94 protein-coding genes and 1 riboswitch are annotated in these 104645 nt (G+C 65.1%); of the genes, 66 read left to right on the forward strand and 28 right to left on the reverse strand.

Annotated elements, in window-relative coordinates; genetic code table 11:
• Positions 1-384 precede the first annotated feature (384 nt).
• Both I6F38_RS20325 and I6F38_RS20330 read right to left on the reverse strand, forming a co-directional pair.
• The gene (locus tag I6F38_RS20325) at positions 385-837 is read right to left on the reverse strand and encodes a cupin domain-containing protein (protein ID WP_026192554.1); all 453 of its coding nucleotides are present in this window, start codon (positions 835-837) and stop codon (positions 385-387) included.
• An 81-nt stretch (positions 838-918) separates the two neighbouring features.
• Positions 919-2085 (reverse strand): ABC transporter substrate-binding protein, encoded by a 1167-nt coding sequence (locus I6F38_RS20330; protein ID WP_225161546.1) that lies wholly within the window; start codon positions 2083-2085, stop codon positions 919-921.
• 282 nt (positions 2086-2367) lie between these two features.
• On the opposite strand from I6F38_RS20330, the gene I6F38_RS20335 reads away from it, so the two are divergent.
• The 3 genes from I6F38_RS20335 to I6F38_RS20345 all read left to right on the forward strand — a co-directional run bounded on the left by I6F38_RS20335 (position 2368) and on the right by I6F38_RS20345 (position 5482).
• Positions 2368-2862 (forward strand): MarR family transcriptional regulator, encoded by a 495-nt coding sequence (locus I6F38_RS20335; protein WP_016845834.1) that lies wholly within the window; start codon positions 2368-2370, stop codon positions 2860-2862.
• Positions 2863-2865: 3 nt separating this feature from the next.
• On the forward strand, positions 2866-3681 hold the full coding sequence (locus tag I6F38_RS20340) for an alpha/beta hydrolase (protein WP_225161547.1): 816 nt from the start codon (positions 2866-2868) through the stop codon (positions 3679-3681).
• Between the two features lie 157 nt (positions 3682-3838).
• A complete protein-coding gene (locus I6F38_RS20345) occupies positions 3839-5482 on the forward strand; it encodes a benzoate-CoA ligase family protein (RefSeq protein ID WP_225161548.1) in 1644 nt (547 codons plus the stop codon).
• A 46-nt stretch (positions 5483-5528) separates the two neighbouring features.
• On the opposite strand, the gene I6F38_RS20350 is transcribed toward I6F38_RS20345, so the two are convergent.
• Both I6F38_RS20350 and I6F38_RS20355 read right to left on the reverse strand, forming a co-directional pair.
• Positions 5529-7064: a DHA2 family efflux MFS transporter permease subunit gene (locus I6F38_RS20350; RefSeq protein ID WP_225161612.1), complete on the reverse strand. Its 1536-nt coding sequence runs from the start codon at positions 7062-7064 to the stop codon at positions 5529-5531.
• A gap of 86 nt (positions 7065-7150) precedes the next feature.
• Positions 7151-8335 carry an HlyD family secretion protein gene (locus I6F38_RS20355; RefSeq protein WP_225161549.1) on the reverse strand — a complete coding sequence of 395 codons (1185 nt, stop codon included), beginning with the start codon at positions 8333-8335 and terminating at the stop codon, positions 7151-7153.
• A 155-nt stretch (positions 8336-8490) separates the two neighbouring features.
• On the opposite strand from I6F38_RS20355, the gene I6F38_RS20360 reads away from it, so the two are divergent.
• A complete protein-coding gene (locus I6F38_RS20360; protein WP_225161550.1) occupies positions 8491-9195 on the forward strand; it encodes a TetR/AcrR family transcriptional regulator in 705 nt (234 codons plus the stop codon).
• 9 nt (positions 9196-9204) lie between these two features.
• Here I6F38_RS20360 and I6F38_RS20365 read toward each other — a convergent pair whose 3' ends face one another.
• Both I6F38_RS20365 and I6F38_RS20370 read right to left on the reverse strand, forming a co-directional pair.
• Complete coding sequence (locus I6F38_RS20365) at positions 9205-10995, reverse strand: ATP-binding protein (RefSeq protein WP_225161551.1); 1791 nt, start codon at positions 10993-10995, stop codon at positions 9205-9207.
• A gap of 64 nt (positions 10996-11059) precedes the next feature.
• Positions 11060-11986, reverse strand: coding sequence for a LysR family transcriptional regulator (locus I6F38_RS20370; RefSeq protein ID WP_028331483.1), 927 nt, complete (start codon positions 11984-11986; stop codon positions 11060-11062).
• A 167-nt stretch (positions 11987-12153) separates the two neighbouring features.
• On the opposite strand from I6F38_RS20370, the gene I6F38_RS20375 reads away from it, so the two are divergent.
• From I6F38_RS20375 to I6F38_RS20430, 12 genes are all read left to right on the forward strand, one after another.
• On the forward strand, positions 12154-13173 hold the full coding sequence (locus I6F38_RS20375; protein WP_225161613.1) for a class 1 fructose-bisphosphatase: 1020 nt from the start codon (positions 12154-12156) through the stop codon (positions 13171-13173).
• Between the two features lie 10 nt (positions 13174-13183).
• On the forward strand, positions 13184-14059 hold the full coding sequence (locus I6F38_RS20380; RefSeq protein WP_225161552.1) for a phosphoribulokinase: 876 nt from the start codon (positions 13184-13186) through the stop codon (positions 14057-14059).
• Positions 14056-16077 (forward strand): transketolase, encoded by a 2022-nt coding sequence (tkt, locus tag I6F38_RS20385; protein ID WP_225161553.1) that lies wholly within the window; start codon positions 14056-14058, stop codon positions 16075-16077. Before I6F38_RS20380 ends, tkt begins: the two co-directional genes overlap by 4 nt.
• Before the next feature lie 15 nt (positions 16078-16092).
• A complete protein-coding gene (gene fba, locus I6F38_RS20390; RefSeq protein WP_076833454.1) occupies positions 16093-17175 on the forward strand; it encodes a class II fructose-bisphosphate aldolase in 1083 nt (360 codons plus the stop codon).
• A gap of 30 nt (positions 17176-17205) precedes the next feature.
• Positions 17206-18669: a form I ribulose bisphosphate carboxylase large subunit gene (locus I6F38_RS20395; protein ID WP_018270794.1), complete on the forward strand. Its 1464-nt coding sequence runs from the start codon at positions 17206-17208 to the stop codon at positions 18667-18669.
• A 12-nt stretch (positions 18670-18681) separates the two neighbouring features.
• A complete protein-coding gene (locus tag I6F38_RS20400) occupies positions 18682-19107 on the forward strand; it encodes a ribulose bisphosphate carboxylase small subunit (RefSeq protein ID WP_225161554.1) in 426 nt (141 codons plus the stop codon).
• A 109-nt stretch (positions 19108-19216) separates the two neighbouring features.
• Positions 19217-20158: a CbbX protein gene (cbbX, locus tag I6F38_RS20405; protein WP_225161555.1), complete on the forward strand. Its 942-nt coding sequence runs from the start codon at positions 19217-19219 to the stop codon at positions 20156-20158.
• Complete coding sequence (locus I6F38_RS20410) at positions 20155-20871, forward strand: HAD-IA family hydrolase (protein WP_225161556.1); 717 nt, start codon at positions 20155-20157, stop codon at positions 20869-20871. The genes cbbX and I6F38_RS20410 overlap by 4 nt, the downstream gene beginning before the upstream one ends.
• Before the next feature lie 617 nt (positions 20872-21488).
• Positions 21489-22562: a multiple monosaccharide ABC transporter substrate-binding protein gene (gene chvE / locus I6F38_RS20415; protein ID WP_225161557.1), complete on the forward strand. Its 1074-nt coding sequence runs from the start codon at positions 21489-21491 to the stop codon at positions 22560-22562.
• Positions 22563-22730: 168 nt separating this feature from the next.
• On the forward strand, positions 22731-24311 hold the full coding sequence (gene mmsA, locus I6F38_RS20420) for a multiple monosaccharide ABC transporter ATP-binding protein (RefSeq protein WP_225161558.1): 1581 nt from the start codon (positions 22731-22733) through the stop codon (positions 24309-24311).
• Positions 24308-25498, forward strand: coding sequence for a multiple monosaccharide ABC transporter permease (gene mmsB / locus I6F38_RS20425; RefSeq protein ID WP_168857111.1), 1191 nt, complete (start codon positions 24308-24310; stop codon positions 25496-25498). Before mmsA ends, mmsB begins: the two co-directional genes overlap by 4 nt.
• A gap of 57 nt (positions 25499-25555) precedes the next feature.
• Complete coding sequence (locus I6F38_RS20430) at positions 25556-26389, forward strand: inositol monophosphatase (RefSeq protein ID WP_346657122.1); 834 nt, start codon at positions 25556-25558, stop codon at positions 26387-26389.
• Between the two features lie 179 nt (positions 26390-26568).
• Here I6F38_RS20430 and I6F38_RS20435 read toward each other — a convergent pair whose 3' ends face one another.
• The gene (locus I6F38_RS20435) at positions 26569-27936 is read right to left on the reverse strand and encodes a glycosyltransferase family 87 protein (RefSeq protein ID WP_225161559.1); all 1368 of its coding nucleotides are present in this window, start codon (positions 27934-27936) and stop codon (positions 26569-26571) included.
• A gap of 220 nt (positions 27937-28156) precedes the next feature.
• Between I6F38_RS20435 and I6F38_RS20440 the strand changes: the two genes are divergently transcribed.
• Entirely contained in the window at positions 28157-28852 is a 696-nt protein-coding gene (locus I6F38_RS20440) for a DUF4336 domain-containing protein (RefSeq protein ID WP_225161560.1), read from the forward strand.
• A gap of 32 nt (positions 28853-28884) precedes the next feature.
• Here I6F38_RS20440 and I6F38_RS20445 read toward each other — a convergent pair whose 3' ends face one another.
• Positions 28885-29811: a helix-turn-helix domain-containing protein gene (locus I6F38_RS20445; RefSeq protein WP_225161561.1), complete on the reverse strand. Its 927-nt coding sequence runs from the start codon at positions 29809-29811 to the stop codon at positions 28885-28887.
• Positions 29812-29915: 104 nt separating this feature from the next.
• On the opposite strand from I6F38_RS20445, the gene I6F38_RS20450 reads away from it, so the two are divergent.
• Complete coding sequence (locus I6F38_RS20450; RefSeq protein WP_225161562.1) at positions 29916-30743, forward strand: dienelactone hydrolase family protein; 828 nt, start codon at positions 29916-29918, stop codon at positions 30741-30743.
• Here I6F38_RS20450 and I6F38_RS20455 read toward each other — a convergent pair.
• From I6F38_RS20455 to cobU, 4 genes are all read right to left on the reverse strand, one after another.
• Positions 30726-31472, reverse strand: a complete 747-nt coding sequence (locus I6F38_RS20455) for a CbtA family protein (protein WP_225161563.1) — start codon at positions 31470-31472, stop codon at positions 30726-30728. The two genes, I6F38_RS20450 and I6F38_RS20455, sit on opposite strands and share 18 nt — an antisense overlap.
• Positions 31473-31482: 10 nt before the next feature.
• The gene (locus tag I6F38_RS20460; protein ID WP_057015885.1) at positions 31483-31695 is read right to left on the reverse strand and encodes a CbtB domain-containing protein; all 213 of its coding nucleotides are present in this window, start codon (positions 31693-31695) and stop codon (positions 31483-31485) included.
• Between the two features lie 318 nt (positions 31696-32013).
• Entirely contained in the window at positions 32014-32646 is a 633-nt protein-coding gene (gene bluB, locus I6F38_RS20465) for a 5,6-dimethylbenzimidazole synthase (protein WP_225161615.1), read from the reverse strand.
• A 32-nt stretch (positions 32647-32678) separates the two neighbouring features.
• Positions 32679-33182: a bifunctional adenosylcobinamide kinase/adenosylcobinamide-phosphate guanylyltransferase gene (gene cobU / locus I6F38_RS20470; protein WP_225161564.1), complete on the reverse strand. Its 504-nt coding sequence runs from the start codon at positions 33180-33182 to the stop codon at positions 32679-32681.
• Positions 33183-33329: 147 nt separating this feature from the next.
• Between cobU and cbiB the strand changes: the two genes are divergently transcribed.
• Both cbiB and cobD read left to right on the forward strand, forming a co-directional pair.
• On the forward strand, positions 33330-34271 hold the full coding sequence (cbiB, locus tag I6F38_RS20475) for an adenosylcobinamide-phosphate synthase CbiB (protein ID WP_225161565.1): 942 nt from the start codon (positions 33330-33332) through the stop codon (positions 34269-34271).
• An 11-nt stretch (positions 34272-34282) separates the two neighbouring features.
• Positions 34283-35251, forward strand: coding sequence for a threonine-phosphate decarboxylase CobD (gene cobD / locus I6F38_RS20480; RefSeq protein WP_225161566.1), 969 nt, complete (start codon positions 34283-34285; stop codon positions 35249-35251).
• A 252-nt stretch (positions 35252-35503) separates the two neighbouring features.
• On the opposite strand, the gene I6F38_RS20485 is transcribed toward cobD, so the two are convergent.
• Both I6F38_RS20485 and cobO read right to left on the reverse strand, forming a co-directional pair.
• Positions 35504-36952, reverse strand: a complete 1449-nt coding sequence (locus I6F38_RS20485) for a cobyric acid synthase (RefSeq protein ID WP_225161567.1) — start codon at positions 36950-36952, stop codon at positions 35504-35506.
• A gap of 11 nt (positions 36953-36963) precedes the next feature.
• Positions 36964-37617 carry a cob(I)yrinic acid a,c-diamide adenosyltransferase gene (gene cobO / locus I6F38_RS20490; protein WP_225161568.1) on the reverse strand — a complete coding sequence of 218 codons (654 nt, stop codon included), beginning with the start codon at positions 37615-37617 and terminating at the stop codon, positions 36964-36966.
• A gap of 36 nt (positions 37618-37653) precedes the next feature.
• A riboswitch (cobalamin riboswitch) is annotated at positions 37654-37866 on the forward strand.
• 93 nt (positions 37867-37959) lie between these two features.
• Between cobO and I6F38_RS20495 the strand changes: the two genes are divergently transcribed.
• Genes I6F38_RS20495 through cobJ form a run of 7 tightly spaced genes read left to right on the forward strand, consistent with a single transcriptional unit; the run spans position 37960 to position 45867 of the window.
• Positions 37960-38334 carry a DUF1636 domain-containing protein gene (locus tag I6F38_RS20495; protein ID WP_225161569.1) on the forward strand — a complete coding sequence of 125 codons (375 nt, stop codon included), beginning with the start codon at positions 37960-37962 and terminating at the stop codon, positions 38332-38334.
• Positions 38331-39365, forward strand: coding sequence for a cobalamin biosynthesis protein CobW (gene cobW / locus I6F38_RS20500; RefSeq protein ID WP_225161570.1), 1035 nt, complete (start codon positions 38331-38333; stop codon positions 39363-39365). The genes I6F38_RS20495 and cobW overlap by 4 nt, the downstream gene beginning before the upstream one ends.
• Positions 39365-42613 (forward strand): cobaltochelatase subunit CobN, encoded by a 3249-nt coding sequence (gene cobN / locus I6F38_RS20505; RefSeq protein WP_225161571.1) that lies wholly within the window; start codon positions 39365-39367, stop codon positions 42611-42613. The genes cobW and cobN overlap by 1 nt, the downstream gene beginning before the upstream one ends.
• The gene (gene cobG, locus I6F38_RS20510; protein ID WP_225161572.1) at positions 42610-43773 is read left to right on the forward strand and encodes a precorrin-3B synthase; all 1164 of its coding nucleotides are present in this window, start codon (positions 42610-42612) and stop codon (positions 43771-43773) included. Before cobN ends, cobG begins: the two co-directional genes overlap by 4 nt.
• A complete protein-coding gene (locus I6F38_RS20515) occupies positions 43773-44402 on the forward strand; it encodes a precorrin-8X methylmutase (protein ID WP_225161573.1) in 630 nt (209 codons plus the stop codon). Before cobG ends, I6F38_RS20515 begins: the two co-directional genes overlap by 1 nt.
• 2 nt (positions 44403-44404) lie before the next feature.
• Positions 44405-45136, forward strand: coding sequence for a precorrin-2 C(20)-methyltransferase (locus I6F38_RS20520; RefSeq protein ID WP_225161574.1), 732 nt, complete (start codon positions 44405-44407; stop codon positions 45134-45136).
• Positions 45133-45867 carry a precorrin-3B C(17)-methyltransferase gene (cobJ, locus tag I6F38_RS20525; protein ID WP_225161575.1) on the forward strand — a complete coding sequence of 245 codons (735 nt, stop codon included), beginning with the start codon at positions 45133-45135 and terminating at the stop codon, positions 45865-45867. Before I6F38_RS20520 ends, cobJ begins: the two co-directional genes overlap by 4 nt.
• On the opposite strand, the gene I6F38_RS20530 is transcribed toward cobJ, so the two are convergent.
• Positions 45843-46592 (reverse strand): cobalt-precorrin-6A reductase, encoded by a 750-nt coding sequence (locus tag I6F38_RS20530; protein WP_225161576.1) that lies wholly within the window; start codon positions 46590-46592, stop codon positions 45843-45845. The two genes, cobJ and I6F38_RS20530, sit on opposite strands and share 25 nt — an antisense overlap.
• Between I6F38_RS20530 and cbiE the strand changes: the two genes are divergently transcribed.
• The 6 genes from cbiE to cobF are packed head-to-tail and all read left to right on the forward strand — an operon-like array spanning position 46591 to position 51708.
• Positions 46591-47772 carry a precorrin-6y C5,15-methyltransferase (decarboxylating) subunit CbiE gene (cbiE, locus tag I6F38_RS20535; protein WP_225161577.1) on the forward strand — a complete coding sequence of 394 codons (1182 nt, stop codon included), beginning with the start codon at positions 46591-46593 and terminating at the stop codon, positions 47770-47772. The two genes, I6F38_RS20530 and cbiE, sit on opposite strands and share 2 nt — an antisense overlap.
• Positions 47769-48137 carry a cobalamin biosynthesis protein gene (locus I6F38_RS20540; protein ID WP_225161578.1) on the forward strand — a complete coding sequence of 123 codons (369 nt, stop codon included), beginning with the start codon at positions 47769-47771 and terminating at the stop codon, positions 48135-48137. The genes cbiE and I6F38_RS20540 overlap by 4 nt, the downstream gene beginning before the upstream one ends.
• Complete coding sequence (gene cobM, locus I6F38_RS20545; protein ID WP_225161579.1) at positions 48134-48919, forward strand: precorrin-4 C(11)-methyltransferase; 786 nt, start codon at positions 48134-48136, stop codon at positions 48917-48919. Before I6F38_RS20540 ends, cobM begins: the two co-directional genes overlap by 4 nt.
• A complete protein-coding gene (locus I6F38_RS20550) occupies positions 48916-50226 on the forward strand; it encodes a cobyrinate a,c-diamide synthase (RefSeq protein WP_225161580.1) in 1311 nt (436 codons plus the stop codon). Before cobM ends, I6F38_RS20550 begins: the two co-directional genes overlap by 4 nt.
• A complete protein-coding gene (gene cobA / locus I6F38_RS20555) occupies positions 50223-50951 on the forward strand; it encodes a uroporphyrinogen-III C-methyltransferase (RefSeq protein ID WP_225161581.1) in 729 nt (242 codons plus the stop codon). The genes I6F38_RS20550 and cobA overlap by 4 nt, the downstream gene beginning before the upstream one ends.
• 7 nt (positions 50952-50958) lie before the next feature.
• Positions 50959-51708, forward strand: coding sequence for a precorrin-6A synthase (deacetylating) (gene cobF / locus I6F38_RS20560; protein WP_225161582.1), 750 nt, complete (start codon positions 50959-50961; stop codon positions 51706-51708).
• A 569-nt stretch (positions 51709-52277) separates the two neighbouring features.
• On the opposite strand, the gene I6F38_RS20565 is transcribed toward cobF, so the two are convergent.
• On the reverse strand, positions 52278-52784 hold the full coding sequence (locus I6F38_RS20565; RefSeq protein ID WP_225161583.1) for a DUF417 family protein: 507 nt from the start codon (positions 52782-52784) through the stop codon (positions 52278-52280).
• A 36-nt stretch (positions 52785-52820) separates the two neighbouring features.
• Positions 52821-53357, reverse strand: a complete 537-nt coding sequence (locus I6F38_RS20570) for a carboxymuconolactone decarboxylase family protein (protein ID WP_225161584.1) — start codon at positions 53355-53357, stop codon at positions 52821-52823.
• Between the two features lie 128 nt (positions 53358-53485).
• Between I6F38_RS20570 and I6F38_RS20575 the strand changes: the two genes are divergently transcribed.
• Positions 53486-54481 carry an AraC family transcriptional regulator gene (locus I6F38_RS20575; RefSeq protein WP_225161585.1) on the forward strand — a complete coding sequence of 332 codons (996 nt, stop codon included), beginning with the start codon at positions 53486-53488 and terminating at the stop codon, positions 54479-54481.
• Positions 54482-54534: 53 nt separating this feature from the next.
• Here I6F38_RS20575 and I6F38_RS20580 read toward each other — a convergent pair whose 3' ends face one another.
• Positions 54535-55461, reverse strand: a complete 927-nt coding sequence (locus I6F38_RS20580; protein ID WP_225161586.1) for a response regulator — start codon at positions 55459-55461, stop codon at positions 54535-54537.
• Positions 55451-58819 (reverse strand): hybrid sensor histidine kinase/response regulator, encoded by a 3369-nt coding sequence (locus I6F38_RS20585; RefSeq protein WP_225161587.1) that lies wholly within the window; start codon positions 58817-58819, stop codon positions 55451-55453. The genes I6F38_RS20580 and I6F38_RS20585 overlap by 11 nt, the downstream gene beginning before the upstream one ends.
• A 169-nt stretch (positions 58820-58988) precedes the next feature.
• Here I6F38_RS20585 and urtA point away from each other — a divergent pair, with 169 nt between their 5' ends.
• From urtA to I6F38_RS20620, 7 genes are all read left to right on the forward strand, one after another.
• Positions 58989-60251 (forward strand): urea ABC transporter substrate-binding protein, encoded by a 1263-nt coding sequence (urtA, locus tag I6F38_RS20590; protein WP_092079983.1) that lies wholly within the window; start codon positions 58989-58991, stop codon positions 60249-60251.
• 171 nt (positions 60252-60422) lie between these two features.
• Entirely contained in the window at positions 60423-61349 is a 927-nt protein-coding gene (gene urtB, locus I6F38_RS20595) for an urea ABC transporter permease subunit UrtB (RefSeq protein WP_076833517.1), read from the forward strand.
• Positions 61350-61366: 17 nt separating this feature from the next.
• Positions 61367-62503: an urea ABC transporter permease subunit UrtC gene (gene urtC, locus I6F38_RS20600; RefSeq protein WP_225161588.1), complete on the forward strand. Its 1137-nt coding sequence runs from the start codon at positions 61367-61369 to the stop codon at positions 62501-62503.
• Between the two features lie 12 nt (positions 62504-62515).
• The gene (urtD, locus tag I6F38_RS20605) at positions 62516-63271 is read left to right on the forward strand and encodes an urea ABC transporter ATP-binding protein UrtD (protein ID WP_168857086.1); all 756 of its coding nucleotides are present in this window, start codon (positions 62516-62518) and stop codon (positions 63269-63271) included.
• A gap of 12 nt (positions 63272-63283) precedes the next feature.
• Positions 63284-63973 carry an urea ABC transporter ATP-binding subunit UrtE gene (gene urtE / locus I6F38_RS20610; RefSeq protein WP_050400072.1) on the forward strand — a complete coding sequence of 230 codons (690 nt, stop codon included), beginning with the start codon at positions 63284-63286 and terminating at the stop codon, positions 63971-63973.
• A gap of 28 nt (positions 63974-64001) precedes the next feature.
• A complete protein-coding gene (fmdA, locus tag I6F38_RS20615; protein ID WP_050400074.1) occupies positions 64002-65231 on the forward strand; it encodes a formamidase in 1230 nt (409 codons plus the stop codon).
• Positions 65232-65330: 99 nt separating this feature from the next.
• A complete protein-coding gene (locus tag I6F38_RS20620) occupies positions 65331-65678 on the forward strand; it encodes a zinc ribbon domain-containing protein (RefSeq protein ID WP_225161589.1) in 348 nt (115 codons plus the stop codon).
• Positions 65679-65822: 144 nt separating this feature from the next.
• Here the strand turns inward: I6F38_RS20620 and I6F38_RS20625 are convergent, their stop codons facing one another.
• From I6F38_RS20625 to I6F38_RS20645, 5 genes are all read right to left on the reverse strand, one after another.
• Entirely contained in the window at positions 65823-66608 is a 786-nt protein-coding gene (locus I6F38_RS20625) for an ABC transporter ATP-binding protein (protein WP_225161590.1), read from the reverse strand.
• Positions 66605-67378, reverse strand: coding sequence for an ABC transporter permease (locus I6F38_RS20630; protein WP_225161591.1), 774 nt, complete (start codon positions 67376-67378; stop codon positions 66605-66607). Before I6F38_RS20630 ends, I6F38_RS20625 begins: the two co-directional genes overlap by 4 nt.
• A gap of 78 nt (positions 67379-67456) precedes the next feature.
• Positions 67457-68401, reverse strand: coding sequence for an ABC transporter substrate-binding protein (locus tag I6F38_RS20635; RefSeq protein ID WP_225161592.1), 945 nt, complete (start codon positions 68399-68401; stop codon positions 67457-67459).
• Between the two features lie 133 nt (positions 68402-68534).
• The gene (hutC, locus tag I6F38_RS20640) at positions 68535-69278 is read right to left on the reverse strand and encodes a histidine utilization repressor (protein ID WP_225161593.1); all 744 of its coding nucleotides are present in this window, start codon (positions 69276-69278) and stop codon (positions 68535-68537) included.
• The gene (locus I6F38_RS20645) at positions 69275-70633 is read right to left on the reverse strand and encodes a formimidoylglutamate deiminase (RefSeq protein WP_225161594.1); all 1359 of its coding nucleotides are present in this window, start codon (positions 70631-70633) and stop codon (positions 69275-69277) included. Before I6F38_RS20645 ends, hutC begins: the two co-directional genes overlap by 4 nt.
• An 85-nt stretch (positions 70634-70718) precedes the next feature.
• Here I6F38_RS20645 and hutI point away from each other — a divergent pair, with 85 nt between their 5' ends.
• The 15 genes from hutI to I6F38_RS44245 all read left to right on the forward strand — a co-directional run bounded on the left by hutI (position 70719) and on the right by I6F38_RS44245 (position 89027).
• Positions 70719-71933, forward strand: coding sequence for an imidazolonepropionase (hutI, locus tag I6F38_RS20650; protein ID WP_225161595.1), 1215 nt, complete (start codon positions 70719-70721; stop codon positions 71931-71933).
• Entirely contained in the window at positions 71930-73489 is a 1560-nt protein-coding gene (hutH, locus tag I6F38_RS20655; RefSeq protein WP_225161596.1) for a histidine ammonia-lyase, read from the forward strand. Before hutI ends, hutH begins: the two co-directional genes overlap by 4 nt.
• Before the next feature lie 27 nt (positions 73490-73516).
• Complete coding sequence (hutU, locus tag I6F38_RS20660; protein WP_225161597.1) at positions 73517-75184, forward strand: urocanate hydratase; 1668 nt, start codon at positions 73517-73519, stop codon at positions 75182-75184.
• Positions 75185-75547: 363 nt separating this feature from the next.
• Positions 75548-76702, forward strand: coding sequence for a transporter substrate-binding domain-containing protein (locus I6F38_RS20665; protein WP_225161598.1), 1155 nt, complete (start codon positions 75548-75550; stop codon positions 76700-76702).
• Positions 76699-77340 carry an ANTAR domain-containing protein gene (locus tag I6F38_RS20670; protein WP_225161599.1) on the forward strand — a complete coding sequence of 214 codons (642 nt, stop codon included), beginning with the start codon at positions 76699-76701 and terminating at the stop codon, positions 77338-77340. Before I6F38_RS20665 ends, I6F38_RS20670 begins: the two co-directional genes overlap by 4 nt.
• A gap of 127 nt (positions 77341-77467) precedes the next feature.
• Complete coding sequence (locus tag I6F38_RS20675; protein WP_057015919.1) at positions 77468-78718, forward strand: transporter substrate-binding domain-containing protein; 1251 nt, start codon at positions 77468-77470, stop codon at positions 78716-78718.
• A 129-nt stretch (positions 78719-78847) separates the two neighbouring features.
• A complete protein-coding gene (gene urtB / locus I6F38_RS20680) occupies positions 78848-79717 on the forward strand; it encodes an urea ABC transporter permease subunit UrtB (protein WP_092080021.1) in 870 nt (289 codons plus the stop codon).
• A 16-nt stretch (positions 79718-79733) separates the two neighbouring features.
• Positions 79734-80873: an urea ABC transporter permease subunit UrtC gene (gene urtC, locus I6F38_RS20685; RefSeq protein ID WP_225161600.1), complete on the forward strand. Its 1140-nt coding sequence runs from the start codon at positions 79734-79736 to the stop codon at positions 80871-80873.
• Positions 80870-81622, forward strand: coding sequence for an urea ABC transporter ATP-binding protein UrtD (gene urtD / locus I6F38_RS20690; protein ID WP_057015922.1), 753 nt, complete (start codon positions 80870-80872; stop codon positions 81620-81622). Before urtC (I6F38_RS20685) ends, urtD (I6F38_RS20690) begins: the two co-directional genes overlap by 4 nt.
• On the forward strand, positions 81615-82307 hold the full coding sequence (gene urtE / locus I6F38_RS20695) for an urea ABC transporter ATP-binding subunit UrtE (RefSeq protein WP_057015923.1): 693 nt from the start codon (positions 81615-81617) through the stop codon (positions 82305-82307). The genes urtD (I6F38_RS20690) and urtE (I6F38_RS20695) overlap by 8 nt, the downstream gene beginning before the upstream one ends.
• Before the next feature lie 33 nt (positions 82308-82340).
• Positions 82341-83378 (forward strand): aliphatic amidase, encoded by a 1038-nt coding sequence (locus I6F38_RS20700; protein ID WP_028331418.1) that lies wholly within the window; start codon positions 82341-82343, stop codon positions 83376-83378.
• Positions 83379-83473: 95 nt separating this feature from the next.
• On the forward strand, positions 83474-84808 hold the full coding sequence (locus I6F38_RS20705; RefSeq protein WP_225161601.1) for a cytosine permease: 1335 nt from the start codon (positions 83474-83476) through the stop codon (positions 84806-84808).
• A 34-nt stretch (positions 84809-84842) separates the two neighbouring features.
• On the forward strand, positions 84843-85862 hold the full coding sequence (locus I6F38_RS20710; RefSeq protein ID WP_225161602.1) for an alpha/beta fold hydrolase: 1020 nt from the start codon (positions 84843-84845) through the stop codon (positions 85860-85862).
• A 34-nt stretch (positions 85863-85896) separates the two neighbouring features.
• Positions 85897-86724 (forward strand): CbbQ/NirQ/NorQ/GpvN family protein, encoded by an 828-nt coding sequence (locus tag I6F38_RS20715; protein ID WP_051002629.1) that lies wholly within the window; start codon positions 85897-85899, stop codon positions 86722-86724.
• Positions 86725-86738: 14 nt separating this feature from the next.
• Complete coding sequence (locus tag I6F38_RS44245; protein WP_225161603.1) at positions 86739-89027, forward strand: VWA domain-containing protein; 2289 nt, start codon at positions 86739-86741, stop codon at positions 89025-89027.
• A 10-nt stretch (positions 89028-89037) separates the two neighbouring features.
• On the opposite strand, the gene I6F38_RS20725 is transcribed toward I6F38_RS44245, so the two are convergent.
• Both I6F38_RS20725 and I6F38_RS20730 read right to left on the reverse strand, forming a co-directional pair.
• Positions 89038-89625: an ANTAR domain-containing protein gene (locus I6F38_RS20725; protein ID WP_225161604.1), complete on the reverse strand. Its 588-nt coding sequence runs from the start codon at positions 89623-89625 to the stop codon at positions 89038-89040.
• Positions 89622-90785, reverse strand: coding sequence for a transporter substrate-binding domain-containing protein (locus I6F38_RS20730; RefSeq protein WP_157346087.1), 1164 nt, complete (start codon positions 90783-90785; stop codon positions 89622-89624). Before I6F38_RS20730 ends, I6F38_RS20725 begins: the two co-directional genes overlap by 4 nt.
• Before the next feature lie 423 nt (positions 90786-91208).
• Between I6F38_RS20730 and I6F38_RS20735 the strand changes: the two genes are divergently transcribed.
• The 9 genes from I6F38_RS20735 to I6F38_RS20775 all read left to right on the forward strand — a co-directional run bounded on the left by I6F38_RS20735 (position 91209) and on the right by I6F38_RS20775 (position 100680).
• Positions 91209-92609, forward strand: a complete 1401-nt coding sequence (locus I6F38_RS20735) for an amidase (RefSeq protein WP_225161605.1) — start codon at positions 91209-91211, stop codon at positions 92607-92609.
• A gap of 17 nt (positions 92610-92626) precedes the next feature.
• Positions 92627-93622 carry an acetamidase/formamidase family protein gene (locus I6F38_RS20740; protein ID WP_225161606.1) on the forward strand — a complete coding sequence of 332 codons (996 nt, stop codon included), beginning with the start codon at positions 92627-92629 and terminating at the stop codon, positions 93620-93622.
• Between the two features lie 58 nt (positions 93623-93680).
• Complete coding sequence (locus I6F38_RS20745; protein WP_141339913.1) at positions 93681-94895, forward strand: urea ABC transporter substrate-binding protein; 1215 nt, start codon at positions 93681-93683, stop codon at positions 94893-94895.
• Between the two features lie 93 nt (positions 94896-94988).
• A complete protein-coding gene (locus I6F38_RS20750; protein ID WP_016845722.1) occupies positions 94989-95855 on the forward strand; it encodes a branched-chain amino acid ABC transporter permease in 867 nt (288 codons plus the stop codon).
• A 13-nt stretch (positions 95856-95868) separates the two neighbouring features.
• A complete protein-coding gene (locus I6F38_RS20755; RefSeq protein ID WP_225161607.1) occupies positions 95869-96942 on the forward strand; it encodes a branched-chain amino acid ABC transporter permease in 1074 nt (357 codons plus the stop codon).
• A gap of 3 nt (positions 96943-96945) precedes the next feature.
• Complete coding sequence (locus tag I6F38_RS20760) at positions 96946-97665, forward strand: ATP-binding cassette domain-containing protein (protein ID WP_018270850.1); 720 nt, start codon at positions 96946-96948, stop codon at positions 97663-97665.
• Entirely contained in the window at positions 97655-98365 is a 711-nt protein-coding gene (locus I6F38_RS20765) for an ABC transporter ATP-binding protein (RefSeq protein ID WP_016845725.1), read from the forward strand. Before I6F38_RS20760 ends, I6F38_RS20765 begins: the two co-directional genes overlap by 11 nt.
• Before the next feature lie 63 nt (positions 98366-98428).
• Positions 98429-99190: an SDR family NAD(P)-dependent oxidoreductase gene (locus I6F38_RS20770; protein WP_225161608.1), complete on the forward strand. Its 762-nt coding sequence runs from the start codon at positions 98429-98431 to the stop codon at positions 99188-99190.
• An 86-nt stretch (positions 99191-99276) separates the two neighbouring features.
• Positions 99277-100680, forward strand: a complete 1404-nt coding sequence (locus I6F38_RS20775) for an amidase (protein WP_225161609.1) — start codon at positions 99277-99279, stop codon at positions 100678-100680.
• A gap of 6 nt (positions 100681-100686) precedes the next feature.
• Here the strand turns inward: I6F38_RS20775 and I6F38_RS20780 are convergent, their stop codons facing one another.
• Entirely contained in the window at positions 100687-102276 is a 1590-nt protein-coding gene (locus I6F38_RS20780; RefSeq protein WP_225161610.1) for an ABC transporter substrate-binding protein, read from the reverse strand.
• Positions 102277-102298: 22 nt separating this feature from the next.
• A complete protein-coding gene (locus I6F38_RS20785) occupies positions 102299-103501 on the reverse strand; it encodes a serine hydrolase (RefSeq protein ID WP_225161611.1) in 1203 nt (400 codons plus the stop codon).
• Positions 103502-103735: 234 nt separating this feature from the next.
• Between I6F38_RS20785 and I6F38_RS20790 the strand changes: the two genes are divergently transcribed.
• On the forward strand, positions 103736-104410 hold the full coding sequence (locus tag I6F38_RS20790; RefSeq protein WP_028345120.1) for a LuxR C-terminal-related transcriptional regulator: 675 nt from the start codon (positions 103736-103738) through the stop codon (positions 104408-104410).
• Positions 104411-104645 lie beyond the last annotated feature (235 nt).

Below are 104645 nucleotides of genomic sequence, written 5' to 3' on the forward strand. Positions count from 1 at the left end.
CCATCGGCAGGATGCGCCGCTTTATTCCCCGCAAGACGGATCTCGTAACCCTCTCGACCGCCAGATTCCGCCAGTTCATCGCCGCCTACAACAACACCCCGCGCAAATGCCTTGACTACCGCACGCCTGCCGAGTCCTTTGCTCAAGTGTTGCACTTCGAATGTGAATCCACCTCCTGGCTTTCGCCAGGACGACGGCGTGCGGAGGCCGCCCGCTACAATTCTCACATCGTCACTCCCGCGCAAAGGCTTCGCCTTTGTCGCTGGAGGAGGCCGCAACGCGGCCGTCTCGAAGGGTCGACGGCCACCAGCGGGGCCGTGCATCCTTCGAGACGCGGCCAAGTGGCCGCTCCTCAGGATGACGGAAGAGAGGCCGGTGCCGACGTTACGCCGGAGGCGGCGGCAGGAAGTGGATGTTGTGCTCGGCGGCGAGCCGCACCACGTCATCCGGGTTCTGCTCCTTCATGTTGTGGATCGCCCAGAACAGGTCGTAGAGCCTCCGCGTCGGCGACACCCAGAACAGCGTCTTGGCCGGCTGCTGCGACTTGTTGAAGATGCCGTGCGGCTTGCCCATCGGCAGGCGAACCAGATCGCCTGGAGTTGCGGATTCGTCGGCGCCGTCGAGCATGAAGTCGAGCTTGCCCTCGAGGATGTAGAGGTACTCGTCCTGGTCGGGGTGGATATGCGGAGGAACGAAGGTGCCCGGGGGGAAGGTGGCGTGCCAGGAGAACGAATGCTCGGTGCGGCTCTTCGGCACGTAGGTCTGGCCGAGGATGCTCCAGGAAATGCCCTGGATGCCTTCATTGGCGCGGGTGATGCCGGCGATCTCGTCTTTCATCGTCATGTCTCTTGATCTCCATTTGACGCGTTTTCTTCACGCGAACCGATACCCATTTCGCTCGAAAACGCTTTGAGTGCCTTACTTTGCCGCGCAGTCCTTGGCGTAGCGATCGCCATAATTCGAAAACACCTTCTCGACGATCTCGGTCTGGAATTTGCCGTCCGGCCGCTTCGCGACCTTGGTGAGGTAGAAATCCTGGATCGGATAACCGTTGTTGCTGAACTTGAAGTTACCGCGCAGCGAGGTGAAGTCGGCCTTTTTCAGCGCGGCCGCGACCGCGTCCTTGTTGGAGAGGTCGCCCTTTGTGGCCTTGACCGCGCTGTCGATTAACAGCGCCGCGTCATAGGCCTGCATGGCGTAGGTGCCGGGCACGCCGTTGTAGGCCGCCTCATAGGCGGTGACGAACTTCTTGCTCTGGGGGTTGTCGAGGTTGGGTGCCCAGTTCGCCCCGCCGAACATGCCGACGGCTGCGTCCTGCTGCGCGGGCAGGGTGGATTCGTCGACGGTGAAGGCGGAGAGCACCGGCACGGTGGCGCCGGCCTGCTTGTACTGCTTCACGAGATTAACGCCCATGCCGCCCGGCATGAAGGTGAACAGCGCGTCCGGCTTCAGCGCGGCGATCTTGGACAATTCGGGCTGGAAATCCAGCGTGTTCAGCGGCGTGTAGGATTCCTCGACGATCTCGCCCTTGTAGTCGAGCTTGAAGCCGGCGACGGAGTCGCGGCCGGCCTGATAGTTCGGCACCAGGAGGTAGACGCGCTTGTAGCCGCGGTCCTGCGACACCTTGCCGAGGATCTCGTGCACCTGGTCGTTCTGGTACGACGTCACATAGAAGAACGGGTTGCACTCCTTGCCGGCGTAGCTGGAGGGGCCTGCGTTCGGGCTGATCAGGAAGGTCTTGCTGTCGGTGACCGGGCGATGGATCGCCTGCAGGATGTTGGAGAAGATCGGGCCGACCACGAAGTCGACCTTGTCGCGCTCGAGCAGGCCGCGCACCTTGACCACCGCGCCGTCGGGCTTCAGTTCGTCGTCGGCGTTGACGATCTCGACATCGCGGCCGGCCATCTTGCCGCCGAGGTCCTTGATCGCGAGCGCAAAGCCGTCGCGGACCTGCTGGCCGAGCGCCGCGGCGGGACCGGACGTCGTGACCAGCACGCCGATCTTGATCTTCTCCTGCGCGGCCGCCGGGGTGACCGCAACACCCAGCAGCGCCGCCAATCCCGCGAGCTTCGTCAATTGTTTCATGTCTCTCCCCGACCACTGCTTTGCTTCAGCCAATTGGCCGCAGCTTAGTCTGACGCGTGCAAGCGCCGCAAGCGATGTGGCATCGCGTCAGGGCGATCGTCGCGCATCATGCAGGCGCAGCCCATGCAAGCGCCGCGCCAATTGCTTGAAGTTTAAAGAAATTGCAGGATTGCCCAGACGGATCAGGCACGATTCGCAATTGTCCTTGCGGGGCGCCGCGAATTGCTTGAAGCTCAAAGCAATTGGTCCGACCGGAACCCGCCGCGGAGGCACGATCGCCGCATGATCCTCGATTCCGAAACCAAAGCCGTCGAACTGCCCGACGATCACGGCACCGAGCTCAGGCTGTGGCTGCGCCTCTTGACCTGCACCACGCTGATCGAAGGCGAGGTGCGCAGCCGGCTGCGCGAGAAGTTCGACGTCACGCTGCCGCGCTTCGATCTGATGGCCCAACTCGACAAGGTGTCCGACGGCATGACGCTGTCGGACCTGTCGAAGCGGATGATGGTATCCAACGGCAACGTCACCGGGCTGGTCGAGCGCCTGGTTGAATCAGGCCATCTCGACCGCCGCACCTCGGAGACGGACCGCCGCGTGCAGTTCATCCGGCTCACAAAGCTCGGCCGCGCCGAATTCCGCAAGATGGCCGCCGAGCACGAGAAGTGGATCGCGGATATCTTCGGCGATCTCTCGCCGAAGGATATCCGCGAACTGATGCGGCTGCTCGCCAAGGCCAAGGGCTCGGCGCAGCGCTCCGCCAAGGCGAGGAGCGCTTAAGCCGTGACCGAGGTCGATTACGAGGTCGAATACAACAACCGGGCGCGGGTGCCAGAAAATCCGGCGCTGATGGCCGGCTGGGCGAGGGACTCTGCGGCCTATCGCGAGCAGCATCCGCCGCGGCGGCTGACCTATGGTCGGGGCAGCCGCAACGTCATCGACCTGTTCGAGGGCGATCGTGACGGCCCGCTCGTGGTCTTCATCCATGGCGGCTACTGGCAGGCGCTCGACGGCTCGTCATCGAGCCACTGCGCGCGAGGGCTCAACGGCCACGGCATCAGCGTCGCGGTGCCGAGCTACGATCTCTGTCCCAATGTCACGGTCGGCGACATCATCGGCGAGATGCGTGCGGCGTGCCGCGAACTGGCCAGGCTCAGCCGGCCGCTGGTCGTGTCGGGACACTCCGCCGGCGGACATCTTGCCGCATGCATGCTCGCGACCGATTGGCCGGCCTATGATGCGTCGTTGCCGAAGGACCTGGTCAGGGCTGCTTACGCGATCTCCGGCCTGTTCGAGCTTGAGCCATTGGTCGGCACCTCCATCAACAAGGCGCTTGGCCTCGACCGCGCCGCAGCACGGGCGGCGAGCCCGTTGTCCTGGACGCCGCCTGCGGGCGCAACGCTCGATGCCGTCGTCGGCGGCGCCGAGAGCGCGGAATATCACCGGCAGAGCCGGACCATCGTCGATGTCTGGGGCAAAGCGGGCGTTGCAACGCGGTTCGGCGTTGTGCCCGACGCCAATCATTTCACCGCGATCGCGCCGCTCGCCGACCCGGGCTCGGCGATGGTCGCGCGGCTGGGGCAGCTTACGCAAATCTGAGGTTCTGAAGGATCGGCCGGCGATTGCCGCGCGATTTCCAGGCTTGCGCCGAATTATTTTAAGTATAAAATGATTGGCGATTGGAACGCTGCCGGGCGTCCTTGTTCTTCTCGACGTTGGTCTTGGCCTTTCTAGATGGAAAGTGAGGGGCAATCGAATGTCAGGTGAATTTCCCGGGCTCGGCCCATCCGGGCATGTCGACGATTTCGCGCGGCGCAACCTGCCGCCATCAGCGCAATGGCCCAGGCTGCTGCTCGACCGGCCGGAATTTCAATATCCGGATTATCTCAACGCCGCGGTCGAGCTGACCGACCGCATCGTCGAACAGGGGATGGGCGATCGCATCGCGCTGATCGGCAACGGCCGCCAGCGCACCTACAAGGAATTGACCGACTGGTCGAACCGCCTGGCGCATGCGCTGGTGGAGAATTACGGCGTCAAGCCCGGCAATCGCGTGCTGATCCGCTCGGGCAACAACCCGGCGCTGGTCGCGGCCTGGCTTGCTGCAACAAAAGCAGGTGCTGTCGTCGTCAACACCATGCCGATGCTGCGCGCCGGCGAATTGGCCAAGATCGTCGACAAGGCCGAGATCTCGCTGGCACTGACCGACAGCCGCATCGCGGATGAACTGGTGGCCTGCGCCAAGACCAGCAAATTCCTTAAGCAGGTCGTCAATTTCGACGGCACGCAGAACCACGATGCCGAGCTCGACCGGATCGCGCTGAACAAGCCGGTCAAGTTCGATGCGGTGAAGACCGGCCGCGACGACGTCGCGTTGCTCGGCTTCACGTCGGGCACGACGGGCGAGCCCAAGGCGACCATGCACTTTCACCGTGATCTCCTGATCGTTGCCGATGGTTATGCGAGGGAGGTGCTCAAGGTCACACCCGACGATGTGTTCGTCGGCTCGCCGCCGCTTGCGTTTACGTTCGGCCTCGGCGGGCTCGCGATCTTCCCGCTGCGCTTCGGCGCCACCGCGACGCTGCTGGAGAATGCGGCGCCGAGCGAGATGATCCGGATCATCGAAACCTACAAGGCGACGATCTGCTTCACCGCGCCGACCGCCTATCGAGCGATGATGGCCGCGATGGACAAGGGCGCCGATCTGTCGTCGCTGCGGCTCGCCGTCTCGGCCGGCGAGACGTTGCCGGCGCCGGTGTTCGAGAGCTGGACCAGGAAGACCGGCAAGCCGATCCTCGACGGCATCGGCAGCACTGAACTGCTGCACATCTTCATCACCAACCGCACCGGCAGCGCCGTCGGCGGCACTACGGGCACGCCTGTCACCGGCTACGAGGCGAAGATCGTCGACGAAGACATGAACGAGCTGCCGGCGGGCCAGGTCGGCAAGCTGGCGGTGCGCGGCCCGACCGGCTGCCGGTATCTCGCGGACGCGAGGCAGACCAAATATGTCCGCGACGGCTGGAACATCACCGGCGATGCCTTCGTCCGCGACGAGCACGGCCGGCTGTCGTTCGTGGCGCGGGCCGACGACATGATCATCTCGGCGGGCTACAACATCGCCGGCCCCGAGGTCGAGGCCGCGCTGCTCGGCCATCCCGATGTCGCGGAGTGCGCCGTGATCGGCGCACCCGACGAGGAGCGGGGGCAGATCGTCTCGGCGTTCATCGTGCTGAAGCAGGGTGCGCGCTGCGACGATGTCGAGGTCAAGCTGTTGCAGGATCACGTCAAGGCGACGATCGCGCCGTACAAATATCCGCGCGCGATTGCCTTCGTCGAGGCGCTGCCGAAGACCCAGACCGGGAAGATCCAGCGCTTCAAGCTGCGAGAAGCAAGCTGACAAGCAAAAGGAGGAGGGCGACGGCCAGCGGCCGCCGCCCGACAAATCAATGCGCCGCGCCGCCGCCGGCCGCGTTCTTCGGCTTGCCGGTCAAGAGGATCGCGATCGCGGCGAACACCAGCACGATGCCGATCACGGCAAAGGTGTCGCTGAAACCAAGCACCAGGGCCTGGCGCTTCACGATATTGCCGAGCGCCACGATGGCCTGGTGGTGCGCGGTCGCCGGATCGGAGATGCCGTGGCTGAGGAAGTAGTTGGTGACCTCGGCGATCCGGGTGCGCACTTCCTCGCGGCCGAGGTCGACCGACTGGCCGATGATGTTGGAGTGGAATTGCTCGCGCTTGGTGACGATGGTGGCGAGCAGCGCCGTGCCGATCGCGCCGCCGAGATTGCGCATCATGTTGGAGATGCCGGAGGCCGCCGCGGCATCCTGCGGGGCGACGCTGCCGAGGCTGACCGCCGACAGCGGGGCCAGCATGATCGCCTGGCCGATCGCACGGACGATGTTCGGGACGAAGAACTGGTCGCCGGAGTAATCGAGCGACATCGCGATGTTCATGAAGGAGGAGACCGCGAACAGGATCATGCCGGTGAAGGCGATGAAGCGCGGATCGAAACGCTGCATCAGCTTCGGCACCAGCGGGATCAGGATCAGCTGCGGCAGGCCGGTCCAGGCCAGCACCTGGCCGATCTGCTCGGCGTTGTAGCGCTGCACCTGGCCGAGATAGGCCGGCAGCAGGTAGACCGAGCCGAACAGCGCGAAGCCGACGAACACCGCCGAGATGGTGCCGAACCCGAAGCTGCGCTGGGTCAGGAGGCGCAGCCGGATCAGCGGCTTCTCGACGACGAGCTCGATCCAGACGAACAGAGTGAGGCTGACGGCGGCGATCACCGCGAGCTTGACGATGAAGGGCGAGCCGAACCAGTCGTTCTTGTTGCCTTCCTCGAGCACGGCCTGCAGCGATGACAGGCCGATCGCCATCGTGACGATGCCGAGCCAATCGCCCTCGCGCAGCAGATGCAGCTGCATCGGCTGGCGTTCCAGCGTGAAGTAGAGCGTGATGACCATCACCGCGGTCGGGATCACATTGACGAAGAAGATGGTCTGCCAGCCGTAATTCTCGGTGAGGTAGCCGCCGATGGTCGGGCCGATCGCGGGGGCGAAGGTCACCGCGAGCGCGAACATGGCAAGGCCGACCGGCTGCTGGGCCTTCGGCAGCTTGGTGAAGACCAGCGTGAAGGCCATCGGGATCAGCACGCCGCCGAAGAAACCCTGCAAGCCGCGCATCGCGATCATCGAGGGCAGGTCGTGGGTGAAGGCACAGGCGACCGAGAAGATCGCGAACAGGGTGGCGAAGCTGATGATGATCTTGCGGAAGGAAAACACCCGGCTGAGATAGTCGGTCAGCGGAATCACCACGATCTCGCCGATCAGATAGGAGGTCGAGATCCAGGAGCCGTTGTCGACGCCGGTTCCGATGCCGCCCTCGATGTTGAGCAGCGAGGCGTTGGTGATCTGGATGTTGAGGATCGCCATGAAGGCGCCGATCATGGCGGCGACGATGGAAATCCAGACCGCCATGCTGGCGCGGTTGGGATCGGCCGCTGCTGCTGCCGCGCGGGGCGCAGCAGAAGGGGAGGAGAGCGCGAGATCGGACATGACATCACCTATTTGAATGAGGCGACAGCGAGCTTGGGAGAGGCGCTGGAGCGCGGCGCCTCGCCGGGTTGCGACAAGGTTGCGATGGTCGGGATGACCGACATGCCGGGCCGCAATTCGACCGCCGTCGCGTCGAGCGCAATCTTCACCGGAATGCGCTGCACCACCTTGGTGAAGTTGCCGGTCGCATTGTCAGGCGGCAGCAGCGCGAATTCTTGGCCGCTGGCGGGCGCGAGACTGTCGACATGACCGCGCACCACCTGTCCCGGGAACATGTCGACGGCGATCTCGACCGGCTGACCCTTGCGGACGTTGGTGAGCTGCGTCTCCTTGTAGTTCGCGATCACATAGGCGCCGGTGGCGGGCACCAGCGACATCAGCTGCGTGCCGGCCTGGACGAACTGGCCGGTGCGTAGGGTACGATTGCCGACCACGCCGTCGATCGGGGCTGATATGGTGGTGTAGCCGAGGTTCAGCTCGGCCTGATGCTGGAGCGCGGTCGCCCGTGCCTGCGCCGCGACCGCCTGGGCAATGTCGGCCTTGAGCAACTCCACCTGACGGAGCGCGGAGGCGAGGTTCGCGGTATCGCGGGCGATGGCGGCCTGTGCGCTGGCGTAGCGCGACTGCGCCTGCTGCGCGTTCTGCACGCTGCCGAAGCCGGTGCCGGCGAGGTCGGTGTAGCGCTTGTTCTCCTGCTCGGCGAAGGTCTGCGTCGCGGTGTCGACGGCAAGGGTCGCGCGTGCCGCTTCGATCACCGACTGCTGCACATCGAGCTGCGCATGCTTGCTGGCGATCGCGGCTTCGGCGGCGGCAACATCGGCCTTGGCCTGATCCAGCGCGACCCTGAAATCGCGATCGTCGATCCGCGCCAGCATCTGGCCGGCGCGCACATGCTCATTGTCGCCGACCAGCACCGCGCTGAGATAGCCGGAGACTTTTGGTGCGATCGTCGTGTTGTCGGCCTTCACATAGGCGTCGTCGGTCGAGACCTGGAAGCGGCCGACCGTCCAGTAATCCCAGCCGTACCAGGCGCCGCCCGAAAGCACGGCGAACGCCGCGCCGGCCAGCAGGAGGCGGCGAAGCCTGCCCTTGGCGGCGGGCGGCTTGGCGGCCTCCGGATTGGTGATCAATTGCCTGGCGGTCTCGGCCGGGACCTGGCTTTCGGCCTTGAATGATGTCTCATGCTGGCTCATGGCGGCGCTCCTGATCCGTCTATCCTGCTGGAATGTCTTGCCAATTTCGGCCGACGCCCGCGGGACTAATTAGGAAACTTGATATTTTCCAAAATAGGGCCCATATTGGGAGTGTCAATAGAATGACAGGCATCATTTAAAAGCATGGCTCGCGGATGAACCGGAATGACAAGGATCAGACTGAGCAAAGCGCACCGGCGCGGCGCGGCCGCGGGCGGCCGCAGCTGCGTTCCGACGACGAGACGCGCGCGCTGATCTATGACGCCGCGCGGCGCGAGTTCTCCGAGCGCGGCTTCGCTGCGGCCAACATCGCCGACGTGGCCTGCCGCGCTGGCGTCTCCACCAAGACACTCTATCGGCTGATCCCGACCAAGCTGGCGCTGTTCGAGGGCACGGTGACGGACCGGATGGACCGATTCATATCGGCCGTAAATCTCGGCGCCTGCGACGGCCGCGATATCGCGGCGGCACTGGAGGCCGCACTCTCGAGCTGTGGCGAGCTGATTCTCGATGCCGAGGTCATCGCGCTTCAGCGCATCATCCTGGCCGACAGCGACAAATTTCCCGACATCGCCGAGATGTTCTACGAGAAGGCGATGCAGCGGACGCTTGGCGCGCTCGCTGCGTGGCTCGGCGTGCAGCAGCGGAGGGGACGGATCGCGGTGGACGACGCGCAGGCTGCTGCGGGCATGCTGCTCGGCATGCTCGTGTTCCAGCCGCAACGCGACGTGATGTACGGCCACAGGCCGCCGCCGTCGCGGGCGCAGATCGAGGCCCGCGCCAAGGCCTGCGCGGCACTGTTCTTGTCCGGATGCGCGGTGCCGGCCGACCAGATCAAGAAGCAGAACGGAGACGCGTGACGCCCCGCCTCACTTGCCCATTGCCGCCGCCGGCGGCTGGGCCAGCACCTGCCGGATCATCCGCGCGAGATCGGATTTGCGGTAGGGCTTCGGCAGCAGCGTCACATCCGGGTCGAGGCGGCCGTGATGGATGATCGCGTCCTCGGTGTAGCCGGAGGTGAAGAGCACGCGCACCGAGGGCAGTTTGGCGATCACGGCATCGGCGACCTGCCGGCCGTTCATGCCGCCGGACATGATGACGTCGGTGAACAGCACGTCGCAGACGAACCCGTTGTCGACCGCAGCCAATGCTTCCGGGCCGTTGGCGGTGACCATGGTGTGATAGCCAAGCTGCTCGAGCTGGGCGCTGACATAATTGCGCACCAGCGGATCGTCCTCGACGACCAGGATGGATTCATTGCCGCCGCGCGTGTCGACCGGAGGAGGCGGCTCGACGTCGATCATGTCGCCGCTGCTGCGCGGCAGATAGAGCTTGATCGAGGTGCCGTGGCCCTCTTCGGAATAGATCTTGAGGTGTCCGTTGGACTGCTTGATGAAGCCGTACACCATGCTGAGCCCGAGCCCGGTGCCCTTGCCGGTGTCCTTGGTGGTGAAGAACGGCTCGAACACCTTGTCGCGGATCCCCGCCGGGATGCCCCCGCCGGTGTCGCTGACCGCGACCATCACATATTCACCCGCCCGCACGTCGGGGTTGGCGACGGCATAAACCTCGTCGAGGATGACGTTGCTGGTCTCCAGCATCAGCTTGCCGCCGTCGGGCATCGCATCGCGGGCATTGACCGCGAGATTGAGCAGCGCGGTCGCCATGTGGTTCGGATCGATGAAGGCGGGCCAGGCATCGGGCTCGAGCGCGGTATCGATCTCGATCTGCTCGCCAAGCGAGGGGCGCAGCAGCCGCGCGGTGTCCTGCACCAGCGTGTTGAGATTGGCTTCACGCGGTTGCAGCGGCTGCAGCCGCGAGAAGGCCAGCAGGTGCTTGGTCACTTCGGCACCGCGAAACGCCGCATCGGTGATCATCTTGGCGACAGACGACAGCGCGGCGTCGTGCTCGACGGCTTCGGCGAGGATGTCGATCAGGCCGGTGATGACGGTCAGGATATTGTTGAAGTCGTGGGCGATGCCGCCGGAGAGGTGCCCGACGGCCTCCATCTTCTGCACTTGGCGGAGCTTTTGCTCGGCTTCGAGCTGTTCGCGGGCGGCCTCGACCTCGCGGGCGCGCATGAAGATTTCCGCTTCCATCTGCTCGGTGCGCTCGCGCAGCCGGTCGGTCAGCTGGTCCTGCTCGGCACCGCGCTGCTTCAGCTGGATGAAGCTGGTGACGTCTTCGACCCGATGGATGATGTAGGTGAACTGCCCGTTCGGCCCCAACACAGGCGAATTGCGCGGGCTCCAATAGCGTTCCTCGAAGCCGCCGCCCTCCGACTCGGGCTTGCGGATATCGTATTTCTGCACCGTCATGGTGTCGGGGCGGCGGAACTGGACCACGCGCTCGAGCGAGGCGCGCAGGTTCCGCACGCCGTCGGCGGTCGGATCGTCCGGATTGTCGGGAAACACCTCGAACAGCCCGCGCCCGAGGATCGCGGCGCGCTCGGTCTTGGTGGCGCGCAGATAAGCGTCGCTCACTGCCACGATGCGGAAGTCGGGCTGCGTCAGCACCAGATAAAGGCCGGGCGCCGCCTCGAATAACGCCTTGAAGTCGGGCGTCGGCGGGGACTGGTTCTGCAGTTCAACCTCCCTCGCAGGGTGCGGTCCGCCGGGTGACCGCAGCCCAGATGTGACACGCGTTTCGTGGAACTTCAATGCCTAACATACGGCGCCACCTCGATTTTCTGGCTCGATCGGGCGTTGCGGCGTCGCCCGGGCGCTAGTTTGAATTCGGCAGATAGCGCCAGCCCTCCTTGCCGAGGAAATCCAGCATGGCCTGCGCGGGCGGCAGCAGGATCTTGTCGGCGCGCCTGATCGCGTGCCACTGCCGGACGATCGGCAGGCCCTTCACCTTGAGCACCACCAGTCGGCCGTCCTCCAGCTCATGGAACACCGTGTGCTGGGAGATGAAGGCGATGCCGAGCCCGGCCATCACCGCCTGCTTGATGGTCTCGTTGCTGTCCATCGCCATGCCGAGTTTCGGCTCCAGCCCGACCCGTTCGAAATATTGCTGCATCAACATCCGCGTCCCCGATCCTTGCTCGCGAGTGATGAAGGTTTCGTTGGCGAGCTCCGACGGGGCGACGTGCCGCCGCCGCGCCAGCCGATGATCGGGCGCGGCGACGATGAAGTGCGGATGCCGGCCGAGCGGCTTCATCTCGACCTCGACGTCGGCCGGCGGCCGGCCCATCACCGCGATGTCGAGATCATAGCCGCGCAGCGCGTCGCGAATCTCCTCGCGGTTGCCGATCCTGAGCGTGACCTCGATCTTGGGAAAGCGGCGCGAGAACGCCGCGATCGCGAACGGCACGAAGTATTTCGCGGTGGAGACCGCGCCCATCGCGACGCGGCCGCCGCTGCGGCCGGCGATCATGTCGAGCGACTGCTCGCAATCCTTCAGCGCCGCTTCGATCCGCTCGACCAGCGTCAGCACATGTGCGCCGGCATCCGTCAGCGCCATGCCGTCGCCGGTACGCTGGATCAGCGGCAACCCCGCGAGCGCCTGCAGGTTGCGAAGCTGCAGCGTCACCGCGGGCTGCGTCAGGTTCAACCGGTTGGCGGCCGACGTGATCGATCCGGCTTCGTGCAAGGTCGACAGTGCGCGCAGCTGGCGGATGGTGAGATCCCGCGAGAAGTTGCCGGCCATGACAAGCTCCATAAGAAATACTTTGCCCGGACCAAAGATAATAAAATTTCCCTAATTGGGCAATTCGCGCGTTGATAGGGCGAAGGCGACTCCCCTGAGGTCGCCTCTCGAAGCCTCGGGACAGAGGGCGCGATCATAGGGAGAGGCCGGTGGAGATTCGTCCTGCATTGCATGCCCATCTGGAGTGGCCCGCGCAGCACAACCCGTTGCGCGCCGCGACCGTTGTGGTGATCGAAGCCCTTGCGCGCGCCGCGATCGAGCTCTCGCGCATCATTGCCGCCGGGCCGCTCGCCGGAGTCGGCGGCGAGAGCGGCGGCGTCAATCCCGACGGCGATCGTCAGAAGACCATCGACATCGTCGCCGACGACCTGATGCGGAACGCGCTGCGCGCCGCGCCGGTCGCCGCAGTGCTGTCGGAGGAAGTCGAACTGCCCGAGACGCTCGATCCCGACGCGCCGCTCTGCGTCGCGATCGATCCGCTCGATGGATCCGCCAATCTCGAAAACAACATCTCGATCGGCACGATCTTCTCGATCCGGCCGAAAGGAAACGACGTCATCTCGACCTTCTTCGAGCCCGGCACGGCGCAATGTGCCGCCGGCTGCTTCATCTATGGTCCGCAGACCGTGCTGGTGCTGGCGCTCGACCAGTGCGTCGACTGTTTCACGCTGGACCCGCGGAGTGGCGAGTTCGTCCTGACCGCGCGCGATCTGCGCGTGCCGCAGGATGCTTCGGAATTCGCCATCAATGCCTCGAACCGTCGGCACTGGAGCGGCCCGGTGCGCAGCTACATCGACGAGTGCCTCGCCGGAGTGAACGGCGAGCGCGGGCAGGACTTCAACATGCGCTGGATCGGCTCGCTGGTTGCTGAAGCCTACCGCATCCTGATGCGCGGCGGCGTGTTCCTGTATCCGGCGGATGCGCGCCAGGGCTACCGCGAAGGCCGGTTGCGTCTGCTGTACGAGGCGCATCCCATCGCATTGATCATGGAATGGGCGGGCGGCGCCGCGTCGAACGGCCGGTCGCGCATTCTCGAACTGTCGGCACGCACGCCGCATCAGCGTGTGCCCCTGATCATGGGATCGGCGCGCGCCGTGCGCGACGTCGATGCGATCCACCTGACCGTCGAGCCGTTGTTTGAAAGCAGCGATGCCCCGCTGTTCGCGCGGCGCGGCCTGTTCCGCTGAGGAGGACCGCATGTCACGTCGGCATCCCATCATCTCGATCACCGGCTCCTCCGGGGCCGGCACCACCTCGGTGAAGAAGACCTTCGAGAACATCTTCCGCCGCGAGAACGTGGTCGCCGCCTATATCGAGGGCGACGCGTTCCATCGCTACGACCGCGCCGAGATGCGCGGCCTGATGGCGGAAAGAGCCGAGCGCGGCAACAAGCACTTCAGCCATTTCAGCCCCGAGACCAATTTGTTCCAGGAGCTGGAGAAGCTGTTCAGCGACTATGCCGAGACCGGCACCGGAACCACGCGGCACTATGTGCACGACGAGGAGGAGGCGCGGCTCTACGGCGCCAAGCCCGGCACCTTCACCGCATGGGAGGCGCTGCCGGAGAATTCCGACCTCCTGTTCTACGAGGGCCTGCACGGCGCCGTGGTCACCGACAAGGTGAATGTCGCGCAGCATGCCGACCTCAAGATCGGCGTCGTGCCGGTCATCAACCTCGAATGGATCCAGAAGCTGCATCGCGACCGCAGCCATCGCGGCTACTCCACCGAGGCGGTGACCGACACCATCCTGCGCCGCATGCCGGACTATGTGAATTACATCTGTCCGCAATTCACCGAGACCGACATCAACTTCCAGCGCGTGCCGACCGTCGATACGTCGAACCCGTTCATCGCGCGCTGGATCCCGACGCCGGATGAATCGATGGTCGTGATCCGCTTGAAGAACCCGCGCGGCATCGACTTCCCCTATCTGCTCTCGATGATCCCGAACAGCTTCATGTCGCGCGCCAATTCGATCGTGGTGCACGGCGCCAAGCTCGACCTCGCGATGCAGCTCATCCTGACCCCGCTGATCCTGCAACTGATCGAACGAAAGAGGCGAACGATATGACCGCACTTGCGTCCGTAGCCAGCCGCCCCGAAATCAGCCACGACGAGATGGCCAACGCCATCCGTTTCCTCGCCATCGACGCGGTGGAGCAGTCGAAATCCGGTCATCCCGGCATGCCGATGGGCATGGCCGACGTCGCGACCGTGCTGTTCACGGACTTCCTGAAGTTCGATCCGGCCGATCCGGCCTGGCCCGACCGCGACCGCTTCGTGCTGTCGGCCGGTCATGGCTCGATGCTGCTCTACGCGCTGCTTTATCTCACAGGCTACGAGAACATGACGCTCGACCAGCTCAAGGCGTTCCGGCAGTGGGGATCGAAGACCCCGGGCCATCCCGAGTACGGCCACACCCCGGGTGTCGAGACCACGACCGGGCCGCTCGGGCAGGGGGTTGCGACCGCGGTCGGCATGGCGCTTGCCGAGCGGTTGATGAACGCCCGCTTCGGCGACGACCTCGTCGACCACTACACCTATGTGATCGCCGGCGATGGCTGCCTGATGGAAGGCATCAGCCATGAGGCGATCTCGCTGGCCGGCCATTTGCGGCTGAACCGCCTGATCGTGCTGTTCGACGACAATCATATCTCGATCGACGGCGCCACCTCGCTGTCCTGCTCGGACGACCAGACGGCGCGGTTCAAGGCCAGCGGCTGGAACGTCAACCGCGTCGACGGCCACGATCCGCAGGCGATCACCGCGGCGATCAGGCAGGCGCGATCGAGCGATCGTCCGTCGTTGATCGCCTGCCGGACGGTGATCGGGTTCGGCGCGCCGAACCGGCAGGGCAGCGAAAAGGTGCATGGCGCGCCGCTCGGTGCCGATGAGGTGGCGAAGACCCGTGCCGCGCTGCGCTGGCCGTATCCGGCGTTCGAAATTCCCGATGCGGTGCTGGCGGAGTGGCGCGAGCTCGGCGGCCGCGGCCGCGACGCGCGGCGGGCCTGGATCGAGCGCTCGCGCAGCGCCTGCAAGGGCGACAGGGCCGAGCGGTCTCCGTTCCATGACGCGCTGAACCGGAAATTGCCCTGCGCCTATGCCGAGGCGATGGCAAAGCTGGTGGAGCGGTTCGCGACCGAGCGGCCGAAGCTCGCCACGCGACAGGCTTCGCAGCAGGTCATCGACGTGATCGCGGAGGCGTTGCCCAATTTGCTGGGCGGCTCGGCCGACCTCACGCACTCCAATCTGACGCTGGCGAAGTCGCAGGTTTCGGTGCGGCCGGAAACGCTCGACGGCAGCTACATCCACTACGGCATTCGCGAACACGGCATGGCCGCGGCGATGAACGGCATCGCCCTGCACGGCGGGTTCATTCCCTATGGCGGCACCTTCCTCAGCTTTGCCGATTACAGCCGGCCGGCGATCCGCCTTGCGGCGCTGATGGGGATTCGCGTCATCCATGTGATGACCCACGATTCCATCGGGCTCGGCGAGGACGGGCCGACGCATCAGCCGGTCGAGCATCTGGCGGCGCTGCGCGCGATCCCGAACGTCCTGGTGTTCCGCCCGGCCGATGCGGTCGAGACGGCGGAAGCGTGGGACTGCGCGCTGAAGGCGGAGACCTCGCCGTCGATCCTCTGCCTGTCGCGGCAGGCGCTGCCGACGGTTCGCGACGGCAGCAAGGACAACCAGGTCGCGCTCGGCGCCTACGTTCTCGTCGAGCCGGCCTTCGCGCGTGACGTCACCCTGATTGCAACGGGTTCGGAGGTGGCGATCGCGCTCGAAGCCGCAAAGCTGCTGGCGGAAGACGGGGTACAGGCCGCGGTCGTCTCGGCCCCGTGCTTCGACCTGTTCCGCCAGCAGCCGAGCGACTATCGCGCCCAGGTGCTGGGCAGCGCCCCGCGCGTCGGCGTGGAAGCTGCGGTCGAGGGCGACTGGGCACGCTGGCTCGGCGACGATGGCGCGTTCGTCGGCATGGCCGGCTTCGGCGCCTCCGCGCCGGCCGACGTGCTCTACCGCGAATTCGGCATCACGCCCGCGGCAATCGCTGCTGCAGCAAAACAGCTCATTCAACGAGCGAATTGAAAGGAGGACGCCACCATGGCGCGGATAACCCTGAGGCAGTTGCTGGACCACGCCGCCGAACGCGGCTACGGCGTTCCGGCCTTCAACATCAACAATATGGAGCAGGGCCTCGCCATCATGGAGGCGGCGGCTTCCTGCGATGCGCCTGTCATCATCCAGGCCTCGCGCGGCGCGCGGTCTTATGCCAACGACATCATGCTGGCGAAGATGATCGACGCGCTCGAGGAGATGCATCCGCAGATTCCGCTCTGCCTGCATCTCGATCACGGCAACGAAGAGGCGACCTGCGCCACCGCGATCCGCTACGGCTTCACCTCCGTCATGATGGACGGCTCGCTCAAGGCCGACGCCAAGACCGCAGCCGACTATGACTACAACGTCGATATCACCCGTCGGGTGGTCGACATGGCCCATTGGGTCGGCGCGTCGGTCGAAGGCGAGCTCGGCGTGCTCGGCTCGCTCGAGCATGGCGGCGGCGAGCAGGAGGACGGTCATGGCGTCGAGGGCAAGCTGAGCCATGACCAGCTGCTCACCGATCCGGACCAGGCGGTCGATTTCGTCCGCGCCACCAAGGTCGATGCGCTCGCGATCGCGATGGGTACCTCGCACGGCGCCTACAAGTTCACGCGGCGGCCCGACGGCGAGATCCTGGCGATGCGCGTGGTCGAGGAGATCCATACCCGCCTGCCGAACACGCATCTGGTGATGCACGGCTCGTCCTCGGTGCCGCAGCCGCTGCAGGACATGTTCAACCAGTTCGGCGGCGAGATGCCGCAGACCTGGGGCGTCCCGGTCGAGGAGATCGTTCGCGGCATCAAGCACGGGGTGCGCAAGGTCAATATCGACACCGATTGCCGCCTGGCGATGGCGGCGGCCTTCCGCAAGGTCGCCGTCCAATCGAAGAGCGAGTTCGATCCGCGCAAATTCCTGAAGCCTGCGATGGATGCGCTGCGCGAACTCTGCCGTGATCGCTTCGAGCAATTCGGCACGGCCGGCAATGCCGCCCGGATCAAGGTGGTTGCACTGCCGGAGATGGCCCGCCGCTATCGCGCCGGCGCGCTCGATCCGCAAATTGGAAAGATGACCCAGGCCGCCTGAGCAAATGGCGACGAACCATAGGAGATTTCGATGAACATGCAGCAGTCGATCACAGTGCGCGGCAAGGATCGCTACAAGTCCGGCGTGATGGAATACAAGCGGATGGGCTATTGGGAGCCGAACTACGAGCCCAAGGATACCGACGTCATCGCCTTGTTCCGCGTCACACCGCAGGACGGCGTCGATCCGACCGAAGCCTGCGCGGCGGTGGCAGGCGAATCCTCGACCGCGACCTGGACCGTGGTGTGGACCGACCGGCTGACGGCCGCGGAGAAATACCGGGCGAAGTGTTACCGCGTTGATCCGGTGCCGAATTCGCCGGGCAGCTACTTCGCCTATATCGCCTATGACCTCGACCTGTTCGAGCCGGGCTCGATCTCGAACCTGACGGCCTCGATCATCGGCAATGTGTTCGGCTTCAAGCCGCTGAAGGCGCTGCGGCTCGAGGACATGCGGCTGCCGACCGCCTACGTGAAGACATTCCAGGGCCCCGCGACCGGCATCGTGGTGGAGCGCGAGCGGCTCGACAAGTTCGGCCGTCCGTTGCTCGGCGCCACCGTGAAGCCGAAGCTCGGCCTGTCCGGCCGCAACTATGGCCGCGTTGTTTATGAAGCCTTGAAAGGCGGGCTCGACTTCACCAAGGACGACGAGAACATCAACTCGCAGCCCTTCATGCACTGGCGCGAGCGCTTCCTCTACTGCATGGAGGCGGTCAACCGCGCGCAGGCCGCGACCGGCGAGATCAAGGGGACCTATCTCAACGTCACCGCGGCGACCATGGAGGACATGTACGAGCGCGCCGAGTTCGCTCATGAGCTCGGCTCCAACATCGTCATGATCGACCTCGTGATCGGCTACACCGCGATCCAGTCGATGGCGAAGTGGGCACGCAAGAACAACATGATCCTGCATCTGCATCGCGCTGGCCACTCGACCTACACGCGGCAGCGCAGCCACGGCGTCTCGTTCCGCGTGATCGCGAAATGGATGCGGCTCGCCGGCGTCGATCACATTCATGCCGGTACGGTGGTCGGCAAGCTCGAGGGCGATCCGAACACCACTCGCGGCTATTACGACATCTGCCGCGAGGACTTCAATCCGTTGCACCTGGAGCACGGCGTGTTCTTCGACCAGAACTGGGCGAGCCTCAACAAGCTCATGCCGGTGGCCTCGGGCGGCATTCATGCCGGCCAGATGCACCAGCTGCTCGATCTGCTCGGCGAGGACGTCGTGCTGCAGTTCGGCGGCGGCACCATCGGCCATCCCCGCGGCATCCAGGCCGGCGCCACCGCCAACCGCGTCGCGCTGGAAGCCATGATCCTCGCCCGCAACGAGGGGCGCGACTACGTCCATGAGGGGCCGGAGATCCTGGCCAAGGCGGCGCAGACCTGCACGCCGCTGCGCGAGGCGCTCGACGTCTGGAAGGACGTCACCTTCAACTACGAGTCGACCGACGCCCCCGATTTCGTTCCCACGCCGAGCATGGCGGTCTGAGAGGAGATACTCATGCGCGTTACCCAAGGCTGCTTCTCGTTCCTGCCCGATCTCACCGACGAGCAGATCGCCGCGCAGGTGCAATACTGCCTCGACAAGGGTTGGGCGGTGAACATCGAATTCACCGACGATCCGCATCCCCGCAACACCTATTGGGACATGTGGGGCCTGCCGATGTTCGACCTGCGCGATGCGGCGGGCATCGTGAAGGAGCTCGCCGACTGCCGGCGGGTCTATGGCGACCGCTATATCCGGATCTCCGGCTTCGATTCCAGCCCGGGCTGGGAGTCGGTTCGCATCTCCTTCATCGTCAACCGGCCGCAGGAGGAGCCAGGCTTCCGGCTCGACCGCCAGGAGGCGGCCGGACGCAATCTGCGTTATGCGACCCATTCCTATGCAGCGGGCCGCCCCGAAGGCGAACGCTACACCGATCATTGACCGCGTCCGGCTTGCAAACCAGGCGGGTTGCTCCCTCGACCGTCCTGGTCCGGATGCACTTCTCCGTCGTCGCCGCCGCGGCGACGGAGCTTTTCCAGGCGAGAGGACAATGACGCAAGCGCAAGAACAGATCAGCGAACAAATCCGCGAGACCCGGCTCGAGACCATCGACCTTCGCCATGAATTCGCCGACCTCGGCATCGGCGACGTGCTGGACCAGCTCGATTCCGAATTGATCGGCCTGAAGCCGGTGAAGACCCGCATCCGCGAGATCGCCTCGCTGCTGCTGGTCGAACGCATCAGGCAGAAGATGGCGCTGGCGACGACGTTTCCGACCCTGCACATGTCGTTCACCGGCAACCCCGGCACCGGCAAGACCACGGTCGCGCTACGGATGGCCGGCATCCTGCACAAGCTCGGCTTCGTGCGCCGCGGCCACGTCATCAGCGTCACGCGCGACGACCTCGTCGGCCAATATATCGGCCACACCGCGCCGAAGACCAAGGAGATCTTGAAGAAGGCGATGGGCGGCGTGCTGTTCATCGACGAGGCTTATTACCTGTACCGCCCCGAGAACGAGCGCGACTACGGACAGGAGGCGATCGAGATCCTGTTGCAGATCATGGAACAGCAGCGCGAGGATCTGGTGGTGATTCTGGCCGGCTATGGCGACCGCATGGAGAAATTCTTCCAGAGCAATCCGGGGTTCCGCTCCCGCATCGCGCATCACATCGACTTCCCCGACTATTCCGACGGCGAGCTGCTCTGGATCGCCGAGCTGATGTTGCAGCAGCAGAATTATCGGTTCTCTTCGGAAGCCCGCGAGGCCTTCATCCGTTACATCGCCGTGCGCAAAGAACAGCCGCTGTTCTCCAATGCACGCTCGATCCGCAATGCGCTCGATCGCATCCGGCTGCGCCAGGCCAACCGGATCGTGGCGAAGCTCGACCGCACGCTCACCGCCGACGACGTGATGTCGATCGAGGCCGGCGACGTGCTCGCCAGCCGGGTGTTCGTCAAAGGCGCCGGTGCGCCGGGCGAGGGACGATGAACGAGGCGCTCGCCGTGATCCGGTCCGCCGGGATGCGCGACATCATTGCGAGCGCCCGCGCCTTGATCTTCGATGTCGACGGCACGCTCGCCGAGACCGAGGAGGTGCATCGCCGCGCCTTCAATGAAGCCTTTGCCGAAGCCGGCCTCGATTGGTTCTGGGACCAGGTCACCTACGCGCGGTTGCTTCGGGTGGCCGGAGGCAAGGAGCGCATCCGCGCCTTCGACCAGCGCAACGCGGTCCCAATGCTGACATTCGCCGAGATCGCCGACCTGCACAGGATCAAGACCGCGCGCTACGCCGCGCTGATCGCCGCGGGCGGCTGCCCGTTGCGGCCGGGCGTCAGGGCCTGGCTCGCCGGCGCGCGCAGCCGCGGCCAGCGCCTGGCGATCGCAACGACCACCTCGCATGGCAATATCGATGCGTTGCTTTCGGTTTCGCTCGGGCTGGACTGGGCCGATCAGTTCGAGGCGATCGTTGCCGGCGACGACGTGCCGCGGAAGAAGCCGGCGCCCGATGTCTACACCGAGGTCCTGACCCGGCTCGGGCTCGGGCCGGGAGATTGCGTCGCAATCGAGGATTCCGGCAACGGCCTCGCTGCCGCGGCGGGCGCCGGCATCCCCGTGGTCATCACCCGCAGCACCTATTTCAGCGACGACGATTTCACCGAGGCATTGCTGGTTGTCGACGATCTCGCTGACATCGACGCCTGAAGGTCGCTGCCGCTGGCCGGCAGCTCAGACCAATTTATTCAGATGGTGAAATAAATGGTGCTTGCATCCACAGCAGGGTGAAGGCACAATCCGGCCAAAGGCTACCAGAAGCGGTGCTGCACCAGCTGGGAGGCGATGGGACTTGCCAGCGATTCCGGACAGTTACCCCCACGACCCATCCACGTCTCCGATCAGTTTCTTCGGATAATTAAATAAATGGCCAGTCGGTGCTTGCGTCCATATGGTAGGGGCAACGTCAACCAAAGGGTGCAAGTAACGGTGGCGCACCGCCCGACGTCCTGTCGGACGCTGGCGCGCGCCAACGATTCCGGCAGACCGGCGCCTCATGATCCTCCACGTCATTCCTGCGCCTCGTTCGCCCCACGACATGGCTCGCGGCCGAGCCCGGCATTGCGGGATCGACATGGCCGATCGTGCGGAGCGAGCATTGGCGCTGTTGACGGGGTCGATCGACATTCCGCAATTTCGGTTCGTGACGGTCCCGGCGCCGATCCGACATCGCCGTAGAATCTGCGGCCGGCCCACGAACGATCGCCGTCGATCGACGCTGTCCACGGCAACTGGAATCCCAACTCAAAAAAGCGAGGGAGTGAAGCATGTTCAAATTGAAGACCACCTTGTTCGCGCTTGCGCTGGCCGGCCTTGCCGCGACGGTCTCGGATCGCGACGCGCTCGCCCAAAGCAAGCCGACCATCGGCATCGCGATGCCGACCAAATCCTCGGCACGCTGGATCGACGACGGCAACAACATGGTCAAGGTGCTGAAGGAGCGCGGCTACGGCACCGATCTGCAATATGCCGAAGACGACATTCCGAACCAGCTCTCCCAGGTCGAGAACATGGTGACCAAGGGCGCCAAGGTGCTGGTCATCGCCGCCATCGACGGGACCACCTTGTCCGATGTCCTGAAGCAGGCCAAGGCCCAGGGCATCACGGTGATCGCCTATGACCGCCTGATCCGCGACACCCCCAGCGTCGACTATTACGCGACCTTCGACAATTTCCAGGTCGGTGTGCTGCAGGCCCAGTCGATCGAGAACGCGCTCGGGCTCAAGGAGGGCAAGGGGCCCTTCAACATCGAGCTGTTCGGCGGCTCGCCCGACGACAACAATGCGTACTTCTTCTACGACGGCGCGATGTCGGTGTTGAAGCCCTATATCGACAGCGGCAAGCTCGTGGTCGGCAGCGGCCAGACGGGCATGAACAAGGTCGCGACGCTGCGCTGGGACGGTGCGACCGCGCAGGCGCGGATGGACAACCTGCTCAGCGCGTTCTACGGCAAGAAGCGCGTCGATGCGGTGCTGTCGCCCTATGACGGCCTGTCGATCGGCATCATCTCCTCGCTGAAGAGCGTCGGCTACGGCAGCAAGGACCAGCCGATGCCGTATATCAGCGGGCAGGATGCCGAAGTCCCCTCGGTCAAGGCGATGCTGCGCGGCGAGCAATATTCGACCATCTTCAAGGACACCCGCGACCTCGCCAAGGTCACCGCCGACATGGTCGACGCCGTGCTGAGCAAGAAGGAGGTCGCCGTCAACGACACCAAGACCTACAACAATGGGGTCAAGGTGGTTCCGTCCTATCTCCTCAAGCCGGTCGTGGTGGATAAGACCAACTGGGAGAAAGTCCTGATTGACAGCGGCTACTACAAGCGCTCGCAATTCGACTAGAGCGTTTTCGAGCGAAGTGGGTACCGGTTCGCGTGAGGAAAACGCGTCAAAACTAGAATCTGGAGCCCCGGTCCGATTTAATCGGAACGGAATAGGCTCCAGGGCGGGTCGCCGGGCGAGCGGCGGCGAGCCGGGCCGGGGACGATCGACGCTGCAGGACATGATCCGATGACGGCAATGCTTGAGATGCGCGGCGTCAGCAAGAGCTTTGCCGGTGTGCAGGCGCTGCGCGACGTCAGCTTCACCGTCGAGGCCGGGCAGATCCATGCGCTGGTCGGCGAAAATGGCGCCGGCAAGTCGACCTTGATGAAGGTGCTGAGCGGGGTCTATCCGGCCGGCAGCTACGATGGGTCTATCGTGTTCGACGACGAGGAGCGGCGCTTCCGCGACATCAACGACAGCGAGGCGCTCGGGATCATCATCATCCATCAGGAGCTGGCGCTGATCCCGCTGCTGTCGATTGCCGAGAACATCTTTCTGTCGCATCCGCCGTCGCGGTTTGGCGTCATCGACCGCAACGCGGTGCATCGGCGGACCGCCGAACTGTTGGCGCAGGTCGGCTTGCGGGAGCCGCCGGATACGCTGATCACCGACCTCGGCGTCGGCAAGCAGCAGCTCGTGGAGATCGCCAAGGCGCTGTCCAAGCGGGTGCGTCTCCTGATCCTCGACGAGCCGACCGCCAGTCTCAACGAAGCCGACAGCGCCGCCTTGCTCGAGCGTCTCCTGGCCTTCCGCGAGCAGGGCATCGCCTCGATCCTGATCTCGCACAAGCTGAACGAGGTTGCGCGCATCGCCGACCGCATCACGGTGCTGCGCGACGGCCGTACCGTCGACAGCATCGACTGCCGCACCGAGCGGATCGAGGAGGACCGCATCATCCGCAGCATGGTCGACCGCGATCTCGCGCACCGCTTCCCGGAGCGCAAGGCCGAGATCGGCGAACCCGTGATGACGGTGGAGAACTGGTCGGTGTATCACCCGCTGCATACCGAGCGGCAGGTGATCAAGAACGTCGACTTCACGCTGCGGCGCGGCGAGGTGGTCGGCATCGCCGGCCTGATGGGCGCCGGCCGCACCGAGTTCGCCATGAGCCTGTTCGGCCGCGCCTGGGGCACCAACGCTTCCGGCAAGGTCCGGCTCGATGGACGCGAGGCCGATCTGTCCAGCGTGCCGGCCGCGATCGATGCCGGCATCGCCTATGTCACCGAAGACCGCAAGCAGCTCGGGCTGATCCTTGCCGCCGACGTCCGCAAGAACGTGACGGTGGCGAGCCTGCGCCAGGTGTCGGAGCGCGGCGTGATCGACGATGTCGCCGAGCTGAAAGCCGCGAGCGACTATCGCACCCGGATGCGGATCCGCTGCTCCGACGTCTACCAGGCGACCGGCGACCTCTCGGGCGGCAACCAGCAGAAGGTCGTGCTGTCGAAATGGCTGATGACCGATCCGAGGGTGCTGCTGCTGGACGAGCCGACGCGCGGGATCGACGTCGGCGCGAAATACGAGATCTACTCCATCATCAACGAGCTGGCGGAGGCCGGCAGGGGCGTCGTGGTGATCTCGTCGGAGATGCCCGAGCTGCTCGGCATCTGCGACCGGATCTGCGTGATGAATGACGGCGCCTTCGTCGGCGAGTTCGCAGGCCACGATGCGACGCAGGAGAAGATCATGCGCGCCATCATGCGCAATGTCAGAATGTCCGGACGCGGCGCCGACGAAAGGGCGGCACGCGCCGGAGGAGGGGCACCATGACCGACAAGACGGTATCACTTCCCGAGGCCCCCAGGCATTCCGGCTTCATCAAGAACAATCTGCGCAACTACGGCATGCTGCTGTCGCTGCTCGCGATCATGCTGTTCTTCGAGATCGTGACCGACGGCACGCTGTTGCAGCCGCTCAACCTCACCAATCTCGTGCTGCAGAACAGCTACATCGTCATCATGGCGCTCGGCATGCTGCTGGTGATCGTCACCGGGCATATCGATCTTTCGGTCGGCTCGGTCGCGGGCTTCGTCGGCGCGGTCGCGGCGGTGCTGATGGTGCGCTACCATGTCAGCTACCCGATCGCCTTCGTCGCCTGCCTCCTGGTTGGCGCCGCGATCGGCGCGGCCCAGGGCTATTGGGTGGCCTATTTCGGCATTCCGTCCTTCATCGTGACGCTGGCGGGCATGCTGGTGTTCAAGGGCCTCGCGCTTGCGGTGCTGCAGGGCCAGTCGGTCGGGCCGTTCCCGCCTACCTTCCAGAAGCTGTCGTCGGGCTTCATCCCCGAGCTGTTCCCGAGCGCCGGCACGCTCTATCCGACGTCGCTCGCGATCGGCATCGTCCTGGCGTTTGTGCTGGTGCTGGCGACCGCCAGGAGCCGGGCGCGCGAGCAGGCGCACGGCATCGCCGTCGAGCCCTACGCGTTCTTTATCGTCAAGAGCATCGCGCTGGCGGGCGCGGTGCTCTACTTCACCTATCTGATCGCCTCGCATCGCGGCCTGCCCAACGTGCTCGTCATCATGACCGTCCTGATCGCGCTCTATGGCTTCGTCACGCGGCGGACGGTGATCGGGCGGCAGATCTACGCGGTGGGCGGCAATGCCAAGGCGGCGAAACTGTCCGGCGTCAAGACCGAACGGCTCACCTTCTTCACCTTCGTCAACATGGGCGTGCTGGCCGCGCTTGCCGGGCTGGTGTTCGCAGCCCGGCTCAACACCGCGACGCCGAAGGCCGGCCTCGGCTTCGAGCTCGATGTGATCGCCGCCTGCTTCATCGGCGGTGCGTCGGCCTATGGCGGCGTCGGCCGGGTCGGTGGCGCGGTGGTCGGTGCCATGATCATGGGCGTGATGAACAACGGCATGTCGATCCTCGGTATCGGCATCGATTATCAGCAAGTGATCAAGGGCCTCGTCCTGCTGGGCGCCGTCTGCATCGATGTCTACAACCAGCGCCGCTGACCGCCACGCAGTCACAATTCAACGGTAGGGTGCCGGCGCAACGCAGGAGAATGCCGCGTGAAACTGTCCCATGCCGACGCGCTTGATATCGGAGCCATCCTTGCCGAAGTCGGCCGCAGCGAGATCATGCCGCGGTTCCGCCGCGTGCGGGAGATCGAGGTCCGCACCAAGACATCGGCATTCGACGTCGTCACCGAAGCCGATGAGCTTGCCGAGCAGGCGATATCGGCGGCGCTGCTGCGGGCGTTTCCGAATGCGGTTGTGATCGGCGAGGAAGGCACCGCGCGTGATCCGGCCGCGCTCGATCAGGTCGGGACCGCGGAGCTCGCCTTCATCATCGATCCGATCGACGGCACGCGCAACTTCACCTCGAGCCTGCCGCTGTTCGGCACCATGGTGGCGGCCACCATGCGCGGCGAGATCGTGTTCGGCGCGATCCATGATCCGGTCAGCAACGACACCGCATTCGCGCTGCGCGGCGAGGGCGCGTGGCTCGCGGTGCCGGACGGCCGGCGGCATGACCTGAAGGTGGCTCCCGCCGTGCCGGTCAAGCAGATGGATGCGATCGTCGGCGTCAACTTCCTGCCCGAGCCGCTACGCACAATTGTCGCCGGCAATCTTTCCAGGCTCGGCGGCAGCGCCTGGCTCAGATGCGCCGCGCACGAATATCGCATGGCGGCCTCCGGACATTGCCACCTGCTGTTCTACAACAAGCTGATGCCGTGGGATCATGCCGCGGGCTGGCTGCTGCATCGCGAGGCCGGCGGCTACAGCGCGCATTTCGACGGATCACCCTACCGGCCGGTCAATCTGACCGGCGGCTTGCTGTGCGCACCCGACGAGGCGAGCTGGCACGCGGCGCGAGAGGCGATCCTGATGCCGGCTGGATAGCAGCGGACGCCGGTTCGTCGCGTTGCGGCGGTTATGAGCCACATTGGTTTTCGGATTCAACTGTCAAACAGCTTGTTCGGTGTCGTCCCTGCGTTCGCATGCGTTCGCAGGGACGACACTGAGTGCGTTGCGCTGTCAGCGGCCATATTTATGCTGCGGGACTTGCGCCGTCGGGCAAATCAGTGATTGGCGATTTCGGCCGGAGCATCCAGGAGTGGCAGATGCCTGATGCGGCGCACGACAAGGATGGCAACTGCCGCGGCGGCGATCGGTGCCAGTTGCAGGCCGTTGGCGCCCGCGGGCACCATGGCGAATGGCGTCAAATAAAGCGCCGCGAGGGCGATGCGTTCATAGGGCAGCCAGCCCTGCGCACGCGCCTGCGCGATCAGCCACGCGCCAGGGATCGCCAGGATCACGACCTCATAGTTGCCGAGCGACGGTACGCACAGGCCGGTCATCGCCACCATCAGCGCGATCTCGGCGGCGCCGCCGGGACATTTTCGCAGCACCAGGACCAGGACGGCGATCGCGATCGCGGCCGCAGTCACCTGGACGAGCCAGGCCGTGCCGCTGGATCCGCCGGCCAGCCTGACCGCGGCATAGGGACTGGCGAACTTCTCGAAACCGGGTCCGCCGCCGAGGCTCCAGGCGCTTGCCTCCGGCAGAACGGCAACAAACTTAATCCACGGATCGATCCCGAAGGAGGCGGTGGCCGCCAGCACAAGCACGAGCGTCGTTGCGGCCGCTGCAGCCAGCGCGCGCCAGCGCCGCGTCAGGATCAGCACCAGCGGCGCAAGCAGCGCGATCTGCGGCTTGTAGCTGAAGCACCCGAGCAACGCGCCGGCGATCACCGGGTAGCGGTCCAGCGTGACGGCCGATCCGCCGAGCAGGGCCGCCGAGAACAGCGAATTCTGTCCGAACAGCGCGCACACCCACACGGCGGGAAAGGCGAGCGCGGGAACGACGGAGCCGCGCTCGAGCATGGCTCTCACCGCGGTTGCATAGGCGGCGCCGGTCGCGAAGATCCAGATGATGGCCGCCGTTGCAAAGGGAACCAGTGCGAAGGGCATCCAGAACAGCAGCGACGTCGGCGGATAGAAGAACGGTGCGTAGGTGTTCTGACCGAGCACGGCGGCTACAGCGGCGCGGCCTGCGTCGCCATAGGCGTCGCCGGCGCGGCCTTCGAGCGCGAGCTTTGCCGCGGTCCAGAACGCCGCGAAATCATGGCCGACTTCCATCGTCGGCGCGACCCATGGGATGATCGCGATGCAGCCGATGAACAGGACGAGAAATACGCGGGTGAAGGCGGTGACACGGCCAGCCGTGAGCCAGTCGGCCTCACGCAGCGCGGAGACCAGCACGCCCGCGCCGGACTGCGGTGAATGCGCGATTGCCGCCTGCGGCTGACCTGTGGAAGCATTCGAAGTTCGGTTGATGGTTGCGCGCGGCATCGCGGCGCCACGACCTGCGTCATCCGCTGCGAGGTGACGCGCGGCGTCATCAGCGAAGGCCAGCCTGTGTCCCTCGAGGTCCGACTTCTGCGACATCGGCCGCTTCATCCCAATCGCGTCGTGCACGCGCAACATTTGGATCAAATCGTCTAAGGTTGCGTAAACCCGATCGTTGCAATTGGCCGCGGCGCAATCGGAACCGAATCGACATTGCCCTTGTCCGCGGCCTGTCACGCCGGGCATGGTAAATGAACCCGCAACGCCGGCGGCGCGTGCGGGGTTGGATGCGGAGCCCGGCGGTCAAGGTTCATCGCGAATGGCGGTATTGCAGCAGTTCGGCCACGACATCTGGATTGCCGGGGGACCGAACCTCGCGGTCGCCGGGTTTCACTATCCGACCCGGATGGCCGTCGTCAGGCTGGCGGACGGTGCCCTTTTCATCTGGTCGCCGGTCCGGCTGACGGAGCAATTGCAGGCCGGCGTCGACGCGCTCGGCCAAGTCAGGCACATCGTGGCGCCCAACTCGCTGCATCATCTGTTCCTCGCCGAGTGGAAGCAGGCCTATCCGGCCGCTGTGCTCCACGCCCCGCCGGGCCTGCGCAAGCGGCGCCGTGACCTCGGCTTCGACGCCGATCTCGCGGACGCGCCGAGCCTCGACTGGGCCGGACAGATCGATCAGGTGGTGATGCGCGGCAACCTGATCACCACGGAGGTGGTGTTCTTCCATGTCGAAAGCGGCACCGTGCTGTTCACCGACTTGCTGCAGCAGATTCCTCCCGACCTGGTCTCGGGCTGGCGGGCGACGATCGCGAAGCTCGACCTGATGCTCGGGCCGGAGCCGTCGGTGCCGCGCAAGTTCCGCGTTGCCTTCACGGGCCGCCGCGCGGCGCGCGCGGCCTTGCAGAGGATTCTGGCGTGGCCTGCCGAAAAGGTGCTGATGGCCCATGGCACGCCCGTCGAAAAGGATGCGCCGGTATTCTTGCGCCGCGCCTTCGCGTGGCTCTCGGCGTGATGATCTCATCGCGGATGTGGCGTCGTTGCGGATCAACCGCCTGAGCGGAAATGCCGCGGCGAATGCCGCGTTTCGCGCCGGATCAGCCGGCGGAGGGTCGAGGGCTCGGCATATCCGACCTTGCCCGCGATCTCTTCGACCGACAGGCGCGTGGTCTCGAGCAACGACCGCGCCGTCTCGATCCTAATGCGTTGCACGAATTGAATGGGCGACACGCCGCAGATCGATTCGAGCCGTCTGGCAAATGTCCGCGGCGCCAGCGCCACGGCAGCGGCGACGTCCCCGATCGTGAAGTCGCGCGCGATGTTGCTGCGGACCCATTTCTCGGCCTTGGCGATCTTGGGGTCCTGACTGGCAAGATAATTGATCGCCATGAATGGCGCCTGCGAATGCCGCTCGCCAAGCAGAAGGTAGTTGGCGCAGCCCTTGGCCAGCGCCGGGCTGCCGAAACGCGCGATCACCGCAAGCATCAGGTCCATCTGCGCCATCGCCGCGCCGGCGGTTGCGATCGGCCAGTCGGCCACTACCATCCGCTCCGTCATCAACTCGACATTCGGATAGCGTTGCCGAAACAGCGGCGCGAACCACCATGTCGTGGTCGCTCGCTTGCCGTCCAGCAGGCCGGTCTCCGCGAGCAGGAAACTGCTGGCGCAGGACGCGGCGAGCATCGCGCCGCTCGCGAACGCCGTGACCAGCATGTCGCGGGCGTGCCGACACGCCGGTGTCGCCAGCTTCCGCTCCAGTGCATCGGCCGACGCCGAGCCGAGTCCGGGCACGATGACGAGGTCGGCGCCGCGCAATCGGCCGGCGCGTCGCCTCGGCCCATAACGCAGCGTCGTCACCTCGAAGCGCGTGCGCTTCGTCGCACTGATCCGGTTGGCGGTCGCCAGCACGTCGTGGGTGATGGCGGCCGCCGACGCGAGGCAGCCGTCGATCTCGACAACCGCGATCTTGGTCATGTCATAAAATCCGCGATCAATGTCATTTTTGACACTAGCTGCCGGGCCGGAAAATCGCAACTCTGACGCCAAGACGCTGCCGATCTCGATCAGGAGGACCGCCGATGCCGAACCGGCCGATGACCCAGGACGATCCGCTCGAGGATTTCGAGCGCCGCCAGATCACCCTCGATGGAGCCAGCAAGAGCGTTCATGTTGGCGGCGAAGGTCCTGCGGTGATCGTGATGGCGGAGATGCCGGGCATCAGCCCGCATGTGGCGCGCTTCGCCCGCTGGGTTCGCGATGCCGGATTCACCGTCTATATGCCATCGCTGTTCGGCCGCGACGGCGCCGTTGCGAGCGCGGAGGAGGGCGCCGCGGTGTTTCAGCGCGCCTGCGTCAGTGCGGAGTTTCGTGCGATGGCCGCAAACCAGTCCAGTCCCGTGACGCAATGGCTGCGCGCGCTGGCGCGATTTGCCCATGACGAATGCGGCGGTCCCGGTGTCGGGGCCATCGGGATGTGCTTTACCGGCAATTTCGCGCTCACCATGATGCTGGAGCCGTCGATGCTGGCGCCGGTGCTTTCGCAGCCGTCATTGCCATTGAACGATCCGGCGGGCATCGAGATCGCGCCGGAAGAGGTCAAGGCGGTGCGCGAGCGGCTGGAACGCGAAGACCTGACCGTGCTGGCCTATCGCTTTGAGGGCGACAAGTTCTGCATGGCGCAGCGCTTTGCGGCCTATCGCGAGGCACTCGGCGACCGCTTCATCGGGCGGGTGCTTCCCGACAGCGCGGCGAACCGCGATGTGCCGCCGTTCTTCCGGAATTTCGTCACGACACCGCACAGCGTCGTGACTGTGCATCTGATCGACGAGGCCGGCCAGCCGACCATCGTGGCCCGCGATGAGATCCTGGCGTTTTTCCGGCAGCGGCTGTCATCCGCGAGCGGATGAGTCCGGCCGATCGAAATAGGCGAATCCGGCGCTCGTCAGGCTGCCCAGCATGGACCAGAACACCAGACTGGTCAGCGTGACGGCGACCACGAACTGGTGCGACAGGGACGAAGGCACGTTGGTCTCGACGTGCTCCAGCTCGGGCGCGCCGATCAGATGCGGCAGCATGATCAGGACCACGCCGGCGATGGCGGCCGGCATCGAGCGCCGGAACACGATCAGCCCGAGGCCGGCTGCGGTCGCCAGCACCGCCGTCACCCACCAGATCTGGCGCGAAAGCAATGGAGCGGTGGGGACCCCCGGCAATTCAGGCGGCAGTCCGAGGCCCGGAGCGATGGTGAAGACGGCGAAACCGGCGAGGCCCCACATCAGGCCTTCATGCCACGAGATCTGCTCGCCGGTCGCGCCGCTGCGAACCGCGAGGAAGCCGCAGAGCAGAAGCGCAAAACCGATCGCGGTCAGGATGTTCGCCCCCGCGGTATAGACGTTGCGTTCCAAACCATCGCGTGGCTCCCAGGCCTCCGCGCCATGATCATGATCCACATGATCATGGACGAGGATCGCCTGCGGTGGCGCGGCGGCTTCGTGCTTGTGCGTTGCCGCCTTCTCGTAGACCTCGGCCCTGAGGATCAGGGGAACGGTGCCGAATTGCTGGACCGCCGTGACGATCAGGCCGACGATGAATCCGGCAATGACCGACGAGAAGACGATCGAGCGAAACGTGCTCATGCCAACGAGATCAGTGGCAGGGGAAGGCGTTGGAATGGCGCACGTCGTGCGCGGCGTTGTGGATCACGTCGATGTGCGAGAAGCCGACCACGCCGACGATGAACAGGCCGAGCGTCATGGCCATCAACGACTGTGCAAGCCGTCCGACCTGTCGGGTGGCGATCGGCAGATGCGTGACCTGAGCTTGAGTAACCTGGGTTTGCGCGGTCTGGGACTGGCTCATGGTCGTTCTCCACATTCGATTTGATCGGCTTCTAGCAGCTTTCGGGTGATGTCGCGACTGGTAAGATGCAAATTTGTTCCAAGGGGAATGCGCTTGCGCTCGATCTTGGCGCGTGCGGCTGCCGTGAAGGCTGGTCCAAACCGCCTGAAATGGGCGAGACAAGCGTCCACCGTCGGATCGGTGCCAAGCAGCGTGCGAAAGGCGCCCCGATGCACCGCGCAGATAGCGCCGTGCTCCGGCACGGGAAAGACCAGCGAGGCGATGTCGGCGCGCCAGTGCGCGTCACAGCTCGAGGGGCCGTCGCCGGCAGAGGCTCGGTCAGCGCCGGATGGTGAATTCATCCGGACCTCGCCGCGATTCCCACTTGGCCTGTTCGAGCTCCGGACGGTCGCATTCGGTCTGGGGGTAACCGATGCAGAGGTAGCCGACAAATTTCCAGGAGTCCGGGATTTCCAGAACGCCATGAATGCGGTCTGGATTGAGGATCGATACCCAGCCGATGCCGATGCCTTCGGCGCGCGCGGCAAGCCACATCGAGCAGATCGCGGCCACCACGGAATATTCCGACGTCTCCGGCATCGTCGCGCGGCCGAGACCGGCGCCGATCCGGTCGGTCTTCTCTGCAAACACGGCGAGATGTCCCGGCGCCTCCTCGAGGCCTGATAATTTCAATGCGGCGTATTTTGCGGCGCGCTCGCCCGAATAGGACCGCAGCGCATCGGCGTTGCAGGCCTTGAAGTCGTCGATGACAGCGCGGCGTCGTGCCTCGTCGTCGACAATGACGAACCGCCAGGGCTGGCTCAGGCCGACCGAAGGCGACAGGCAGGCGATCTCGATCAGCCGCTCGATCGTGCCATCCGGCAGCGGATCGGTTCGGAACCGCCGCACGTCCCGTCGCCACACGAACAGCTCGTGCAGCTGCCGGCGAAACGTATCGTCGAATGAGACCATTGCGGGGCCTTTGGCAGGATCGATCTCGGACTTCATTTAAGCTTCATCGGCAGGCCCGCAACGACGAACTCGACCTCGTCTGCGATACCGGCGATAGTCTGGTTCATGATTCCTGCGGCGTCGCGGAAAGTCCGCGCCAATGCATTGTCCGGCACGATGCCGAGACCGACTTCGTTAGTGACCAGCACGACCGGGCCGTGCTGGCGCGACAGCGCATCCGCCAGCCGCGTCACTTCCTGCGACCAGTCGCGCCCGGCATGCAGCAGATTGGATAGCCAGAGCGTCAGGCAATCGACCAGCCTCGCGCCAGCGCCATCGGTCCCGGACAGCGCTTCAACGAGATCGAGCGGCACCTCGCGCTCGATCCAGTCGCTGCCGCGCCGCGCGCGATGTTTGGCGATCCGCTCATCCATTTCCGCGTCGAGCGCCTCGGCGGTCGCGATATAGACCGGCTGTCCCGGAAAGCTGCGCGCACGAAGTTCGGCGCGCCGGCTTTTGCCGGACCGGGCTCCCCCCGTGATCAGAATGACGGCCATATCATCTCCTGTGCGACCGGTACGCACGTCGTTCACAAACGCTCTAACCACCAATCGCGGAGAAAGACAAAGCCGAAATCCGTCACGGAGGGCTTGCGCTCGGCCGATGTCTTGCGCATCAGGGGGACGGCGGCGCGGAGAGGTTAAGTGGGTTTTGCGGGAGCGATGGCGGTGGCGATGGCGGTGGATGCCCTGATCGGCTGGCCGGCGTGGCTGTTTGGCCGCATCGGCCATCCCGTGACTTGGCTCGGCCGCCTGATCCATCTTGTCGACAGCGCCTGGAACCGCGCCTCCGACCCGCCGGCGTTTCGTCGCGTGGTGGGTATTGCGGCTGCGATCCTGGTGATCGCGCTGGTGATTGCGCTCGGCTGGGCCGTTCAGTCCGTGCTCGCATCCGGATGGCTGCGCGTTATCCTTGTCGGTGTGCTGGCGTGGCCGTTGGTGGCCGTGCGCTCGCTGCATGACCATGTCGCCGCGGTGGCAAGTCCCTTGGCATCCGGCGACATCACGGGCGCACGTTCGGCGGTCGCGCAAATTGTTGGGCGTGATCCGGCAACGCTCGACGACGCCGGCATCGCGCGCGCCACCATCGAGAGCCTGGCCGAGAATGCATCCGACGGCATCGTGGCGCCGGTGTTCTGGGGCGCGCTGTTCGGCCTGCCGGGGATCCTTGGCTACAAGGCGATCAACACGCTGGACTCGATGATCGGCCACCGCACCGAGCGGCACGAAGCCTTTGGCTGGGCGGCCGCCCGGATCGACGATCTCGCCAATCTCGCTCCGGCGCGGCTGACCGGTCTTCTGTTCGTGCTGCTCGCGCCAAACCGTTCGCAGGCGTGGTCATGCATGTTGCGCGATGCGCAGCGGCATCGCTCGCCGAATGCCGGCTGGCCGGAAGCTGCGATGGCCGGCGCGCTCGGCGTGCGGCTCAGCGGTCCCCGCATCTATCACGGACACGTCGCCGATGAGCCCTGGCTGAACGAGGGGGCGCGCGATCCGGCTGCAGCTGACGTCCTCACCGGGTTGAAACTCTATCGCTACGCCATGGTGCTGTTGGCTGCGGCGTTTGTCGCCCTGGCGCTGGCGTGAAGGAGCGACGCATGCGGGAGCACGGCGGGAACCTTGATGTCGCCCAGCAGCGCTTCGGCGGCGCCGCGGACGACTGGATCGACCTGTCGACCGGGATCAATCGGGTGCCGTATCCCTTGGTCGATGTCGAGCCGCGGCAATGGAGCGCGTTGCCGTCGCGATCCGATCTTGAATCGCTGCACGACGCCGCGCGGCAGGCCTATGCCACCAAGGCGCCGATCGTGGCGATGGGCGGTGCGCAGGCCGCGATTCAGTTGCTGCCGCATCTGGCGCTCAAGGGGCGGGCGCGGATTCTGGCGCCGACCTACAATGAATATGCCGCGGTGTTGTCGGTCGCCGGCTGGGACGTCGCCGAGGTGTCCGATCTCGCCGCGCTGGCGGGAGCGGACATCGCCGTCGTCGTCAATCCGAACAATCCTGATGGACGACGCCATGATCGGCGCGAGTTGCTGGCACTGCTGCCGCGCGTTGGCCGGCTCGTCATCGACGAGAGTTTTGCGGACGCCGTTCCTGACCTGTCCCTTGCACCGGAAGCAGGACGCGCGGGGCTCCTGATCCTGCGCTCCTTCGGCAAGTTCTACGGACTTGCCGGCTTGCGCCTCGGCTTCGCGATCGGCAACGAGGCGGACATCGCCGCGCTTGCCGCGATGGCGGGCCCTTGGCCGGTTTCGGGAGCAGCAATCGCGATCGGACGGCGCGCGTTGCTCGATCGCAACTGGGCCAAGGCGACAGCCGCGCGGCTCGCGGACGACTGCGTCAGGCTCGATGCAATGGCGCGATCGCGGGGCTGGACGCTGGTCGGCGGCACGTTGCTGTTCCGGCTCTACGAGACCGGCGATGCGTTGGCCGCGCAGGAGAAGCTTGCGCGCAGCCAGATTTGGTCGCGGGTTTTCCAGCAGAAACCGGGATGGCTGCGCCTCGGCTTGCCGGGCAGTGAGGCCGAATGGTCGCGCCTTTCCGCCGTGTTGTCTTCGGTCTAGCGACGATCTCAGCGTCACCTCGCCCCGCGTGCGGGGAGAGGCATAGGCCGCCTTCGGCGGCCGTTCTCAAGAACGCCAAAGCAGAGCTTCGGCTATGCCGCATCGCCAGATGCGTTCCGGGTGAGGGGGAGTCTCCGCGAACGCAGCTATCACCGGATATGCGGAGACGGCCCCTCACCCCAACCCTCTCCCCGTGAAGAGCGGGGAGAGGGGGTACAGCGCCGTCGCTGTTCGACCAGGAATCATCTCGCTCTAACGCGCCAGTGCGAGCAGGCCTTCGACATCGAGATGGGTCTCGATGTGCTCGGCAAGCGCGTCGAGCGCGCTCTCCACCCTGGCACCGTAGGGCTGATCAGCCGCCGCGATGTCGAGTTGCGCGAGGAAGGCCTTGCGAAATTCGTCCGAGGCGAACAGGCCGTGCAGATAGCTGCCGCGAACGCGCCCATCTGCGGAAACCGCGCCCTCGGCCGTACCGTCGAGTGATGCAAAAGGCCGCGCGCGATCGGGGCCATCGGTGCGGCCGATATGGATCTCGTAGGCGCTGATCGGCTGGCTGGTCGCGGCATGCACCGCGCTGGCGCGCGTCAGCGTCTTCTGTTCGGTCATGGTGGTTGCGACATCGAGCAGCCCGAGCCCGCGCGTTTCGCCGGCAGGACCTTCGATCCCATCGGGGTCGGCGACGCTGTGTCCAAGCATCTGGTATCCGCCGCACAGGCCGAGGACATGGCCGCCGCGGCGATGATGCGCGAGGAGATCGATGTCCCAGCCCTGCGCGCGCAGGAAGGCGAGATCGCCGCGGGTCGATTTCGAGCCGGGCAGGATGACGAGCTTCGCATCACCTGGGATGGCTTCGCCCGGACGTACCATCACGAGATCGACGCCGGGCTCCAGCTTCAGCGGATCGAGGTCGTCGAAATTGGCGATCCGCGACAGCGCAAGGAACGCGATCTTGCACTGGCCCGGCTTGCGCGCCTCGCCGAGCCCGAGCGCATCTTCCGCCGGAAGCTCGCCGGCGCGGACGAACCAGGGCAGCACGCCAAATCCGCGCCAGACGGTGCGCTCTTCGATCAAGCGATAGCCGTCATCGAACAATGTCGGATCGCCGCGGAATTTGTTGATGACAAAGCCCTGGATCATCGCGGCATCATCAGGGTCGATCACCGTCTTGATGCCGACGAGCTGCGCGATCACGCCGCCGCGGTCGATGTCGCCGACCAGCACCACGGGCACGTTGGCCCGGCGTGCAAACCCCATATTGGCGATATCGGATTTGCGTAAGTTGACCTCGGCGGGGCTGCCGGCGCCCTCGACCAGAACGAGGTCGGCGCGCTGCTTCAGGCGCGCAAAACTCTCCAGCACCGCGCCCATCAGCGATGGTTTCATGCCGGCATATTCGCGCGCGCGTGCGGTCGCGATCCGTTTGCCGTGTACGATGATCTGGGCGCCGACATCGGTTTCGGGCTTGAGCAGCACCGGGTTCATGTCGGTGTGCGGCTCGACGCCGGCGGCGAGCGCCTGCAACGCCTGCGCGCGGCCGATCTCGCCGCCGTCGACGGTCACGGCGGCGTTGTTCGACATGTTCTGCGGCTTGAACGGCAGCACGCGCAGGCCGCGCCGTCTGGCGGCGCGGGCGAGGCCGGCGACGATGAGCGATTTGCCCACGTCCGAGCCGGCTCCCTGGATCATCAATGCGCGCGCCATCGTGATGTCCGTCAGAACTCGACGCCCGGCTGGGCCTTGATGCCGGAGCGGAACGGATGCTTCACCAGCGTCATCTCGGTGACGAGGTCGGCAATCTCGATCAGCTCCTCCTTGGCATTGCGCCCGGTGAGCACGACATGGGTCATCGGCGGCTTCGACGTGGTCAGGAACTCGACGACGTCGGCGATCGCGAGGTAATCGTAGCGTAGCGCGATGTTGATCTCGTCGAGCACGACCATGCGCAGGCTCGGGTCCGCGATCAGCTGCTTGGCCTTTTCCCAGCCGGCTTGCGCCGCCGCGATGTCGCGGGCGCGATCCTGCGTCTCCCAGGTAAAGCCTTCGCCCATGGCGTGGAATTGACAGAGATCGCCGAAATGCCCGGTGAGCAGGCGGCGCTCGCCGGTATCCCAGGCGCCCTTGATGAACTGCACCACGGCGCAGGGAAAGCCGTGCGCCACACAGCGCACGATCATGCCGAACGCGGAGGACGATTTTCCTTTGCCGGCGCCGGTATGAACGATGATCAGGCCCTTTTCACCGCTCTTGGTCGCCATGATGCGGTCGCGGGCGGCCTTCTTTTTCGCCATCTTGTCGGCATGGCGCGTATCCAGCGAAAGATCGGTGCCGACGGCGCCGTCTTCAGCGCCCTTTCCATCAGAAGTCATCACATTCCTTCGGCTTGACAAGTGCGAGGCTTGGACGAATGGTGGTCCCGCGTTGGTTCCTGTCCTACGACAGGCGAAGAGGGAATGCGATAGGGCTCCGCTAAATCGGGCCCGAAGCGCAGCCGCCCCCGCGACCGTGACCGGAGAGATGCCCAAGCCACTGATTCCATGCGGAGTCGGGAAGGTGGGCATCGAAGGGTAAAACCTGCTCCGCAAGCCGGGAGACCTGCCAACGCAGCATGTTGTGAAACCGGCGGACGGGGTGTTCCGCGACGGGGAACGAACCTGTCGAAAATCGGTTCGTGTGCCTCATCGCTTCCCGCTGTCAATCCAGGAAGGGCGATGAGCGTTACACTTCATGTCTGCATCACTTGCCGCGCCGGCCAGACGCCGGCGGAAGGTGAGCTCGCGCCCGGTGCACGCCTGCATGCCGCGCTTGTCGAGGCCGGCGTGCCCGATGACGTCAATCTGGTTCCCGTCGCATGCCTGTCGGCCTGCAGCCAGGGCTGCTCGGTCGCGCTCAGCGCGCCGGGGCGCTGGTCCTATGTCTACGGCCGACTGTCCTCTGATAATGCCGCGGATGTGATCGCCGGTGCCTCCGCCTATGCGGCGGCGCCCGACGGCATCGTGCCGTGGCGCAGCCGTCCGGAAATCTTCCGCAAGCAATCGCTCGCCCGCATTCCACCCATCGCCGTCGTGCCGGAGGCCGCAGAATGACCACGCTCGCCAAAATTCCCGTCACGGTCGTGACCGGCTTCCTCGGCTCCGGCAAGACGACGCTGATCCAGCATCTGATCCGCAATGCCAACGGCAAGAAGCTCGCGGTGCTGGTCAACGAATTCGGCAGCGAAGGCGTCGACGGCGACATCCTGAAGTCGTGCGCCGACGCCAATTGTCCGGCCGAGAACATCGTCGAGCTCGCCAATGGCTGCATCTGCTGCACCGTCGCCGACGATTTCATCCCGGCGATGGAGCAGTTGCTGGCGCGCGCCGTGAAGCCCGATCACATCGTGATCGAAACCTCCGGGCTCGCCCTGCCGAAGCCGCTGCTGAAAGCGTTCGACTGGCCGGAGATCCGTTCGCGGATCACGGTCGACGGCGTGATCGCGCTCGCCGACGCCGAGGCCGTCGCCGCCGGCCGGTTTGCGCCTGATCCGGCCGCGGTGGATGCGCAGCGCGCAGCGGACGACAATCTCGACCACGAGACGCCGCTGTCGGAAGTGTTCGAGGACCAGATCGCCTGTGCCGATATCGTGCTGCTGACAAAGGCCGATCTCGCCGGGGCGGAGGGGATCAAGACAGCGAAAGAGGTGATCGCGGCCGAGATGCCGCGCGAGGTGCCGATGTTGCCTGTCGTCGACGGCACGATCGACGCGCGCGTGATCCTCGGGCTCGGGGCGGCGGCTGAAAACGACCTCGCGGCGCGGCCGTCGCATCACGATGGCGAGGAGGAACACGAGCACGACGATTTCAATTCCGTCGTGATCGATCTTCCGGAAGTTTCGGATGTCGACGCGTTGGTCGCCTCGATCAAGGGGCTGGCGCGCGAGCAGAACGTGCTGCGCGCCAAGGGCTACATCGCGGTCGAAGGCAAGCCGATGCGGCTGTTGGTGCAATCGGTCGGCGAGCGGGTGCGGCATCAGTTCGACATGCCCTGGGGTGCCCGGGCGCGGCAGTCGAAGCTCGTCGTGATCGGCGAACATGCCGACATCGATGAAGCCGCGATCAGGGCACGGCTTGGTGTCTGATGCACGTCGTCTTCCGCGAGAGCCGCGGCCTTGAGGAGACCGCGACGCCAAGGGACCTCGGCCAGGATCCGGCCGATCTCGTGGTGTTGTCGTTTTCCGACAGCGATCTTGCTGCCTTCGCGGCCGGCTGGTGCCGCGGCCGTGCCGCGCTGCCGTCGCTGCGGCTCGCCAACCTCGGGGAGTTGCGCCATCCGCTGTCGGTGGATACCTATATCGAGCGGACGCTCTCGCACGCCCGCGGCATCCTGGTGCGGCTGATCGGCGGCGAGCCCTATTGGTCATACGGGCTGGCCGCGGTGCATCGGCTGGCGAAGGAGCGCGGCATTGCCCTGGTCGTGCTGCCGGCGGATGGCCGCGACGATCAGCGGCTCGACGAATTCTCGACCTTGCCGGTCTCGACGCTGCGCCGTCTGAAGGTACTGTGCGACAAAGGCGGCCCCGTTGCCGCGCAGGCCGTGATCGCGCAACTGGCGCTGGCGTCCGGACTTTATGCCGGACCCGTGGTCGGCGAGATCGATCTTCCCGAGATCGGCGTCTACGATTCCCGGCGCGGTGCCATCGCGGCGTTGCCGGCACCGGACGGCCGGCCGCGCGTGCTGGTGACGTTTTATCGTTCCTACCTCGCGGCCGGCGACACGGCGCCGGTCGATGCATTGATCGATGCATTGCGTGAGAGGGGCTTTGATGCCCACGGTGTCTTCGTCACCTCGCTGAAGGCGGCGGGCGTGGCCGACTGGCTGCGCGCTCAGTTCGCGCAATGCGCTCCAGCGGCCATCGTCAATGCGACCGCGTTTTCCGCGGCCGGTGACGACGGCACGACGCCGTTCGACGCTGCATCATGCCCGGTGTTCCAGGTCGCGCTGTCGACCGCGCGGCGCGAGGATTGGGCCTTGTCGCTCCGCGGGCTCTCGCCCGGCGATCTCGCGATGCATGTGGTGCTGCCGGAGGTCGACGGCCGCCTGTTGGCGGGCGTCGTCAGCTTCAAATCGCCTGGTGAGCGCGATCCCGAGCTGCAATTCGCGCATCTTGCGCATCGACCGGATGCCGAGCGCGTCGCTGCAATTGCCGCACGCGTGGCCGCCTGGCATCGGCTTGCCAGCAAGCCGGCACAGGAGAAGCGGCTTGCGCTGGTGCTCTCGAACTATCCCGGCCGTCCGCATCAGATCGCGCATGCCGTCGGCCTCGATGCGCTTGCCTCGGTCGGGGCGTTGCTGACCGATCTCGCGGCCGCCGGATTTGACCTTGAGCCGGTGGAGTCGCTGGGCGACATTCTTTTGCGCAGGAATTTGACGTGGAACGTCGCCGACTATCGCGCGGCGCTTTCCGGCCTTCCCGAGCTGCTGCAGGACGATCTCAGCCGCGCATGGGGCGCGCCGGAAGATGATCCCGATTGCCGTGACGGCGCATTTCATTTCGCGGCGATCTGCTGCGGCAAATCGGTCATTGCCGTTCAGCCGGAGCGCGGTGAGGTGGGGCAGCGCGACGCCGACTATCACGATCTCTCGCGTACGCCGCGCCATGCCTATGTCGCATTCTATCTGTGGCTCAGGCAGCAGGCCATCGATGCCGTCGTCCACATCGGCGCGCATGGCACGCTGGAATGGCTGCCCGGCAAGTCGGTTGCGCTGTCGTCCGCATGCTGGCCGGAGGCGCTGATCGGCGATCTGCCTGTTGTCTATCCCTTCATCGTCAACGATCCCGGCGAGGCCGCTCAGGCCAAGCGCCGGATCGGTGCCGTGACGATCGGCCATCTGCCGCCGCCGCTCGCGAAGGCCGCGGTGCCGGAAGGCTTGCGCAATCTCGAGCGCTTGCTCGATGAGTATTCGACCGCCGATGGTCTCGATCCGGCGCGGCGGCAGCGCCTGATCGCCGCGATCCGCGACGAAGCGCGCATCGCCGGGCTGGAGGACGATCTCGGTCTCGCCGCGTCGGTCTCGGCGGCCGAGGCCATTCCGCAGATCGATCGTTTCGTCTGCGACCTCAAGGAAAGCCAGTTCGGCGACGGCTTGCATGTGTTCGGACGGGGCGCTTGCGGCGAGGCGGAGAGGGCGGCGCTGCGCGATGCGCTCGCGGGTCGGCGCGTGGCGCCGGGGCCGTCGGGCTCGCCCTATCGCGGACGTCGCGACGTGCTGCCGACCGGACGCAATCTGTTTGCCGTCGATCCGCGCGCGGTGCCGACGCCGTCGGCGCATGCCCAAGGCGTGAAACTCGCCGAGGAGCTGCTGCGCCGTCATTTGCAGGATCACGGCGACTGGCCGAAGGGACTCGTGGTCGACCTCTGGGGCTCCTCGACGATGCGCACCGCGGGCGAGGATTTTGCGATGGCCCTGCACCTCGCCGGCATCGCGCCGCGCTGGGATCATGGATCGGGGCGGGTGTCGGGCTACGACATCATCGCGCCGGCGGAGCTCGGCCGTCCCCGCATCGACGTCACGCTGCGGGTGTCGGGGCTGTTCCGCGACGTCTTCTCAGGGCTGGCCCAGTTGTTCGAAGCCGCGGCGGAGGCGTTGTCCGAACGCAGCGATGAGGCGGACGAGAATCCTTACCGGCAGCGCATTGCGCGCGTGTTCGGTCCTCGCCCCGGACATTATGGCGTTGGCATTTCGTCGGTCCCCGACGTCTTCACACCGGAGGCGCGCGAGGCGGCCGGCGAAGCATGGCTGTCGGCATCGTCGTGGGCTCTCGCATCCGACGGCGAGATGCGGCCCGATCGCGCCGGCATCGAGGCGCGGCTCGCGGCTGCGGACAGTTTTGTTCACACCCAGGATCTGCCGGAGACCGATCTGCTGCTGGCGGCCGACTACGCCGCGCACGAGGCGGGCATCGCGGCGGCGGCGAGGCGCCTTGGCACGAAAGCCCCATCGCTCTATCACCTCGATGCGACGCGGCCGGATCAGCCGCATGCCCGGGCGTTGACCGAGGAAATCTCACGGGTGGTGCGAGTGCGCGCGGCCAACCCTGCCTGGATCGCGGGCATGATGCGCCATGGCTTCCGTGGTGCCGCCGAAATCACAGCGACGTTGGAGCACATGGCGGCGTTCGCCCATCTTGCCGGCGCGGTGCCGCCGCATCTGTTCGATCTCTACTACGATGCGACGCTCGGCAATGACGAGGTTCGCGGCTTCATGGCGCGCGAGAACCCGGCGGCGCTGGCTGCGATCGAAACCTGCTTCACGAGATTGCATGAAGCCTCGCTCTGGCAGACGCGGCGCAATTCGATCGCGGCTGCGCTGCAGGAGGCCTCATGAGCGCGGTGGCGGTCAAGGGCTGGTGTCCAGGCGCGCTGCGGCCGATGCAGTCAGGCGATGGCCTCGTGGTGCGCATTCGCCCGCGCGGCGGACGGCTGCACGCGGCGCAGGCAGCGGGAATCGCCGAGCTGGCGGCGCGATACGGCAACGGCCTGATCGACCTGACCAGCCGCGCCAATCTCCAGATCCGTGGCGTCAGCGATGAAGCTTATCCGCCCCTGGTCGATGGGCTCGCCGAGTTCGGGTTGCTGGACACGGACTCGAATACCGAGGCGCAGCGCAACATTCTGGTGACGCCGTTCTGGACCGCCGCCGACGAGACGCGCTCGCTTGCGACCGAGCTTGAGCAAGGGCTAGCCGGTGCCTCGCTTGATCTTCCAACCAAGTTCGGCTTCGCAATCGACGATGGCAATGCGCGGATGCTGGCGGATGCGTCCGCCGATATCAGGATCGAGCGCGATCGCAACCGGGGACTGCTGGTGCGGGCCGATGGCGTACCGCGCGGGCTTCCGGTCACGCGGAGCGAGGCGGTGCAGGCGGCGCTGGCGCTGGCCGAGTGGTTCGTCGCCTCCGGCGGAACCAAGGGTGAGAAACGGCGGATGGCGGCTCATCTGGCGGGCGGCGCGAGCGTTCCCGAGACACTTCGCGGCGATGCCGAGCCCGTGGCCCGATCGGCGGCCCCTGCGCCTGGCCTCTATCCGGTGGGCGCGATGGTTGGCGTCGCCTTCGGGCAGATGCCGCACCAGACGCTCAACGATCTCTCCGGCTGCGCGCGGGCTCTCCGCATGACGCCGTGGCGGATGATGCTGGTGGAGGGGATGCGCGAGATGCCGGGTGGGGCGGACCTCGTGACTGATGCCGGCGATCCGAGGCTGCGCGTGGTCGCCTGCAGCGGCGCACCGCGCTGCGGCGATGCGCATGCGGATACGCGTATGCTGGCGTCGGCGCTCGCGCGGCATATCCCACTCGATGCGCGGCTTCACGTCTCCGGCTGCGCCAAGGGCTGTGCCCATTCCGGTTCTGCGGATGTTACCCTCGTTGCGACAGACAACGGCTTTGATCTGATCCGCCGCGGCACGACGCGGGATGCGCCTGTCATCCGAGGGTTGAGCAGTTCGTACCTCGTCGCAAATCCCTCTGTGCTGACGGGAGGCCGCTGATGCCGCACGTCTACGAGACCGATGGCGCGACGATCTATCGCCAGTCCTTTGCCACCATCCGCTCCGAGGCCGACCTTGCCCGCTTCACGCCAGACGAGGAGCCGGTGGTCGTGCGCATGATTCATGCCGCCGGCATGGTGGGCCTGGAAGCGCATGTCCGCTTCACATCGGGCATGGCCGCCCGCGCGCGAGCCGCCCTGCAGGAGGGCGCGCCAATCCTCTGCGACGCGCGCATGGTGTCGGAGGGAATTACGCGCGCGCGGCTGCCGGCCGGCAATGCCGTCATCTGCACGCTCGGCGATGTCAAGGTACCTGCACTCGCGCAATCGATGCGCAACACGCGCTCCGCGGCAGCGCTCGAGCTGTGGCGGCCGCATCTGGCCGGCGCCATCGTCGCGATCGGCAATGCGCCGACGGCGCTGTTCCATCTGCTCAACATGCTGGAAGATCCCGATTGCCCACAGCCGGCGGCGATCATCGGCTGTCCGGTCGGCTTTGTCGGCGCGGCGGAATCCAAGGCGGCATTGATGGCTGAGCCCCCCGTGCCGGCGCTAACGGTCGAGGGACGGCTCGGTGGTTCGGCGATCACGGTTGCCGCCGTCAATGCGCTGGCGAGCCGGAGCGAATAGCGATGGGACGCATCATCTGCTGCGGCCTCGGCCCAGGCGATCCGGACCTGATGAGCTTGCGCGCCGACCGCGTTGTGCGTGCCGCGAAGCACGTCGCCTATTTCCGCAAGAAGGGCCAGCCGGGGCAGGCACGCCGCATTGTCGAAGGCTTGCTCGCCGCAGACGTCAGCGAATATCCGATGGAATATCCGGTCACCACCGAGATCGCGTTCGACAGTCCGGACTATGCGCGGCTGCTGGCCGACTTCTATGACGAATGGGCCGAGCGCCTGGCGCGATTTGTGCGCGCGATCGACATCGTCGTGCTCTGCGAGGGCGATCCCTATTTCTATGGCTCGTTCATGCATCTGCATGCGCGGCTGCAGGGTCGTGTCGAGATCGAGGTGATCGCCGGCATTCCCGGGATGGTCGGCTGCTGGAATTCGGTGGGACAGCCGATTGCGCTGGCCGACGATGTGACGACCGTTCTGATGGGGACGCTGCCGGAGGCGGAGCTCGCCGAGCGGATGCGCAGCTCCGACGCGCTGGTCGTCATGAAGACCGGTCGCAATCTTCCGAAGATTCGCCGCGCGCTGGCATCCGCAGGGCGCCTCGATGATGCGTGGCTCGTCGAACGCGGCACCATGCCGGATCAGCGCGTCGCACGGCTTGCAGATGTCGGCGAGGCCGATTGTCCCTATTTTGCGATCGTGCTGGTGCACGGGCAGGGGCGGCGCAGGGAGGTCGCGCAATGACCGGCACGCTGACCATCGCAGGGCTCGGACCGGGCGATGAGGCGCTGATCACGCCGGAGGTCTCTGCTGCGCTCGCGGCTGCGACCGACATCGTCGGCTATGCGCCCTATGTGACCCGCGTGCCGCCGCGCGCCGGGCTCACGCTGCATCCCTCGGACAATCGCGTGGAGTTGCAGCGCGCCGCTGACGCGCTGCGACTCGCGTCGGAAGGGGGCCACGTCGTCGTGGTGTCCTCGGGCGATCCCGGCGTGTTTGCGATGGCATCGGCCGTGTTCGAAGCGCTGGAGGACGCGCCGCAATGGCACGACCTGCCGATCCGCGTTCTGCCCGGCGTGACGGCGATGCTGGCGGCAGCCGCAAGCGCCGGCGCGCCGCTCGGTCATGATTTCTGCGCGATCAATCTCTCCGACAATCTCAAGCCATGGCCGTTGATCGAGAAACGCCTGCGGCTTGCGGCCGAAGCGGATTTCGCGATCGCAATGTACAATCCGCGCTCGGCCAGCCGGCCGGAAGGTTTTGGGCGCGCGCTCGAGATCTTGCGCGAGGCGGGCTGTGACGAGCGGATCGTGGTGTTCGCACGCGCCGTCAGCACGTCTGAGCAGCGGATCGAGACGGTCGAACTGCGCGACGCGAGGCCGGAGATGGCCGACATGCGGACGCTGGTGATCGTCGGCAATTCGGCGACACGGCGGGTCGGTCGCTGGGTCTATGCGCCTAGGCAGGTCCGATGACCGAGCCATTGCATCACCTCGCTCACGCTTTCCACCCGCAGCCTGTCGGGCAGTGGCGGCCGTGTGATCATGATGACGGGAAGGCCGAGCACGCGGGCGGCGTCGATCTTGGCGCGCGCGCCGGTTCCGCCGGAGTTGCGGGCGACGATCCACTCGATGCGACGCGCGCGCATCATCGCGAGCTCATCCTCGAGCGTGAAGGGGCCGCGCGACACAATGACGTCGGCATCGGGCAATGGCAGCGCTTGCTCGGGCGGGTCGACGAACCGCAACGTATAAGCATGCTGCGGCCGGGCGCCGAACGGCGCGACGTGCTGGCGGCCGATCGCGAGGAACACGCGGGAGGGGGTGTCCGGCAAGGCCGCGGCTGCGGATACGACGTCCGCGACCTCGATCCAGCGATCGCCGGAGGTTTTGTCCCAGGGCGCGCGTTCGAGCGCGAGCAGCGGCGTTGCGGTCTGCGCGCACGCCGCGATGGCGTTGCGGCTCATCTCGGCCGCGAAGGGATGCGTCGCATCGACCACATGCGTGACGGCTTCGCGTTGCAGATAGTCGGCAAGACCGCTGACGCCGCCGAAACCACCGCTGCGGACCGGCAATGGCTGGTCAGCCGGCGCACGGGTGCGGCCGCCATAGGAATAGACCGCGTCGATCCCCGCGCTTGCGATCGCAGCGGCGAGCAGATTGGCATCGGCCGTTCCGCCCAGGATCAGGGCGCGCATCATGGATAATCCCTGGTTGACCATCATCGGCATCGGCGAAGATGGCCTTGCCGGCCTCTCCGATGCAAGCCGAAAGGCGCTCCGTGAAGCCGAAACAGTTTTCGGCGGCGAACGGCATCTCGCGCTCGCCGGCATCGCCGACCGTGGCCGTGTCTGGCCGGTGCCGTTCGATGCGAACATCGTGCTGAGCTGTCGCGGCCGTCCGACGGTGGTGCTCGCGTCGGGCGATCCGTTCTGGCATGGCGTCGGCGGAAGCCTTGTCGAGAAGCTGCAGGCCGGTGAGTGGGTCGCGCACTCCGCGCCGTCGACGTTCTCACTGGCGGCGGCTCGTTTGGGCTGGCGTATCGAGAATGGTGTCTGTCTCGGTCTTCATGCCGCACCGTTCGAACGGTTGTTACCGCATCTCGTGCGCGATGCGCGGATCATCTGCCTGCTGCGTGACGGCAAGGCAGCTTCCGACCTTGCGCGCTGGCTGACGGAGCGTGGTTGGGGGGCGTCGGCAATATGGACGCTTGCGGCGCTTGGCGGACCGCGTGAATCCATCACACAGCATCGCGCCGACTCGTATGCGGGTGATTCAGGCGAGAGCCTGGTCGCAGTCGCGCTGGAGGCGCGGGGAGCGCAGGGAATCGCACGCAGCTCGGGTCTTGCCGATGCGCTCTTTGTGCATGACGGGCAACTGACAAAGCGGCCGGTCCGCGCGCTTGCGCTGTCGGCGCTTGCGCCGCGGCCCGGTGAGCGGCTGTGGGATGTCGGCGCGGGCTCGGGCTCGATCTCGATCGAATGGGCGCTGTGTGGAGGGACGGCGATCGCCGTCGAAGCCCGCACCGAACGCGCCGCCAACATCCGCAGCAATGCGGCGAGCTTCGGCCTGACGCATCGGATCACAGTCATCGAAGGCGAGGCGCCCGGCGCTTTATCGGACCTCGCGGCGCCCGATGCCGTGTTCATCGGTGGCGGCCTCGACGCCGCGATGTTCGATGCGATCTGGTCGCGGATTGCGCCGGGCACGCGGCTGGTCGCGCATGCGGTGACCCTGGAGACAGAGGCGCTGCTCTGCGATCTGCACCAGCGTCATGGCGGCGAGTTGATGCGACTCGAGATCGCGCAGGCCGAGCCATTGGGCCGCTATCGCGCCTGGAAGGCCGCACGGCCGATCGTGCAATGGAGCGCGCTCCGATGAAGGTCGCTGGTCTCGGATTCAGGCGCAATGCCAGTGTCGCGTCCTTGCGCGACGCGCTCGACGCGGCCGGCGGTTCCGACGGCCTTGCGGCCGTTGCGACGGTGAGTGACAAGGCCGACGCGGCGGCATTGAGAGACTTGGCGCGGGAACTCGGGCTGCCGGTCCGGAGCATTCCGGCCGGGATCCTGGCTGAGATAAGGACTGCAACGCAATCCGAGTTCATCAAGGCAAGATTCGGAACGGGCTCGGTCGCCGAGGCTGCGGCAATCGCTGCAGCAGGGCGCGGTGCGCGCCTGATCTCGGTCAGGGCCGCGTCACAGGATCGGATGGCCATCGCGGCGATCGCGGAAGGAGACGGCGAATGACGGTGCATTTCATCGGCGCAGGGCCTGGCGCTGCCGATTTGCTGACCCTGCGCGGGCGCGATCTCATCGCCTCGTGCCCGGTTTGTCTCTATGCCGGGTCGCTGGTGCCTTCAGGTGTACTGGCGCATTGTCCGCCGGATGCGCGCATCGTCAACACCGCGTCACTGTCGCTCGACGAAATCATTGCCGAGATCGCGACCGCGCATGCGGAGGGCAAGGACGTTGCGCGGCTGCATTCGGGTGATCTGTCGGTCTGGTCGGCGATGGGCGAGCAGCTGCGCCGGCTGCGTGCGTTGCAGATTCCGTGTTCAGTCACGCCCGGGGTGCCGGCCTTCTCGGCGGCCGCGGCGGCGCTGGAGGCCGAGCTGACGCTGCCGGGCCTTGCGCAATCGGTGGTGCTGACGCGCACGCCGGGCCGGGCGAGCGCGATGCCGGATGGCGAGACGCTCGCAGCCTTTGCCGCGACCGGCGCGGTGCTGGCGATCCATCTTTCGATCCATCTGCTCGACAAGGTCATCGCCGAGCTCACGCCGCATTACGGCGCGGATTGCCCGGTTGCGATCGTCTGGCGCGCGAGCTGGCCGGACCAGCGCATCGTGCGCGCCACGCTCGCGACGCTCGATACCGCCGTCGGCTCCGAGCTCGAACGCACTGCGCTCATTCTGGTCGGCAAGACGCTCGGCGCGGACGAATTCGCCGAGAGCCGTCTCTATGCAGCCGACTACGACCGCCGCTACCGTCCGGTCGGGGCGACGCCGCGTTTTCCGGAATCATCGCAATGACCGCGGGGCTCGTCATCTCTGCGCCGGCATCCGGTGTCGGCAAGACGACGCTGACCCTGGCGTTGGCGCGCGCCTATCGCAATCGTGGTCTCAAGGTACAATGCCTCAAGAGCGGGCCTGATTACATCGATCCCGCCTTTCACGCGGTCGCCACCGGACGCCCGTCGGTCAACATCGATAGCTGGGCGATGGCGCGCGAAGCGATCGCGCATTTGGCAGGCCGGGGCGCGGATGCCGACCTCGTGCTGGCAGAAGGCTCGATGGGACTGTTCGACGGCGTCGCCGCGCGTGGCGTCTCGGGGACCGGCGCCACCGCCGACATCGCCGAGATGATGGAGTGGCCGGTGTTGCTGGTGATCGATCCCTCCGGTCAGGCGCAGACCGCGGCGGCGGTCGCGGCGGGATTGCGTGATTTTCGCCCCGGCGTTCGGCTTGCGGGCGTCGTCCTCAATCGCGTCGCGAGCGCGCGGCATGAAGCGCTGGTGCGCAATGCCATGGAAGGTGCGGGCATTCCGGTATTGGGATCGCTGCCGCGCCACGCCGAGATCGCCTTGCCGAAGCGTCACCTCGGCCTGGTACAGGCCGAAGAGCAGGCTCAAATCGACGGTCTGATTGACGAAGCCGCACGCTTCGTCGCCGAGCATGTCGATCTCGACGCCGTGCTGAAATCGGCCGAGGTCTGGTCACCGCAATCCGCCGTGCCCAGCCTGGACATCACGCCGCCCGGCCAGCGCATTGCGCTGGCGCGCGATGCCGCATTCTCGTTCGTCTATCCGCACATGCTGGAAGCCTGGCGCGCGGCCGGCGCTGAGATCGTGACGTTCTCGCCGCTTGCGGATGAAGGCCCCGATGCGGATGCCGATGTGTGCTGGCTGCCCGGCGGCTATCCCGAACTGCATGCCGGCCGACTCGCGGCCAACAGGCGATTTTTTGCGCAGCTCCGCGCCTTCGCCGAGACCAGGCCGGTGCATGGCGAATGCGGCGGCTACATTGTGCTGGGCGCCGCGCTGACCGACGCCGACGGCGTGCGCCACGAGATGGCGGGCCTGCTCGGCCTTGAGACGAGCTATGCCAAGCGCCGCATGCATCTGGGCTACCGGCTCGCCGAGCTTGCCGCGCCGATGCCCGGCCACGGCCCGGGCGCACGCCTGCGCGGCCACGAGTTTCACTATTCGACGATCATCGCGCAGCCCGACACGCCGCTCGCGGTGGTGCGTGATGCGACCGGTACGATCGTTGCGGAGACCGGATCGCGGCGCGGCTGTGCGACGGGTACATTCTTCCATCTGATTGCGGAGGACCGGTGAGCGGATTCGTTTCCTTCGTCTCGGCCGGTCCCGGCGATCCCGAACTCCTGACCATGAAGGGAGCGGCGCGGCTGCGCGAGGCCGATGTGGTGCTCTATGACGATCTTGCTTCGGGCGCGATCCTCGATCTCGCGCGCGCCGGCGCCAATCTCGTCGCGGTCGGCAAGCGCGCCGGCCGCCTGTCGGCGAAGCAGCACCATGTCAGCCGGCTGCTGGTCGATTATGCCGCCGCCGGCGTGCGGGTGGTGCGGCTGAAATCCGGTGACGCCGGCATTTTTGGACGGCTCGAGGAGGAGATCGAAGCGCTGCGCGTGGCCGGCATCGGCTACGAGATCATTCCCGGCGTGACCTCGGCGTCGGTTGCCGCCGCGCAGGCCGGCATTCCGCTGACGCGACGGCTGACCTCGCGTCGGGTCCAGTTTGTCACCGGCGCCGATGTGACGGGCGAATTGCCCGCGGACCTGAACTTGGCGGCGCTGGCCGATCCGGAAGCGACCACCGTCGTCTATATGGGGCGGCGGACCTTCCCGGCATTGGCCGCAAGGCTGATCGCGCACGGCCTCGCGCCCGACACGCCCGCACTGCTGGCGGAATCGCTCGGCCACGCCGACGAGCGGCTGCTTCGCACCACGATCGCAGCGCTGGCCGAACAGCTCACGCAGGCAGGCGCGGCCACGGCGGCTGCCGTCATTCTGTTCGGTGCGCTGGCGCCGGAGCGAGGGTGACGCGGCCATGTTGACGCTGTCCCTGATCGGCATCGGTTGTGGTGATCCCCGGCAGCTCACTTTCGCTGCGACCGCCGCGATCAATGCCGCCGACCTGATCCTGATCCCGCGCAAGGGGACGGCGAAGTCGGATCTCGCCGAGTTGCGTCGCACCATCTGCGCGGAAGCGTTGAGCAACGACCGCACACGCATTGCCGAGTTCGACCTGCCGGTGCGTGACGCCGGTGAGGAGGACTATCGCAAGGGCGTGGACGATTGGCACGATGCGATCGCCGCGACGTGGTCGAAGGAAATCGCGCGCCATCTCGGCGGGGAGGGACGCGTCGCCCTGCTGATCTGGGGCGATCCCTCGCTCTACGATTCGAGCCTGCGGATTGCGCGACGGCTCGATCCGTTGCCATCGATCGAGGTGATCCCCGGCATCACGTCGATCCAGGCGCTGTGCGCGGCGCATGCGCTGCCGCTCAATGAGATCGGCGAGCCGTTCCTCGTCACGACCGGCCGGCGGCTGCGCGAGGGCGGCTGGCCGCCCGGCGTCGACACCGTGGTCGTGATGCTCGACGGCGGCGCCGCCTTCCAGACGCTGGATCCTGCCGGGCTGCAAATCTGGTGGGGCGCCTATCTCAGCATGCCCGATCAGATCGTCATGGCGGGTGAACTGGCAGAGATCGGCCCTCGCATCGTTGCCGCGCGACGAGAGGCACGTGAGCGGCACGGCTGGATCATGGACAGCTATGTCCTGAAGCGGAGATCGTGATCCAGATTTGCTCCGGCATTCCATGCAGCGGGGCCGCTAGGTCTTCAACCCGCGAATCGAGGGTTGGATGGTCAGGCGGTAAGCGACAAGCTTGTCGCCATCGAACTGCTCGAGGGTCGTCTCGCAAACCGGGCAGCGATACTCGCCCTCACTTCCTGACCCGGATGCCAGCTCAAGGCGTCGGAATCCAGCCCCGCAACGCGGGCATGTGACGTCGTCCTTCTTCATCAACTCACCCCAGAACAACACCGGCGCTCCTTTTTAGCGCAGACCGCGCGGCGGAACTATGTTCATGGCCGGAGAGCTACCGGATCATTCGTGCATGGAAGCGGCGGTGCGTCGTCGAGCGGGCGGCAGCGCAGCCGATCGCGCGGTGCGCGTGGCCGATTTTCACGGCATTATGCAAGTTCGGCAATGGGTTATGGTTCGGCCTTAAGGAGCAGGCGCCGCCGGACCCGTGCAACATAGTGACTGCCATGTCGTTGTGTTCGAGAGAAATGCTGCGTCTGCTCAATACCACGCGCGATCGCCGGCACGCCCGAGGCCCACCGGCGATCAATCGTGATCAGCTATTGCCTGATCAGACGAACCACGTCCTGTCGCAGCAGGTAGAGCGAGACGGCGAGCAGAACGACGTCCTTCATCAGGAACGGCATGTTACCGGTCATCGCGGGGAAGCCACCGGCGGCAACGTCCCAGCCATCGGGCATGAACGGAATGATGGTGACCGTCGCGATGAAGGTGCCGGTCGAGCCGAGGGCGCCGAGCACGCCGAGCCGCTTGTCCCAGAAGCCCGCGAGCAGCAGCGAACCGAACGTCCATTCCGAGGCGCCAAGGAAGTAGCTGGCGCCGGCGTGGCCGAACGCTGGGTACAGCCACCAGATCAGCGGCCCGTTGCTGATGAACGGGACCAGCCGTTCGAATTCGTACGGAAACCACTTCTGGTAACCGAAGAACAAGAACATGATCACCATCGCGGCCCGGACGATGTGATAGTCGAGATCCTCCGCCAGCAGGCCGGACCTGTCGAGCGCGCGGACAAGCGGATTTTGTGTGGTGTTGGCAAGCGTGGTCATGGTCGTGATCCTTTCGCGTGACATCGCTCGGTCGCTTCACGCGACTGCCGGGAAGTCGATGTCGGTGTCGTTGATGCGGTTGAAGATGTTGGTGAAGACCGTGGTCGCAAACGCCAGGCTGATCTCGACCAGCTGCGCGTCGCTGTAGCCGGCGGACTTGATCGCGGCGAAATCCTCGTCGCTGACGGTGCCGCTCGACTGCGCGAGCTTGCGCACGAAATGCACGAGCGCATCGCGCTTGGCGTCACCGGTCGGCGCGCCGCTGCGGATCTGCTTGAGCACATCCGCATTCACGCCGGCGAGCCTGGCGAGATGCGAGTGCGCGGCGACACAATAATCGCAGCCGCCGGCAGCGCTGATCACGAGCTTGACGACCTCCAGGTCGCGCCGGGGCAGGCTGCCGCCGGTCAGCACGGCATCGGCCGCGAGGATCGACTTGAGCGCGGCCGGACCGTGAGCCGCAATCGCCGCGTAGGTGTTCGGGACGGCGCCGATCGCCTTCTTGATCTGGGCGTAGACCTGGCCCGACGGACCGGTATCGGCTTCGAGGTTCGGAACTGAGAGACGAGACATATGGCACTCCTTGTTCGGGGTGGTGAACGATTGCGGAGCGACGGTAGGATCGAGGTTTGAGACATTGAATGTTCATATTGCTCTTTTATATGCTCAATCGTCTCATGCGCTGCTTCGAGGGGATTGCCATGGATTGGCTCAGCCGGCTGTTCGAGATGATGCCGGTGCGCGGGCGGCTCGACCTGCGCTGCAGCTACAGCGTGCCCTGGCGTATCGAGCAGGGACCGGGTGTAACCAGCGAAATCCCCTATCATGCGGTGCTTGCCGGCTCGGCGATCCTGGACGACGCCGCGGGCGGACGGCCGTTGCTGCTGAAGCCCGGCGACATCCTCCTGCTTCCCGGCAACCCGCGACACGTGATGCACGACGGAAGCGGGGCGACACCGCTGCCGGCGCGCAACCGGGCGGCGGAGAATTTCACGATCAGCGAAAACCTCGGATCGGACGAACGGCTTGACCTGTTGTGCGGGCACTTCGCGATTGCACCGCCACACGACCGTCTGTTGCGCGGTTATCTTCCGCCGCGTCTTGTCGTGCATGCCGGCACGCGTGCGGGAAAGGGAACGGCTGCGCAGCTCGCCGGCCTCGTGTCGCTGATGCGCAGCGAAACGGCCGACGATCATCTGGGCGGCCACGCCATGCTGAATGCGCTGTCCACGGCAATGTTCGCGCTTGTGCTGCGGCTTGCCAGCGAGACCGATGCAACGTCACGGGGACTTCTCGCCCTGGTCGGCGATCCCAGGCTCGCACCGGCCGTGGCCGCCATGTTCAAGGAGCCCGCGCGTGCGTGGTCGCTGCCGGAGCTCGCTCGGCTTTGCAACATGTCGCGCGCCACGCTGGCGCGGCAGTTCCAGGACAAGCTTGGGCGATCGGCCAGCGATCTGCTCACCGATATCAGGATGACGCTTGCGGCGAACGAGCTGAAGGGATCGTCGCTTTCGACGGGCGCCGTGGCAGAGATGGTCGGGTATCAATCCGAGGCCGCCTTTCAGCGCGCCTTCAAGAGCCACATGGGCGTGACGCCGGCGCAGTGGCGAAAGACGCAGCCGCCGGAACAGGACGTGTCGTTGGAATCTGCCGCGCCGGCTGATCGGAAAGGCAGTTCGCCGACTGTGGACGCGTAGCGTCCTCCGTGCCTCGCGTACGTTTCGGTGCGCGAGGTGCAGAGGGCGCTCGATCAAGACTTGCGATGCCTTGCGTTGACCGCGATCGCGGCGGCGGCGGTGCGGTTCTCGACCCCGAGCTTGGCGTAGATCTGCTCGAGGTGCTTGTCGACGGTGCGCGGGCTGAGGCCGAGGATCTGCGCGATGTCGCGGTTGGTCTTGCCCTTGGAGAGCCAGGAAAGCACCTCGCCCTCCCGGGTGGTCAGGCCGAGCTCGCTGGAGAACTCGGCCGGCATGTCGCCGCTGGTGTCCTTGGCGAGCCGCAGCAGGAATTCGTTCGGGCCGAGCTTACCCATATATTGCAGCCGCAGCTGCTCGTTGCCGGGGAACGACGCCATGGTCGCGGTCTTCGATCCGGTCTTGCCTTTCTGCGCCTGTTCGAGCCATTGCGGCATCGGATCCGGCAGCACGAAATTGTCGGCGGCGTCGGCGAGCGTATCCGACAGCAGTCGCTGTGCCTGCGGCGTCGCCCACAGCAGCGCGCCGGCGCTGTTCACGGCGAGCAGATAGCGGCCGGAGACATCGAGCGCCGCGCGGGCGCTTTGCGTCATCCGCGCATTGGCGAGATGGACCCGGATGCGCGCGAGCATCTCCTCGACCACGATCGGCTTCGTCACATAGTCGACGCCGCCGGCCTCCAGCCCGCGCACGATGTGCTCGGTCTCGGCGAGCCCCGTCATGAAGATGATCGGCACGCCGTCGAGCCCTGCGTCGCGCTTCAGCCGCCGGCAGGTCTCGAAACCGTCCATGCCGGGCATCACGGCATCCAGCAGCACGATATCGGGCGTGATCTGTTCGACGATGCGCATCGCGGAGGCACCGTCAAGTGCGACCATCACGGTCATGCCGGCGCCGTCGAGCGCATCGGTCAAGAGACGCAACGTCTCGGGTGAGTCGTCGACGACGAGCGCGACGTCGCGCTTCTTCTGTTCAATGGTCATAGCTGTGCAATGTCTTCAACGTCGCCATATATTGATCGAGATCGAACCGGTCGATCAGCGTGCGCATCTGGCCGACGAAATCGGCATGTTCAGGACACTCATTGCCGATCTCGTCGAGCTTGAGCTGGATCGCCCTGACATAGCCGAGCTGGCCGAGGCTGATCAGCTCTTCGACATATTTCACCGGCGGCCGCGAACCACTCTCGGGCTTCCATTGCGGAGGCGCGGCCGGCTCGGCCTCATACTGCCACTCGATCTTGAGCAATTGGCGGATGGTCTCGAGCAGCCGCGGAATGTCGATCGGCTTCATCAGGTAGCCGTCATGGAATGGTTGCGCCAGCGGCGCGCCATGAGCCTCCAGCGCGCTGGCCGAGATCATCAGGATGCGTGCCTGGTGATGGCCTTCGGAGCGTAGGGTTTCGGCGACCGTCCAGCCGTCCATGCCCGCCATCGAAATATCGAGCAGGAACAGGTCCGGCCGGCAATGCTGCGCGAGGGCAAGGCAGCCCGGTCCGTCCGGCGCGCTGAGCAGGATGAAGCCGAGCGGCGTCAGGATCTCGCGCAGGAGGTCGCGGTGGGTCGGGTCGTCGTCGGTGATCAGGATGGTCTTGCGCGGACCGTGATAGCCGTACACGGCAGCATCGACCGGCGCATCGCGCCGCGGATTGGTGACCTCCGACAGCAGCAGCTTGACGCGGAAGGTGCTGCCGGTGCCGACCGTGCTCAGAACCTTGATGTCGCCGCCCATCACACCCGCGAGCAGGCGGCTGATGGTGAGCCCGAGCCCGGTGCCGGTCTGCGGCTGGGTGACGCCGAGTGCGCCGCGCTCGAACGGCGCGAAGATCCGCTCGAGGTCGTCGGGCTGGATGCCCGGCCCGGTATCGATCACCTCGAACTCTGCGACCGGGCTGCGGTAATGCACCACGAACTGCACCTGGCCGGATTGCGTGAACTTGATCGCATTCGACAGCAGGTTGATCAGGATCTGCCGCAGCCGCTTCTCGTCGGCATAGACGACGACGGGCAGCACGGCCGGCCGTTTGAACACGAAGTCGATGCCCTTTGCTGCGGCTTGCAGGCGGAACATGCCGACCAGCTGCTCGAGGAAATCGTTCAACCGCACTTCGTCGCGCGACAAATAGAGGCGGCCGGCCTCGATCTTGGAGATATCGAGGATGCCGTCGATCAGCCCCGACAGATGATCGGCGCTGCGGCGGACGACGCGCACTTGCTCGCGCGGCCGCACCTGCAGGCTATCGTCCTGCTCCAGCAATTGCGCGTAGCCGGAGATCGCATTCAGCGGCGAGCGAAGCTCGTGGCTGAGGCCCACGACGTAGCGGCTCTTGGCGAGATTGGCCGATTCCGCGACCTCCTTGGCGCGCTGCAGTTCGGCGTCGGTGCGTTTGTGGGCGTCGATCTCCTGGATCAGCAGCATGGTCTGCCGGCGCGTTTCCGCTTCCGCGGCGCGCCGGCTCTGTTGCGCCAGCACGAACAGCCAGGCGACGACGCCGATGATCAGGGTCAGCGCAAAGAACACCTTCCAGAGCACGTCGGCCAGCAATTCGTTGGCATGCACGGCTGCCGTGGTCTGCAGGTAGATCAGGCCGAGCACCAACGCCACGAGGCCGGCTGAGACGGCGAACACGCCGAGATAATGCCCAAGCTGCGAGTTGATGCGGGCATAGATCGGCTGCGGCATCACCTTGCCCAGCGCGTCCGAGACCTGTGCGCCGATCCGGCCATGCGGCTTGCAGAGGTCATGGCAGCGTGCGTCGAGCGAGCAGCACAGCGAACAGATCGGGCCGGCATAGGCCGGGCAGGAGGCCATGTCCTCGGGCTCGAACGCATGCTCGCAGATACAGCACTGGATCGATTCAATGTTCTGCCAGCTCCGCTTCGGCTTGCGGGCGATGTAGTACTTGCCGTCGGTGGCCCAGGCGATCAGGGGAGCCGTGACGAACGCGACCGCAAGCGCAACGAAGGCCGATAGCGCCTTCGCGGTCGGGCCGAACAGGCCGTAGAACGCGCTGATCGAGACCACGGTGGCGATCGTCATCGCGCCGACGCCGACCGGATTGATATCGCAGAGATGGGCGCGCTTGAACTCGATGTGCTGCGGCCGCAGGCCGAGCGGCTTGTTGACGACGAGATCGGCCACCAGCGCGCCGACCCAGGCGATTGCGACGTTGGAGTAGAGCGCGAGCGTCTGCTCCAGCGCCTTGTAGACGCCGATCTCCATCAGCAGCAGCGCGACGACAACATTGAACACCAGCCACACCACGCGGCCGGGATGCGAGTGGGTGAGGCGGGAGAAGAAATTCGACCAGGCGATCGAGCCGGCATAGGCGTTGGTGACGTTGATCTTGACCTGCGACAGGATCACGAATGTCCCGGTCAGCGCCATTGCCAGATCCGGCTGCGACAGCACGTAGCGGAAGGCTTCGAGATACATGTTGGCCGGCTCGGCCGCGTGCTCGGCCGAGACGCCGTGGCTGAGCGCGAAGAAGGCGAGGAACGAGCCGGCCAGCAGCTTGAGCGCGCCGAGCACGATCCAGCCGGGATCGGCGCTCAGCAGCGCGATCCACCAGGCCTTGCGCGAGGTGCGGCGGTCACGCGGCAGAAAGCGCAGGAAGTCGACCTGCTCGCCGATCTGCGCCACCAGCGCGAACACGACGGAGGCCGCGGTGCCGAACAGCAACAGATCGAGATTCCCTGCGGGATCGCCGTGATCGCCGGCGAATTTGCGCCACTCGGTGAACGAATGCGGATTCGCCCAGGCGATCGCCGCGAACGGCATGATGTGGAGGATGATCCACAGCGGCTGGGTCCAGAGCTGGAAGCGGCTGATCAGCGTGATGCCGTAGATAACCAGCGGAATGATCACGACTGCGCTGATCAAATAGCCGATCGGCCGCGGGATGCCGAAGCACATGTCGAGCGCGCTGGCCAGGATCACCGCCTCGATCGCGAAGAAGATGAAGGTGAAGGAGGCGTAGATCAGCGAGGTGATGGTCGAGCCGATATAGCCGAAGCCGGCGCCGCGGGTCAGCAGGTCGATGTCGATGCCGCTTTTCGCGGCATGGTAGGCGATCGGCAGCCCGCAGAGGAAGATGATGACGCTGACGACCAGGATCGCGGCGGAGGCGTTCATCGCGCCATAGTTCAGCGTGATGGTGCCGCCGATCGCCTCCAGCGCGAGGAAGGAGATCGCGCCGAGCGCGGTGTTGGCGACGCGGGCGGCGGACCAGCGCCGCGCGCTCTTGGCGGTGAAGCGCAGCGCGTAGTCTTCCAGCGTCTGGTTGGCGACCCATTGATTGTACTGGCGCCTGACGCGGTCTATCCGCTGCCGCCCTGCCACTCGTTTGAACTCCTGGTCCACGATGCGCTGATCGCGGGCAAATCCCGTACCAAAAACCTACGTCGCTATTTTGCGGTGCAGTATACGCGATCTCACGTATCAGTGCGCTGCACAAAAGTGAGCAATCCTCGCCTGATCAATAAGCGTTCTCGAACCAGATGGGGTGCTCATGTCAGACGAACCAAAACCAGGCCTGAAGTCTCCGCTCCGGCGCAAGCTCTTGATGGGAATGGCGGCATTGCCGGCCGTTTCGATGCTGGGCCGTCCGGCATTTGCCGACGTTCCTGCAACCTCTGCGGTCAATACCACGGGTCTTGCAGTCACCGATAGCGAGGTCACGGTCGGCATCCTGCACTCCGTGACCGGCACCATGGCGATCTCCGAGACCGGGTCGGTCGAGGCCGAGAAGCTCGCGATCGAGCAGATCAATGCCGCCGGCGGCGTGCTCGGCCGCAAGATCAAATTCATCCAGGAAGACGGCGCCAGCGACTGGCCGACCTTCGCGGAAAAGGCCAAGAAGCTGCTGGTCAATGACAAATGCGCGGCCGTGATGGGCTGCTGGACGTCGGCCTCGCGCAAGGCGGTGCTGCCGGTGTTCGAGCAGTACAACGGCATGCTGTACTACCCGACCTTCTATGAAGGCCTCGAGCAGTCCAAGAACGTGATCTACACCGGGCAGGAGGCGACGCAGCAGATCATCGCCGGCCTCGACTGGGTCAACAAGACCAAGGGCGCCAAGAGTTTCTACCTGCTCGGCTCGGACTACATCTGGCCGCGCACCTCGAACAAGATCGCGCGCAAGCACATCGAGAACCATCTGCAGGGCTGCAAGGTGGTCGGCGAGGAATACTTCCCGCTCGGCTCGACCCAGTTCAACTCGGTCATCAACAAGATCAAGCTGACCAAACCGGACGTGATCTACGCGATCATCGTCGGCGGCTCGAACGTCGCATTCTACAAGCAGCTCAAGGCGGCGGGCATCGACCTGTCCAAGCAGACGCTGCTGACGATCTCGGTCACCGAGGACGAGATCGACGGTATCGGCGGTGAGAACATCGCCGGCGCCTATGCCTGCATGAAGTACTTCCAGTCGCTCGACAATCCGAACAACAAGGCCTTCGTGCCCGCATTCAAGAAGATGTGGGGCGAGAAGACGGTGATCGGCGACGTCACCCAGGCTGCCTATCTCGGCCCGTGGCTGTGGAAATTGACGGTGGAGAAGGCGCAGAGCTTCGACATCGACAAGATCGCGGCCGCATCGCCCGGCGTCGAGTTCAAGGGCGCGCCGGAAGGTTACGTCCGGATCCACGAGAACCATCACCTCTGGTCGAAGACCCGCGTCGGACGCGCCAAGGCCGATGGCCAGTATGAGCTGATCTACGAGACCGCCGATCTCGTCGAGCCGGATCCGTTCCCCAAGGGCTACCAGTGAGCCAGTAGCCCGCATGAGCGGAGCGATATGCGGGACCGTCCCGGGTATCGCACCGGCTCACCCGGGCTACGAAGCTCCACAACGCATCGCGGCGTAGACGTCATCGTCCACGCCACGGAACGAGCGTCGCTTGACCGGCGGCGCGTGCCCCTTGGAATGACGGAGGACCAGATGTTCGGCGACTATTCGATCAGCGATCTTGGCGCCATCCTTGCGATGCAGGGATTTGCCGGGCTCATCCTGTTCTCCGTCTATGTGCTGATGGCGCTCGGACTTGCCATCATCTTCGGCCAGATGGGCGTCATCAACATGGCCCATGGCGAGTTCATGATCCTGGGGGCGTACGTCACCTGGATGACGTCGAACGCCGTGCAGCACGTCGCGCCCTGGCTGTTCCCCGGTTACTTCTTCATCGCAATGATCCTCGCGTTCATTGCGTCAGGCGCGCTCGGCATGCTGGTCGAGTGGGCGCTGATACGCCATCTCTACAAGCGCCCGCTCGACACGCTGTTGGCGACCTGGGGCCTTAGCCTGATCCTGCAGCAGGCCTATCGTTCGGTCTTCGGCGCGCGCGAGGTCGGCGTCGAACTGCCGGAATGGATGATGGGCTCCTGGCAGGCGACCGACTCCATCCAGATTCCGATCAACGGCATGTTCGTGATGGCGCTGACCATCCTGATCACGATCGCGGTCGCCTATGTGCTGTTCTGGTCAAGCTGGGGCAAGCAGGTACGCGCCGTGGTGCAGAACCGCGTGATGGCGGGCGCCGTCGGCATCAATACCGAGAAGGTCGATCGTTACACCTTTGGCCTCGGCTGCGGCATCGCCGGGATCGCCGGCTCGGCCTTCACCATGATCGGCTCGACCGGGCCGACCGCCGGCCAGCTTTACATCGTCGACACCTTCCTGGTGGTCGTGTTCGGCGGCGCCGCCTCGCTGTTCGGCACCATCGCCTCCGCCTTCTCGATCTCGCAGACCCAATCGACGCTGGAGTTCTTCCTGTCGGGATCGATGGCCAAGGTGATCACGCTGCTGACGATCGTCGCGATCCTGATGGTGCGTCCGCAGGGGCTCTTCGCGCTCAAGGTCCGCAAATAAGAACAAGCAGGCTGGTCATGATCATCAACTCGCGCTTTTTCAATCGCTCCGAACTGCTCGGCTTCCTTGCGCTCGCGGTGCTGTTGTTTGTCATCCTGCCGCTGTCGCTGGATATCTTCCGCCTCAACCTCGTCGCCAAATATTTGACCTACGCCTTCGTCGGGATCGGCCTCGTGCTGTGCTGGGGCTATGGCGGCATCCTGAGCCTGGGGCAGGGCGTGTTCTTCGGCCTCGGCGGCTACTGCATGGCGATGTACCTCAAGCTCGAGGCGTCGTCGGTCGCGAACACCAAGATCCAGTCGACGCCGGGCATCCCCGACTTCATGGACTGGAACCAGCTCACCTCGCTGCCTTTCTTCTGGAAGCCGTTCCACAGCTTCCCGGTCACGCTGCTTGCGATCTTGCTGGTTCCCGCGGTCTTCGCGCTGATCATCGGTGCCGCGATGTTCAAGCGTCGGGTCGGCGGCGTGTACTTTGCCATCATCACGCAAGCGATCGCCGCGATCCTCACTATTCTGATTGTCGGGCAGCAAGGCTACACCGGTGGCATCAACGGCATTACCGACTTGCGCACGCTGCACGGCTGGGACATCCGCACCGATCACGCCAAGTTCATTCTGTATTTCGTCGAGGTTGTGCTGCTGTTCGGCTGCATCTGCGTCGCGCAGTTCATCCGCCTGACAAAACTCGGGCGCATCCTGGTAGCAATGCGGGAGCAGGAGGATCGCGTGCGCTTCTCCGGTTACAGCGTCGCCAACTTCAAGATCTTCGCGTTCTGCGCCGCGGCGGTGTTCGCTGCGATCGGCGGCGCCATGTTCACGCTCGAGGTCGGCTTCATGTCGCCATCCTTCGTCGGCATCGTTCCGTCGATCGAGATGGTGATCTACACCGCGGTCGGCGGCCGGATGTCGATCTTCGGCGCAGTCTGGGGCGCGCTGCTGGTCAATTTCGCCAAGACCAGCCTCTCGGAGTCCTTCCCGCAGCTCTGGCTGTTCGGCCTCGGCGCGCTGTTCATCGCGGTCGTGCTCGCGTTCCCGAACGGGCTCTCCGGCATCTGGGCGGACCACGTCCAGCGGCGCATCGATCGCCTGTTGGCATCACGCAAATCGAAATCGGCGGCCGGCCTGATCGCCGACGGCGCACCGGCCGAGTGAGGAGGGATCATCATGCTCGTCGGCCATCAGCCCAAGGACTTCCTGCTCGCGGTCTCCGGTCTCACTGTGTCCTTCGACGGCTTCAAGGCGGTGAACGATCTCTCCTTCTATGTCGAGGAGAACGAGATACGCGTCATCATCGGCCCGAACGGCGCCGGCAAGACCACGGTGCTCGACCTGATCTGCGGCAAGACCAGGGCGACGTCAGGCTCGATCCAGTTCCGCGGCCAGGAGCTGACCAGGTTGCGCGAGAACGAGATCGTGCAGGCCGGGGTGGGGCGCAAATTCCAGACGCCGTCGGTGTTCGAGGATCTCACCGTGTTCGAGAACCTTGAGATTTCCTTTCCGCGCGGCCGCACCGTGTTCGGCTCGCTGACCTTCCAGCGCGACGACACGGTCAAGCAGCGGGTCGAGGAGGTCGCCGAGATGATCTTCCTGAAGGACAAGCTCAACACCTATGCCGACCAGTTGAGCCATGGCCAGAAGCAGTGGCTCGAGATCGGCATGCTGCTGATTCAGGATCCGGACCTCTTGATGCTCGACGAGCCGGTCGCCGGCATGAGCGTGTCCGAGCGCGCCAAGACGGCCGAGCTGCTCAACCGCATCATCAAGGACCGTTCGGTGCTGGTGATCGAGCACGACATGAAGTTCGTCGAGGACATCGCGCACAAGGTCACGGTGCTGCACCAGGGACAGATCCTGTCCGAGGGAACGATGGAGCACGTCAAGAACGATCCGAAAGTCATCGAAGTGTATTTGGGCCACTGAGGAACTGGGACGATGCTGGCAATCAATGATCTTCACGTCGCCTACGGCCAGAGCGAGGTGCTGCACGGCCTCAACGTCTCGGTGGCACCCAACGAGATCGTCGCGATCATGGGCCGCAACGGCATGGGCAAGACCACGTTGATGAAGTCGCTGATGGGCATCCTGCCGGCCAAGAGCGGCAAGGTGACCATGGACGGCACCGAGCTCGGCGCGATGAAGAGCTACGAGCGGGTCGCGAAGGGGCTCGCCTATGTGCCGCAGGGTCGCATGATCTTCTCCACGATGACGGTGAAGGAGAACATCGAGACCGGGCTCGTGGTCTCAGGCGGCTCCGAGGTACCGGGCGACATCTATGAGCTGTTTCCGGTGCTGCTCGAGATGAAGGGCCGCCGCGGCGGCAATCTCTCGGGTGGACAGCAGCAGCAGCTCGCGATCGCCCGCGCGCTGGCGACCAAGCCGAAGGTGCTGCTGCTGGACGAGCCGACCGAAGGCATCCAGCCGTCGATCATCAAGGACATGGCGCGCACCCTGAAGCGGATCCGCGACGAGCGCGGGCTGTCGATCGTCGTCTCCGAGCAAGTCCTGAGCTTCGCCCTCGATATCGCCGACCGCGTGCTCGTCATCGAGAACGGCGAGATCGTCCGCGACGATCCGCGCGCCAGCGTCGATGCCGCGCAGATCTCGAAATATCTGTCTGTGTAACCACCAGTAAACGAAGGGGAGCAATGCGATGCCAGATACACTAATCAAGGTCGATCTCAGCAAGTCGGCCTATGAAAACGACAAGATCCATAACCGCTGGCATCCGGAGGTTCCGATCGTCGAGTGGGTCAGCCCCGGCGACGACTTCATCATCGAGACCGTCGACTGGACCGGCGGCTTCATCAAGAACAACGATTCAGCCGACGACGTGCGCGATATCGATCTGTCGATCGTGCACTTCCTGTCCGGCCCGATCGGCGTCAAGGGCGCCGAGCCCGGCGATCTCCTCGTCGTCGACCTGCTCGACGTCGGTCCCTTGAAGGAGAGCCTGTGGGGCTTCAACGGCTTCTTCTCCAAGCAGAATGGCGGCGGCTTCCTCACCGACCATTTCCCGCTGGCACAGAAGTCGATCTGGGACATCAAGGGCCTCTACACCTCATCGCGCCACGTCCCCGGCGTGAACTTCGCCGGCCTGATCCATCCCGGCCTGATCGGCTGTCTGCCCGACGCCAAGATGCTTGCCGCATGGAACGCGCGCGAAGCCGAACTGATCGCGACCAACCCGACCCGGGTGCCGGGCCTCGCCAACCCGCCGTTCGCGCCGACCGCCCATGCCGGCCAGGCCAAGGGCGACGTCAAGGCCAAGATCGGCCTCGAGGGCGCCCGCACCGTGCCGCCGCGCGAGCATGGCGGCAATTGCGACATCAAGGATCTGTCGCGCGGCTCGAAAATCTACTTCCCGGTCTATGTGCCGGGCGGCGGGCTCTCGATGGGCGATCTGCATTTCAGCCAGGGCGACGGCGAGATCACCTTCTGCGGCGCCATCGAAATGGCCGGCTGGCTGCACATCAAGGTCGATGTCATCAAGGACGGCGTGTCGAAATACGGCATCAAGAACCCCGTGTTCAAGCCGTCGCCGATCACGCCGAACTACAAGGACTATCTGATCTTCGAGGGTATCTCGGTCGACGAGGCCGGCAAGCAGCATTATCTCGACGTCCACATCGCCTATCGCCAGGCCTGCCTGAACGCGATCGAATATCTGAAGAAGTTCGGCTACTCCGGCGCCCAGGCCTACTCGATCCTCGGCACCGCGCCGTGCCAGGGCCACATCTCCGGCGTCGTCGACGTGCCGAATGCCTGCGCCACGTTGTGGCTGCCGACGGAGATCTTCGACTTCGACGTCATGCCGTCGTCGGCGGGACCGATCAAGCACATCAAGGGCGACGTGCAGATGCCGATCTCGCCGGACAAGTGATCCTTTAGGTGATCCCTGCGCGAAGGGTGCGGGACGGCTGCGTATTGGCCGCCCCGCATCCATCGCCGGACTTCACACGACCGCGCAAGGATTAAGGAAATGCCGATCTACGAATATCTCTGCAACGACTGCGGCCCGTTCACCGACATGCGGCCGATGGCGGAATGCGACCTGCCGCAGGACTGCCCGCAATGCGAGGCGACGTCGCCGCGCGTGATCTTGACCGCGCCGGCGTTCTTCTGCATGCCCTCGGACAAGCGCAAGGCGCACGCCACCAATGAGCAGAGCCGGCACGCGCCGAAGACGCTCGATCAATATAAGGCCGCGCACGGCCCGGGCTGCGGCTGCTGCTCGACGGGAAGGAAGAAGCCGGCACGGCTGATGACCAAGACCAAGAGCGGCGCCAAGGGGTTTCCCACCGCGCGTCCCTGGATGATCAGCCACTGACAGCGCAGCCAATCGTCGGCTTTCCTCAACTGGCGCTGCTTCGTCATGGCCGGGCTTGTCCCGGCCATCCACGTCTTTCTTGTCCGATTGAAGCAAAGACGTGGATGCCCGGCACAAGGCCGGGCATGACGGAGAAACAGGCTCTCAGGCCTGTTCGGCGACCTTCAGGGCCTCGGTGCGGATCTCCTCGACCAGCCGCTCCTTCAGGGCGACGAATTCAGGCGTGGTCTTGATCTTGTAGGAGCGCGGATGCGGCAGGTCGACCGCGATCTCGGCCTTGATGCGGCCGGGCCGCGCGCTCATGACGATGACGCGGCTGCCGAGGAAGATCGCTTCCTCGATGTCGTGGGTGACGAACAGCACCGTCTTCTGGTCGCGCTCCCAGATCCCGAGCAGCATTTCCTGCATCAGCGCGCGCGTCTGGTTGTCGAGCGCTCCGAACGGCTCGTCGAGCAGCAGGATCTTCGGATCGTTGGCCAGCGCGCGGGCGATCGCGGTGCGCTGCTGCATGCCGCCCGACAGCTGCTTAGGCCAGTGATTTTCGAAGCCCGACAGCCCGACCCGCCGGATGAAAGCGTCGGCGATCTTGTGGCGTTCTTCTTGCGCAACGCCGCGCTCGCGCAGGCCGAAGGCGATGTTCTCCCGCACCGTCAGCCAGGGGAACAGGGTGTAGGACTGAAACACCATGCCGCGATCGGCGCCGGGGCCCGTGACCTCTCGCCCGTCGAGCGTGACGCGTCCGCTGGTCGGCCGGTCGAGCCCGGCGATGATCCGGAGCAGGGTGGACTTTCCGCATCCGGAGGGGCCGAGGATGGTGACGAAGTCGTTGTCGCCGACGTCGAGCGTGGTCGGCTCAAGCGCTCTCGTCGGCGCGTTACCGGCACGAGCGGGGAAAGTTCGCGAGACCTGGTCGATCCTGAGCGCGGTCATGCGAGCTTCCACGGGAACAGCCAGGCGTTGAAGGCCTTGAACAGGAAATCGGAGATCAGGCCGATCAGCCCGATCACGATGATGCCGAAGATGATCTGGCCAGTGTTGAGCAGCGCCTGGCTATCGGTGATCATGTGCCCGATGCCGGATGACGAGCCGATCAATTCGGCCACGATGACGTAGGTCCAGGCCCACCCCAGCACCAGCCTGAGGATTTCAGCGATCTCGGGCGCGGCGGAGGGTAGCAGCACGCGGCGGATGATGCCGCGGTCGCGGGCGCCGAGCGTATAGGCGGCCTCCACCAGGTCGCGCCGTGTGGCACCGACGGTGACGGCCACCATCAGGATGATCTGAAACACCGCGCCGATGAAAATCACAAGCAGCTTCTGCAACTCGCCGATGCCCGCCCACAGGATCAGCAGCGGAATGAAGGCGGAAGCCGGCAGATAGCGCGCAAAGGACACAAACGGCTCGAGAAAGGCCTCGATTGGCTTGTAGGCTCCCATCAGAACGCCGAGCGGCACCGCGATGCCGGCAGCAAGCACAAACCCGCCGATGACGCGCCAGATCGTCATCCCGATGTCGAACAGAAAGCCTTGCTTGGCGAGCAGGTCATAGCCTTCCTGCACCATCGTCAGCGGGTTGGCGAGGAAGGTCTTCGACACGTGGCCGCCGAACGTGGCCCAGGACCAGAGGGCGACGAACAGCACGAAGAAGGCGAGGCCATAGGCCACGCGCTGCTTCGATGTCGTGGGCTCGAGAGGACGCATCAAATGATCCGGGCGTATCTTATGCGCCGGTCCCGCCCGCTGTGTCGCGAGGCGGGACCGGCCGAAATGGTTGCTGCGTTACTTGATGAAGCTGGCGTCGTAGATGTCCTCGACCTTCGGCGCGGCCTTGATGATGCCGACCTCGAGCAGGAGCTCGGCAGCGTCCTTGTTGAAGGTGAGGAAGTCGCCGGCGAAGAATTTCTGGTTGGCGGCCTTGTCCTGCCAGCGCAGGTACTTTGCCGAGTTGCCGAACTGCTCGCCGCTCTGCTTCACGTCCGCGCCCATGATCTCATAGGCCTTGGCCTGGTCCTTGGCGATCATGTCGAGCGCCTCGAAATAGCTGTCGGCCAGTGCCTGCGCCGCCTTCGGATTGTCGGTGAGGAATTTCGGCGTGCAGCCGAAGGTGTCCATCACCATCGGATAGTCGAGCGTGGTCGCGATGATCTTGCCCTTGTCGGGCGCCGCGCGCACGGTTGACAGATAGGGCTCGTAGGTCATCGCGGCATCGTTCTGGCCGGAGACGAAGGCCTGCGCGGCGGCGGCGGGCTCCAGATTGACCACGGTAACGTCTTTCACCGTGAGGCCGTTCTTTTTCAGCATCCAGGCCAGCGCGAAATAGGGCGAGGTGCCCGGCGCCGATGCCGCGACGGTCTTGCCCTTCAGGTCCTTGATCGCGGCGACGTCGTTGCGCACGGCCATGCCGTCGGCGCCATAGCTCTTGTCGAGCTGGAAGATCTGCTTGGTCGCGACGCCGTTGGCGTTCCAGGAGATCCAGGTCTCGACCGTGGTGGCCGCGCACTGGATGTCGCCCGACGCAATCGCGAGATGGCGGTCCTTTTGCGGAATCTTCTTCAAGGTCACGTCGAGGCCGTTCTTCTTGAAGATGCCGGCCTCCTTGGCGAGCGTCAGCGGCGCGAAGCCGGTCCATCCGGAGATGCCGACGCCGACCTTGACGTCATCCGCGAACGCGCCCGTGGACGCGAGCAACACTGCGATTGCGGGCAATAGCTTGAAGGAACGCATGATTGTCGACCCCTTGAACGATGGATTGAACCCAGTTGATGTCTTACGTCAGTCGCGGCGGATTGTCGCATGAAGCATGTCGGCGGACGATGGCCGATGATGCATTGCATGAAATATGCCGCGCAAGGCGTCCTCAGCCTCCCTTGAAGCGAGCAACCAGGCGATGCGTCTCGCCCGGATAATGCAGCCGCACCGCCGTCACCGTGCGTGCGCTGCGCCAGGTGTAGCGGTCGATCACGAGGCACGGCGCGCCGACCGCGATGTCGAGCGCCTCGGCCGTGCGATCGTCGGCGACGACGGCGCTGATTGTATGCTCGGCTTCGGTCCACGGCACGTGATGCAGCAGCCACGATCCCGGCGGCTCGCGGGCGAAGTCCGCGGTGGCAGCTTCCGGGACCGTGGAGAGATCGATCAGCCTGTCCTCGACGGCGAACGGCACGTTGTCCGCACTGTGCCGGCAGGCGATCGCGACCACCTTGCCGGCCTTGTCCATGCCGAGCCTTGCGCGATCCGCTGATGTCGCGGTACGGCGCCGGCAATCGATCAGCTGATAGCCGTAGCTGCGGCCGAGCGCGGTGATCTCGGCGCGGATGTCGGCGATCTTGAGCACCGCCGACAGATGCTGCGGACGGCGCACGAATGAGCCGGCACGGCGCCGCCGCTCGATCAGGTCGGCCTGCGCCAGTTCCGACAGCGCCTTGTTCACCGTCATGCGCGAGCAGCGATAGCGCGCCATCAGCTGGTGCTCGAACGGGATGCGATGCCCGGGCGGCCATTCGCCGGTCAGGATCCGCGTCTCGATGTCGAGCCGGATGCGCTTGTAGAGTGTCGGCTTGTTCGCCGCGCCGGGCTTGGCCTGGTCGGAGGCGAGGCTCATGCGACGAGCCTCCGCACGCTTGCATTGAACTGCTCACGCGCCTTGTCGCGCAGCCGGTGCCGTCCGCCCGCCACCACCTTGTCGCCGGCGGCCCAGACGCAATCGATCGCGTCGCTGCCGGTTGCAAACAGCCAGCCGTCGAGAACCGCGTCGCCCGACCGTCCCGCGAGGGACGGATGCGCGGTGTCGAGGCTGACGATGTCGGCGCGCGCGCCGGGCGCAAGCCCGGCCTTGGTCTGTGCCAGAGCCTGCGCGCCGCCAGCGAGCGTCTGGTCGAACAGGGCGCGGCCGGTGGATGTGCCGGGACGCCCCGAGAGCACATTGCGCTCGCGGTGTTTCAGCCGCTGACCGTATTCGAGCTGGCGCAGCTCGTCGGCGACGCCGACCAGCACATTGGAATCGGTTCCGATGCCGAACCGGCCGCCCGCGGCGAGGAATTCGCGCGCCGAGAAGATGCCGTCGCCGAGACTTGCTTCGGTGACGGGGCAAAGGCCGGCAACCGCGCCGCTGCCGGCGAGTGCATTGACTTCCTGCTCCGTCATGTGGGTCGCGTGAATGAGGCACCAGCGTCGATCGACGGGCGCACGTTCGAGCAGCCATTGCACCGGCCGCTGTCCTGACCAGGCAAGGCAATCCTCCACCTCGCGCACCTGTTCGGCGGCGTGGATGTGGATCGGGTCCGCCCCGGCAAGCGGGATGATCGCCGCCAGCTCATCCGGCGCCACGGCGCGCAGGCTATGCGGAGCGATGCCGATGTTGGCGCCGGGAAGTTTTCGGATTGCCTCGCGCGAGGCGGCCATCAGCGCGGCGAACTGATCGACCGAGCAGATGAAGCGACGTTGCCCGGCATGCGGTGCGGCGCCGCCGAACGTGCTGTGAGCATAGAAACTCGGCAGCAGCGTGAGCCCGATGCCGGAGGCGCTGGCGGCCTCTGCGATGCGCACGGCCATCTCGGCGAGATTGGCGTAGGGCGCGCCGTCCCAATCATGATGCAGATAGTGAAACTCGCCGACACGGGTAAAGCCGCGCTCGAGCATCTCGACATAGAGCAGGGTCGCGACGGCTGTGACGTCGTCCGGCGTCATGGTCAGCGCGAAGCGATACATCGTCTCACGCCAGGTCCAGAACGTATCGGTCGTGTTGCCGCGCAGTTCGGCAAGGCCGGCCATGCCGCGCTGAAACGCGTGGCTGTGCAGGCTCGCCAATCCCGGAACCGCCATTTGGTGACGTTCGTCGCCGGCGCCAGGCGCAACGCCCGCCGTCACCGAGGTGATCGCGCCATCGACAGCGACGACCTGCACGTCATTGGCCCAGCCCGAAGGCAGCAGCGCGAATGCGAAATGCAGTCGTGTCATTTTTCCACGCCGGCTGGACAGAACCCGGACACGATTATATGTCTAGACATATAAGTCAAGCATCCCACCTTGAGGGGACGATCGCATGGCAGAGCGCTTCGACCGTATCTGGCACAACGCCCGGCTCGCCACGATGCGCAGCGACCACACTGATCTCGGTGAGATCGAGCGAGGCCTGATCGCGGCGCGCGACGGCCGCATCGTCTATGCCGGCGTGCAGTCGGATTTTCCTGTGGATGCCGACGCCGTTGAACGGACCGATTGCGCCGGCCGCTGGATCACGCCCGGGCTGGTCGATTGCCACACCCATCTCGTCTTCGGCGGCAACCGCGCGCACGAGTTCGAGCTGCGCCTGAAGGGCGCGAGCTATGAGGAGATCGCGCGCGCCGGCGGCGGCATCGTCTCGACCGTTGCGGCGACGCGCAAGGCGACCGAGGCGGAGCTCGTCGCCGGCGCGCTGCCGCGGCTCGACGCGCTGATCGGCGAGGGCGCAACCACCGTCGAGATCAAGTCCGGCTATGGCCTCAATGCCGAGACCGAGATGCGGCAGCTTGCGGCGGCACGCAGCCTCGCCCGCCTGCGGCAGGTTGCAATCCGCACGTCGTTCCTCGGAGCGCATGCGCTGCCGCTGGAGGCCAATGGCGACAAGGACGGTTACATCGATCTGGTCTGCAACGAGATGCTGCCGGCCGTGGCCAAGGCCAGCCTTGCCGATGCCGTCGACGGCTTCATGGAGGGGATCGCGTTTTCCGGAGAGCAGACGGCGCGGGTGTTCAAGGCGGCGCGCGCGTTGGGACTGCCCGTCAAGCTGCATGCGGATCAGCTGTCCAATCTCGGCGGCGCGGCGCTGGCCGCAAAATTTTCGGCACTCTCAGCCGATCATCTGGAGCACACCGATGAAGCCGGTGCCGCCGCGATGGCGAAGGCGGGGACAACAGCGGTCCTGCTGCCCGGCGCGTTCTATTTCATTCGTGAGACGCACAAGCCGCCGGTCGACCTGTTTCGTAGCCACGGTGTGAACATGGCGCTGGCGACCGATTGCAATCCGGGCAGTTCGCCGCTCACCTCGCTCCTGCTGGCGATGAACATGGGTGCGACGCTGTTCCGGATGACGGTCGCCGAATGCCTCACGGGGGTGACGCGGGAAGGCGCGCGTGCGCTGGGCATGCTCGCCGAGACCGGTACGTTAGAGGCCGGCAAGTGGTGCGATCTGGCGATCTGGGACATCGAGCGTCCGGCCGAACTGGTCTACCGCATCGGCTTTAACCCGCTGCACAGCCGGGTGTGGAGAGGGCAATGAGCGATACCGACGCTCCAATTGTCGTGACGCCCAGCACAGTCGGCCTCGACGTCCTGGCGCGCGTGCTCGCCGGTGCGTCCATCGTGCTCGATCCTTCGTGCTGGCCGCGCGTCGAGGCGGCCGCGGAGATCGTGGCGAAGGCGGCGCGCATCGACATTCCCGTCTACGGCATCAATACCGGTTTCGGGAAGCTGGCATCGACGCGCATCGCGCCTGATCAAACTGCGCTGCTTCAGCGCAACCTGATCCTGTCGCATTGCTGCGGAGTCGGTCCGAACACGCCCGAGCCGATCGTGCGCCTGATGATGGCGCTGAAGGTGATCTCGCTCGGTCGCGGCGCATCCGGCGTGCGCCGCGAGGTGATCGAGCAGTTGCAGGGCATGCTGGCGCGCGGCGTTTGTCCGCTGGTGCCGCAGCAGGGCTCGGTCGGTGCCTCCGGCGATCTGGCGCCGCTCGCTCACATGACCGCGGTCATGATCGGGGAGGGACAGGCAATCCTTGATGGCAAAGCGGTGCCGGGCCGCGAAGCGCTTGCGGTTGCCGGCCTGGCGCCGTTGACGCTCGGCCCGAAGGAGGGGCTCGCGCTGATCAACGGCACGCAGTTTTCCTCCGCCTACGCCATCTCCGGCCTGCTGCGTGCGCATCGCCTGGCGTGCGCCGCGCTGGTGACCGGTGCGCTGTCGGTCGATGCGGCGATGGCGTCGACGGTGCCGTTTCGTCCCGAGATTCAATCTTTGCGTGGCCATGACGGGCAGATCGCCGCGGCCGCCGCCCTGACCGCGCTGCTTGACGGCAGCGATATCAGGCAATCGCATCTCGAGGGCGACGAGCGCGTGCAGGATCCCTATTGTCTGCGCTGCCAGCCGCAGGTTGCGGGCGCCGTGCTCGACCTGCTCGCGCAGGCCGCGCGCGGGCTGACCATCGAGGCCAATGCCGTGACGGATAACCCGCTGGTCCTGGTGGAGACCGGCGAGATCGTGTCAGGCGGCAATTTCCACGCCGAGCCGGTGGCGTTCGCCGCCGACCAGATTGCGCTCGCGCTCTCGGAGATCGGCGCGACCAGCGAGCGGCGGATTGCGACCCTTGTCGACCCCGCCTTGAACTTCGGCCTGCCGCCGTTCCTGACGCCCGAGCCCGGCATCAACTCCGGATTCATGATCGCCGAGGTGACGGCGGCGGCGCTTTATGCGGAGAACAAGCAGCGTGCGATGCCGTGCTCGATCGATTCGACGCCGACCAGCGCCAATCAGGAAGATCATGTCTCGATGGCCGCGCATGCTGCGCGTCGGCTGTCCGATATGGCCGACAATCTCGCCGCCATACTCGGCATCGAGCTGCTGGTCGCCGCGCAGGGCATCACGCTGCGCGCGCCGCATTCAACGAGCGCGCCGCTCGCTGCGGTCATTGCCGCGCTCCGAGAGCAGATTCCGGCGCTCGCCGCCGACCGCTACATGGCCGACGATCTCGCCAGGGCGGCTGCTCTGATCGAAGCCGACGCGCTGCCCGCCGCTGCGATCGCGGTGCTTCCGACCGATCCATTTCCAAGACTGACTTAGAAGACTTGCTTAGCAGGAACATCCGTCATGAACCGCCGACTGGATAACGAACGCATCATCCGTGCTCCCCGCGGCACCGACATCAGCGCCAAGAGCTGGCTGACCGAAGCACCGCTGCGCATGCTGATGAACAATCTGGACCCTGATGTCGCCGAGCGCCCGAGCGAACTCGTGGTCTATGGCGGCATCGGCCGTGCGGCGCGCGACTGGGAGAGCTTCGACCGCATTGCCGCCTCGTTGCGCAAGCTCGAAGGCGACCAGACGTTGCTGGTGCAGTCCGGCAAGCCGGTCGGCATTTTCCGGACCCATGCCGACGCGCCGCGCGTGCTGATCGCGAATTCCAACCTGGTGCCGCATTGGGCAACGCTCGATCATTTCAACGAGCTCGACCGGCAGGGCCTGATGATGTTCGGCCAGATGACGGCAGGCTCCTGGATCTATATCGGCAGCCAGGGCATCGTGCAGGGGACCTACGAGACGTTCGTCGAGGTCGGCCGCCGGCACTATGGCGGCAGTCTCGCCGGCAAATGGATCCTGACGGCGGGCCTCGGCGGCATGGGCGGTGCCCAGCCGCTGGCCGCGACGATGGCCGGCGCCTCGATGCTCGCGGTCGAATGCCAGCCGAGCCGCATCGAGATGCGGCTGCGGACGGGCTACCTCGACCGCCAGGCGGCGACGCTCGATGACGCGCTGGCGATCATTGCTGAAGCGGTCAAGAGCCAGAAGCCGGTGTCGGTCGGCCTGCTCGGCAATGCGGCCGAGATCTTTCCCGAGCTGGTGCGCCGCGGCGTGCGGCCTGACATCGTCACCGACCAGACCAGCGCGCATGATCCCATCAACGGCTATTTGCCGAAGGGATGGACGCTCGCAGATTGGGAAGCCAAATGCGCGGCCGATCCGAAGGCCGTTGAGACGGCAGCCAAGACCTCGATGGTCGATCACGTCCAGGCCATGCTGGATTTTCACGCGCAGGGAATCCCGACGCTCGATTACGGCAACAACATCCGCCAGATGGCCAAGGACATGGGCCTGAAGCAGGCGTTCGATTTCCCGGGATTCGTTCCGGCCTATATCCGTCCGCTGTTCTGCCGCGGCGTCGGACCGTTCCGCTGGGCGGCGCTGTCGGGCGATCCCGAGGACATCTTCAAGACCGATGCCAAGGTCAAGGAGCTGATGCCCAACGACAGCCACCTGCACAACTGGCTCGACATGGCCAAGGCGCGCATCAAGTTTCAGGGACTGCCGGCGCGAATTTGCTGGGTCGGGCTCGGCGACCGCCATCGGCTTGGCCTTGCCTTCAACGAGATGGTGGCGCGCGGCGAGCTCAAGGCGCCGATCGTGATCGGCCGCGATCATCTCGACAGCGGGTCGGTGGCGAGCCCGAACCGCGAGACCGAGGCGATGCGCGACGGCTCCGACGCAGTGTCCGACTGGCCGCTGCTCAATGCACTGCTCAACTGCGCGAGCGGCGCCACCTGGGTGTCGCTGCATCACGGCGGCGGCGTCGGCATCGGCTATTCGCAGCACGCCGGCATGGTGATCGTCGCTGACGGCACGCCGGAGGCGGCGCGCCGGCTCGAGCGTGTGCTATGGAACGACCCGGCGACAGGCGTGATGCGCCACGCCGACGCCGGCTATGACACGGCGGTCGAATGCGCGCGCGCCAACCGGCTCGATCTGCCTAGCCTGCGCTGATGGGACCTCCTCGATCGGGAGTTGCGGCATCTCCCGACCGGGGCGCAGCTTAACGAGCAATCTCGTTGCAGCTCTCAACCTTCCGGTTGATGTACGCGAGGTGACCCGCCGGACATGCCTTGATAAGGGAAATCGGCGGTGCAGCTACCGGAGATAGGTGGTCCGTGGAGCGCTGCGCCTGTGACCCGTCGCGGGTGACACATTAGTCTGCCTGCTTTCGCGTCAGCTTCGCTGACAGGATGAGCGGCCAGGGTCCTTGTCTCGCGGCAGATGGCATGCAATCTTCCGCAGCCGGCAATGCTGTTCGAGAGCAACAAGAACAATAATCCCTCTCGTCCCTCCAATTCTGTCGAGGGCCTGATCATGTCGAACCTTACCCAAACGACATCCGCTCCGTGGCGGATAGGAGTGCTGTTCTCGCGAACCGGCTTCATGTCGGTCATCGAGGAGACCCAGTATCAGGGCACGCAACTCGCGATCGAAGAGGTGAATGAAGCGGGCGGCGTATGCGGCCGCGAGCTGGTTCCCGTCGCCTATGACCCCGGATCGGACTCGGCCGCCTATGGTCATTACGCCAAGCGGCTGATGATCGAGGATCAGGTCAGCACGATCTTCGGCTGCTACACCTCGACGAGCCGCAAGGCGGTGCTGCCGGTAGTCGAACGGCTGAACGGCCTGCTCTGGTATCCGACGCTTTACGAAGGGTTCGAGGCGTCGCCCAACGTCATCTACACCGGCGCCTCGCCGAACCAGAACAGCCTCGCGCTGTGCCGCTATTTGATGGATACGTTCGGAACGCGGTTCTATTTCGTGGGGTCCGACTACATCTATCCGCGCGAGTCCAACCGGGTGATGCGGGAGCTGCTCAAGAGCAATGGCGGCTCGGTCGTTGGCGAGCGCTATGTCAATGTCTATGCGCGCTGGCAGGATTTTGTGCCGATCATCCAGGATATCAAGCGTGTCAGGCCCGACGTGATCTTCTCGACCGTCGTTGGCGAGGGCACGGTGTTCCTTTATCAGGCCTATGCGAATGTCGGGCTCGATCCAAAGCAGGTGCCGATCGCCAGCCTGACCACGACGGAAGCGGAAATCGCCGCCATGGGCTTCGACGTCGGCGAGGGACACGTCACGGCCGCATCGTATTTCCAGGGTGTCGAGGGCAGCGCCAACAATGCGTTTGTGCAGCGCTTCAAGAAGCGGTTCGGCGCCGATATCTCGACCAACATGTGCGCCGAGGCATCCTATTTCCAGCTGCATCTGTTCGCGAAGGCGCTCGAGCAGGTCAATTCACTCGACACCGAAGTTCTCCGCTCGATGGTGTTCGGCACCAGCTTTGATGCACCGCAAGGTGCCGTCACCGTCAACCCGATGTCGGGTCATACCGACCTCTGGACCCGCATCGGGCGCGCCAACCGCCAGGGGCAGTTCGATGTCGTCAGCCAGTCGAAGGAGCCGGTGCATGCGGATCCGTTCCTGATCGGATATGGTCGTGCAACGCAAACAGGAAGCGTCCAATGAACGAAATGTCGCGTAAGCCGTCGCTGAGCCGAGACGTCGGCGGACGCAAGACCATGGTTCAGGAACTTGCCGATCTGTCGGCAGTGGTGGTCGCGCCGGTCGACGATCAGGTCGGCATGTTGCTGCGCGAGTTGCAGCGGTTCCGGATGCGGGTGCGGCAGGTCTGGCCGATGCCCGAGAGCGTGCCGGCCGATGCGGACGTGGTGTACTGCGAATATTCCCCTGACCTCGCGCGGCGCCTGCCATGGATTCCCGGCGATGCACGCTCGGTGCTGGTTGTGATCCTGCCGGCGACGGAAACCGTTCACGCCGATGCGCTGTGTCATGCGACGCCGAACGCCGTGCTGCCGCGGCCGTTCACGCAGAATGCCGTGTTGTCGAGCCTTGTGCTGGCGCGCAGTCAATTTGGTTATGAACGGCGGCTTCGCAGCAAGATCGAGAAGCTCGATGACAATCTGCGCTCGATGCGCACGGTGGAGCGCGCCAAGGCGATCCTGATGGCGACGCGGCAGATGCCGGAAACCGAAGCCTATGGCTTCATCAGACGTCAGGCGATGGATCGTCGCGTGTCGGCAAGTGCAGTCGCCGCGGCGATTGTTGACTCGTTCGAACTGCTTGGCTACGATCATCAACAGTAAGCCCCAATAGCGGGGCCGGCGGCGACAGCGCCGCCTTCGACACAACCGGCAACAAAGCCCTCCCAATGCTCGCGTAAGCGCGCATCGGGAGGGCTTTTTGTTTTTTCAGTCCTGAAGGGAGCTAGGGATGAGCATTTCACGGCGGACTTTGCTGAGGAATACCGCGGCGCTGGGCGCGTTTGCCGGCGCCGGACTGCCGCACATCTGGATCAAGAACGCCGACCTCGCTTACGCCGCCGGCGGCGAGATCAAGGTCGGCGTGCTGTTCTCGCTGACGGGAACGACCGCGATCATCGAGGAATCGCTCAACAAGGCGACGTTGCTCGCCATCGAGGAGATCAACGCCGCAGGCGGCATCAAGGGCAGCAAGATCGTGCCGATCGTCGAGGATCCCGCGTCCGATCCGGCGACGTTCTCGGAGAAGGCCCGCAAGCTCGTCGTCGGCGACAAATGCGTCAGTGTGTTCGGCTCCTACACCTCGGCAAGCCGCAAGGCGGTGCTCCCGGTGTTCGAGCGGCAGAACAATCTCTATTGGTATCCGACGCTCTATGAAGGCCGCGAGTGCTCGAAGAACGTCATCTACACCGGCGCGGTGCCGAACCAGCAGCAGGACGAGTTCGTGCCATGGCTGGTCAAGAAGTTCGGCAAGAAGTTCTACCTGATCGGCTCCAACTACATCTATCCGAAGGAAGAGAACAACTACTGCAAGAAGCTGCTTGAGAAACTCGGCGGTGAGGTCGTGGCGGAAGAATATGTGCCGCTCGGCCATTCTGAATTCTCTTCCGTCATCAACAAGATCCGCTCGACTCAGCCGAACGTGATCTTTTCCACCGTGGTCGGCGATTCCGTGGTCGCGCTGCATCGTCAGTACAAGGCGGCCGGCCTCGATCCCGAGAAGATGCCGATGGCGAGTCTCACGACCTCCGAGAACGAAGTCGCTGCGATGGGCGGCGAGGCGGCCGCCGGTCACTTCACCTCGGCGCCTTACTTCATGGTGCACAAGTCGCCGGAGAACGAGAAGTTCGTCGAGGCCTACAAGAAGCGTTGGGGCGCCGACAAGGTGACGCATTTCGTGTCGGAGGCCTGCTACTTCCAGACCTACTTGTTCAAGCAGGCGGTCGAGAAGCTCGCGACCAGCGACCTTACGCCGCCGAACATCCGCGACGCGGTCAAGGGCCAGGAAGTGATTGCACCGCAGGGCAAGGTCCGGATCGAGCCGGAGAACCTGCACACCTGGCTGTGGCCCAAGATCGCGCAGGCGAAGTCGAACGGACAGTTCGAGATTCTGGTCGAGGCCAAGGAGTGGCTGAAGCCGGTGCCTTACGCGGCCTATCCCGGACAGTCATGCACCGAGAAGGGCCTGGTCGAGAAGAGCTGACGACGGGGGCTGACGAAGGCCGTCGGCGTGCGGCGCCGGCGGCCAGCGTCCCGAAACGAATGCGGCCTCTCGCATGAACGGGTGCGAGGGGCAGGGCGCACAACGCGAACATCGAAAGCGGATCCCGACGTGGACCAATTCATCGAACAAATCGTCACCGGCCTCAGCATCGGATCGATCCTGCTGCTGGTCGCGCTGGGCCTGTCGATCATCTACGGCTCGATGGGCATCATCAATCTCGCGCATGGCGAGTTCGTGATGCTGGGCGCTTACGCGGCCTGGGTGTTCCATACCTATCTCGGGCTCGGCCTGCTGGCGAGCCTGGTGCCGATCTTCCTCGTGGTCGCCGCGTTCGGCTGGGTCATCGAGCGTTATGTGCTAAGCCTGCTCAACAACCGGCCGCTGGACACGATCCTTGCGACCTGGGGCGTCGGCATCATGCTGCAGCAGGCGGTGCGGCTGATGGTCGGCAGCGAACTGCGCTACGTGCAGCTGCCGCCAGCGCTGTCCGACAGCATGGACGTGTTCGGCATCCCGGTATCGTCCTATCGGGTGTTCCTGTTCGTGGTGTCGATCGCACTGTTCGTGGCGACCTGGTTGCTGATGAACCGCACCACGGTCGGAATGAAGTTGCGCGCGATCATCCAGGACCGTTCCGTCGCTGCCTCGTTCGGCATCAACGCCAAACGGGTCTATGCGCTGACTTTCGCCTATGGCGCGGGACTGGCGGGACTGGCCGGCGCGCTGGTGTCGCCGCTGAAGAGCGTGTCGCCCGATATGGGCACCGGCTATGTGGTCGATGCCTTCATGGTGGTCGTGCTCGGCGGCGTGCAGAGCCTCGCCGGCACCGTGGCGAGCGCCTTCATCCTCGGCGAGCTCTCCGGCGGCATTGCCTTCCTGCAGAACGACACGGTGGCCAAGGCAATCGTGCTGCTCGCCATCGTCGTGCTCATCCGTTTCCGCCCCGAGGGGCTTTTCACCGCACGCGTGCGGGCCTGAGACAGATCGCTCATCTATGCCGTCGCATGTTCCTAACTCCAGCGGATTGCAGCGCCTGATCGCGCAGCTTGCACCGTTGCTCATTGTCTCTGCCGTGGTGTTCGCGCTGCCGGTGCTGCTCAACAACGACTTCCTGCTCAACAAGGTCGCGCGTTATCTGGTGCTGGGCATCCTCACGGTGTCGCTCGGGCTGTCCTGGGGATTCGGCGGCATCCTGAATCTCGGCCAAGCGATGAGCTTCGGGCTCGGCTCCTACGCCATGGCAATGGCGCTCAAGCTCAAGACCGTGCCGGTGCACACGGGGGCGAGCGGACTGCCGGACTTCATGGTCTGGAATAATGTCCAGCATTTGCCGTGGTTCTGGGAGCCGTTCCGCTCGCTGACCTTCGCGATCGCCGCGGGCCTGATCGTGCCGGCGCTGGTTGCGGCGGCGCTCGGCTGGTTCATGTTCCGGGGCCGCGTCACCGGCGTCTATGTCTCGATCATCACGCTCGCCACCATGGTGGTGATCAATCTCGTGATCATCGACCAGCAGAGCTACACCGGCGGCTTCAACGGCATCACCGATCTCGCCCAGCTCGAGATCTTCGGCGTCGCGTTCGATGCCTATGGCCGGGCTACCTATTATCTCGTGGCCAGCTGTGTCCTGCTCAGCCTGCTTGTCGCCTTTGCCTTCACGAGAACCAAGGCCGGACTGATCGTGCAGGCGATCCGCGACCATGAGAGCAGGGTGCGCTACTTCGGCTACGACGTCGCGCTCTACCAGATCTTCGTGTTCGCGCTGTCGGCGGCGATCGCGGGCCTTGCCGGCATGCTCTACACGGTGGTGATGGAGTTTGCCTCGCCGACCTTCCTCGGCGTGCAGCTCTCTCTTTCGGTCGTGGTGTGGTGCGCGGTCGGCGGCCGGCAGAGCCTGGTCGGTGCGTTCCTTGGCGCGGTGCTGGTGGCAGGCATGCAGGGCGCGCTGTCGGAGTCAGCGGCGTTCCTGGAAACCTGGACGCTGGTGATGGGCGCGCTGTTCGTGCTCGTGGTGCTGTTCCTGCCGAAGGGGCTCGCCGGCCTCGCGCAGGTCGTGCTGCGCTGGATCGCACAGCGGCGGCACGCCGCCGCGGGCGGCGTTGCGCAAGGCGTCGGCCAGACGGAGGGCAGCACATGAGCTCCCATCTCGATCTCCGCGACGTCTCGGTCAGCTTCAACGGCTTCAAGGCGCTCAACTCACTCAACATGAGCGTGCGCAAGGGCGAGCTGCGCTGCCTCATCGGGCCGAACGGCGCCGGCAAGACCACCGCGTTGGACATCATCTGCGGCAAGGTCAAGCCGAGCGCCGGCACGGTGAGCTTCGATGGCACCGCGCTGCAGGACCTTGAGGAATACGAAATCGCCCGCGCCGGCGTCGGCCGCAAATTCCAGGTGCCGAGCGTGTTCCGCGAGCTGTCGGTCTCCGAGAATCTTGAAGTGGCGCGGGCGCGTCGCACATCCGTGCTTGGCAATTTGCGCTGGAATATTGGCAATTCCGGGCGTGAGCATGTCGAGCGTCTGGCCGAGCTGGTCGGGCTCACCGAGCAGCTCGACCGGCCGGCCGCCTATCTGTCGCACGGTCAGACCCAGTGGCTGGAGATCGGCATGCTGGTCGCCCAGGACGCCGAGCTGATCCTGATGGACGAGCCCACCGCGGGCATGACGGCGCAGGAAACCCGCAAGACCGCCGAACTGTTCGCACGGCTGAAGGGCAAGCACACGCTGATCGTGGTCGAGCACGACATGGGCTTCGTCAAGGCGATCGGCGACATCATCTCCGTGATGCATATGGGCCAGATGCTGGCCGAGGGCACCGCGGCGGAAGTGGAAGCGCATCCGGAAGTGCGCCGCGCCTATCTCGGATCGGGAGGCATCAGCCATGCTTGAGCTGACCGACGTCGACGCCTTCTACGGCAACAGCCGCGCCCTGCAGGGCATCAACCTGATGGTTGGCAATGGCGAATTCCTCTCGGTGCTCGGCCGCAACGGCGTCGGCAAGACCACGCTGATGCGCAGCATCCTCGGCCTGATGGACCGGTGCACCGGACGGCTATCGCTCGACGGTGCCGACATCTCGCCGCTGCGGACCTATCAGCGCGCCAAGGCCGGTATTGCCTACGTGCCGCAGGGCCGCGGGATTTTGCCGAAGTTCACTGTGCGGGAAAACCTGACGCTCGGGACCTTTGCCGCGAGATCTGCCAACGGCATCGAGGAGTGGGTGCTCGAGCTGTTTCCGGTGCTCAAGGACTTTCTCAATCGCTATGGCGGCAATCTCTCCGGCGGCCAGCAGCAGCAGCTTGCGATCGCGCGTGCGCTGCTGGCCAAGCCCAAGGTCATCCTGCTGGACGAGCCGACCGAGGGCATCCAGCCGAACATCGTCGAGCAGATCGAGGACGTGATCGTCAGCCTCAATCGCGAGCGCGGCATCACGGTCGTGCTGGTCGAACAGAATGTCGCGTTCGCGCGGCGTGCGTCCCATCGCTTCGCGTTGCTCGAAAAGGGACGCGTCGTCGCCAAGGGCGCGATCGGTGAGCTCACCGATGATCTCATCCAGCTGCACATGGCCGTGTAGCGGGACTTATCGCTCAGGAAAGGGAGTCGAGACATGTTGCATGGAGACATATCGAGCAGCAAGGACACGGTCGGCGTTGCCGTGGTGAATTACAAGATGCCGCGCCTGCACACCAAGGCCGAGGTGCTGGATAACGCGCGCAACATCGCCAAGATGGTCGAGGGCATGAAGCTCGGGCTGCCGGGCATGGACCTCGTGATCTTCCCGGAATACTCGACCCACGGCATCATGTACGACTCCAAGGAGATGTACGAGACGGCGTCGTCCGTGCCGGGCGAGGAAACCCGCATTTTCGCGGACGCCTGCCGCAAGGCGAAGGTCTGGGGGGTGTTCTCGCTGACCGGCGAGCGCCACGAGGAGCACCCCAACAAGGCGCCCTACAACACCCTGATCCTGATGAACGACAAGGGCGAGATCGTCCAGAAGTATCGCAAGATCATGCCGTGGGTGCCGATCGAGGGTTGGTATCCCGGCGATTGCACCTACGTCTCGGACGGGCCCAAGGGACTGAAGATCAGCCTGATCATCTGCGACGACGGCAACTATCCGGAAATCTGGCGGGACTGCGCGATGCGCGGCGCCGAACTGATCGTCCGTTGCCAGGGCTACATGTATCCGGCCAAGGAGCAGCAGATCCAGATCTCGAAGTCGATGGCCTGGGCCAACAACTGCTACGTCGCGGTCGCCAACGCCTCTGGCTTCGACGGCGTCTATTCCTACTTCGGCCATTCCGCGCTCATCGGTTTCGACGGAAGGACGCTCGGCGAGTGCGGCACGGAGGAGAACGGCATCCAGTACGCGCAGCTCTCGGTGTCGCTGATCCGCGACGCCCGCCGCAACATGCAGTCGCAGAACCATCTCTTCAAGCTGATGCACCGCGGCTATACCGGCCTGATTAACTCCGGCGACGGCGATCGCGGCCACGCGGTCTGCCCCTACACCTTCTACAAGAACTGGATCACCGACCCCGAGGGGACACGGGAAATGGTCGAGGCCATGACCCGTCCGACCGTCGGAACCGACGAATGCCCGATCGAGGGCATTCCGAACCAGAAAGTCGCACATCGTTGAGTGACATCGATGATCGGCGCCGGCGCGATGTTTCGCGCCGGCGTGGTTCCATGCAACGGCGGACACTTCCTCGCGGAGGAAACAGGGGGGACATCATGAGCGGTCAATCGAATAGCGGGCTGGTTCAGCAGACCGAAGGGCAGATCGACGACCTTCTCGGCCATGAATTCGAGCACGAGCCGGTGCCGATGAGCGCCCGGCGCAGCGCCTTCTCGGTCACGATGGTGTGGCTGGGCTTTCCGATGATCATCACCGGCGCGATGACCGGATCGCTGCTGGTGCTGGGCATGGGGTTCAAGAATGCGCTGGTGGCGATGATCGTCGGCAATTTGATCATGTTCGCCTATGTGGGCGCACTCGGCCTGATCGGCACCCGGCGCGGCATGAACTTCGCGCTGATCGCGAGCATCGTGTTCGGAAAGAAGGGCTATGTGCTGGCATCGGGTCTGCTGTCGACCCTGCTGCTCGGCTGGTATGCGGTGCAGACCGGCATCACCGGCGCATTGATCTCCTCGACCTACGGCCTCAACTATGTGGCGATGACCATCGTTGCCGGCGTGCTCTATATCGGGATCACCTTCGTCGGCGTGAAGGGATTGCACTGGATCGGGCTGGCGTCCGTGCCGCTGTCTGTCGTGCTCGGCCTCTGGGTCGCGGCCGATGCCGCCTCGACCACCACGTCGGCGGCGATCTTCGGCTATGCCGGCAATAATGGCGTCGCCAGCATGTCGATGGGCGTCGGGCTTACCGTGGTGCTCGCGCTGTTCATCGACGCAGGCACGGTGACGGCGGACTTCAATCGCTGGGCGCCGAGCACGCGGTCCTCGCTGTTTGCCACGTTCAGCGCGTTTCCGTTCGCCAATCTGGTCGCGATGCTGGTCGGCGGCGTGATGACGGCGGCGCTCGCCGTGCCGAACGCAAATCCGTTCGGTGTCGACAACATGTTCGGCTACATGAACGGCAAGCAGCTGACCTGGCTCAGCATCCTCGCGTTCATCTTCCTCTATGCCAATTTAGGCTCGGTCTGCTCGCATTGCCTGTACAATGCGGCGACCGGCTGGTCGCGCATCCTCGGGACCAATATGCGGCTGATGGCGGTGGTGCTCGGCGCGCTTGGTATCCTGGTCGCTGCCGGCAATGTCTGGGCGTTCTTCATCCAGTGGCTGTCGCTGCTCGGCATCCTCGTGCCGCCGATCGGTGCGATCATTCTGGTCGATCAGTATCTGCTACGGGCCGAGGCGCGCGCGGACGTCGACTGGCGTGCGAAGCCGTTCATCGCCTGGGGCATCGGGTCGCTGTTTGCCTTTGCGGTTGAAAACCTGATGCCGGGACTGTCCACTGCGATCTCCGCCGCGGTGGTCGCAGGCATCGTGTACGGTGCGATCGCACGGGTGGAGTCTCCGACTGAAAAGGTGGCGCGTCCGGCGTAAGCGATCAGCTCGATCAAGCAAGAAGGGTACATCAATGAGCGTCGACTATCAGATCCATGATCTCGGCAATTTGACCTTGCAGCGCGGCGCGACCATTCGCGACTGCAAGCTCGCCTACAAGACCTATGGCCAGCTCAACGCAGCCAAGGACAACGTCATCGTCTATCCGACCTGGTACTCTGGCCAGCACTACGACAATGAATGGCTGATCGGACCGGGCAGGGCGCTCGACCCGGCAAAGTACTTCATCATCATCCCGAACATGCTCGGCAACGGGCTGTCGTCGTCGCCGAGCAACACGCCGGAACCGTATAATGGACCGCGTTTTCCGCAGGTGACGGCCTATGACAATGTGCGCGCCCAGCATCGGCTGGTGACCGAGAAATTCGGCATCAAGCATATCCGTCTGGTCGTCGGCTGGTCGATGGGCGCGCTGCAGACGTTCCATTGGGGCGCGCTCTATCCCGATATGATGGACCTCTTGGCGCCGTTCTGTGGCTCGGCCAAATGCTCGCGGCACAACTTCGTGTTCCTCGAGGGCGTGAAGGCGGCGCTCACCGCGGATGCTGCGTGGAAGGAAGGCTGGTATACCGACAAGCCGGCCCGCGGCCTGCGCGCTGCCGCGCGTGTCTATGCCGGCTGGGGCTTTTCGCAGGCCTTCTATCGCGAGCAGCTCGACATCAAGACGCTGGGCTATTCGTCGCTGGAGGATTTCCTGGTGGCGTTCTGGGAAGGCTTCTTCCTGCCGAAGGATCCCAACAATCTGCTGACCATGCTGTGGACCTGGCAGCACGGCGACATCAGCGACAACGAAATCTACAACGGCGACTTCAAGGCCGCGCTGCAGGCGATCAAGGCCAAGGCCTATGTCATGCCGGGGCAGACCGATCTCTATTTCCCGCCGGAGGACAGCGCGTTCGAGGTCGAGAACATGCCGAACGCCAAGCTCGTGCCGGTGCCGTCGATCTGGGGCCACTTCGCCGGCGGGCCGGGGACCAATCCGGTCGATGTCGACTTTATCGACGGCAAGCTCAAGGAGCTGCTCGCATCGTGATATCGACCGGTTGCGAACGGCTGCCTGCGCGATCATGGGAGGCGTGAGCTTGTCCAATCCCGCTTTGCTGCTTGACCAGTACCGCATCAGGGAAGAGCCGTACTACCGGCCGCTCAAGGATGAGGTCGAACTGTTCGGTGCAGCCTACGCCAACCGCATGCCGGTGATGCTGAAAGGCCCCACCGGCTGCGGCAAGACTCGCTTCATAGAATATATGGCGTGGCGGCTGGGCCGCCCGCTGATTACGGTCGCCTGCCACGAGGACATGACGGCGGCGGATCTGGTGGGGCGCTGGCTGCTCGACGCAGAGGGCACGGTGTGGAGCGACGGGCCGCTCACCACAGCGGTGCGTCTTGGCGCGATCTGTTACCTCGACGAGATCGTCGAGGCGCGTCAGGACACGACGGTCGTGATCCATCCCTTGACCGACGATCGTCGTGTGCTGCCGCTGGAAAAGCGTGGTGAATTGATCCACGCCCATTCCGACTTCCAGCTCGTGATCTCCTACAATCCGGGCTACCAGAGCGCGATCAAGGACCTCAAGGAATCTACCAAGCAGCGCTTCGCGGCGCTGGATTTCGGCTACCCTGATCGGCCGGCCGAAACCGAGGTGGTGTCGCGCGAAGCCGGTATCGAGCCGAACCTCGCCGATCTCCTGGTGAAGATCGCCCAGCACAGCCGCAACCTGAAAGGCCAGGGGCTCGACGAAGGTGCCTCGACCCGGATGCTGGTCAATGCCGGCCGACTGATCGGATGCGGCATCAGCCTCGAAAAGGCCTGCGAGACCACGATCGTCGTTCCCTTGACCGATGATGCGGACACCAGGAACACGTTGCGCGACGTGATCTCGGCCTGTGGGTAAGTGGAAGATTGCAGGTGGCGGTCGCGCAAATCAGTTCGCTCGATAGCTTCCGGTCCGGACGTCGGCTTGCGGCACTGTTGCGCGGCCATGACGATGTAGCTGCGGCCGTGCAGGCGGCGCGTGCCGCTCTGCAACGAACTGGTTGGTTCGATCACCTGGCGGTCTGGGACGAGGCTGTGCACGCCCTGTTCGAGGCCAATCTCGGTCAAGCCGTAGTGCAGGGCTTTCTGCGTCTATCGGAGCAATGGCCGGCGCAGCGATCGGCCGATGATCTGATCGCGATCGGCCGTGCGGTCAGGGACATCGGCTGCAGCGCCGGAAGCCGCGTCGCCCATGCGTTGCTGACCGAATTGTCCAAGGTGCTGCCGCGGCTTGCTGGTGCAGGAGAACTCACCGCGGTTCTTGCCGCGCTCGACGAACTCGCAGCCACCGGGCCGGAGTCGGCGGGGCTCGCGATCGGCCGACTGGGGCAGTTTCTGACGCATGCCGGCGGCGAGGAGTTTGCGGCGTGGGTCTCCGCTGGATTGCGCGCCAATGGCGGTCGCGCATCGCGCCGCCGCGCCTATTTCGCGCTCGACGATCAGCTTTCGGCGAAGCTGTTCGCAGCCGGTCGGAGCGGGGATGATTTCGCGCGGCTGGAGAAGCGCCTCGCTGCAACCACGATCGCGTTGTGGAACAGAAAGCCGCGTTTCCGCAAACTTGCCGTTGCACCGACGCCGGTGCCGCGGCGGACCTCGCTCGCCGCCGGCCTCGTCGGTCTTCCGCAGACCTTTCCCGGCTTCGAGGGCGAGGCGGCCGACGCAGTCTATCTCGCGGCGGTCGCGCATGCCGGCGCGCATCTGGTGCATTCCACCGTCCGCTTTCCGGTGAGGCGACTGAAGGCGCTGCAGATCGGGCTGGTCTCGCTGATCGAGGATGCCCGGGTCGAGGCGCTGGCGCTCCACCAGATGCCGGGGCTGCGCCGGCTGTGGCTGCCATTTCACAGCGCGACGCCAGCCGGCCAGGCAACCGCAGCCGGACTGATGATGCGGCTGGCGCGGGCGCTGATCGATCCCGATTATCAGGATCCGGATGCGTGGGTGACCAAGGGGCGGACGCTGTTTGCCGCTGCCGCCGGCCGCTGGACCGATCCCGCCATCAGCCGCGAGATCGGTGGTTTGCTCGGCAACGACATCGGGCAGATGCGGCTGCAGTTCAACGCCAAGAGCTACGTCGTCGAACCTGCCTATCGCGACGACAATCTGGCGCTGTGGGATTTCGGCGACCAGCCGGACAGTCCGGCCGAGACGATCGAACTTGCCGTCGATTCCGTTCGGATCGAGCGGCGCGACGATGCGGGTGGTCAGCCGGCCGACGACAACGCCAAGCCGGACGAGACGCTGCGCGCGAAGGCCAGCGCGGTAACGCTGCTGGACGGGTTTCCGGTCGCGACCTACCCGGAATGGGACTATGCGGCGCGTACCGAGCGGCCGGACTGGACCACGATTCTGGAAGCCGATGCAGCCGTTTCCGCGCAGCCCTTCGATTCCTCGACGGACGCCGACGCGATGCGCTGGATCACGGAGTTGACCCGCGACGCGTCGATCGGCCGCCGGATCAGACACAAGGGCCAGCGCGACGGCGACGCGCTCGACATCGACGCGGCGATCGCCCTGACGATCGAGCGGCGCACCGGCAATATCAGCGAGCCCAGGGTCTACCAGCGCGATGCGCCGGGACCGCGCGATCTCGCCATCCTGCTGCTCTTGGACCTGTCGCAATCGACCGCCGACCGTGACCGCCGCGGCCGGACGGTCCTCGACGTCGAACGCAAGGCGGCTGCGATCATGGCGGCGGCGGTCGAGGCCGCCAATGATGCGATCGCGGTGCATGGTTTCAGCTCCGACGGCCGCGAGCGCGTGCGCTATCTGCGCATCAAGGGCTTTGCGGAGCCGATGGATGCCGTGGTTCGTTCACGTCTCGCGGGTCTTGGCAGCAGCCATTCCACGCGCCTCGGCGCGGCATTGCGCCATGCCGGGGGCTACCTCGCGGAACGACGCGCGTTCCGGAAAGTGCTGCTGGTTCTGACCGACGGCGAGCCGTCCGACGTCGACGTGCCGGATGCGCAATATCTCGTCGAGGACGCCCGCCGGGCCGCGCAGCAGCTGCGGCGGCGCGGCACCGATATCTTTGCCTTTGGTATCGGTGAGCACAGGGTTCCCCAGCTCGATCGGATTTTCGGCGAGCGCTATGCGCTCCGCGTGCCGCGCATCGAGGTGCTGCCGCAACGGGTGATGCAGCTCTACGCGGAACTGAAGAAATAGACGACCGCTTCTAGCCCGTTGCCCGCGGCAGGGAGCCCTTTGCGGTGATCTCCGCCGAGAGTTCCTCGATCGTCTTGCGCTGCTCCATGGCGGCGCGGCGGATCAGCGCAAAGGCAGCCGGCTCGGCCAGCGCATGGGTGTGCATGACCTGAAGGACCGCGGCGAGCACGACGCGGCGGGATCGCAGCCGCTGCTCCAGCTTGAGCACCTGCTGCTTCAGCTCGCTGGTGCGCTCGCTTCGCTCGAAAGCCAGGACGAGCGCGGCATAGATGCCGGCCGAGCGCAGCGGCTTCACCAGGAATGACGCCGGATCGAGGTCGATTACCAGCTTCAGACGGCTCGGCGTCTCGGTGCCGAGCAGGGCGATGACCGGGCTTCGTCCAAGCGACGTCCGCTGTGCCGGCGAGGTGAGCGGCAGGAACTCGTCATCGATCAGCGTCACGTCGGGACGGCAGTCGATACTGGCACCGGGCTCCCATGTGACGATCTCGATCCCGAGACGCTCGAACTGGCGCCTGACGATCGAGGCATCGCGCTCATCCTTGATGGCGACGAGCGCCTTGCGCCCGCGCAGCGAAAATGCAGACGGTTTGCTCATTTCACAACCCGCAAATGCGGCGCATTCGGCAACGTTCCATCCCTTGCCGGGCTGGCGGCGATGTCGAGCTGCGTCAGATAAGGATCCGGTCTAACCGGCGCTTCAGCTTCCCAGAAGATGTCAAACTGTCCTTCGGCGTTCGAGACGGCCAGCCGCGGCGTCAGGACGCAGTGGTTGTTGCTGCCGTCGATCCAGACCGGACCTTGCGGCGAATTGTAGCGATGGCCGGCCGCGGCGCGCCGCACCTCGCCGATATCGGATGTGCCGGCACGCTGCAGCGCGCGGGCCAGCAGATAGACCGCGACATAGGCGGATTGCCCGTCGACGGACGGGCTGCTGTGCTCGCCGTAGCGCGCCTTCCAGCGCGCCACGAAGGCCCGGTTCTCGGGCAGGCGAATGCTCTCGAAATAGGCCGACGAGGTGATGCATCCGGCCGACGCGGGACCCGCGATCTTGAGCTCGGGCTCGCACAGGCTGCAGCTCAGCATCGGGATGTCGAGGCCGGCCGCGGCGGTCGCCGCATGAAAGGCGCGGATGAAGTCATAACTCGAACTGCCGACCAAGGTGTTGAAGACGACCGGCGGCCGCCGGCGCACGATCTCGTCCACAATGTGCGTGACCGCGCTCTCACCGAGTTCGAGCAGGCGTTCGGCGAGAATGCGTCCTTTGGCCGCCGTCACCAGCTCGCGGGTGACGCGATTGGTTTCCCAGGTCCAGACATAGTTTGAGCCGACACAGAAGATCTCGCGCGACAGATTATCGAGCACGTAACGCACCAGCGGCAACACGTTGTGATTGGGTGAGGCGCCGACATAGATGACGTTGTCGGAGCATTCGAACCCCTCGTAGCGCGCCGGATACCAGAGCAGGCGGTCGGTACGCTCGACGATCGGCAGCACCTGCTTGCGCGAGGCTGAGGTGTAGCAGCCGATAATGTGCTCAACGCCGACGTTGCGAATGAGGTCGTCGCAGACCGTGTGGTACTCCGAAATGATTCCGCGGGGATCGCGGACATGCGCAGATATCGCGAAGTCGAACTCGTCCTGATTGTTGATTTCGTCGACCGCCATCATGGCGCTCTTCAGGATCTCGCGTCCCATGGCCTGATAGGGGCCGTGCTGCGAGCAGATGATGCCAACTGGAATGGAGGGCTTGGTCATTGAGTACTTTCGGCGGCGCAACGCATCAAGGAAATCATCTTCGCAGAGGTCGGTGCAAGAGGTCATGCCGATTTGCTGCGCATGCACCTCGCGAAATTTGTGCAGCCAGCCTCGTTGACAACGCGCTGCACACCTCCTTAGAATTTTCTCCTACAGGGCTTCCTGTCGAACCTTGCGTGCGTCGATTTGGCCGATGACGTCCCGATCGCCGCGCAGAGTGCTCCGTTCGATTTCGGACCCATGCGATAGTTCATAGCCGCGGCATTTGGGCCATTCGTCACCTTCGTTTCGGAGGGGCGGGTGGCTTTTTGCTTTTGCCGCTAAACAAATTGGCGACACGTCCGTGCCGCCAAGCCGGAGGCGCATGCGCGGTGATGGGCAGTGCCTGCGCTTGCGTCATGTCAAGTGCGGGGATGAGAAACGATGCCGACGACGGATCTTCACTATCTCGGGCTCATTGAGATCGGGCAGCAAATCCAGGCCAAAAAGCTCTCGCCGGTCGAGGTGACCAAGGCGATGCTCGGGCGGATCGAGCAGCTCGACGGCAAGCTCAAGAGCTACGCCTATGTGATGGGCGAGGCGGCGCTGGCCGAAGCCGCGGCGGCCGAGAAGGACATCGCGTCCGGCAAGATCAAGGGACCGCTCCACGGCGTGCCGATCGCCGTCAAGGATTTGTGCTGGGCCAAGGGCGCGCCGGCCGCGCATGGCATGACCATTCACCGGGACTTCCGGCCGAGCGAGGATGCCACGGTCGTCGCGCGGTTGAAGGATGCCGGCGCTGTCATTCTCGGCAAGCTGCAGCAGACCGAGGGCGCCTATGCCGACTACCACCCGAAGATCGATCCGCCGAAGAATCCGTGGAATGCGGATTTGTGGTCGGGCGCATCGTCGAGCGGTTCCGGCGTCGCCACCGCCGCGGGGCTTTGCTTCGGCTCGCTTGGCACCGATACCGGCGGCTCGATCCGTTTTCCATCGGCCGCCAACGGCATCACCGGGCTGAAGCCGACCTGGGGACGCGTGAGCCGTTATGGCGCGTTCGAACTCGCAGCAACGCTCGATCACATCGGGCCGATGGCGCGCAGCGCGGCCGATTGTGGCGCGATCCTCACCGTGATTGCCGGCCAGGATCCCAAGGACACGACCTCCGTGCCGCTGCCCGTGCCGAACTATCTCGCCGGCCTGTCCGGCGATTTGCGCGGCGTGACGATCGGGGTCGATCGGCGCTGGACCAGCGAAGGAACCGACGAGGCTGCCGGCAAGGTGCTCAGCGAAGGGCTACGCGTTGCTGCCGATCTGGGCGCGAAGATCAAGGACATCACATTCCCCGATCCCAAGGCTGTGATCGAGGATTGGTTCCCGCTGTGCGGCATCGAAGTGGCCGTCGCGCATGAACAGACCTATCCGGCCCGCAAGGACGAATATGGTCCGGCGCTCGCCGGCCTGCTCGATCTCGGCCGGGCGCAATCCGGCATGAACTATCAGAAGATCGTGCTGCGGCGCGAAGCGTTCCGCGGCGCGGTGCGGCTGTTGTTCGAGACGGTCGATCTGATCGCCGTTCCGGCCCAGGCGCTCGCTGCGCCGACATTGGCCAAGATGGCGGCGCTGGGTGAGGACCCGTCGCTGATTACCGGACTGCTGCGCTTCACCTGTCCGTTCGACATGACCGGCAGCCCGACCGTGACGCTTCCCGGTGGCTTCGCGCCGAACGGCGGGCCGATCGCCTTCCAGTTCGTCGGCCGTCACTTCGACGAAGCAAGCCTCGTTCGCGCGGGCGATGCCTTCCAGCGCGTCACCGACTGGCACAAGCGCCATCCCGCGATCTGAATTGAGGAGCCGTTCGCATGACCGAAGACTGGTTGAAGAGTTCCATCATGGCCAAGCGCGCCCTTGCCAAGGGCGCGACCGGTACGACCCATAGCCTGACGATCGAGCAGCAGGGCGGCTTCCATTACGTCTATGGGCCCTATGCCAAGCCGACCCTGTCGATCGACCCGGGCGGGGTCGTCGTTGTCGAAACCGAAGACGCCTTCGGCGGCGTGCTCACCAGCGAAAGCGACAGCCCTACGGCGAAGCTGAACTTCCCCTATCTGAACCCGCAATGCGGGCCGATCGCGGTCAAGGGCGCCAGGAAGGGCGATTGCCTCGCCGTCTATATCCGTGACGTCGAGACCCGCGGCGCGCAGCCGGCCGGAACGACCTGCATCATTCCGGAATTCGGCGGCCTGGTCGGGACCGCATCCACGGCGCTGCTCAATCCACCGCTGCCGGAACGCGTCAAGAAGTTGCATGTCGACCGCGACGGCGTGCGCTGGAGCGACAAGATCACGCTGCCCTATGAGCCGTTTATCGGCACGATCGGCGTCTCGCCCGAGATCGAGGCGATCTCCTCGCTGCAGCCCGATTATCACGGCGGCAACATGGACCTGCCCGACGTCGCACCGGGCGCGATTATCTATCTGCCGGTGCATGCCGAAGGCGGGCTGCTCTATGTCGGCGACTGCCACGCCACGCAAGGCGACGGCGAGCTCTCGGGCGTCGCGCTCGAGCAGCGCGCGACTGTCACTTTGCAGATCGATCTGATCAAAAACTGGAGCTTCGCCTGGCCGCGGCTGGAGACGCGCGACTTCATCATGACGATCGGCAGCGCCCGCCCGCTCGAGGACGCTGCGCGCATCGCCTATCGCGAGCTCGTGCGCTGGATGAGCGCCGATTACGGCTTCGACGAAATCGACGCCTACATGCTGCTCAGCCAGGCCGGCCGCATGCGGCTCGGCAACATGGTCGATCCCAAATACACGATGGGAGCGTCGATCCTGAAGAATTACCTCAAGGCGTGACTTCAAACATCCTTCAACGACAGAGGACATCGCGATGTATTCGGGGCGTATAGTCGGAATGGCTTTGCTTGGTGCAATGCTCGGGACCGCGGCAATAGGTGCCGCCCAGGCGGCGGAGCCGCCGCTGAAGGTCGGCTTGCTGGAGGACGTCTCCGGCGACCTCGCCTTCATGGGCATGCCGAAGCTGCACGGCTCGCAGCTGGCGGTCGAGGAGATCAACAAGAGCGGCGGCATTCTCGGCCGGCAGATCGAGTTGATTCACCTTGATCCCCAGGGTGACAATGCCCGCTATCAGGAGTTCGGCCGCCGGTTGCTCAATCGCGACAAGGTCGACGTGCTGATCGGCGGCATCACCTCTGCATCGCGCGAGGCGCTGCGCCCGATCGTCGATCGCACCACCACGCCGTACTTCTATACGAACCAGTATGAAGGCGGTGTCTGCGACGCCAGCATGATCAGCATGGGCGCGGTGCCGGAGCAGCAGTTCTCGACCCTGATCCCCTGGATGGTCCAGAAGTTCGGCAAGAAGGTCTATGTCATCGCAGCCGACTACAATTTCGGCCAGATCTCCGCGGAGTGGAACCGCAAGATCATGAAGGACCTCGGCGGCGAGGTCGTGGGCGAGGAATTCATCCCGCTCGGCGTGTCGCAGTTCGCGCAGACGATCCAGAACATCCAGAAGGCGAAGCCGGACTGGTTGTTGACGATCAATGTCGGCGCCGCCCAGGACTCGTTCTTCGAGCAGGCGGCCGCGGCCAACCTCAACCTGCCGATGGGCTCTTCGATCAAGATCATGCTCGGCTTCGAGCACAAGCGGTTCAAGCCGCCGGCGCTCAACAACATGCATGCGACCGCGAACTGGTTCGAGGAGATCGATACCCCCGAAGCCAATGACTTCAAGAAGCGCTGGCACGCAAAATTCCCCGACGAGCTTTACATCAACGACATGGGCTACAACGCCTATAACGCGCTCTACATGTACAAGGCGCTGGTCGAGAAGGCGAAGTCGACCAAGCTCGAGGACATGCGAAAGGTGATCGCAACGGGTGATGCCTGCATCGAGGCTCCCGAGGGCAAGGTCTGCATCGACCCGAAGAGCCAGCATACGTCGCACCGCATGCGCCTGATCTCGGTCGGGCCCAAGCATGAGGTGACGGTGGAGAAGGACTACGGGACGATCCAGCCATACTGGCTCGGCGAGATCGGCTGCGACCTCACCAAGAAGAACGACAAGGATCAGTACACGCCGAGTCATCTTCCCAGCAAGTCGTGATGCGCGCAGGCACGAATCTTGCTCGTGTTTGCATCGCGGCTTTGAAGCAAGCCGGCGCCGCAATGATGCGGCGCCGCGATCAGGGAGACCGGAATGTCGGCTGAACTCTTCTCGGTATTCTATCAGTTCGCCGATGTCTTCGCGTTCCTGATCCTGTCGGCGGCGGGCCTGGCCATCGTGTTCGGCATGATGGGCGTCATCAACATGGCGCATGGCGAGTTCATTATGTGCGGTGCCTACGTCACCGTAGGGCTCGTGAATCTCGGCGTCCCGCTTCCGATCGCGCAGATCCTGGCCGCGCTGACGGCGGGGATCATCGGCATGATCGTCGAGTACCTCGTCGTGCGGCGCTTCTACAAGCGACCGCTCGACTCGCTGCTCGCGACCTGGGGCCTCAGTCTGATCGTGACGCAGTCGATGCTGCTGATCGTCGGCTCCGCGGTGCGGGGTATTGGCACGCCGGAAGGAAGCTTCGCGATTGGGGGCTACACGTTTTCGACCTACCGGCTGGTGCTGTTTGCCTGTGCGGTAGCGGTCCTGGCGGGCCTCTACATCATCTTCATGAAAACGCGCTTCGGCGTGATCGCGCGCGCCACGATGCAGAATGCGGCGATGGCCAAGGCGCTCGGCGCGCGCACGGGGCGGATTTATTCCATCAGCTTCGGCATCGGCACCGCGCTCGCGGGGCTCTGCGGCGCGCTCTACGCACCGACCATGACGCTGATCCCGACCATGGGCGCGACCTTTGTGGTCGAGAGCTTCGTCACCGTGGTGATCGGCGGCGCCAATGTCCTGCTTGGAACTGCGCCGGCCGCGGTGTTCCTGGCGATGATCCGAATGGCATTGAATGCCAGCTACGGGCAGATCATCGGGCAGATCGGCATGCTGTTTGCTGTCATCCTGATCATACGTGTGCTGCCTGAGGGACTATCCAGCGTGCTGGTTCGTCGTGGGCGCTAGACGGGAATTTCTGATGTTGAAGCTGCTCGAGGGCCCGCAGACGCTCGGACGCGGGAAGATCTTCTGGTCCTGTTTCCTCGCCGTGCTGGCGGGGGCGCTGATCTATCCGCTGTTCGCCGATTCCTATGACGTCGGCAATTTCGCCTACTTCCTGATCTGGATATTCATGGCGCTCGGTCTCTGCCTGATGTGGGGATACGGCGGCATGCTGTCGTTCGGCCAGACCTTCTTCTTTGGCATCGCCGGCTACGGCTATGGCGTGCTCGCCATCAATATGGGCGGGGGAACGACCACGATCGCCGCGCTGGTTCTCTCCGTGGTCATCGCGATGATCGCGGCCGGGATCCTCGGTTACTTCATGATCTGGGGCGGCATCAGCGGGATTTTCTTCGGCATCGTGACGTTGTCGGCGACGCTGGTGCTTGCCTTCTTCCTCGGGCAGACCGCGGGGCCCGAATGGCATATCGGTCCGGCTCGGCTGAACGGCTTCAACGGCATGAAGGGAATGGACCCGCTCACGGTCGGCGACTTCGACATCGAGGGCTCGGCGCTCTATTACGTCATGATCGCGCTGATCGTGATCGTCTACATCGCGCTGCGCATGCTGGTGAACTCGAGCGTAGGCAACGTGATCGTGGCGACGCGGGAAAATCCGCAGCGCGCCGAGATGCTCGGCTATGACGTCCGCAAGTATCAGCTTTTGACGTTCGTGATCGGCAGCGGCCTCGCAGGGTTGAGCGGCGCACTGTACACGTCGTGGGGGCAGTTTATCACGCCATCCAGCATCGGCCTGCCGGCGGCGGCGATGCCGATCGTGTGGGTGGCGTTCTCCGGACGCAACGATCTGACCGCGACCTTGGTCGGATCGTTCCTGCTGCTGTTCGGCTTTCAGACCATCACGGTCTACAGCCAGCAAGCGGCGCTGGTGCTGATGGGCGTGCTGCTGCTCGCCACCGTGATGCTGGCGCCGCAGGGCTTCGTACTCGGCATCGGCAAGCTCGTCGTCGATTGGTGGACCAGGCGTCGGCGCCGCGACGAAGTCCCCGCGCTGGCCGATACCGCCCGCCTGCAATCGGATGAGACCTGAATCATGGCGCTGGTCGATGTGAAAGGTGTCTCCAAGCGTTTCGGTGGATTGACTGCCGTCTCCGACGTCGACCTGACGGTCAATGCCGGCGAGGTGCACTGCCTGATCGGGCCCAACGGGGCCGGGAAGAGCACGCTGTTCAAATTGATCGTCGGGCTCTATCCGCCGACCACGGGCAGCATCTTCTTCGACTCGATCGATATCACCGCCGAGAGGCCCTACGCGCGGGTGCAGCGCGGCATGAGCATCAAGATGCAGGCGCCGAGCGTGTTCAAGGAGCTGCCGGTGCGGCAGAACATCCAGATCGCGCTGCAAGAACGCATTTCGGGCGCGGAATGCCGTGCTGAAGAGGAGCGGCTGCTCGCGTTGCTCAATCTGGCTGACGATAGCGGCAAGCTTGCCGGTGCGCTGTCGCACGGCCAGCAGCAATGGCTGGAGATCGGGATGGCGCTGGCGCTGCAGCCGCAGCTGCTGCTGCTGGACGAGCCGACCGCCGGCATGTCGCCGGAAGAGACTTTCAAGACCGGCGAGCTGATCAAGTCGTTCAATGCCGAGGGCATGACCGTCCTGGTCGTCGAGCACGACATGGCGTTCGTGCGTCAGGTCGCCCAGCGCGTTACCGTTCTGCATCTTGGCAAGATCTTCGCGCGCGGCAGCTTGGAGGCGATTTTGGAAGACGAGAAGGTCGCGGAAATCTATCTGGGTAAGACTCATGCCCACTGATCGCATTCTGGAGGTGTCGGGGCTTTGGGCGGGCTACGGCGCGACGCCGATCCTGCAAGGCGTCAGCATGTCGGTTTCGCGCGGCGAGATCGTCGGCGTGATCGGCCGCAACGGCGTCGGCAAGTCGACCCTGATGCGGTGCCTGATCGGTCTGCTGCAGACCTGGCGCGGCACCATCAGCTTCATGGATCAGGATGTCACGCAGCTCGAGGCCGATGCGCGGGCGCGCGCCGGCTTCGGCTACATCCCGCAGGGTCGCGACGTGTTTCCGCAAATGAGCGTCGAGGAGAATTTGCAGGTCGGCGAGTTGATCGGCGGGCCCGAAGGCAAGAAGCTGCCCGAGCTCGTCTACGAGTATTTTCCACGCCTGAGGGAGCGCCGGCGCCAGATCGCGGGCACCATGTCGGGCGGCGAGCAGCAGCAGCTTGCGATCGGCCGCGCGCTGATCGGCAATCCGGCGCTGATGATCCTCGACGAGCCGTCGGAGGGCATCCAGCCGTCGATCGTGCAGCATATTTGCGAGGCGCTGAAATCGTTCCGAGCGGAGCTCGGGACCACGATCGTGTTCGTGGAGCAGAACCTCGACACCATCCTGGAGATCGCGCAGCGCTGCTACATCATGGAGAAGGGCAAGATCACGCGATCGCTGGCCGGTGAGGAGGTCAACGCGGACAACGTTCGCGCGCAGCTGTTACTGTGATCGACCGCGCGATGCGGTGAAGATCAGTGCGTTGCATAATTGATAATAATGGAGGGAATGGACATGGATCTCGGACTCAAGGGAGCAAAGGTTCTCGTTACCGGCAGCACCAAGGGCATCGGCAGGGCGATCGCCGACACGTTCGCCGCCGAGGGCGCCCATGTCGGCATCTGTGCGCGCAACCAGGGCGACGTCGACGCTGCGGTCACAGCGCTCAAGGCCAAGGGCGTTTCGGCGTTCGGTGGTGCCGTCGACGTCTCGAACGGGCCGGCCCTGAAGGCCTGGGTCGCCGACATGGCGTCCAAGCTCGGCGGCATCGATGTCGTAGTCGCCAATGTCAGCGCGCTCTCGATCGGGCAGGACGAGGAGAGCTGGGAGAAGGAATTCTCCACCGACATGATGGGCACGGTGCGGCTCGTCAACGCGGCGATGCCGTATCTGGAGAAGAGTGCGGCGGCCGCGATCGTCACGATCTCGAGCGTGTCGGGGCGCGAGGTCGATTTTGCCAGCGGTCCCTACGGTACGTTCAAGGCGGCGATCATCCACTACACGCAGGGTCTCGCCTACCAGCTCGCAGCCAAGGGCATCCGGGCCAATTCGGTGTCGCCGGGCAACACCTACTTCGAAGGTGGCGTCTGGAACATGATCAAGGACGGCAATCCCGAACTGTACAAGACCGCACTGGCGCTCAACCCGACCGGCCGCATGGGCACGCCGCAAGAGATGGCGAACGCCGCCGTGTTCCTGGCCAGCAAGGCGGCGAGCTTCATCACGGGGACCAACCTCGTGGTGGACGGCGCGTTGACGCGCGGCGTCCAGTTCTAGGCGGGGCGCGCCGTCAGCACAGTCGCGAGATCGCCGCCCGCGGCGGCGGTCCGGACAGGCATATTCCGATAACAGCAGGGCGTCAGATGTCAGCGGATTCATTGCACTACAAATCCATCACCGAGATCTCGGAGCTCATTCGCCGCAAGGAGGTGAAGCCCTCGGAGATCACCGAGGCGATGCTGGGCCGGATTGCGAAGCTGGACGGACAGTTTCACGGCTATGCGCTGGTCCTTGCGGAGCGAGCGATGGCCCAGGCCAAGCAGTACGATGCGGAGATCGCCAAGGGCGTCTGGCGCGGCCCGCTGCATGGCGTTCCGATCGGGTTGAAGGACCTCTGCTACACCTCGTTTGCACCGACCGCGGGCGGCACCACGATTCACGCCAAATTCGTACCGTCCTTCAATGCCACGATCGTGGACCGGCTCGAAGTCGCCGGCGCGGTGACGCTCGGCAAGCTGAAGATGACGGAGGGGGCCTATACCAGCCAACATCCTGCAATCCAGGCCCCGCTCAATCCGTGGAATGTGAACTACTGGGTTGGCTCGTCGTCGACCGGATCGGGCGTCGCGACCTCGGCGGGGCTCTGCTACGGCTCGATCGGCAGCGACACCGGCGGCTCGATCCGCTTTCCGTCGGCGACCTGCGGATTGACCGGGATCAAGCCGACCTGGGGGCGGGTCAGCCGCTACGGCGTCTTCCCGCTGGCCGACTCGCTCGATCACGTCGGGCCGATGTGCCGGAGCGCTGCGGATGCCGCGGCGATGCTCGGCGTCATCGCGGGCGCTGATATCAACGACCCGACCGCCTTGCGGGCTCCGGTGCCGAACTATCTGGCTGGAGCGGGCGACGGCATCAGGGGCCTCAGGATCGGTGTTGACCGCAGGTACACCCAGGAGGGCATCGATCGGCAGGTCGTCGCTGCGCTGGTGCAAGCCGAGCGCACGCTCGCCGATCTCGGCGCCGACATCCGCGAGGTGCATTTCCCGCCTTATCAGAAGCTCGTCAGCCAGTGGATTGCGATGTGCTCGGTGGAGACAGCAGAGGCGCATCTGGACACCTACCCGTCGCGGAAGTCGGAATACGGACCCGACCTCGCGCAGCTGATCGAGCAGGGCAGGGCGACGAGCGGCGTCGACATCGCGGCCATCCATCATGAACGGCAGAAGTTCAGCGGCAGCCTCGCCGCCATGTTCGAAGATACGGACCTGCTGCTGATCCCGACGATGCCGGTGCCGATCCCGACGCTCACCAAGATGAGCGAATACGGTGCCGACCCCAACGTCCTCCTGAGCATTCTGCGCTTCACGGCGGTGTTCGATTTCTCGGGCAGCCCGACCATCACGCTGCCGATGGGCATGGCCTCGGACCAGATGCCGCTCAGTATGCAACTGGTCGGCCCGCATCTGTCCGAAGACGTGCTGGTCCGCGCCGGCGCCGCGTTCCAGTCGGTAACGGATTGGCACACGCGGCGACCGCCGATCGAATAGGCACCGTTAGCCGGTCTTGTCGACGTTCCAGAACAGGGGCACCGGCGCACGCACGATGTCCTTCAGCGCCTTGCGCGTCGCGGCCGGTTGATTGTACTGCCCGGTCGGGACGTGGGTAACCACCTCGTAGGCGCGTGCCTGGATCTTGTCGGCCAGCACCTTCTGGTCCGGCGGCGCCGCGGTGCGGGCAAAGCTGTCGCGCAGCCGCTCGAGCTCGGCGTCCTCGACCCAGCCGAAGAAGCCGCCGTTCTTGCCCTTGCCGTTGACGCAGGCGTTGCCGATCGGATTGACGAGGTCGGCGCTGGCCCAGGTCGAATGGTAGAGCGACCAGCCGCCGTCGGCCGGCATCGACTGCTTGGCGCGCCGCGCCACCACCGAACCCCAATCCATCGCGAGCAGGTTGACGTTCATGCCGATCGAACGCAGCGCCTCGGCGGTGACGGTGCCGAGCGCGGTGATGATCGGGGCGTCGGTCGCGTGCAGGATCGTGATCTGCTCGCCCTTGTAGCCGCCCTGCTTGAGCAGCTCCCTGGCTTTCGCGGTGTCCGCCTTGGTCGACCATCCGACCGCACTTTCGAACGGCGTGCCGGCGACGAAGATCGCCGGCGTGATCTTGTAGTAATCGGGATTGCCGATCTGGGTGTCGAGCCAGTCCTTCTGGTTCACCGCGTGCAGCACGGCCTGGCGGATCTCTGGCCGGTCGAACGGCGGCACCAGCCAGTTCATCCGGCACATGCCGGAGAAGCCCAGCGTGTTGTAATCGGTCAGCTCGACATTCGCTGCGCGCGCGAGCATCGGATGATGGTCGTGCGGCGGCACCTCGAAATAGTCGATCTCGTCGTTCATCAGCGCGTTGGTCGCGATCTGGAAATCCGGCACGCTGATCCATTCGTAGCGGCCGATCTTGACCACCTTGCCGCCGCCGGTGCCGTCGGACGGCTCGTCGCGGGAAACGTAGTCCGGGTTCTTCTCATAGGCGGCCTTGACGCCGGGCTGGAATTCCGCCGTCACGAAGCGGAACGGTCCGGAGCCGAGATGATCTAATATGGCCTGGTCGGCGGGCGTCGCGGCGATCCGCGCCGGCACGATGAAGGGCACGTTGGCGGTCGGCTTCCCGAGCGCCGCCAGAACGAAGCCGCACGGCTCCTTCAGCGCCATGCGAAAGGTGCGCTCGTCGACCGCCTTCAGCTCGGCAACGAATTCGAAGAGTTTTTGGCCCATCGTGTCGCGCCTGGCCCAGCGCTGCAGCGAAGGGATGACATCGGCCGACGTCACCGCGCTGCCGTCATGGAATTTGAGGCCGGGCCGCAGGCGGAAGGTGTAGGTCAAGTTGTCGGTGGAGACATCCCAGGCCTCGACCATCTGCGGCTTGATTTCGAATTTCGAATTGGTCGAGAACAGCGTGTCATAGATCATGTAGCCGTGGTTGCGCGCGGTCCACGCCGTCGTCATGATCGGGTCGGTGGCGCGCAGCGGCGCGTGCATGACGGCCGTGATCGTCTTCGAACTGGCCCGCGCGATGCGCGGCATCGCAATGCCGAGGCTTGCTCCCGCGCTGATCTGCAGCAGACGGCGGCGGTTGATCGATGGTCCCATGGTGTCCCCCTGTCGCAATCGGTCAGCTCTTGCCGGCAAGCCTGGCCGCGAGCGCGCGATAGCCGCGCATCCACATGTGATCGAGATCGAGATCCATCGGCAGCGGCTGCGAGGAGACGCGTGCGATCACGGTCTCATTGGCCGGATCGATGTAGATCCACTGGCCATGGATGCCGACCGCGGCAAACGGCGTTTCGCGCCGGTCGAGCGTGTACCACTTGTTGCGGTAATTGCCGTTTGGAAACACTTTCGTCAGGTCGCCGCGCGACCAGGCCTCGGCATTGCCGTTCTGCCTGATGTCGTCGATCCACCAGCCGGGGACGACCTGTCGTCCGTTGCTGATGCCGTGATTGCGCATCATCTCGCCGAAGCGGGCGAGATCGCGCAGTGTCGCGCAGATGCCGCCGGCGACGCGGCCTGCGCCGCGTGAATCGACCGTGATGTAGGCATCGTGCTCGGCGCCCATCGGCTGCCACAGATAGTGCGAGAGGATCTTTGCGTAGGACAGGCCGCAGGCGCGCTCATAGACCCAGCCGAGCACATCGGTGTTGGTCGAGACGTAGTGGAAGGTCTCTCCATGCGGTGCGCCGTTCGGCCGCAGCGTGCGCAGATAGTCGCGCAGATTGCTCGGCGGAACTGCCGGATCGGGCAGCTCCCAGCCGGTCGAGCGCCGGTAGCTCATGACATCGCCGTCGCGCGCCATGTAATCCTCGTCGAAGCGGATGCCGACGCTCATGTCGAGCAGATGCCGCACCCTGCAGCCGCCGCCATAGACCGAGCCCTCCATCTCCGGGATGTAGCGCGTGACCGGCGCGTCGGGATCGAGCTTGCCGTGATCGGCGAGGATGCCGCCGAGCGTTCCGGCGACCGACTTGCTGACGGAGAAGATCAGGTGCGGGGTATCGGGCGTCAGGCCATGAGTATACCATTCGAACGCGACCTGTCCGCGATGCGACACGACGATGCCGTCGGTGTGGCTGGCGCGCAGCGCCTCGCCGACGCCGATCGGCTCGCCGCGCGGGTTGACGAAGCTGACGTCGTCGAGATAGCGCGGCGCAAAGGACAGCGGCGCCGGCGCCGCAGCGCGCGCGATGTTCGCGGTGGGCAGCAATTCGCGGACATTGCGGAATGCCCACTCGTTGAAGGGATGTTGGCGCCAGTTGGCGAGCGTGACCTGTTCGTCGGCCGCCGACGGGAAGGCGGCCATGATGCGACGCGAATTCATTCTTGATCCAGCAATGACATCGGATGATGCGCGAAAGTTCCGCATGGCTCGCGTCGCTCGCAATCAACCGGATGGTGGAGGGGGCCGTTGGGTTACTTCGGCGTAACCGTTTTCCCGGATGTGCGCTTCCTGCGTTTGGCCCGCAATTTGCTTGACTATGGCTCGCGCGTGCCTCAGCGTGACGGTTACGCGACGCGCAGACGTTCGCCATCGGGAAACATCGGGAGGTAGGTCATGATCGCGCTTCTGGGCCGACCGGATCCGGCAACCACGCAGGCCATTCAGTTCGCGCGCGGCATTCTCGAGGGGTCGGCGACCGCGTTCTACGAGGTCGACGGCAATTTGACCCTCAACCGCTTCGTGCTCAGCAGCAACGTGCCGCCGAGTTTCCACGACCAGTATCTTGCCGGCATGAACCGGCTCGATCCGTTACATCCGCGCTCGGCGAGCAACCGGCCGATTGCGCGGCTGAGCACGGCGCTCGACCAATGCGCGACCCAGGAGGCGGCGACCTACCGCGCCTTCGCCGGCCAATGCGGCGTCGCCGACATGATCGAGTTCTTCTTCCGCCGCAACGACCGCATCGTCGCCGGAATGAGCGTGCTGTGGGCGCCGGGCTGCGCGATCCCCGACGGCAGCATGCACATTGCGGAGAAGATCCACGACTATCTCGAGTTCAACCTCACCAGCCGCCTGTCGTCGAATGCCGACGAGCCGGCGCGCTTTGGCCTGACCTCGCGCGAGATGGAAGTCGTCGAGCTGTTGTGCTGCGGCCGAACCAACCGCGAGATCGGCGAGTGCCTGAACATCGGCCTAGCGACGGTGAAGACGCATCTGATCCATATCTTCGAAAAGCTCGGCGTCGAGACCCGCTCCGCCGTCGTGGCAATGATGTCGCGGCCGCATTGAGGCGCGGGCTGTCGATTAGAGCCCGCGGCTCTTCCAGCACGTCGTCCCTGCGAAAGCAGGGAGGTGGATTCACATTCGAAGTGCAACACTTGAGCAAAGGACTCGGCGGGCGTGCGGTAGTCAAGGCATTTGCGCGGGGTGTTGTTGTAGGCGGCGATGAACTGGCGGAATCTGGCGGTCGAGAGGGTTACGAGATCCGTCTTGCGGGGAATAAAGCGGCGCATCCTGCCGATGG

Source organism: Bradyrhizobium sp. BRP56 (assembly GCF_020194035.1).
Taxonomy (GTDB): Bacteria; Pseudomonadota; Alphaproteobacteria; order Rhizobiales; family Xanthobacteraceae; genus Bradyrhizobium; species Bradyrhizobium australafricanum.

What these genes read in the sequence shown, in the direction of transcription:
- I6F38_RS20325 (WP_026192554.1), bottom strand. Translation starts at nt 837, where the DNA reads ATGAAAGACGAGATCGCCGGCATCACCCGCGCCAATGAAGGCATCCAG.
- I6F38_RS20330 (WP_225161546.1), bottom strand. Translation starts at nt 2,085, where the DNA reads ATGAAACAATTGACGAAGCTCGCGGGATTGGCGGCGCTGCTGGGTGTT.
- I6F38_RS20335 (WP_016845834.1), top strand. Translation starts at nt 2,368, where the DNA reads ATGATCCTCGATTCCGAAACCAAAGCCGTCGAACTGCCCGACGATCAC.
- I6F38_RS20345 (WP_225161548.1), top strand. Translation starts at nt 3,839, where the DNA reads ATGTCAGGTGAATTTCCCGGGCTCGGCCCATCCGGGCATGTCGACGAT.
- I6F38_RS20350 (WP_225161612.1), bottom strand. Translation starts at nt 7,064, where the DNA reads ATGGCGGTCTGGATTTCCATCGTCGCCGCCATGATCGGCGCCTTCATG.
- I6F38_RS20355 (WP_225161549.1), bottom strand. Translation starts at nt 8,335, where the DNA reads ATGAGCCAGCATGAGACATCATTCAAGGCCGAAAGCCAGGTCCCGGCC.
- I6F38_RS20360 (WP_225161550.1), top strand. Translation starts at nt 8,491, where the DNA reads ATGAACCGGAATGACAAGGATCAGACTGAGCAAAGCGCACCGGCGCGG.
- I6F38_RS20370 (WP_028331483.1), bottom strand. Translation starts at nt 11,986, where the DNA reads ATGGCCGGCAACTTCTCGCGGGATCTCACCATCCGCCAGCTGCGCGCA.
- I6F38_RS20380 (WP_225161552.1), top strand. Translation starts at nt 13,184, where the DNA reads ATGTCACGTCGGCATCCCATCATCTCGATCACCGGCTCCTCCGGGGCC.
- tkt (WP_225161553.1), top strand. Translation starts at nt 14,056, where the DNA reads ATGACCGCACTTGCGTCCGTAGCCAGCCGCCCCGAAATCAGCCACGAC.
- fba (WP_076833454.1), top strand. Translation starts at nt 16,093, where the DNA reads ATGGCGCGGATAACCCTGAGGCAGTTGCTGGACCACGCCGCCGAACGC.
- I6F38_RS20395 (WP_018270794.1), top strand. Translation starts at nt 17,206, where the DNA reads ATGAACATGCAGCAGTCGATCACAGTGCGCGGCAAGGATCGCTACAAG.
- I6F38_RS20400 (WP_225161554.1), top strand. Translation starts at nt 18,682, where the DNA reads ATGCGCGTTACCCAAGGCTGCTTCTCGTTCCTGCCCGATCTCACCGAC.
- cbbX (WP_225161555.1), top strand. Translation starts at nt 19,217, where the DNA reads ATGACGCAAGCGCAAGAACAGATCAGCGAACAAATCCGCGAGACCCGG.
- I6F38_RS20410 (WP_225161556.1), top strand. Translation starts at nt 20,155, where the DNA reads ATGAACGAGGCGCTCGCCGTGATCCGGTCCGCCGGGATGCGCGACATC.
- chvE (WP_225161557.1), top strand. Translation starts at nt 21,489, where the DNA reads ATGTTCAAATTGAAGACCACCTTGTTCGCGCTTGCGCTGGCCGGCCTT.
- mmsA (WP_225161558.1), top strand. Translation starts at nt 22,731, where the DNA reads ATGACGGCAATGCTTGAGATGCGCGGCGTCAGCAAGAGCTTTGCCGGT.
- mmsB (WP_168857111.1), top strand. Translation starts at nt 24,308, where the DNA reads ATGACCGACAAGACGGTATCACTTCCCGAGGCCCCCAGGCATTCCGGC.
- I6F38_RS20435 (WP_225161559.1), bottom strand. Translation starts at nt 27,936, where the DNA reads ATGTCGCAGAAGTCGGACCTCGAGGGACACAGGCTGGCCTTCGCTGAT.
- I6F38_RS20440 (WP_225161560.1), top strand. Translation starts at nt 28,157, where the DNA reads ATGGCGGTATTGCAGCAGTTCGGCCACGACATCTGGATTGCCGGGGGA.
- I6F38_RS20445 (WP_225161561.1), bottom strand. Translation starts at nt 29,811, where the DNA reads ATGACCAAGATCGCGGTTGTCGAGATCGACGGCTGCCTCGCGTCGGCG.
- I6F38_RS20450 (WP_225161562.1), top strand. Translation starts at nt 29,916, where the DNA reads ATGCCGAACCGGCCGATGACCCAGGACGATCCGCTCGAGGATTTCGAG.
- I6F38_RS20455 (WP_225161563.1), bottom strand. Translation starts at nt 31,472, where the DNA reads ATGAGCACGTTTCGCTCGATCGTCTTCTCGTCGGTCATTGCCGGATTC.
- I6F38_RS20460 (WP_057015885.1), bottom strand. Translation starts at nt 31,695, where the DNA reads ATGAGCCAGTCCCAGACCGCGCAAACCCAGGTTACTCAAGCTCAGGTC.
- bluB (WP_225161615.1), bottom strand. Translation starts at nt 32,646, where the DNA reads ATGGTCTCATTCGACGATACGTTTCGCCGGCAGCTGCACGAGCTGTTC.
- cobU (WP_225161564.1), bottom strand. Translation starts at nt 33,182, where the DNA reads ATGGCCGTCATTCTGATCACGGGGGGAGCCCGGTCCGGCAAAAGCCGG.
- cobD (WP_225161566.1), top strand. Translation starts at nt 34,283, where the DNA reads ATGCGGGAGCACGGCGGGAACCTTGATGTCGCCCAGCAGCGCTTCGGC.
- I6F38_RS20485 (WP_225161567.1), bottom strand. Translation starts at nt 36,952, where the DNA reads ATGGCGCGCGCATTGATGATCCAGGGAGCCGGCTCGGACGTGGGCAAA.
- cobO (WP_225161568.1), bottom strand. Translation starts at nt 37,617, where the DNA reads ATGACTTCTGATGGAAAGGGCGCTGAAGACGGCGCCGTCGGCACCGAT.
- I6F38_RS20495 (WP_225161569.1), top strand. Translation starts at nt 37,960, where the DNA reads ATGAGCGTTACACTTCATGTCTGCATCACTTGCCGCGCCGGCCAGACG.
- cobW (WP_225161570.1), top strand. Translation starts at nt 38,331, where the DNA reads ATGACCACGCTCGCCAAAATTCCCGTCACGGTCGTGACCGGCTTCCTC.
- cobN (WP_225161571.1), top strand. Translation starts at nt 39,365, where the DNA reads ATGCACGTCGTCTTCCGCGAGAGCCGCGGCCTTGAGGAGACCGCGACG.
- cobG (WP_225161572.1), top strand. Translation starts at nt 42,610, where the DNA reads ATGAGCGCGGTGGCGGTCAAGGGCTGGTGTCCAGGCGCGCTGCGGCCG.
- I6F38_RS20515 (WP_225161573.1), top strand. Translation starts at nt 43,773, where the DNA reads ATGCCGCACGTCTACGAGACCGATGGCGCGACGATCTATCGCCAGTCC.
- I6F38_RS20520 (WP_225161574.1), top strand. Translation starts at nt 44,405, where the DNA reads ATGGGACGCATCATCTGCTGCGGCCTCGGCCCAGGCGATCCGGACCTG.
- cobJ (WP_225161575.1), top strand. Translation starts at nt 45,133, where the DNA reads ATGACCGGCACGCTGACCATCGCAGGGCTCGGACCGGGCGATGAGGCG.
- cbiE (WP_225161577.1), top strand. Translation starts at nt 46,591, where the DNA reads ATGGATAATCCCTGGTTGACCATCATCGGCATCGGCGAAGATGGCCTT.
- I6F38_RS20530 (WP_225161576.1), bottom strand. Translation starts at nt 46,592, where the DNA reads ATGATGCGCGCCCTGATCCTGGGCGGAACGGCCGATGCCAATCTGCTC.
- I6F38_RS20540 (WP_225161578.1), top strand. Translation starts at nt 47,769, where the DNA reads ATGAAGGTCGCTGGTCTCGGATTCAGGCGCAATGCCAGTGTCGCGTCC.
- cobM (WP_225161579.1), top strand. Translation starts at nt 48,134, where the DNA reads ATGACGGTGCATTTCATCGGCGCAGGGCCTGGCGCTGCCGATTTGCTG.
- I6F38_RS20550 (WP_225161580.1), top strand. Translation starts at nt 48,916, where the DNA reads ATGACCGCGGGGCTCGTCATCTCTGCGCCGGCATCCGGTGTCGGCAAG.
- cobF (WP_225161582.1), top strand. Translation starts at nt 50,959, where the DNA reads ATGTTGACGCTGTCCCTGATCGGCATCGGTTGTGGTGATCCCCGGCAG.
- I6F38_RS20565 (WP_225161583.1), bottom strand. Translation starts at nt 52,784, where the DNA reads ATGACCACGCTTGCCAACACCACACAAAATCCGCTTGTCCGCGCGCTC.
- I6F38_RS20570 (WP_225161584.1), bottom strand. Translation starts at nt 53,357, where the DNA reads ATGTCTCGTCTCTCAGTTCCGAACCTCGAAGCCGATACCGGTCCGTCG.
- I6F38_RS20575 (WP_225161585.1), top strand. Translation starts at nt 53,486, where the DNA reads ATGGATTGGCTCAGCCGGCTGTTCGAGATGATGCCGGTGCGCGGGCGG.
- I6F38_RS20580 (WP_225161586.1), bottom strand. Translation starts at nt 55,461, where the DNA reads ATGACCATTGAACAGAAGAAGCGCGACGTCGCGCTCGTCGTCGACGAC.
- urtA (WP_092079983.1), top strand. Translation starts at nt 58,989, where the DNA reads ATGTCAGACGAACCAAAACCAGGCCTGAAGTCTCCGCTCCGGCGCAAG.
- urtB (WP_076833517.1), top strand. Translation starts at nt 60,423, where the DNA reads ATGTTCGGCGACTATTCGATCAGCGATCTTGGCGCCATCCTTGCGATG.
- urtC (WP_225161588.1), top strand. Translation starts at nt 61,367, where the DNA reads ATGATCATCAACTCGCGCTTTTTCAATCGCTCCGAACTGCTCGGCTTC.
- urtD (WP_168857086.1), top strand. Translation starts at nt 62,516, where the DNA reads ATGCTCGTCGGCCATCAGCCCAAGGACTTCCTGCTCGCGGTCTCCGGT.
- urtE (WP_050400072.1), top strand. Translation starts at nt 63,284, where the DNA reads ATGCTGGCAATCAATGATCTTCACGTCGCCTACGGCCAGAGCGAGGTG.
- fmdA (WP_050400074.1), top strand. Translation starts at nt 64,002, where the DNA reads ATGCCAGATACACTAATCAAGGTCGATCTCAGCAAGTCGGCCTATGAA.
- I6F38_RS20620 (WP_225161589.1), top strand. Translation starts at nt 65,331, where the DNA reads ATGCCGATCTACGAATATCTCTGCAACGACTGCGGCCCGTTCACCGAC.
- I6F38_RS20625 (WP_225161590.1), bottom strand. Translation starts at nt 66,608, where the DNA reads ATGACCGCGCTCAGGATCGACCAGGTCTCGCGAACTTTCCCCGCTCGT.
- I6F38_RS20630 (WP_225161591.1), bottom strand. Translation starts at nt 67,378, where the DNA reads ATGCGTCCTCTCGAGCCCACGACATCGAAGCAGCGCGTGGCCTATGGC.
- I6F38_RS20635 (WP_225161592.1), bottom strand. Translation starts at nt 68,401, where the DNA reads ATGCGTTCCTTCAAGCTATTGCCCGCAATCGCAGTGTTGCTCGCGTCC.
- hutC (WP_225161593.1), bottom strand. Translation starts at nt 69,278, where the DNA reads ATGAGCCTCGCCTCCGACCAGGCCAAGCCCGGCGCGGCGAACAAGCCG.
- I6F38_RS20645 (WP_225161594.1), bottom strand. Translation starts at nt 70,633, where the DNA reads ATGACACGACTGCATTTCGCATTCGCGCTGCTGCCTTCGGGCTGGGCC.
- hutI (WP_225161595.1), top strand. Translation starts at nt 70,719, where the DNA reads ATGGCAGAGCGCTTCGACCGTATCTGGCACAACGCCCGGCTCGCCACG.
- hutH (WP_225161596.1), top strand. Translation starts at nt 71,930, where the DNA reads ATGAGCGATACCGACGCTCCAATTGTCGTGACGCCCAGCACAGTCGGC.
- hutU (WP_225161597.1), top strand. Translation starts at nt 73,517, where the DNA reads ATGAACCGCCGACTGGATAACGAACGCATCATCCGTGCTCCCCGCGGC.
- I6F38_RS20665 (WP_225161598.1), top strand. Translation starts at nt 75,548, where the DNA reads ATGTCGAACCTTACCCAAACGACATCCGCTCCGTGGCGGATAGGAGTG.
- I6F38_RS20670 (WP_225161599.1), top strand. Translation starts at nt 76,699, where the DNA reads ATGAACGAAATGTCGCGTAAGCCGTCGCTGAGCCGAGACGTCGGCGGA.
- I6F38_RS20675 (WP_057015919.1), top strand. Translation starts at nt 77,468, where the DNA reads ATGAGCATTTCACGGCGGACTTTGCTGAGGAATACCGCGGCGCTGGGC.
- urtC (WP_225161600.1), top strand. Translation starts at nt 79,734, where the DNA reads ATGCCGTCGCATGTTCCTAACTCCAGCGGATTGCAGCGCCTGATCGCG.
- urtD (WP_057015922.1), top strand. Translation starts at nt 80,870, where the DNA reads ATGAGCTCCCATCTCGATCTCCGCGACGTCTCGGTCAGCTTCAACGGC.
- urtE (WP_057015923.1), top strand. Translation starts at nt 81,615, where the DNA reads ATGCTTGAGCTGACCGACGTCGACGCCTTCTACGGCAACAGCCGCGCC.
- I6F38_RS20700 (WP_028331418.1), top strand. Translation starts at nt 82,341, where the DNA reads ATGTTGCATGGAGACATATCGAGCAGCAAGGACACGGTCGGCGTTGCC.
- I6F38_RS20705 (WP_225161601.1), top strand. Translation starts at nt 83,474, where the DNA reads ATGAGCGGTCAATCGAATAGCGGGCTGGTTCAGCAGACCGAAGGGCAG.
- I6F38_RS20710 (WP_225161602.1), top strand. Translation starts at nt 84,843, where the DNA reads ATGAGCGTCGACTATCAGATCCATGATCTCGGCAATTTGACCTTGCAG.
- I6F38_RS20715 (WP_051002629.1), top strand. Translation starts at nt 85,897, where the DNA reads ATGGGAGGCGTGAGCTTGTCCAATCCCGCTTTGCTGCTTGACCAGTAC.
- I6F38_RS20725 (WP_225161604.1), bottom strand. Translation starts at nt 89,625, where the DNA reads ATGAGCAAACCGTCTGCATTTTCGCTGCGCGGGCGCAAGGCGCTCGTC.
- I6F38_RS20730 (WP_157346087.1), bottom strand. Translation starts at nt 90,785, where the DNA reads ATGACCAAGCCCTCCATTCCAGTTGGCATCATCTGCTCGCAGCACGGC.
- I6F38_RS20735 (WP_225161605.1), top strand. Translation starts at nt 91,209, where the DNA reads ATGCCGACGACGGATCTTCACTATCTCGGGCTCATTGAGATCGGGCAG.
- I6F38_RS20740 (WP_225161606.1), top strand. Translation starts at nt 92,627, where the DNA reads ATGACCGAAGACTGGTTGAAGAGTTCCATCATGGCCAAGCGCGCCCTT.
- I6F38_RS20745 (WP_141339913.1), top strand. Translation starts at nt 93,681, where the DNA reads ATGGCTTTGCTTGGTGCAATGCTCGGGACCGCGGCAATAGGTGCCGCC.
- I6F38_RS20750 (WP_016845722.1), top strand. Translation starts at nt 94,989, where the DNA reads ATGTCGGCTGAACTCTTCTCGGTATTCTATCAGTTCGCCGATGTCTTC.
- I6F38_RS20755 (WP_225161607.1), top strand. Translation starts at nt 95,869, where the DNA reads ATGTTGAAGCTGCTCGAGGGCCCGCAGACGCTCGGACGCGGGAAGATC.
- I6F38_RS20760 (WP_018270850.1), top strand. Translation starts at nt 96,946, where the DNA reads ATGGCGCTGGTCGATGTGAAAGGTGTCTCCAAGCGTTTCGGTGGATTG.
- I6F38_RS20765 (WP_016845725.1), top strand. Translation starts at nt 97,655, where the DNA reads ATGCCCACTGATCGCATTCTGGAGGTGTCGGGGCTTTGGGCGGGCTAC.
- I6F38_RS20770 (WP_225161608.1), top strand. Translation starts at nt 98,429, where the DNA reads ATGGATCTCGGACTCAAGGGAGCAAAGGTTCTCGTTACCGGCAGCACC.
- I6F38_RS20775 (WP_225161609.1), top strand. Translation starts at nt 99,277, where the DNA reads ATGTCAGCGGATTCATTGCACTACAAATCCATCACCGAGATCTCGGAG.
- I6F38_RS20780 (WP_225161610.1), bottom strand. Translation starts at nt 102,276, where the DNA reads ATGGGACCATCGATCAACCGCCGCCGTCTGCTGCAGATCAGCGCGGGA.
- I6F38_RS20785 (WP_225161611.1), bottom strand. Translation starts at nt 103,501, where the DNA reads ATGAATTCGCGTCGCATCATGGCCGCCTTCCCGTCGGCGGCCGACGAA.
- I6F38_RS20790 (WP_028345120.1), top strand. Translation starts at nt 103,736, where the DNA reads ATGATCGCGCTTCTGGGCCGACCGGATCCGGCAACCACGCAGGCCATT.